The 81,822-nt window shown below is 64.8% G+C and carries 67 protein-coding genes; 44 read left to right on the top strand and 23 right to left on the bottom strand.

What is annotated here, in order from left to right; genetic code table 11:
• On the bottom strand, positions 1-238 hold a 238-nt coding region (locus FJ471_RS10630), incomplete at its 3' end, for a LacI family DNA-binding transcriptional regulator (RefSeq protein ID WP_210242013.1).
• A gap of 210 nt (positions 239-448) precedes the next feature.
• On the opposite strand from FJ471_RS10630, the gene FJ471_RS10625 reads away from it, so the two are divergent.
• Both FJ471_RS10625 and FJ471_RS10620 read left to right on the top strand, forming a co-directional pair.
• Complete coding sequence (locus FJ471_RS10625; protein WP_140803102.1) at positions 449-931, top strand: hypothetical protein; 483 nt, start codon at positions 449-451, stop codon at positions 929-931.
• An 18-nt stretch (positions 932-949) separates the two neighbouring features.
• Positions 950-1,828, top strand: coding sequence for an N-acyl homoserine lactonase family protein (locus FJ471_RS10620; protein WP_140803101.1), 879 nt, complete (start codon positions 950-952; stop codon positions 1,826-1,828).
• Positions 1,829-1,935: 107 nt separating this feature from the next.
• Here FJ471_RS10620 and FJ471_RS10615 read toward each other — a convergent pair whose 3' ends face one another.
• Complete coding sequence (locus FJ471_RS10615) at positions 1,936-2,718, bottom strand: SDR family NAD(P)-dependent oxidoreductase (RefSeq protein WP_181179314.1); 783 nt, start codon at positions 2,716-2,718, stop codon at positions 1,936-1,938.
• A 413-nt stretch (positions 2,719-3,131) separates the two neighbouring features.
• On the opposite strand from FJ471_RS10615, the gene FJ471_RS10610 reads away from it, so the two are divergent.
• From FJ471_RS10610 to FJ471_RS10600, 3 genes are read left to right on the top strand one after another with little or no spacing between them, the layout of a single operon-like run.
• Entirely contained in the window at positions 3,132-4,070 is a 939-nt protein-coding gene (locus FJ471_RS10610; RefSeq protein WP_181179312.1) for a sugar ABC transporter substrate-binding protein, read from the top strand.
• A 40-nt stretch (positions 4,071-4,110) separates the two neighbouring features.
• The gene (locus FJ471_RS10605) at positions 4,111-5,661 is read left to right on the top strand and encodes a sugar ABC transporter ATP-binding protein (protein WP_140803098.1); all 1,551 of its coding nucleotides are present in this window, start codon (positions 4,111-4,113) and stop codon (positions 5,659-5,661) included.
• On the top strand, positions 5,658-6,671 hold the full coding sequence (locus FJ471_RS10600) for an ABC transporter permease (RefSeq protein ID WP_140803097.1): 1,014 nt from the start codon (positions 5,658-5,660) through the stop codon (positions 6,669-6,671). The genes FJ471_RS10605 and FJ471_RS10600 overlap by 4 nt, the downstream gene beginning before the upstream one ends.
• A gap of 134 nt (positions 6,672-6,805) precedes the next feature.
• Here FJ471_RS10600 and FJ471_RS10595 read toward each other — a convergent pair whose 3' ends face one another.
• From FJ471_RS10595 to FJ471_RS10585, 3 genes are read right to left on the bottom strand one after another with little or no spacing between them, the layout of a single operon-like run.
• The gene (locus tag FJ471_RS10595; protein WP_140803096.1) at positions 6,806-7,528 is read right to left on the bottom strand and encodes an ABC transporter ATP-binding protein; all 723 of its coding nucleotides are present in this window, start codon (positions 7,526-7,528) and stop codon (positions 6,806-6,808) included.
• A complete protein-coding gene (locus tag FJ471_RS10590) occupies positions 7,525-9,369 on the bottom strand; it encodes an ATP-binding cassette domain-containing protein (protein ID WP_140803095.1) in 1,845 nt (614 codons plus the stop codon). The genes FJ471_RS10595 and FJ471_RS10590 overlap by 4 nt, the downstream gene beginning before the upstream one ends.
• Positions 9,370-9,377: 8 nt before the next feature.
• Complete coding sequence (locus FJ471_RS10585) at positions 9,378-10,277, bottom strand: branched-chain amino acid ABC transporter permease (RefSeq protein ID WP_181179310.1); 900 nt, start codon at positions 10,275-10,277, stop codon at positions 9,378-9,380.
• Positions 10,278-10,871: 594 nt separating this feature from the next.
• Between FJ471_RS10585 and FJ471_RS10580 the strand changes: the two genes are divergently transcribed.
• Complete coding sequence (locus FJ471_RS10580; RefSeq protein WP_140803093.1) at positions 10,872-12,038, top strand: ABC transporter substrate-binding protein; 1,167 nt, start codon at positions 10,872-10,874, stop codon at positions 12,036-12,038.
• A gap of 65 nt (positions 12,039-12,103) precedes the next feature.
• Here FJ471_RS10580 and FJ471_RS10575 read toward each other — a convergent pair whose 3' ends face one another.
• Positions 12,104-12,976: an MBL fold metallo-hydrolase gene (locus tag FJ471_RS10575; RefSeq protein WP_181179308.1), complete on the bottom strand. Its 873-nt coding sequence runs from the start codon at positions 12,974-12,976 to the stop codon at positions 12,104-12,106.
• 339 nt (positions 12,977-13,315) lie between these two features.
• On the opposite strand from FJ471_RS10575, the gene FJ471_RS10570 reads away from it, so the two are divergent.
• The 5 genes from FJ471_RS10570 to FJ471_RS10550 all read left to right on the top strand — a co-directional run bounded on the left by FJ471_RS10570 (position 13,316) and on the right by FJ471_RS10550 (position 20,051).
• Entirely contained in the window at positions 13,316-14,293 is a 978-nt protein-coding gene (locus FJ471_RS10570) for an ABC transporter permease (protein ID WP_140803091.1), read from the top strand.
• 31 nt (positions 14,294-14,324) lie between these two features.
• Positions 14,325-15,329, top strand: coding sequence for a sugar ABC transporter substrate-binding protein (locus FJ471_RS10565; protein ID WP_140803090.1), 1,005 nt, complete (start codon positions 14,325-14,327; stop codon positions 15,327-15,329).
• A gap of 89 nt (positions 15,330-15,418) precedes the next feature.
• Complete coding sequence (locus tag FJ471_RS10560) at positions 15,419-17,470, top strand: SMP-30/gluconolactonase/LRE family protein (RefSeq protein WP_246684683.1); 2,052 nt, start codon at positions 15,419-15,421, stop codon at positions 17,468-17,470.
• Positions 17,467-18,561 (top strand): hypothetical protein, encoded by a 1,095-nt coding sequence (locus tag FJ471_RS10555; protein WP_140803089.1) that lies wholly within the window; start codon positions 17,467-17,469, stop codon positions 18,559-18,561. The genes FJ471_RS10560 and FJ471_RS10555 overlap by 4 nt, the downstream gene beginning before the upstream one ends.
• A complete protein-coding gene (locus FJ471_RS10550; RefSeq protein ID WP_140803088.1) occupies positions 18,558-20,051 on the top strand; it encodes a sugar ABC transporter ATP-binding protein in 1,494 nt (497 codons plus the stop codon). Before FJ471_RS10555 ends, FJ471_RS10550 begins: the two co-directional genes overlap by 4 nt.
• A 54-nt stretch (positions 20,052-20,105) precedes the next feature.
• On the opposite strand, the gene FJ471_RS10545 is transcribed toward FJ471_RS10550, so the two are convergent.
• The 3 genes from FJ471_RS10545 to FJ471_RS10535 form a co-directional block, all read right to left on the bottom strand.
• Entirely contained in the window at positions 20,106-20,843 is a 738-nt protein-coding gene (locus FJ471_RS10545) for an SDR family oxidoreductase (RefSeq protein WP_140803087.1), read from the bottom strand.
• A 26-nt stretch (positions 20,844-20,869) separates the two neighbouring features.
• Positions 20,870-22,237, bottom strand: coding sequence for an MmgE/PrpD family protein (locus FJ471_RS10540; protein WP_140803086.1), 1,368 nt, complete (start codon positions 22,235-22,237; stop codon positions 20,870-20,872).
• A gap of 129 nt (positions 22,238-22,366) precedes the next feature.
• Positions 22,367-23,260: an NAD(P)-dependent oxidoreductase gene (locus FJ471_RS10535; protein WP_140803085.1), complete on the bottom strand. Its 894-nt coding sequence runs from the start codon at positions 23,258-23,260 to the stop codon at positions 22,367-22,369.
• Between the two features lie 217 nt (positions 23,261-23,477).
• Here FJ471_RS10535 and FJ471_RS10530 point away from each other — a divergent pair, with 217 nt between their 5' ends.
• From FJ471_RS10530 to FJ471_RS10440, 19 genes are all read left to right on the top strand, one after another.
• Complete coding sequence (locus tag FJ471_RS10530; RefSeq protein WP_140803084.1) at positions 23,478-24,440, top strand: LysR substrate-binding domain-containing protein; 963 nt, start codon at positions 23,478-23,480, stop codon at positions 24,438-24,440.
• Positions 24,441-24,782: 342 nt separating this feature from the next.
• Positions 24,783-25,961, top strand: coding sequence for an ABC transporter substrate-binding protein (locus FJ471_RS10525; RefSeq protein ID WP_246684681.1), 1,179 nt, complete (start codon positions 24,783-24,785; stop codon positions 25,959-25,961).
• A 99-nt stretch (positions 25,962-26,060) separates the two neighbouring features.
• The gene (locus FJ471_RS10520) at positions 26,061-28,235 is read left to right on the top strand and encodes a YbhB/YbcL family Raf kinase inhibitor-like protein (protein ID WP_140803083.1); all 2,175 of its coding nucleotides are present in this window, start codon (positions 26,061-26,063) and stop codon (positions 28,233-28,235) included.
• Between the two features lie 35 nt (positions 28,236-28,270).
• Entirely contained in the window at positions 28,271-28,675 is a 405-nt protein-coding gene (locus FJ471_RS10515; protein ID WP_073988889.1) for a hypothetical protein, read from the top strand.
• A gap of 21 nt (positions 28,676-28,696) precedes the next feature.
• On the top strand, positions 28,697-29,653 hold the full coding sequence (locus FJ471_RS10510; RefSeq protein ID WP_140803082.1) for an alpha/beta hydrolase: 957 nt from the start codon (positions 28,697-28,699) through the stop codon (positions 29,651-29,653).
• A 29-nt stretch (positions 29,654-29,682) separates the two neighbouring features.
• Complete coding sequence (locus FJ471_RS10505) at positions 29,683-31,059, top strand: ABC transporter permease (protein ID WP_140803081.1); 1,377 nt, start codon at positions 29,683-29,685, stop codon at positions 31,057-31,059.
• Entirely contained in the window at positions 31,056-32,456 is a 1,401-nt protein-coding gene (locus tag FJ471_RS10500; RefSeq protein ID WP_140803080.1) for an ABC transporter permease, read from the top strand. Before FJ471_RS10505 ends, FJ471_RS10500 begins: the two co-directional genes overlap by 4 nt.
• A 9-nt stretch (positions 32,457-32,465) precedes the next feature.
• Positions 32,466-33,155 (top strand): bacteriorhodopsin, encoded by a 690-nt coding sequence (locus FJ471_RS10495; RefSeq protein WP_140803079.1) that lies wholly within the window; start codon positions 32,466-32,468, stop codon positions 33,153-33,155.
• A gap of 59 nt (positions 33,156-33,214) precedes the next feature.
• Positions 33,215-35,410, top strand: a complete 2,196-nt coding sequence (locus tag FJ471_RS10490) for a flotillin family protein (RefSeq protein WP_140803078.1) — start codon at positions 33,215-33,217, stop codon at positions 35,408-35,410.
• A gap of 41 nt (positions 35,411-35,451) precedes the next feature.
• Entirely contained in the window at positions 35,452-35,916 is a 465-nt protein-coding gene (locus FJ471_RS10485; protein ID WP_140803077.1) for a hypothetical protein, read from the top strand.
• On the top strand, positions 35,913-37,790 hold the full coding sequence (locus FJ471_RS10480) for a hypothetical protein (protein ID WP_140803076.1): 1,878 nt from the start codon (positions 35,913-35,915) through the stop codon (positions 37,788-37,790). The genes FJ471_RS10485 and FJ471_RS10480 overlap by 4 nt, the downstream gene beginning before the upstream one ends.
• Positions 37,791-37,907: 117 nt before the next feature.
• A complete protein-coding gene (locus tag FJ471_RS10475; RefSeq protein WP_140803075.1) occupies positions 37,908-38,858 on the top strand; it encodes a LysR substrate-binding domain-containing protein in 951 nt (316 codons plus the stop codon).
• 78 nt (positions 38,859-38,936) lie between these two features.
• Positions 38,937-39,899, top strand: coding sequence for a LysR substrate-binding domain-containing protein (locus FJ471_RS10470; RefSeq protein WP_246684680.1), 963 nt, complete (start codon positions 38,937-38,939; stop codon positions 39,897-39,899).
• 24 nt (positions 39,900-39,923) lie between these two features.
• On the top strand, positions 39,924-41,186 hold the full coding sequence (locus FJ471_RS10465) for a CaiB/BaiF CoA-transferase family protein (RefSeq protein ID WP_318013964.1): 1,263 nt from the start codon (positions 39,924-39,926) through the stop codon (positions 41,184-41,186).
• Positions 41,183-42,517 carry an MmgE/PrpD family protein gene (locus FJ471_RS10460; protein WP_140803073.1) on the top strand — a complete coding sequence of 445 codons (1,335 nt, stop codon included), beginning with the start codon at positions 41,183-41,185 and terminating at the stop codon, positions 42,515-42,517. Before FJ471_RS10465 ends, FJ471_RS10460 begins: the two co-directional genes overlap by 4 nt.
• Positions 42,517-43,674, top strand: a complete 1,158-nt coding sequence (locus FJ471_RS10455; RefSeq protein WP_140803072.1) for an acyl-CoA dehydrogenase family protein — start codon at positions 42,517-42,519, stop codon at positions 43,672-43,674. The genes FJ471_RS10460 and FJ471_RS10455 overlap by 1 nt, the downstream gene beginning before the upstream one ends.
• Before the next feature lie 12 nt (positions 43,675-43,686).
• A complete protein-coding gene (locus tag FJ471_RS10450; RefSeq protein WP_140803071.1) occupies positions 43,687-44,547 on the top strand; it encodes a MaoC family dehydratase N-terminal domain-containing protein in 861 nt (286 codons plus the stop codon).
• Positions 44,544-45,380 carry a CoA ester lyase gene (locus tag FJ471_RS10445; protein WP_140803070.1) on the top strand — a complete coding sequence of 279 codons (837 nt, stop codon included), beginning with the start codon at positions 44,544-44,546 and terminating at the stop codon, positions 45,378-45,380. Before FJ471_RS10450 ends, FJ471_RS10445 begins: the two co-directional genes overlap by 4 nt.
• 2 nt (positions 45,381-45,382) lie before the next feature.
• Entirely contained in the window at positions 45,383-46,870 is a 1,488-nt protein-coding gene (locus tag FJ471_RS10440; protein WP_140803069.1) for an NAD-dependent succinate-semialdehyde dehydrogenase, read from the top strand.
• Between the two features lie 49 nt (positions 46,871-46,919).
• Here FJ471_RS10440 and FJ471_RS10435 read toward each other — a convergent pair whose 3' ends face one another.
• On the bottom strand, positions 46,920-47,363 hold the full coding sequence (locus FJ471_RS10435; RefSeq protein ID WP_181179306.1) for a thioesterase family protein: 444 nt from the start codon (positions 47,361-47,363) through the stop codon (positions 46,920-46,922).
• 115 nt (positions 47,364-47,478) lie between these two features.
• A complete protein-coding gene (locus FJ471_RS10430) occupies positions 47,479-48,339 on the bottom strand; it encodes a LysR family transcriptional regulator (RefSeq protein WP_140803067.1) in 861 nt (286 codons plus the stop codon).
• Between the two features lie 96 nt (positions 48,340-48,435).
• Here FJ471_RS10430 and FJ471_RS10425 point away from each other — a divergent pair, with 96 nt between their 5' ends.
• The 10 genes from FJ471_RS10425 (at position 48,436) to FJ471_RS10380 (ending at position 59,735) form a co-directional block, all read left to right on the top strand.
• On the top strand, positions 48,436-49,764 hold the full coding sequence (locus FJ471_RS10425; protein ID WP_140803066.1) for an aspartate aminotransferase family protein: 1,329 nt from the start codon (positions 48,436-48,438) through the stop codon (positions 49,762-49,764).
• Between the two features lie 28 nt (positions 49,765-49,792).
• Entirely contained in the window at positions 49,793-50,242 is a 450-nt protein-coding gene (locus tag FJ471_RS10420) for a cobalamin B12-binding domain-containing protein (RefSeq protein WP_140803108.1), read from the top strand.
• Positions 50,243-50,250: 8 nt separating this feature from the next.
• Positions 50,251-51,240 (top strand): methylmalonyl Co-A mutase-associated GTPase MeaB, encoded by a 990-nt coding sequence (gene meaB, locus FJ471_RS10415; RefSeq protein WP_246684679.1) that lies wholly within the window; start codon positions 50,251-50,253, stop codon positions 51,238-51,240.
• Positions 51,237-52,928, top strand: coding sequence for a methylmalonyl-CoA mutase family protein (locus tag FJ471_RS10410; RefSeq protein ID WP_140803064.1), 1,692 nt, complete (start codon positions 51,237-51,239; stop codon positions 52,926-52,928). Before meaB ends, FJ471_RS10410 begins: the two co-directional genes overlap by 4 nt.
• 13 nt (positions 52,929-52,941) lie before the next feature.
• Entirely contained in the window at positions 52,942-53,703 is a 762-nt protein-coding gene (locus tag FJ471_RS10405) for an enoyl-CoA hydratase/isomerase family protein (RefSeq protein ID WP_246684678.1), read from the top strand.
• 3 nt (positions 53,704-53,706) lie between these two features.
• Positions 53,707-55,335: an AMP-binding protein gene (locus tag FJ471_RS10400; protein ID WP_140803063.1), complete on the top strand. Its 1,629-nt coding sequence runs from the start codon at positions 53,707-53,709 to the stop codon at positions 55,333-55,335.
• Between the two features lie 25 nt (positions 55,336-55,360).
• Positions 55,361-56,383, top strand: coding sequence for an AraC family transcriptional regulator (locus FJ471_RS10395; protein WP_140803062.1), 1,023 nt, complete (start codon positions 55,361-55,363; stop codon positions 56,381-56,383).
• 115 nt (positions 56,384-56,498) lie between these two features.
• Entirely contained in the window at positions 56,499-57,266 is a 768-nt protein-coding gene (locus FJ471_RS10390) for an SDR family NAD(P)-dependent oxidoreductase (RefSeq protein WP_140803061.1), read from the top strand.
• 23 nt (positions 57,267-57,289) lie between these two features.
• Complete coding sequence (locus FJ471_RS10385) at positions 57,290-58,483, top strand: acetyl-CoA C-acyltransferase (protein WP_140803060.1); 1,194 nt, start codon at positions 57,290-57,292, stop codon at positions 58,481-58,483.
• A gap of 133 nt (positions 58,484-58,616) precedes the next feature.
• On the top strand, positions 58,617-59,735 hold the full coding sequence (locus FJ471_RS10380; protein ID WP_140803059.1) for a branched-chain amino acid ABC transporter substrate-binding protein: 1,119 nt from the start codon (positions 58,617-58,619) through the stop codon (positions 59,733-59,735).
• 112 nt (positions 59,736-59,847) lie between these two features.
• On the opposite strand, the gene FJ471_RS10375 is transcribed toward FJ471_RS10380, so the two are convergent.
• The 7 genes from FJ471_RS10375 to FJ471_RS10345 all read right to left on the bottom strand — a co-directional run bounded on the left by FJ471_RS10375 (position 59,848) and on the right by FJ471_RS10345 (position 68,586).
• On the bottom strand, positions 59,848-60,822 hold the full coding sequence (locus FJ471_RS10375; RefSeq protein WP_140803058.1) for a branched-chain amino acid ABC transporter permease: 975 nt from the start codon (positions 60,820-60,822) through the stop codon (positions 59,848-59,850).
• The gene (locus FJ471_RS10370; protein WP_140803057.1) at positions 60,819-61,697 is read right to left on the bottom strand and encodes a branched-chain amino acid ABC transporter permease; all 879 of its coding nucleotides are present in this window, start codon (positions 61,695-61,697) and stop codon (positions 60,819-60,821) included. The genes FJ471_RS10375 and FJ471_RS10370 overlap by 4 nt, the downstream gene beginning before the upstream one ends.
• Positions 61,698-61,700: 3 nt before the next feature.
• Complete coding sequence (locus tag FJ471_RS10365; RefSeq protein WP_140803056.1) at positions 61,701-62,411, bottom strand: ABC transporter ATP-binding protein; 711 nt, start codon at positions 62,409-62,411, stop codon at positions 61,701-61,703.
• Positions 62,404-63,204 carry an ABC transporter ATP-binding protein gene (locus FJ471_RS10360; protein WP_140803055.1) on the bottom strand — a complete coding sequence of 267 codons (801 nt, stop codon included), beginning with the start codon at positions 63,202-63,204 and terminating at the stop codon, positions 62,404-62,406. Before FJ471_RS10360 ends, FJ471_RS10365 begins: the two co-directional genes overlap by 8 nt.
• Before the next feature lie 4 nt (positions 63,205-63,208).
• On the bottom strand, positions 63,209-64,558 hold the full coding sequence (locus FJ471_RS10355; RefSeq protein WP_246684677.1) for an ABC transporter substrate-binding protein: 1,350 nt from the start codon (positions 64,556-64,558) through the stop codon (positions 63,209-63,211).
• Positions 64,559-64,582: 24 nt separating this feature from the next.
• A complete protein-coding gene (locus FJ471_RS10350) occupies positions 64,583-65,683 on the bottom strand; it encodes a class II histone deacetylase (RefSeq protein ID WP_140803054.1) in 1,101 nt (366 codons plus the stop codon).
• Positions 65,684-65,850: 167 nt separating this feature from the next.
• Positions 65,851-68,586, bottom strand: a complete 2,736-nt coding sequence (locus FJ471_RS10345) for a LuxR C-terminal-related transcriptional regulator (protein ID WP_181179302.1) — start codon at positions 68,584-68,586, stop codon at positions 65,851-65,853.
• Positions 68,587-68,875: 289 nt separating this feature from the next.
• On the opposite strand from FJ471_RS10345, the gene FJ471_RS10340 reads away from it, so the two are divergent.
• From FJ471_RS10340 to FJ471_RS10325, 3 genes are all read left to right on the top strand, one after another.
• Positions 68,876-71,425 carry a caspase family protein gene (locus tag FJ471_RS10340; protein WP_140803052.1) on the top strand — a complete coding sequence of 850 codons (2,550 nt, stop codon included), beginning with the start codon at positions 68,876-68,878 and terminating at the stop codon, positions 71,423-71,425.
• Between the two features lie 440 nt (positions 71,426-71,865).
• Positions 71,866-72,957: an OmpA family protein gene (locus tag FJ471_RS10330; protein WP_140803050.1), complete on the top strand. Its 1,092-nt coding sequence runs from the start codon at positions 71,866-71,868 to the stop codon at positions 72,955-72,957.
• A gap of 7 nt (positions 72,958-72,964) precedes the next feature.
• On the top strand, positions 72,965-74,203 hold the full coding sequence (locus FJ471_RS10325; RefSeq protein WP_246684676.1) for a caspase domain-containing protein: 1,239 nt from the start codon (positions 72,965-72,967) through the stop codon (positions 74,201-74,203).
• Positions 74,204-74,286: 83 nt separating this feature from the next.
• Here FJ471_RS10325 and FJ471_RS10320 read toward each other — a convergent pair whose 3' ends face one another.
• Positions 74,287-74,847, bottom strand: a complete 561-nt coding sequence (locus FJ471_RS10320) for a hypothetical protein (RefSeq protein WP_224666498.1) — start codon at positions 74,845-74,847, stop codon at positions 74,287-74,289.
• Positions 74,848-75,066: 219 nt separating this feature from the next.
• On the opposite strand from FJ471_RS10320, the gene FJ471_RS10315 reads away from it, so the two are divergent.
• Positions 75,067-75,561, top strand: a complete 495-nt coding sequence (locus FJ471_RS10315; RefSeq protein ID WP_140803048.1) for an OmpA family protein — start codon at positions 75,067-75,069, stop codon at positions 75,559-75,561.
• A 59-nt stretch (positions 75,562-75,620) separates the two neighbouring features.
• Here the strand turns inward: FJ471_RS10315 and FJ471_RS10310 are convergent, their stop codons facing one another.
• The 4 genes from FJ471_RS10310 to FJ471_RS10295 form a co-directional block, all read right to left on the bottom strand.
• Positions 75,621-77,237 (bottom strand): caspase family protein, encoded by a 1,617-nt coding sequence (locus tag FJ471_RS10310; protein WP_140803047.1) that lies wholly within the window; start codon positions 77,235-77,237, stop codon positions 75,621-75,623.
• Between the two features lie 226 nt (positions 77,238-77,463).
• Positions 77,464-79,902, bottom strand: a complete 2,439-nt coding sequence (locus tag FJ471_RS10305; RefSeq protein ID WP_140803046.1) for a M23 family metallopeptidase — start codon at positions 79,900-79,902, stop codon at positions 77,464-77,466.
• Complete coding sequence (locus tag FJ471_RS10300; RefSeq protein ID WP_181179297.1) at positions 79,899-80,393, bottom strand: DUF1036 domain-containing protein; 495 nt, start codon at positions 80,391-80,393, stop codon at positions 79,899-79,901. Before FJ471_RS10300 ends, FJ471_RS10305 begins: the two co-directional genes overlap by 4 nt.
• Before the next feature lie 11 nt (positions 80,394-80,404).
• Positions 80,405-81,736 (bottom strand): hypothetical protein, encoded by a 1,332-nt coding sequence (locus FJ471_RS10295; protein ID WP_140803045.1) that lies wholly within the window; start codon positions 81,734-81,736, stop codon positions 80,405-80,407.
• Positions 81,737-81,822 lie beyond the last annotated feature (86 nt).

Here is an 81,822-nt window from a genome sequence, read left to right as displayed (position 1 = left end):
CCGACAGGCCCGTGACCGTCTGCGTGTAGATCGAATTGTCGATGCTGGGCACGATCAGCCCGATGGTCGTCGAGCGGTTCGAGGACAGGCTGCCCGCAAGGTGGTTCGGCAGGTAGCCGATCTCGCGAACCGCCTTCAGGACCCGCTCGCGCATGTCCTCGGACACCTTGCCCGGCTCGTTCAGCACCCGTGAAACGGTCATGGTGGAGACGCCGGCGCGAACCGCGACGTCGCGCATCCTGGCGCTTCCATTGCGCTTGCTGGTGTCCTCGGATGATCGCCTGGGCATGTTTGTTATCGCTCGGTCCGGCCGGCGCGCATCAAATCATTACCGTGTCGAACAAACAAGCTGTCGGCGCCGGTTGGAGCAATTCTGTTGTTACCGATATCAAAATCGGGTAATGCCCAAAGGAGGAGGACGCCGCGATGCCGGCGTGGAGGATTTGCGATGGGCGTGTATTCCTGCGTCGGCGTGACGGAGCAGTCGCTGCTGCGCTATGCCGATTCGGCGCGTTCGGCGCAGCAATTGATCAGCCAGACCCTGACCCAGCTCTCGGGCTATGCGCTGCTCCTGCTGACGTCGCGCCGCCAGGTGGCGCTGGCCGAGGGCGCCTTGTCCGGTGCAACCCAGGCTGTCGCGCAAGCGGCCGAAGCCGTTCGCGCCTTGCAGGCGCCGGAGCCGGCCGCCCACCATTATCATCATATGCGCGGCGCCGCCGAGACGCTCATGGAAGCCTGTGCCGCGGCGACGGCCTGCCGCGGGGCGCATGACAGATCGGACAAGCGGTTCGACACGCTGACGCGCGCCTTGCGGGCGACGAGCGATCATCTGCGGGCGACGGCGCGACTGCTGCCGGGTTTCGAACTCATCGATTTCGGCCAGGCCTGCTGCGCCGTCCACGCGCCGCGCCTGCCTGGGCAAGGCATCTAATCTATAAGGGAGGATTGAATGGCTCACTACTCGATCTGGGTGCTCGAATATGCGGCGGTGGAGAAATTCCCCTTCAGCGTCATGATGTACGGGCCGCAGCACCAGGGCACGCGCAAGCTTCCCTATGCCTATGCGCTTCTTAAAGGCGGCGGCGAAACCATCCTGATCGATACCGGTTACGACCATGTTGCCTATGGTGAGCAACTGGCCACCGCCTACGGCGTTTCGAACTACCACGGTCCGCGCGCGGTTCTCGCCGAATGCGGCGTGAAGCCGGAGGACGTGACCAGCGTCTTCATCACCCATGCCCATTTCGACCACATGGGCGCCATGCATTTGTTTCCCAACGCCAAATTCTACGTCCAGAAGAGCGAGCTGGACAAATGGGTCTGGGCGCTCACGCTCGGGCCGGAATACCGCTTCCTGGTGGGCGGCGGCGATCCGGCCGACATTGTGCGCGCGGTCGAAGCGGCGAAGGAAGGCCGCATGATCTGCATCGACGGCGACCAGGAAAACGTGCTGCCGGGGATCGACGTCCATCTCGCCGCCGACACCCACACCTATGGCAGCATGTATGTGACTGTCCGCAACGACGGCACCAGTGGCGGCGAGGACCGCTGGATCTTCGCAGGCGACCTCATCTACACCTACGACAATCTGACCGGGCTCGATCCGGCTGCGCCGCAGATCGTGCCGATCGGCCTTGCCGTGGGCAGCCAGCACAATCTGATCTTCTCCAGCGCCGAGATGCTGAAATCGGTCGGCGGCGAGGTGCGCCGGGTGATCCCGGTGCATGAAGACAGGCTGCGTACCACATTCCCGTCGCGGCTGACGGACAGGGGGCTTCAAGTGGTGGAGATCGCCCTTGCCAACGGCGAGCAGAGCTGCGTCGGCTAGAGCAATTCCAGGAAAGTGTGCGACGGTTTTCCGTCCGGAATTGCGAAAAAACAAATCCCCAGATGGGGAGGAGCAAGGCTGGGGACTTAGCCCCAGCCTTGAATCTGTCAGAGCTTGTCGGCGCCCGCGACGAAGCCGCCGCCGTCGATCACCACGGCCTGCCCTGTGATGAAGGACGCGGCGTCGGACGACAGGAAAAGCACCAGCTGCGCGATTTCGGACGGGTCGCTGATCCGGCCCATCGGGATCATCGGCAGCACCGTGTCCTTGGCGCTCTGCTCGCTGCCGAACATGCCGCGCAGCAGCGGCGTCATCACCGAGCCGGGCGCAATGGCGTTGACGCGGATGTTCTTGCGCGCGACTTCCAGCGCCACCGAATTGGTGAGGCCGATCACGCCCCATTTGCTGGCGCAGTAGACCGCCGTAGTGGCAAAGCCCATGACGCCGAACAGCGACGAGGTGTTGACGATCGCGCCGCCGCCCTTGGCGGTCATATGCGGGATCTGATGCCTCAGGCCATTGAAGATGCCACGCAGGTTGACATCCATCAGCAGGTCGTAGTCGGCGTCCTCGAGTTCGTGCACCGGGGCGGTCTTACCCGGCACGCCGGCATTGTTGAAGGCGATGTCGATGCGCCCGAAACGCTCGAAGGCATGCTTGTGCAGGGCCGCCATCGCCTTGCTGTCGCGAACGTCGACTTCTTCGAATTCGATCTCGACGCCAAGCGGCTTGACCTCGCCCTTGAGGCTTTCCCCGGTCTCCGCGCTGATGCCGGAAACGTAGAGATTGGCTCCGGCCTTGGCGAAGGCCAGCGCCGTGGCCCGCCCGATGCCGGTCGTCCCTCCGATCAGGATGACGTTCTTGCCGGAAAAGTCATAGGTCACTTTCATGTCTGCTCCCATCTCGTTCGAGCTGTTACGCGCTCGCGGCGCTCTCCATTTCGGCTGCTTCAGCCATAGCCCTAGCTTGATACCGATAACAAGAGAAATCAGCTGAGCAACGCGATCTCGCCCGTTTCAAATCACATGTGGCGGCGCAAAGCCGAATTTCGCGGGGCAAGCGATGGTGGCTATTGCCGGTCTGCTAAAACTACCATATGGTACCGGTACCAAGATTAAGCGGCAGACACCTCCGTCTCATGTCGGCTCGCGCGAGCCACAACGGAGTCGTGCATGCAAGCGGCCGATAGGGGCGCCCGACGGACACGGCTAGCCGATGTCCCGGCGCCCCTGATCGGAGTCCGAGGAGAGGAAACGGTCGGCCCGCCATGGGCCGGCACCAACGGGAGAGGAGGATTTCCCAGATGAAAAGGCTTTTGCTTGCCTTACTGACCGCCGGAACGATGATCGTTTCAACCGCAGTGCAGGCGCAGGACCACAAGACGCTCGGCATCGTCGCGCTGCTGGCCAACGATGCGCTCAACATTGCGGTCATCGGCGGTGCGACGGATGCCGCCAAGGCGGCCGGCTGGGACGTCAAGGTGACCGACACCCAGGCCAGCGCCGATCAGGCCAACGCGGCGATGAATAACTTCGCGGCCCAGCACGTCGATGCCATCTTCGTGCTGGCTTTCGCCAGCAGCTCGATCGGCTCCGGCCTGGCGGCGGCGCGTGACGCGCACATCCCTGTCGGCACCTGGGGCGGCGAGATCGTCCCCGGTATCGTGGCGACGACCAGCGGCCGGCAGGTCGGCGACGATTCAGTGAAATACCTTCTGGAGAAGGCCGGCGAAAAGGCCAATGTGCTGGCTATGACCTTCCATCCGGGCAAGCTTTGCATCGACCGCGGCGTGGCCTTCGACGAAGGCGTCAAGGGCAAGTCGGACGTCAAGGTGGACTACAGCGAAGTGGTCGCGCCCGGACAGGTCCAGTTCGGCAACGCCACGGCCGCGGCCTGGCTGACCGCGCATCCGGCCGGCGGCGACACGCCGCTCGCCATCTGGTCGTGCTGGGACGAGCCGATGCAGGGCGCCGTCGCGGCGCTGCGCCAGGCTGGCCGCATCGACGTGACCACCGTGTCGATCAACGGCAGCGCCCAGGCCCTGCAGTTGGTCAAGGAAGGCGACATGACGGCCACCGTCTGGCAGCCCGCCTATCAGGAAGGCAAGGAAGTGTTCCAGGCCATTCTCGACTCTCAGAAGGCCGGCGATTCCTGGCAGCCGAAGACCATCGAGATCCCCGGCGTGGTGGTGACCAAGGACAATGTCGACAAGTTCATGGCCGAACATCCCAATGGCATGTGAGACCTGCCGGTCGGGCCGCTCCGTGAAACGGAGTGGCTAGGTGTCGGCGACCGCTTCGGCCGCCGACGCATGGATGCGCATCCGTGGCCTGACCAAATCCTTTGCGGGAGAACTTGCGCTCGACCGCGCCGATCTCGACATCGAGCGCGGCCGGGTGCACGGCCTTGTCGGCGCCAATGGCGCCGGCAAGTCGACGCTTATTCGTTGTTTAGCCGGCGTCACCAGCCCGGACCAGGGCAGCGTGATGATCGCGGCCAACGAGCTTCAGATGGGCTCACCACAGGCGTCGGAACGCGCCGGGCTCGCCTTCATCCATCAGGAACTCAACCTGATTCCGCATTTCAGCGCCCTGCAGAACATGCTGCTTGGCGCGCCGAAGGCGACGCGGTTCGGCATGATCGACTGGAAGCGCTCGGGCGTCGCGGCGCGCGCCGCGGCCGAGCGCGTCGGCATCCGTTTTCCGCTCGATACCAAAATCTCGGAGCTGTCGGTCGCCCAGCGCTGGCTGGTCATGATCGGCAAGGCGCTCACGCGAGACGCCAGCATGATCGCCATGGACGAGCCGACAGCCTCGCTCTCCGAGCCGGAAAGCGAGCAGCTCTTCGCCATCATCCGCGACCTTGCCGCTCAGGGCGTCGCCATCCTCTATGTGTCGCATCGGCTGGAAGAAGTGCTGCAGCTCTGCGACAGGATCACCGTGCTGCGTGACGGCCGCATCGTCAACGAGGCCGAGCGCGGCGCGCTGGACAAGAAGGGATTGGTCCGCGCCATCATCGGCCACGCCATCCGCACGCCGGACGAGCGTGACCGGCTTGCTGCCGACCGCAGCCGGCAGCCGGTCTTTTCCGCGCGCTCCATTGCCTGGAAGCAGGCGGTGAAGGATGTGAGCCTCGATCTCTACAAGGGTGAGGTTCTGGCGCTGGGCGGGCTGGTCGGGGCCGGCCGCACCGAATTCGCTCATCTCGTCGCCGGGCTCGCTCGCCCGGAGGTCGGCCATTTCGAACTGGACGGCAAGCGGCTCCACGTCGCCAACCCGTCCGAAGCGGTGAAAGCGGGCATCGCGCTGGTGCCGGAAGAGCGTCGCTCGCAAGGGGTGATGCTGCAGCAGTCGGTTGCCTTCAACATCAACATCTCGACGCTGAAGCTGCTGCGCAGCGTGCCTGGTCTTCCGTTCCTGTCCGACGCCAAGAGCCGACGGCAGGCGGAAAGCCTCGTTGCCCATCTCGGCATCAAGACGCCGGGCGTCGCCGCCAAGATCGCCGGCCTTTCCGGCGGCAACCAGCAGAAGGCGTTGATCGCGCGCTGGCTGAATGCCGGCACCAGGCTTTTGATCCTCGACGAGCCGTCGCGGGGCGTCGACGTCGGCGCGCGCGAGGAGATCCACGACGCCATCCGCGCGCTTGCCCGTTCCGGCGTCGGCATCCTGGTGATTTCCTCCGACGTGGAGGAACTCACGCTGCTGGCCGACCGCGTCCTGGTGATGCGCGAGGGCCGCATCACCGGCGAACTCACCGGCGCCGACATCACCGAAGCGCGCATCATCGAGCTCAGCTATCAAGACGCGCATGACGATCAAGGAGAAGCCGCATGACGGCCGAGACTGTGCCCGTGGCAAAGGAAGCGCCGCAGCCCCGCAAATCCTCGTGGAAGCGGACCGCGCTGATCGGCCTGTCGCGCTACGGAACGATCATCGGGCTGCTGCTGATGGTGCTGTTCTTCTCCATCAATGCCCCCGGCATTTTCCTGTCGCGCGCGAACTTCCTCAACATCCTGAGCCAGGCCTCGCTCACCGCGATCATCGCCAGCGGCCTGACCTATACGTTGGTCGTCGGCGAGTTCGATCTCAGCATCGGCTATGTCGCGAGCTTCGTCGGCCTCATCGTCACCGGCCTGATGGCGTATGAGGGCTTTCCGATCTGGCTGAGCATCGCGTGTGCCCTGGCTCTCGGCTCGGGGATCGGCATCCTCAACGGCCTGCTCGTCACCAAGGTCAGGATCAATGCGGTGATCTCCACGCTCGGCATCGGAACGATGCTGACGGGCATCGGTTTCACCTACAGCGCCTTTCCGATCGCCACCGGCATCCCGCGCGCCTTCACCGACATCTCGCTCGGCCGGATCGTCTTCGGCCTGCCCAACCCGGTGATCATCATGGTCGTGGTGTTGCTGGCGCTGTGGACGGTGCTCAACAAGACCGATATCGGCCAGAAGATGCAGGCCGTGGGCAGCAATATGGAGGCTGCGAGGCTCTCGGGCATCCGCGTCGACCGCATCAAGATCTTCGCCTTCGCCACCGCCGGCTTCTGCGCCGCGCTCACCGGAACGCTGCTGTCGTCGCTGCTCGGCAGCGGTACGCTGGCCGCCGCCGACGGCTATCTGCTCGACGCCTTCGCCGCGGTGTTCCTCGGTTCCGCCACCTTGCGCGAGGGCGAGTTCCACATCACCGGAACGCTGGTTGGCGTGCTGATCCTGGCGGTCGGCTTCAACGGGCTCAGCATCTTCGGCGCGCCCACCCATTTCCAGCCGATCTTCAAGGGCGGGATCCTGGTGCTGGCCGTCGGCATGTCGGCGCTCGCCCGGCGCTACGCCGCCTCGGCCTGAGAGGCGTAACGTCGACCGAGACAGTCTCGGGCTTTAGAGTGGTTCAGCGTTTCACGGAATCGCCGAACCGCTCTAAGTTTTGTTTTTACGCAATTCCGGACGGAAAACCGCTACGCACTTTTCCTGGAATTGCTCTAGCCGAGATATTTGTTGAGGATCGACATGCCGCCGGAGCGGATCGTCTCCGGCTTCATCTCGTCGACGATCTCGCCATGCGTCATGACATAGAGCCGGTCGCAGACGCGGGTTGCGACGTCGGTGCGCTGTTCGACCAGAAGCAGCGAGGCGCCGCGCTTGCGCAGCTCCAGCATCGCCTTGACCACGATGTCGACGGCGACCGGAGAAAGCGCCACCGAGGGTTCGTCGAGCAGCATGATCTCTGGGTCGCTCATCAGCATGCGGCCGATCGCGACCATCTGCTGCTCGCCGCCGCTCAGGAACGACGACAGCCGCTGGCGGTAAGCCTTGAGGACCGGAAAGAGATCGTAGACCGAGGCGAGCAATGTCTGGGTGCGGGCCTTGTCGTGCCGCAGATGCAGGGCACCCAGGAGCAGATTGTCCTCAACGGACTGGTCGAGGAACAGGCGGCGCCCCTCGGGCGCGATCGCGGCCAGTCCGCGTGCGATGCGGTGCGTGGGCAGCGCCGAGACGTCGGTGCCGCCGATCCGGATCAGGCCGCGCCGCTGCTTGACGAGGCCCATGATCGCGCGCAGCACCGTCGTCTTGCCGGCGCCGTTCGGGCCGAGCAAGGCGACGGCCTCGCCCTTGCCGACGCTGAGCGCCACGTCGCGCACGACATCGAAGCGGCCGTAGCCGGCGCTCAGCGCGTTGATTTCGAGAGTGGGCTGCTCGCTCATTCGCCGAGATACACCTGTCTTACCACCGGGTCGGCGCGCACTTCGTCGGCCGAGCCGGTGAGGATCACCTCGCCGGCGTTGAGCACGGTCACGCGATCGCAGAGCGGGAACAGGAAACGCGTCTGGTGCTCGATGATGATCATCGTCACGCCCTGGGTTTTGAGATTGGCCAGGATCGCGGCCAGATGCCTGACCTCCTTGGCGGAAAGTCCGGTCGCCGGCTCGTCGAGCACGATGATGTCCGGCCCGGCGACGCAGACCGAGGCGAGCTGGGTCAGTTGCTCGATGCCGTGCGGCACGTCCGCCACCTGCCTTGCCGTCCAGTCGCCGGCGCCGACGAGGCTGAGAGCCTCGCTGGCGCGGCGTTGCATGGCCGCGAGATCGCGCCGGCCGGAGGCAAGCATCGGCCAGAGCGGCGCGCGGCCGACGATGCGCGGCACGCGGTCGAAGAGCCCGACCATGACGTTCTGCGTCGGCGTCAGTTCCTTGACCAGCTGCGCGGCCTGGAAGGTGCGCCGCAGTCCCAGCCGCGAACGGCTGCTCGCTGGCATGCCGTCAACGCGCGTGCCCTTGAGCAGGACCTCTCCGGCATGCGGCGTCAGGCGCCCCGATATCACATTGGCCAAAGTGCTTTTTCCCGAACCGTTCGGGCCGATCAGTCCGTGTATGTGGCCGCGGCGGACGGCCAGGTCGACATTGCGCAGCACCTTCGGGCCGAGCCCGTAGCCGAATTCGATACCCCGGCATTCCACGATGACCTCGGAGTCTGTCGGCGAAGCGGGCGAGGCCGCGGTGGCGGGCGCGGTGGGCATGGCTTCGGCCGAGGCGGCTTCCGCGGCCGGAGCAATGCCGCCGGCGCGCCGGGCAAGCGCGCGCCGCGCGATACCGACGACGCCGTCGGGCAACAGCGTGATCGCCAGGATCGACAGCGCTCCGTAGACGATCTCCTGCAGCCAGGGATTGATGTTGACGACATTCGGGAACATCGAGACGAACATCGCGCCGACGACCGGACCGATGCTGGTGTTGATGCCGCCGATCAGCACCATCACCAGCACGTTCAGCGACACTGACCAGTCGAACTGGCTAGGAGAGACGACGCCGAGGAAGGAAAAGAGCCAGCCAGCCCCTCCGGCCATCGCCGCCGAGACGCCGAAGACGCCGACCTTGATCGCCGCAGTGCGGGCACCGGCTGCCTCGGCGAAAGGCTCGGCGTCGCGGATCGAAAGCAGGATCGGGTAGAGCGGCGAATGGCGGATGTTCCAGACCAGGCCGAGGCAGGCGAGCAGCGCCAGCATGATGCACCACACCAAGGGTGTGCCGAGCCATTCCAGGCTTGCCGGGAAATCCGGGAAGGCCGGGCCGAGCAAGCCCTGCAGGCCGCCGGTGACGGTGACCATGTCGGTCGCCAGGACCGTCAGCACCAGCGTGAAGATGAAGGTGGTGATGGCGAAGTAGAGGCCACTGACCCTGAGCGACATCGCGCCCACAGCCATGCCGATCAGCCCCGTCGCCGCCAGGACCAGCGCCAGCAGGCCGAAGGCGTTCCAGCCATAGTCGTTGGCAAGGATCGTCGTCGCGTAGGCGCCGATCCCGAAAAAGCCTCCCTGGCCCAGTGAGTAGAGGCCGAGCATCCCGGCCACCAGGTCGAGGCTGATGGCGAGGATGCCGAAGACCGCGGCCACCAGCACCAGGCTCTGGAGGCCGAGGTCGGTGTGGGCGACATAGGCGGTCGCCGCCAGATAGGCGATCAGGACGGCGGCCAGCCCGGCGGCGCGCCAGCGGCCGATGCGAAGCCTTGGAGCGGCGGTGCCCGACTGAGTATCGAATGCAGGGGCCATGCTCGACCTCAGCCGCGCGTCACGGCCACCCGGCGCGGGCGAAACAGTGGATTGCTGGTGCTGAACAGGCCTTTGGGCGAGACGATCAGGATGAGCACGAGCACGATGAAGGGAAACCAGTCCGAAGCCTGCGAATTGATCAGCGCGTTGGCGCCTTCGGCGCAGACGCCGAGCAGCAGGCCGCCGAACATCGCCGCTATCGGCCGCTCGGTGCCGCCCCCGATCATCATGGCGATGAAGCCGTAGGTGCCGAACGTATCGCCGAGATAGGGATTGGCGAAGGTCGAAGGTCCGATGAGCAGGCCTGCGATCCCGGCGTAGATGGCGGAGATCGCGAAGGCGACGATGGCAACGATAGTGGTGTTGGCGCCGATGGCCGACGCCATCTCGGGGTCGGCCGCCGTCGCCATGCCGAGCTTGCCGAACAGCGTGTAGCGCCGCACGATCTCGAAGCCGGCGGCAAGCACCGCGGCGGTGACGATGGCGAGAAGCTGCTGTGCGGTCAGCACCGCGCCACCGATCGGCAGGCTGATGCCGTTGAGGATCGGCGGGAAGGCTTGCGAGGTCGGGCCCCAGATATAGGCGGCCGCGTTTTCCACGATCACGGCGAAGCCCAGCGTCGACACCAGCCAGCCGAAGCTGAAGCGGTTCGACAAAAGGATCGGCCGCACCGCGATGACATAGGACAGGATGCCGACGATGCACGAGCACGCCAGGCCGGCAAGCGCGGCCAGCCAGACCGGATAGCCGGAAGAGGCGAGCTCGGCGGTGACCATCACGGTCACCATCATCAGCTCGCCCTGCGCGAAATTGATGATGCGGGTGACGTAGAACGAGATCGCGAGCGCCATGCCGATCAGACCGTAGATCGATCCTATCGCTACCCCGCTCAACACGAATTGCAGCACTGGTGGCTTTCCCCTCTCCTCCGGCCGGCGTCGCCTCCTCAGCCGGCTTGATCGCCTCGCGGGAGACGCTTCCGTTGGATAGCCGCCCCGGTTCATCCGTGAACCGTCGGGCCGGGGTTCCATGTCGCCCCGGGGTTTCATACCGAATGTCCAGCTCTGGCATGCTGCGCCGGTACCAAAATACCTAGTCGAAAGTGACAGTCCGGAAATAGCTGATGCGAGTGACATAACAGCTATGAGCGCAGCGATTGGACGGCGTTTCGGAGCGTTGAAACGCGGGGCGACGAGGCCTGCCCGGGACGTGCCTTCATGCGCGAAGAGATCAGGCCAATTTGGCACAAAAAGTAAATAAAAATAATGAGTTAGACCGAGAATCGAGCTTCATTACGATCGCGTCGGCTATCGTGCTCGGCGGGTTTCTGCAGCGGCGTTTGGAAGGTCGCGGAACCGGTTCCGGAGCGCTGGCGCTCGCGTTGACAAGGCCGGGCAACGGGATAGCAAAATTCGAGACCGAGAGGGCGCGGGAAGCGCAGGGCAAATTGAGCGATCGGGTTGTCGGTTCATGCCCACCGATCGCAGGGAGGAAAATCAAACATGAGAAAACTCGCGACGACTTCCGCGATGTTGCTGGCCACGACGGCGTTCTGGGGGCTCGGCGTTCAAGCCGGCGCCGCGGATGAATATCTCATCGGCCTGATCGCGGGAACGACCGGCGCCTATGGTTCGACCGGCGTCGCCACCGTGAACGGCTCGCAGATGGCGGTCGATGAGGTCAACGCCGTCGGCGGTGTCGATGGCCACACCTTCAAGCTCGACCCGCATAACGACAATGCGTCGGCCACGCTGTCCGGCCAGCTCTATGAAAAGCTGATGTCGCAGGGCGCGATCGCCATTGCCGGTTCGCCGGATACGGGCCCGGTCACGGCGCAACTGGCGCAGCGCCACAAGTTCCCGACCATCGGTGTCGTCGACGATGGCGGCCTGACCGTCAATCCGGACGGTCCGACCAGCCCGCCCAATCCGTGGGTCTTCGACTTCGGCCTCAACACCTTCGCCTGGGGCGAGAAGATCGGCCAGCATGCGCTCAAGCACTGCCCCGACGGCCTTGCGGTGCTGCATGATCCATCCACCTATGGGCAGGGCGGTCTGTTCGGCATCCAGCTTGCCTATGACAAGGCCGGCAAGAAGATCGCTATGGATCACGCGATCACCGAGAACTGGTCGACGGGTGCGACCGCCGGCCTGATGCCGGAGGTCAACGCCATCAAGGCGGCGGGCATCAAATGCGTCGACGTCTGGCTGACGCCGCAGGATCAGGCCGCCTTCGTGCAGGACCTGCATTCGATCGGTTATGACGCCATCGTCTACGGCAATGACGAAACCAATGCCGACGACACCTACTCGAAGCTGGCCGGCGACCTTGCCGACGGGACCATCACCGCGATGCTGACGACAGAGCTGCATCCGGGTCCGGAACTTTTGGCGTTCAAGGACGCCTACAAGAAGAAGTTCAACGTCGATGCCACGCCGTTCTCGGCCGGCGCCTATGACAGCATCAAGATGCTGGCGCAGGTCATCAAGGACGTGAAGTCGACGAAGCCGGAAGACCTGCAGAAAGGCTTCAACGCGGTCCAGGGCTTCAAGGGCATGACCGGCACCATCGGCTTCACCGAGCAAAGCCACATCACCATCACCGCCGAGCAGGTGACGTTGGTCAAATACGACGCAAAGAGCAAGACCTGGGTCGAAGTGACCGACTGATAGTTCTCGCGAAACGGATCGGGGCCGGTCCTATCGGGCCGGCCCCATTTTTCCGTGTCCGTTTTCTAAAGCTGAACCAGCCAGGCTTCCGGCACCAGCCGGTAGCCCGCGCCAGCCTTCACCAGATGCGCGAAGCCGGGAAGGTGCAGGTGCCCGCCGGTGACGAGCAGCCGCTCGTTGGCGACATGCTCGAAGATCTTGCACCGGTTTTCATGCGCCAGCGCTTCGTCGACGTCGAACTCGCTGGTGACCTGCGGCCGCGGAATCTGGATCTCCGGCACATGCACCGTGTCGCCCCACATCACCAGCGTCTCGCCGGCCGAGTCGAGCTGATAGCCGCTATGGCCGGGCGTATGTCCAGGCAGCGGCAGCTGCCTGATGCCCGGCACCACGTCCCCGCCATTCGTCGGGCGGAAGCGGCCCCGATATGTCGTCAGCAAGGCATCCGCCGAGCCGGTATAGGGCACGGCCGCCGCCGACTTTCCGCGCTTTTCCGGATCGGACCAGAAGTCGAGATCGTCCTCGTGCACGATGATCTCGGCACGCGGGAAGAGCGGCTTGCCGGCCGTGTCGATGAGGCCGCTCGAATGGTCGGGATGGATATGCGTGAGCAGAACGGTATCGAAGTCCGCGGGCTTGAAACCGGCGGCCTCGAGATTCTGCGGCAGCAGCCCCATGGAATAGACCGTGGTCGATCCGCCGCCGGCATCGACCAGGACGGTGTTCTTGCCGGTCTCGATGACGAAGGCATTGACCGTCAGGCGCGGCTCCGTATGGCGGAACTGCTCGCGCATCAGGCCCTCCATGTCGCCGCGCTCCGTTCCGCGCAGAATGGCCACGCTGATATCGAGGAAACCGTCATTGATGACGGTGATCATGGCATCGCCCACTCGGCGTCTGTAGACCCCCGGCGTCTGTTTGCGCGGCTCTTCCGTCATCATTTCCTCCCGGTGTAAGGGGCGCCTTAGCGCCCCCGTCTGTCGGTCTGCAGTTTTGCGTGATTGGCAAGGCGGAGTGAAGCGACGAGGCTGTGCGGAATCCGGATAACAGCTATGGCGCTTATCGCATGGCAAGCCTTGCCGAACGCGTCCGGCCTTCTGCTCCCAAAGCTCCACCCAATGCCGCGCGCTATGCCCGATCCGACATGAAACATAACTGATATTCTCTGAGCGGATATGTCTTGAGCCACCCAAAAAGGGGATGGTCGCCCGGAGGAAAAGCAGGTCGCGAAGGGGGTTCGCGACCGGGCCGAAAGGCCTGGTTCGGGAGGTGGCGCAATGGCCAAGGCGCGGTTGTCGCAGGAGGGCGTGGTGTTCGCGCTCGCCGTCGCGCTGTTCGTGGTCTTTGCCGCCACGCTGAACAATTTCCTGACCGCCGGAAATTTGATCGCACTGGTACGCAGCGTCTCCATCCTCGGCATATTGGGCCTCGGCATGGGGCTGGTCGTCATCGGCCGCGGCATCGACCTTGCCATGGTGGCGACCATGGTGGTGTCGCTGTCCTGGGTGCTTTCGATGGCGCAGGCCGGCACGCCCTTCGACACGGCCCTGGTCTACGGCGCCCTGCTGGCGCTGGCGATCGGCCTGGCCAGCGGCATCCTGATCGCCTACGCCGACATACCCGCCATCTTCACGACGCTGGCGATGGGCCTCGTGATGTACGGCTCGGGACGAGCTTTCCTGTTCCAGATCGACGTCCAGAATTCGCCCGCCGGCGTCGCGTGGTTCGATGCCCTCGGGCAAGGGGCCTTTCTCGGCCTTCCGATGCCTATCGTCGCCTTCGCGGTGCTGGCCGCGCTGGTCGCGCTCGTGCTGATGCGCACGCGCTTCGGCCGCTTCGTCTATGCCGCCGGCGACAACGCGCTCGCCGCGCGCATCACCGGTCTGCCGCTGCGCCCATTGATCGTGGCGCAATATGTGATCAGCGCCCTGATCGCCTTCCTCGCCGGCGTGGTGATGGCCGCTGCCGTCTCAGGGATGAGCACCCGCGTCTACAACTCGACGATGATCTATGACGTGCTGCTGGTCGTCGTGCTCGGCGGCATCAGCCTCAGCGGCGGCCGCGGCAGCGTGCGCAACGTGCTGGTCGGAACGCTGCTGGTCGGCGTGCTCCTCAACGGCATGACCATCCTCGACATCACCTACACGACGCAGAACCTCATCAAGAGCCTGATCCTGCTGCTCGCCATCACCGTCGATAGCTTCATCAACCCGAGGGACGAGCAGACTTCGCAACAGAGCCAGGGCGACATCTGAACAGAGCTTGCAATCTCAACGGGAGGAAACCATGAAATTCAGAAGTATCCTGGCGGCCGGGCTCATGGCGCTCGGGCTGGTCGGGGCCGCTCACGCCGATGACGGCCTCGACAATCCGTCGCGCAATCCGTTCTATGACGGTCTCAAGGGCAAGCGCGTCGTCTTCATTCCGCTGGCCATGGGCTTCGACCTGACGGAAGGCTGGGCGGCGATCATGCGCAAGCAGGCGGCCGACCTCGGCTACACGCTCGAGATCCGCGACCCGAACTGGAGCACGGATGCCGGCACGCGCGCGCTGACGGCGCTGATCGCCGAGAAGCCCGACCTGATCATCGCCCACAATCCGGACGTCCAGTCCTATGCGCGCCTGCTGAAGCGCGCGATGGACGCCGGCATCAAGGTGGTCCAGCTAAATCTGGAATCGGTCGTGCCGACCGACGCCTATATCGGCGCCGATTGGTCGCGCGTCGGCTATATCGAGGCGAACGCGCTGGTGAAGCAGTGCGGCACGGGATCGGGCAAGTCCGGCAAGATCGCGATCATCCGCGGCCAGCCCACGGCAGCGTCGGATCTCTACGAGCTCTATGCCTACAAGCAGACCTTCGCCAAGGACCCGGCTATCAAGATCGTGTCCGAGCAGGCCGCCCAGTATGATCCGGCCAAGGCGCGCGCCATCATGGAAACGGTGCTCCAGCAGCATCCAGACCTCTGCGGCGTGGTCGGCAACTGGGATAACCAGGATGTCGGCGCGGGCGCTGCGATCCAGGCGGCGGGCAAGGCCAACGACGTCTATGTCGTGACCTCGGGCGGCGGCAACCAGATCGGTTGCGACAACATCCAGAAGGGGCTGCTGGACCTGATCATCAGCTATGACGTGCCGCTGCAGGGCAACGCGATCAACCAGCAGATCGTCCAGACGCTGCTGTCGCCCGCCAAGGCCGGTGAATCGAAGACCTCCTACTACACGCCGCTGACGCTGCTGACCAAGGACAATATCGGTCCGCGCACCTGCTGGTCGCTCGACCAGTTGAAGTGAGCCGGGGCAAGTCAATCAGCATCATGTCCAGCGACACCCTAGCGTCACTGCGCTCGCGCTATCTCCCCGATCAAATGATCGGGGAGATCATGTCCAAGCGATGGGTCGACAACGCCATCCCTTTCACCGCGCTGGCTCTGACGGTGCTGGTGATGGGATCGATCATTCCCGATTTCCTCTCGCTGTCCAGCCTGTCGGATCTGGCGCGCCAGTTCGCCGAATTCGGGCTTGTCGTCCTGGCGCTCACCGTCGTCATGATCTCGGGCGGCATCGACCTCTCGGTGGCCTCGGTCTTTTCGCTTGCCGTACTGTTCTCGCTCATCGGCGTGAATGTCTACGAGCTGCCGGTGCCGGCGGTTCTCGCTGGCATTCTCGTCATGGGAATGATCTGCGGCGCCATCAACGGCGTGCTGATCGGCTATCTGCGGCTGCGCGCCTTCCTGACGACGCTGGTCAGTCTGATCATCTTTCGCTCGCTCTACGAGATCGTCTTCGTGCGCATGTCCACCTCGATCATGTCGGGGTTCTCGATGTCGGATCTGTGGGTGTTCATCGGCGAAGGCACGGTGCTCGGAGTTCCGGTGTCGCTGGTGATCACGCTGATCATCGCGCTCGCCTGGCATCTGGTGCTGTCGCGCATGCGGCCCGGCTGGCGGCTGACGGCCGTCGGCGGGGCGCGCCGCTCGGCCTTCAATGCCGGCATCGACGTGCGCTTCATGGTGTTCCTCACCTATGTCGCGTCGAGCACCATGTGCGCGCTCGCCGGCTTCCTGTTCGCGGCCCGGCTCGGCAGCACGGGATCCGACACCGGCGTCGGCCTGGAGGTTCAGGCGCTGACCGCCGCGGTGCTCGGCGGCACCGCCATCGGTGGCGGCCGCGGCTCCGTCGCCAAGGCAATCATCGGCAGCCTGCTCGTGCTCATGCTGACCAACGGCCTGATCAATCTCGGCATCAGCGGTCCGATAAATTCAACGATCCTCGGCGCGATCCTTTTGCTCGCCGTCTTCGTCGACATGCGTTGGCAGAAGCACCGCCACCGCATCCTCGCCAAGGTCTATGTCTCGCCCGCCTATCTGTCGTTGCCGCCTTCGCCGCAAGTCGATGCGCCAGGCTCCCCCTATGTGCTCAACGACCGGCTGCGCTCCGTCGAGATCATCGGCCTCGGCGCGATCGAAGGGCCGGAGGACGTCATCCTCGATCGCGACGACAATCTCTATTGCGGCACGCGCCACGGCGACATCGTGCGCTTCTTCGGTCCCGACCATAAGCGCTCCGAGGTGTTCGCGCATATCGGCGGCCACCCGCTCGGCATGGCCTTCGACAAGATCGGCAATCTGCTCGTCTGCATCGGCGGCATGGGGCTTTTCCAGGTGGCGCCCGACAAGACGGTCACCAAGCTGACCGACGAGACGAACCGCAGCTGGTTCTCGGTGGTGGACGATTCGCGCCTTCGGCTGGCCGACGACGTCGATGTCGCGCCGGACGGCCGCATCTATTTCAGCGAGGCGACCATTCGCTACGAGCAGGAGGACTGGGCGACTGACGCGCTCGAGAGCCGCGCCAGCGGCCGCATCATCTGCTACGATCCGCGCACCGGCAAGACGCACACGGAAATCCCGAAACTGGTGTTCGCCAACGGCGTCGCCATGTGCGCCGACGGGCAATCCTTCATGTTCGCGGAGAGCTGGACCTGCTCGATCAGCCGCTACTATTTCGACGGTCCGAAGAAGGGCAAGGTCGAGAAGGTGATCTCCAACCTTCCGGGCTACCCGGACAACATCAACCGGTCTTCCGACGGCAATTACTGGCTGGCGCTGCTCGGCATGCGCGGACCCGCGCTCGATCTGGCGCTGCGCATGCCAGGCTTCCGCAAGCGGATGGCCCGTCGCGTCGCGCCCGACCAGTGGCTCTATCCCAACATCAACACCGGCTGCGTGGTGAAGTTCAACGAGAAGGGCGAGATCCTCGACAATCTCTGGGACCTCGGCGGCCTCAACCATCCCATGATCACCTCGATGCGCGAGCATCGCGGCTGGCTCTATCTCGGCGGCGTCTCCAACAATCGCATCGGTCGCTACCGCCTGCCCGATGCCGATCCGAACTGGTGCGCGCAGGACGCCTATTGGGGCGCACGCTCATGATCGCCGCCATCTATAAAGCCTGGGCCAATTTTCGCGGCTTCGATCTCACCGGCAGCACCGTGCCGCCGATGGACGGGCCCCTGCGCCCGAACGCCAAGCTGGATGCGATGCCGGTGCTGATGCAGCTCGACGGCGTCGACAATCTCACGGCCGCGCATGACGGCATGCTCTGCTCTTCCGGCAACGATCTGCTGACGCTGTCGACCGCCGGCGATGCCTCGCAATTTGAGCTGAGCGCACGTTGTTCGATGGAGGGACCGGTGACCAGCATCGCCGCCCTGGGCGAAAGCCTGGCGATCGCGGTGGAAGGACGCGGAATTCTCCTGGAAAGCCCCGGCGCCGCCTCGCGGCCGCTGGCCATCGAAGGCCTCAACCCATCTTGCGTGACGGCCATGGCCTTCGCCGATCCAACGACATTGTTCGTCGCCGTCGGATCGGATCGCCACGCGGCGAGCGAGTGGAAGCGCGACCTGATGACCAAGTCGGCGAGCGGCTCGGTGTGGCGGATCGACACCGGCAGCGGCCGCGCCGAACGGCTTCTGGGCGGGCTGGAGTTCGCTGCAGGGCTGGCGCTTTCGGGAAAGGACATCTTCGTCGCCGAAGCGTGGCGGCATCGCGTCCTTGCGCTGACGGGCGGCTCGCAGCCCCGCGTCGCGCTCGCGGCTCTGCCAGCCTATCCGGGCCGCATGACGCCATCGGCTTCGGGCGGCTTTTGGCTGGCGATGTTCGCGCCGCGCAATCCGCTGGTCGAATTCGTGCTCAAGGAGGACGAATACCGGCGCCGCATGGTCGACACGATCGAGCCGGCCTACTGGATCGCGCCGGCGCTGGCGACCGGAAAGAGCTTTCTCGAACCGATCCAGGGCGGCGCTCGCAAGAAGCTCAACATGCTCAAGCCGTGGTCGCCGACATGGTCCACCGGCCTGGTGGTGCGATGCGACGATCGCATGGCCATGCTGCGCAGCTACCAGAGCCGCGCCGATGGCGATGTCCATGGCGTGACGTCGCTCTGCGAGGCAGGCGGCAGGTTGATCGCCGGCGCCAAGGGCTCGGGCAAGATCGTGGCAATCGACGACGAGACGGCGGCATGAATTCACTGGTTCAATTGCGCGGGGTGTCCAAGGACTTCCGCGGCGTGCTCGCGATCTCGGACGTCAACCTCGACGTCCGTCCGGGCGAGATCCATGCCATCCTCGGCGAGAACGGCGCCGGTAAGTCGACGCTGATGAAGGTGCTTGCCGGCGTCTATCAGCCGTCCTCGGGCGAGATGGTCCTGGACGGCAAGCCGACGGTTTTCAACTCGCCCTCCGACGCGCTGGCGCACGGCGTCGCCATGGTCTTCCAGGAGACCAACCTGGTTCCGTCCATGTCGGTGGCGCAGAACATCTATCTTGGCGACGAAAAGCTCTTCAACCGCCTGCGCGGCCTCAACATCCAGGCGCAGCGCTATCTGTTGTCGCTTAATTTCTACGTCGATCCCACCTCGCAGGTTTCCACCCTGGGCGCCGGCAAGAAGCAGATGGTCGAGATCGCCCGCGCCGTGCACCACCATGCCCGGCTGATCATCTTCGACGAGCCGACGGCGACGCTGACGCCGGAAGAAAAATTCCACTTCTTCAACCTGGCCCGCCGGCTGAAGGAGCAGGGCATCGCGATCATCTTCATCAGCCACGCGCTGGAGGAAGCGCTTTACCTGTCGGACCGCATCACCGTGATGCGCGACGCCAAGGTCGTCGTCACCGACGACACGCGCAATTTCGACCGCGATCGCATCGTGCAGGCGATGGTCGGGCGAAGCCTGTCCGGCGAGCTCTACGCCGGCGACCAGCGCAAGGCGCGGCCGATGGGCAACAAGATCCTGAGCGTCGAGAACCTCTCTATGGGCAACACGGTCCGCAACACCTCCTTCTCGGTGTTCGCGGGTCAGGTCACCGGCATGTTCGGCCTGGTCGGCGCAGGACGGACGGAGACGATGAAGATTGTCGCCGGCGTCTTGAAGCGGGACTATTTTCACGGCGGCACGGTGCGCTTCGAGGACCGGCCGGTCCGCTACCGAACGCCGCGCCCCGCGGTGCGCGACGGCATCGTCTATGTCACCGAGGACCGCAAGATCGAGGGCTTCTTCGAGACGATGACAATTGCCGCAAACGTCCAGCTCGGCGCGCTGGCGACCGGCATCAATCCGCTGACGGTGGTCACGCCGAGCGACGCACGCAAGCTTGCCACGGCCTGGACCAAGCGGCTGGGCGTAAAGGCGATCGACGCCGACGCGCGCGTGATCGAGCTGTCCGGCGGCAACCAGCAGAAGGTGGTGTTGTCGAAAGCCCTGATCCAGAAGCCGAAACTGGTCGTCCTGGACGAGCCGACGCGCGGCGTGGATGTCGGCACCATCGTCGAGATCCACAACTTCATCAACGAGCTTGCCGACAGCGGCATGGCGGTGGTGGTGATCTCGTCCTATCTGCCCGAGATCCTCGCTCTCTCGGACCGCATCCTCGTTGCGCGGCAGGGACGCGTTGTCGAGGAGATGGACATCGCCGAGGCAACCGAAAGCCGCATCATGTACGCCGCCGTGCACTGAACCGGCTGGCAGCAGCCGGTTCAGGGGCGGACGACTACAGCCGTTGGTCGGGACCTACCATCTGTTCGTCGGCAGCACGAACATCTGCGCGATCTGGACATGCGGCGGCTGGCTCAGCGCGAACATCACGCAGCGCGCCACATCCTCGGGATCGAGCGCCATGCCGAAGCGTTCGAAATATTGCCGCGCCGCTTCCTCGTCGCCGCGGTGCCGGGTCGTGACGATGTTGGTGCGCGTCAGGCCGGGCATGATCTCGATGACGCGCAGCGGGGTCTCCGCGAGCTCGCCGCGGATGATGTCGCTCAGCATGTGCACGCCGGCCTTGCTGGCGGAGTAGGGCGCCTGCTCGGGCACGATCCGGAGCGCGCTGATCGAGCTCATATTGACGATGTCGCCGCGGCCCCGCGCGACCATGCCTGGCAGGATCGCGCGCGTCACGCGCATCAGGCCGATCAGATTGGTCTCGATGATCGCGGACCAATCGTCCGGCGATCCCTGGTCGAAGCGAATGCGGCCGCCGATATCGTGGCCGGCATTGTTGACCAGTATGTCGATGTCGCGGAATTCCGCCGGCACTTGCTCCAGGCAAGCATCGACGGCCGACGCGTCGGCAATGTCCAGCGGAAGCGGAAAGACCTCGCCGCCCAACTGGCTCGCCAACGCCTGAAGCGTGTCGGCCTGCCGGTCCGCAAGCACGATGCGCGCGCCCTCGGCCCTGAGGCTTGTCGCGATGGCGCGGCCGATGCCGCTCGCCGCGCCGGTAACGAAAGCTGTCCTCTGCCGAACTGTCATTCAGACCCCTCCACGGGCCTTGGCGTTCAAGCGGCTTTTCGCTGCTTCGCCTTTTCCTTGGTGGCGCAGAGCGGCATCAGCCGGCCGGCATCCTTCTTGGAGTCCAACCGGTCGACAAAGTCCTCGATCGATCGTGCCACCTCGTCGCCCACGATCGGCGCGGCAGCCAACTGGAAGCGCTCGCGGATTTCGGCTTCGGTGGCCGGTATGACGTCCTGAAGGCCCATCGACAGCTGCCGCCCGTCGCCGAGGACGACATCGATACTGGCGCCTTGCCTGGCCGGAAACTGCGCCGTCAGTTCCTCGCTCGCCGAGAGATCGCAGGCATCGATCAGCCGCAGCGTCTCCTTGTCCCGCAGGTCCCAGTAATTGTCTTCCGACAGGTGGCCGCTGGCGAACACCGCCGCAACGCCATAGGGAATGCTCATCTTGGCCTGAAGCGAACGCTCGAAGGGTCCGGTGTTGTCGCATCCCGGATAGGCCGCGGCGGCGGCGGGGACGCGGATACGGATCCTTTCGACGGGCGCGGCGCCGGGGCCGATCATCTCGACGAGCTTCAGCGCGGTCTGGCAGGCCGTCTGGGCGAAATTACAGGCGGGCGCCGCCTTGTGGTAAACGGCCAGGATATCGGCCTCGCCATCGGGGAAGAGCTGCACCGGCCCCGGCATCGGCCGGCGCGCGAAGGCGGCGAAATAGCCGGATTTTCCCTCGAGCGCGTCCGGACTGCCATAGGCGCCGGCGGCCGCAAGCTGGACGGCCATCCATGCATTGCGCGCGGCGAAGCCGGGATGGAAGAACATGTCCGATCCGCCGCTCTGCGGCCACTGGTTCAGGCCGGAAGACGTGTTGGCGGCAAAGGCGATCGCTGCCGCGGTCTGCTTCTTGTCGAGGCCGAGCAGCCGCGCGGCGCCGCTTCCCGCGCCGATCGGAGCCACCAGTCCCGTCGGCCTGAACAGCGTCGAAAGCTCCCGGTCGATCAGCATCCGGCCGAGCCTGCCGCCGACCTCGTAGGCGACGATCGCCGCCCGCAGCAGATCCGCCCCCGAAACCGTCTTCGTCTCGGCCAGCGCCAGGAGCAGCGGCCAGACGACGACGCCGTGATGGCATACGGAGCCGGCATGCATGTCCTCGCGGACCAGTCCATGCCCCTTGACCGCGTTGACGAAAGCCGCATCTGCTGGTGTGGCCTGCCGGGTTTCGCCGATGATGTGGCCGCCGCGCGCCGGCGTCACCGCGGCCAGCGCCTGCTGGCTCGGATCGAGCGCGGACGCCTCGAAGGCGCAGCCGAGGAAATCGAGCAGGCAAAGCTTGGCCTTGGCGGTAGCGGCCGGGCTGAACAGTTCCAACGGCAGGTCGCCCAGGGTGTCAGCCAATTGCTTCGTGAAGCTTGCCATCCCAAGTCCTCCGCGGTTCCTGCCCTTTTAGAGCAATTCCAGGAAAAGTGTGGAGCGGTTTTCCGTCCGGAATTGCATAAAAACAAAGACTTAGAGCGGCTCAGCGGCTCCGTGAAGCGCCGAGCCGCTCTAGGCGCGGATTTCTATTCCCGCCCATTCTTCGACGATGCGCACCATCGAGGTGAAGTCCGAGTCCGGTCCGAAACGGGCATTCGTGGCGGCGAGCATCTGCCTCACCAGCGATCCCGCGACCATCGGCACGCCCAGATTTTCCGCCTCGTCGACGCACATGCGAACGTCCTTGTAGGAAAGGGCGGTCGCGAAACCGAAATCGAACGTTCCCGGCAGCACCGCGCGGGGGAACTTGTCCTGGGTGGCGCTGTTGCGGCCGCTCGACGCATTGATGATGTCGCACATGATGCGCGGGTCTAGTCCGGACTTCACACCCATCGCAAGCGCTTCGGCGGAGAGCAGGATGACGGCCGCCGCGATCATGTTGTTGCCGAGCTTGGCGACCTGCGCCGTGCCGGCGTTTTCGCCACAGTAGAACCGCTTGCCGAAATTGGCCAGCACAGGCTCGATCTCGTCGAATACCGATTTCTTGCACGAAACCATCACCGCGAGCGAGCCGTTGCTGGCTCCGGCGATGCCGCCCGAAACCGGTGCGTCGACCCAGGCGATGCCGCGGCCGGCCAACTCCGCCGCGATGGTCTTGGCCATGCTGGGCCCGGTCGTCGACAGGTCGATCACCACCTTGGCCTTCGAACCCGATGTCAGGCCGTCGGCGCCGAGCACCACGTCCTTGACGATGGGCGGCGTCGGCAGGCTGCAGAACACCACCTCGGCCTCGTCCGCGACGGCGGCGGCCGTGGCGGCGACGCTTATCGAATTGCCCGGCAGGTCTGCGGCGGCATCCGGCCTGCGATCATGGACGATGACGTGGTGGCCTGCTTCCGCAAGCCGTCTTACCATGGGCGCGCCCATGCGGCCGAGCCCAACGAACCCAAGCGTTCGAGTTTGCAAAGTTTTTACTCCGGGAAGGCCGTGCTCGTTCAGAGGGCCATGGGCTAGCAAATAAGCCAATTCCGGAGCGCAGCATAAGCTTCGCTCGCCGCATAACAGCTTTGCAGCGCGCCGGTTGGGCCTCACTTGTCAACCATCGCCTTGTGTCCCAAACTCCGGCGTTTGCCGCGTGCTTCGACAATGCGGTTACCGCATTCGAGCCAGAGGCCGCATTTACATGTTCGATCTGAAGCAACTGCAGCTGTTCACCGCCGTGGCCGAGTTCGGCAGTTTCTCGCGCGCGGCGGTGGCGCTCTCCATCAGCCAGCCGGTGCTCAGCCGGCAGATCAAGTCGCTGGAGGACAAGGTCGGCGTCGCGCTGCTCTACCGCAACGGCCGCGGCATCGTGCTTACGGAAGCCGGCAAGATCCTGCAGAGCTACGCCGTGGCATTGCTCGAGCAGGCCGCGCGCGCCGAGACGGAACTGGCGGCGCTGCGCTCGAACCCGCGCGGCACGATCGTGCTGGGAATGCCGCCATCGGTCGGCGTCGTGCTGACGGCGCCCTTGGTGCAGAATTTCCGTGCCCAGTTCCCCCAGGTGAGCCTGCGGGTGATCGAAGGCTTCAGCGGCCATCTGCTCGAATGGCTGGTGATGGGCAAGATCGACGTCGCGGTCCTGTACAACGCTCCGAGGATGAACAACCTTCTGGCTGAGCCCATTCTGCGCGACGAGCTGTTCCTGCTCGGCGCCAAGAGCGACCCGCACAATCTCGGGCCCGGTCCGGTCGACGCCGACGTGATGTCCCGCTTGCCGATGATCCTGCCGGCAAGGCCGCATGGGCTGCGCGTGGTTCTGGATCACATCCTCGGATCCGCCGGCATCGAGCCCAACATCGAAGTCGAGGTCGACGCCATGCCTTCGACCTTGCGGCTTGTCGAAGCCGGGATAGGCTACACCATCCTGTCCTATTCGAGCTGCCACAACCTCGTCGCAGAAGGCAGGATCAACTACTGGCGCATCCGTAACCCGCCGATCGAGCGGGAGCTGCTTCTGGCGACATCCAGCCAGCGGCCGACCACGACGGTCATACGCGCGCTGACGACCCTCATCCGCGATGAGGTGCGCATCCTGCGCAAGCTGGGAGTCTGGGAGCCGCGCCAGCCCTCCCCAGCCCCCGATCTTGCCGCTGACGCCGGATAGACGGACGAAGCCGGCAAGGCCGGTTTCGCGGCCAGTCCAATGGCGACGGGAAAGTTCGAAAATCAGCGGCAGGAACGCCATGGCCGCCGCATGCGACCCCACTGCGTGGCCGGAGGGCGGCCTGTCCGCCATTCGCGCGCGATCAGCCGGGCGGGGGCGCAAGATCGCTTTGCTTGAGCTCCGCTGTCGCGGGTGGAGCGTCATCGGCCCCATAGCAAGCGCGTATATCATGCATTCCAAAAATGTATTACCTCCAAAGCCCCGATTGCCCGATAGTCCCCCTTGGGTTCCAGTGAACTCAACGTGCCGACGGTCCAACGCCCGGCGCCAAGGGAGGAAAAATTGACGATATTCGCAACCATGTTGCGATCGCTTGCCGTTGTCGCAACGATCGCCGGCATCACCCCAGCTTTTGCCGGTGGTGTGGATGAATTGCCCAAGAACGTCCAGGATGAGCTCTACAACAAAGACATGATGGATCCGATGCAGCCGCTCGCGGAAAGCGCCTACCGGGACTGGAAGCCGAAGAAAGGGCCGCCGTGGACGATCGGCTACGCCAGCTCCTATGCCGGCAACACATGGCGCGCCGACGTCATGAAGCGGCTGCAGGAAGAGATCATTCCGAAATGGAAGAAGCTCGGTCTGGTCAAGGATGTCATCATCACCCAGTCGAACCTCAACGATTCCACGCAGATCCAGCAGATGCGGCAGCTGGTGGACCAGGGCGTCGACGCGATCATCGTCTGCTGCTCCAACCCGACCTCGCTGAACCAGACGGTCGAATATGCCCACCAGCGCGACGTCCCGGTCTTTTCCGCGGTCGGCTATCTCACCTCGCCCTATGCCGTGAACACTTCGGCGAATTTCGTCGTGGGCGGCAGCATGCTCGGCGAATGGATGGCCAAGCAGATCAATGGCAAGGGCAATGTCCTGATCGTCGAAGGCATTCCCGGCGCGTCGGCGTCGGATTCGCAGAATGTCGGCGTCCTGAAGGCGCTGGCGAAATACCCCGACATCAAGGTCGTGGGCCAGGTCGCCGGCATGTGGACGGATCAGGTCGCCCAGTCCGAAATCCAGAAATGGCTGGCCACCAATCCGGGCGATCTCAACGGCATCATCATCCAGTCGGCATCCGAGCTCGGTGCCTTGCGCGCGCTGCAGCAGAGCGGCCGCGACATGGTTCCATTCTCGATCGGCGGCGAGATCGGCGCCCTGTGCTACTGGCGCAACAACAAGGACTTCATCTCCCAGGCGATCCACGCCTGGCCTCCGGGCGACGACTTCGAGTTCGGCTGGAACGTCATGATGCGCACGCTTGAAGGCCAGGGCCCGAAAATCCAGTCCATCCTGACCAAGCCGCAAATCATGACCTACGACCAGCTCGAGAAGGCTGTCCCGGCCGATTGCAGCGAAGACTCCGACGGCTGGTACAATGTCGGCGCGGAAAACTGGGCAAGCAAGGACTACCTCGACCAGTTCTTCCTGCGCCCGGCCGATCCCGAGGCGTTCAAGGCGAACTGACCGCAACAAGGCTCGGCCACCCCGTCGACCGCGACGGGGTGGCCTTCCCTTTATTCTATGCAAGTCTAGCCGACCTCCGCCGGCAAACTGGACCCATGAATGTCGTACCCCACGGTTGAACTCTCTTCGGTCAGGAAGACTTTCGGGCCAACCGTCGCGCTCGGCGGCTGCAACCTGACGGCCTATGCGGGAGAGGTTCATGCGATCATTGGCGGCAACGGCTCGGGCAAGAGCACGCTGGCGAAGGTCATATCCGGCGTGCTGATTCCGGACAGCGGCCAGGTTTCGATCCTCGGAAAGTCCGCGACGTCCCCGCATGAGGCGCGCCAGCTCGGCATCTCCAATGTGTTTCAGGAGGTGCTCGTCGCCGACGAGTGCTCGGTTCTGGACAACCTCTACCTGGGCGCCGACGGCCTTCTCGGCTCTTCCATGAACCGGGAGGAAAAAGAGACGAAAGCCGCCGCGTTGATGCGTGAGCTCCTCGGCTTTGACATCGACCTTTCCGGGCTGGTCGGCGAGTTGCCCCTGAGCATCAAGCAGTGGGTGACGATAGCCAGGGCCCTGCTCACAGATCCCAAGGTGCTGATCCTCGACGAGTCGTCGGCGGCGCTCGACTTCGATTCCACGGAGAGGCTGTTCCGCAAGATGCGGCAGCTGAAGCAGCGCGGGGCGAGCATCCTGATCGTCACCCACCGCATCGCGGAACTGGTGCGCATCGCCGACCGCGCGACCGTTTTGCGCGACGGCGTCGATGTCGGCAAGCTGGCCAGGGAAGAGATCACCGAAGCCAGGATCCTCGAGCTGATCGCTGGCGCCGAGCGCAGCGGCACAAGCCGCGATCAGCCCTTGCCGGAGCGGCTCGGCGACCGCCCGGTTCTGCGCGCGACGGACTTTCGCATCTGGCCGGATGCAGCCCCCATCGACTTCACCCTCTATCCCGGCGAGGTCGTCGGCATCACCGGGTTGGACGGGCAGGGGCAGGCGGATTTCGTGAGATGCATCGCGGGCATACAGTCTCCGGTCGGCGGCCGGCTGGTCGTTGTCAATGACGGCAAGGCCAGCGAGGTCACGGATCTGGCCTCGGCGCGACGCAACAACATCAGCTACGTCAGCGGCGATCGCAAGAAAGAGGGCATCTTCGCCAACCTGAGTATTTTCGAGAACTTGCTGCTTCCCGTGTACCGCGAATACCGTTCCGGCGGGGTCCTCAACCTCATCAACCGCACCAAGCTGACGCCGGTGTTCGAGTGGGAATCCAGCAAGCTGGCCGTCAAAATGGGGAGTGCCCAGAACCTGATCACGTCGCTGTCCGGCGGCAACCAGCAGAAGGTGCTGATCGCGCGGTCCTTTGCCGAGAAGCCGGTGGCTCTGGTCCTGAACGATCCGGCCCGCGGCATCGACGTTGGCGCCAAGCTCGATCTCTATCGCAATCTCAAGGAATTCGCCGCCCGCGGCAACGCGGTGATCTTCCTGTCGAGCGAGCTGGAGGAATTCCTGAACCTGTGCACGCGGGTCCATGTGTTTCGCAACGGCGCGATATCGTCGGATTTCGAGCCGCCCTTCGAGGGTCACGCCATCCTCAACGCAATGTTCGGTCGCCGCGCGACGGCGCGTTTGCCTGGCGAGGCCGCAAACGAGAATGGCCAGGCCAGCCCGGCGGCTCTCCCGCAGAGCCATAGCCCGACGCTCGAGCAGGGTAGGCCGGTGCCGAGGCCTGTGAAGCTCTTGAAACAGGAGGTGAACCCCATGGCGGCAACACCGTCTTTTGTGCTGAGTTGTCATGATATCCCGCCGGGGAGCATCATTCCCGACCGGTTCGCCGAGGACAACCGGCTCTCGCCCGGCCTTGTCTGGTCGGGTCCGCCGGACGGCACGCGCAGTTTTGCCCTCGCCATCACCGATCCCGACCTGCCGGAAGCATTCAATTTTCCACGCTCGTTTGCGCATTGGCTGGTGGCCGACATCCCGGCCGACGTCCGTCAGTTGCCCGAAGGCGCCAGCGGCAGCTCGCGATTGCCGCGGGGGGCGACCGAGTTCAACAGTGATTTCGTGACATTCAAGATCCCGGGGTTCGGCAGGGGCTACGGGGGCCCGTGGCCGCCAGACCGGGCGCACCGGTACTTCTTCACCCTCTATGCTCTCAAGGTAGACAAGGTCGAGTTGCCCGCCGACGCCGATCTTGGAGCATTTGCGGCCGCGATCATGCCGGTGGCCATCGATGCAGCGTCTTTCGTGGCAGTCTACGGGCCGGCGAAGAAGTCATTGCCCGGTTAGGAACGGGTCAGGAATTCCCCAATCAGGAGGATCATATGAGTAGATATGGAAGCAGGAGCAGCTTTGATCTGGAGTGGATCGAACGATGGGCAAGGAAGGTCAACGATGACCGCATCCTGCCGGTGATCGGACGCTTTTTTACGAGCAAGTTCGTCCTCGGCTTCGACGACACCGAATATCTGGTGGACGTTCGGGGCGGCAAGATCCAGAAGATCGCCCAGGGCCTCACGCCGAACGACATGGGCGTGGAATTCTGGCTGAAGGCGCCGAGCAGCGCCTGGTCGAAATTCGCCCAGGAAATCCCCCCGCCGATGTTCAACGACATATGGGCGATGGCGCATCCGCTGCACAAGCAGCTGATCATCGAGGGCAATTCGCTCCCCTTCTGGCAGAATCTGCGGGCGCTGACGCGTATGCTCTCGCTGATGCGACAAGTTTAACGGCAGCGCAGGAGAGTTGTCATGAATACACACGATCCCATTGTCGGGCGTTACGTTTATGTCCAGTGCGAAGGCAAGACGTACCGCACCTACTACGAGGAACATGGCGAGGGCATTCCGATGGTCTGCCTGCACACCGCCGGCACCGACGGCCGCCAGTACCGGCATCAGCTGTGCGATCCCGACATCAGCAGCAATTTCCGCGTCATCGCGTTCGACATGCCCTGGCACGGCAAGTCGATCCCGCCGGCGGACTTCCACCTGATGGAAGATGAATACAAGCTCACCACCAAGTTCTATTGCGAGTTCATCGTGGCGTTCTGCCGCGCGCTCGACCTGCGCAAGCCCGTCCTCATGGGCCAGTCGATGGGCGGCAACATCTGCCTGGCGCTGGCGCTGCGCTATGAGAGCGAATTCTCCGCCTTCATCGCCCTCGAGGCTTGCGACTACTCCCCGGGCTGGTGGATCGATCCGCTGCATCATCCCCACATCCATGGCGGCGAAGTGGTCGCCACCTCGGTGTTCGGCCTCATGGCCCCGCAGTCGCCTGACGACTACCGCTGGGAGACTTGGTGGTACTACGCGCAGGGCGGCCCCGGCATTTTCAAGGGCGACCTGTATTTCTACAGCGTCGATTCGGACTTCCGCGATCAGTGCCAGAAGATTTCCGGCAAGGTGCCGATCTACTTCCTGACCGGCGAGTACGATTTCGCCTGCACGCCGGAAATGACCCAGCGCACCGCCGAGAAGGTCAAGAACTCGGAATGCATCATCTTCGGCGGCGGTCACTTCCCGACCTCGGAGGATCCAGTCAAGTTCAAGGAAGTCGTCACCCCCGTGCTGAAGAAAATCCTCAGCGCGGACCCTGAACGCCGCGGCCAGGGCGGCAATGCCCTGTCGGGACGCAGCGTGTCCGACAGCAGGTCCGCGGGCCGCGGCGAGCGACCGGGTGAAGGCCGAAAGGTCATCGAGTTCTAGGTTGCGCTGGCAACGGAAGACCAAAGTTGATGTCGCAGTCCAGGGGTTCCCAAAACACCTACCTGTTGGTCCCGATCCTGCTGATCGCGCTGCTCTTGAGCACCGCGGTCATCAGGGGGCCGAACCTCGTCTCCTTGTCGGGGTTCGGCAGCGCGATCATCGTGTCGGCGCCCCTGATCCTGGCGACATTCTCGCTCATGGCCCTGGCGGTGGCGGGGCGTGGCACGGTCGACCTGGCGGTCGGACCATTGCTCGCCTTCATCAATGTCACGATCGTCAAGCTCAACGGCCTTGGCATCGTGACCGGCCCCTTCGGCGTCTTCCTGGTCGCCCTGGGGATCGGCGTTCTCTATCAACTCTTCTTCGCCCTGATCATCATTTTCGTGCGCGTCCAGCCGATCATCGTCGCGCTCAGCGGTTTTCTGGCCCTGACCGGCATCAATCTCGTCATCCTCCCAAGACCTGGCGGCACCGCGCCCGAATGGATGGCGTCATGGGGCATCGGCAACACGATCTTCTCGCCGGTCCTGTTGATCGTGCTCTTGGCCATCGCTGCCTGGCTGCTGTTCACCATGACCTCGTTCTACGCGAACCTGCGCCTGATGGGCTACGATGAGCGCGCGGCCTATACGAGCGGCGTTCGCATCAATGTGGTGCGGGTCGGCGCCCACGTCATCGCCGGGCTTTTCGTCGGCCTTGGCGCGATCTGCTACACGGCGCTGATCGCGTCCGGCGATCCGACGCAGGGCACCACGATGACGCTGACGGCGGTGACCGCCCTGGTGCTGGGCGGGGTCAGCCTGTCCGGCGGCCGCGGTGGCGTGGCGGGCGGGCTGCTTGGAGCGCTCAACCTCTTTCTGATCGGCTATGTCCTGGCCACCTTCAATTTCGGCGCCACGCAAGCCTTCGTGACGCAGCTGTTCTATGGATTGATCCTGGTTCTGTCGCTGCTCTTGACCCTGCTGGTGCCGGTCATCGGGCGATACCTCTATTTCATTTCGCCCTTTGCGGCCTTTGTGGTCCTGGGCTGCGTTGTCGTCGGCATCATGCTCTATGTCAGCACCCGCGATACCTATGCGGTGGTGGCGGTCGCCGGCGGCGCCTTTAAGCAGGACGCGGACGTGATGACCCGCTATCTGCTGCTGCCGGTCATGCAGTCGGGAAGCGGCTCGGTCCTGCCCGATTTGACGACGCTGCAGAAGACCGTCTTCGGCTTCGCCGCCGTTCTCGCCGTGCTGACCTTCACGATCCGCGCCATCGTGGCCGAGGCCGCTTCGGTGCGCCTTGGCGCCTTCATCTATGTCTTCGTCTCGGCGCTCATCCTGCTGCTGTTCGTGGTCGTCGGCGAGCAAAGCCACGTTCCCGGGACTTTGGCGACGGGACAATCCTCGGGGAGCGCGCCATGAGCGAGATGTTCGGCGAGGGTGGACGCGGCGGCCTTTTCGTTCCGCGATCACGCGCCCTGGTATGGTTCAACCTTGCCGCGACCTTCGTTGTTGCCGCGATCAGCTTCGGGCTTGGATTCTGGCAAGGGATCAGCGCCCAGATCGTCATCCTCTACACGATCGTTCTGGCGGCCGTGCTGTTCTGGCTGATCAATTATGTCGCTGTCATCTTCGAGTCCCGCGCGCCGTCCCCGGAAACGGACAATGCGGCGCCGGCCGGCGTCGGCGGCGTCTGGTCCGGCAACAGGGTGCTGATCGTCACCATGGCGGTGATGCTGATCGTGTACCTTCTGATCACCGCCACGGTCCCGTCATTCCGCACCCTCGGCAACCTCATCGCCTTCCTTTTGCTGGAAGCGATTCTGGTCTTTGCGTTCAAGGTCAGCAACCGCTTCGCCCGTGGCCGCAGCGCCTTTATCGGCCTGATCGTTCTGCTGGCGCTGATCGTGATCAGCTCCTTCACGATCAACGGGTTTCTTTCCGCCGCCAACATCAAGGCGATACTGCTGTTTGCAGCCTTCCTCGGCATCGCGTGTGTCGGGCAGACGCTGGTGGCGCTGCTCGGCGGCCTGGACCTGTCGATCCCGTTCGTGATCGGCTCCTCGAACATCGGGCTTCTGTTCCTGATCGGGCTCGGTGTTCCGTCGTGGCTGGCGGTCGCCTTCGTCTTGGCGATCGGCGCCGCACTAGGTTTCCTCAATGGCGTCCTGTCCTACCGCCTGCAGGGCCAGGCGTTGATCCTGACATTGGGGATGGGCTTCTCGATCGCCGGGCTCGTTCAGATTCTCACTAGCATCGGATCGTCGTTCGGCGGCAATGTTTTCGGCACCGTTCCCAAGTGGCTGCAGAATCTCGCCGCCATGAACGGCCGCACTTTCGGCCTCGCGGTGCCGCCGACCATTCTCTTGTGGATCGCGATCGCCATCATCGTCATCGTCGGGCTGCGCTACTCCGCCTTTGGCCGTTACATTTACGCTCTGGGCGGGAACCGCCGCTCGGCCAAGCTGATCGGCGTTTCCGAGTTCAAATACTGGACGATCGCCTACGCCATCAGCGGCTTTTCAGCCGCCCTGACCGGATGCCTGCTTTTGGGCTGGAGCGGCGGCGGCTTCATCGGGGTCGGCGACCAGTATCTTTTCACGACCCTGGCCGCGGTCGTGATCGGCGGGACGTCGCTGATGGGCGGGTACGGCGGCTATGGCTACACCGTGATCGGGGTTCTCGTCCTGCAGGTCCTGAGCGCCTTTCTGATCGGCATCGGGCTCAAATACGAATGGCAACAATTCATCTTCGGTCTTCTGATCCTGCCGATGGTCGCGCTCTACGGCCGCGCCCCTCACATCAGAGCCCAGGTCTAGGGAAAGCCCATGTTTGGAACACTCTTTCAATCAAGCGCCGTGGTCAGCACCGCGCTCAGCGTCGCGACCCTCGCCACGTTCGCCACAGCCGCCCTGGCGATGCTGGGCCTGACATGGACCTCCGAGCGGTGGCGCATCCCGCTGGCGCTTTCGGGCGTTGCCTTGCTGGCGTCGGGTCTTGAATATTATGCCGCCTCCAACATCTGGCTGGCGGGCCAGCAGCTCAGCGCCGCCTCCCGATACGTCGCCTGGTTCGTCGTCCAGCCGATGCAGGTCGCATCGCTGTTTTTCTTCGCACGCATCGCCGGGAAAGTGCCTGTCGGAGTGTTCTGGCGGACATTGGCGGCGGCAATCCTGATGGTCCTCTCCCGCTACCTGGGCGACGCGCGGATCTTCAACCCGACCCTTGGCGTGCTGCTGTCGATCGCTTTCTGGCTTTATATCCTCGGCGAGTCGTATTTCGGCGCCATGGCCGACGCCGTCGGCAAGTCGACGCGGCCGATCCGGCTCGGTTATTTTTGGATCAGGCTGATCATGACGATCGGCTGGGCGATCTACCCGATCCTGCATTTCGTGGACGTCGTCATCGGCACCGGCCACGTGGCGCCCGTCATCGTGCTCTATACCGTTGCCGACCTTGTCAATCTCATCGCCGTCTCGATGATCGTCCTCGCCGTCGCCGGCGAGGAGCGTTTCTGAGGGCTGTCAATCTTCGCGCCGGCACGCCCGGCGCACGCGGTTAAGTGGAGGATATTCTCATGAATGGCTCAGATGTGATTGCAGTCGTTATTCTCGTAACGATCATCATCGCGATCGGTGTCTATCTGCTGCATTGGCTGTACAGGCACTCGTCCAAGGACCAGTCCTTCGTGCGCACCGGCCTCGGCGGCGAGCGGGTGGTGATGGGCGGCGGCGCGCTGATCATCCCGATCGTCCACGACATCACGCGTGTCAACATGAACGCGATCCCGGTGGAAATCCGCCGGCTCGGCGAGCAGTCCCTGATCACCAGGAACAAGATGCGCATCGACATCGTCGCCGAGTTCTTCGTGCGCGTGGTACCGACGGAAGCCGGCGTGTCGATCGCCGCCCGCACCCTTGGCGAGCGCACCCAGAATCCGGCCGCGCTGAAGGAGATCGTCCAAGGCCGGTTCGTCGATGCGATGTCGGCCATCGCGTCGACGATGACGATGGATGAAATCCACACCAACCGCGGCCGCTACATGAGCGAGGTGGCGGCCCTCGCGGCGACGACCCTCGGGTCGAACGGCCTCGAGCTGGAGAACGCCTCCCTGACGAGCCTCAACCAGACCGACATTTCCGTGTTCGATCCCTCGAACGCTTTCGATGCCGAAGGTCTGACACAGCTGACCGAGCAGATCGAAGAGCGCCGCCTGCTCCGCAACCGCATCGAAAACGAATCGCGGATCGGCATCAAGCTCAAGGATTTCGAAACCGAGCAGCGAGCTTTGGAGATCGAACGCGACCTCGAATACGCCCGCATCGAGCAGGCGCAGGCGATCGAAATCCGCAAAGCCACCCAACTCGCCGACATCGAGGCCGAAAGGTCGAGCTCCACGATCAGCATTCAGAACGCCCGGATCCGCAGTGAGCAGGAAGCCGAGCGGATCCGCATCGCCAAGGACCGTCTGATCGACTCCGAACGGATCAACACCCAATCGGAGGTGCGCTCGCTGGAGATCAAGAAGCAGCAAGAGACCGAAATGACCGAGATCATGTCGCGGCGCCAGCTGGACATGCAGCGGATCCAGAACCGCCGCGAAGTCGAGGCGGAGCGGATCGAGAACGAGCAGCATGTGAAGGAGTCGGAAATCCGCTCCCGCCAGGAGCTGTCGATCATCGAGACGACGTCCACCGCCGAAGTCGACCAGGCCAGGTTGGAGAAGCAGCGCGAGACCGAGGCGCATCGCATCGAGACCGATAAGGCGATCGAATTGCTGGTCGTGGCGAAGTCGAAAGAGGTCCGCATCAGCAGCGAGCTCGCCGAGGCCGATCAGGAAAAGGCTCGCCTCCAGAAACGCTACGATGTGGATGTCGAGCGGCTGAGGGTGGACGAGGAGATCGTTCAGCTCGAGATCGAGAAGAACCAGAAGATCAAGCTTGCCGAGACCAAGGCGTTCCAGGAGATCCAGGACGCCTCGATCGCCGCCAACCGCCAGATCGACGAGTTGCGCATCGCGGCGCGCAAGTTCGTCGACAAGTACGAGATCGAGCAGCAGAAAGAGGTCGAGATCGTCGACAAGGAGCGCCTCATCGCGGTCATCAACAAGTCGATCGAGGAGGCCTATGCGAAGACCGAAGCCGCCGAGGCCTTGAAAAAGCAGGTCGAGATGGAAGAGCAGATCAACAGCGCCCGCGAAGAGGAAGTGGCAGAACGCATCAAGCGGGTGGAGCTCATCCAGTCCTCGTCGAGGGTCGAGCGCGACGCCCAGCGCGTCGTCGCTTCGGCCAAGGCCGAGAAGGAGGCGACCGAGTTCAGGGCGCTGGCCGAGATCGCCGAGTCCAACGCGGCCGAGGTCCGCTACGCCAAGGACGCCGCCGGACAGCGCATGCTCAACGAGTCCGAGAACACCCGCTCGGACGCCAGCAGGCGCAGCGCCATCTACGAAAACCTCGTCCGGAACCTGCCGAGCATCATCCGCGAGACGGTCAAGCCGATGGAGAACATCGAGTCGATCAAGATCCTTCAGGTCGACGGCCTGCCCGGACTCAACAGCCCGTCCGAGACCCTCGGGACCGCCGAGGGTGGCTCGGGCGGCGGCAACATGACGGACCGCGTCGTGAATTCCGCCATGAAATATCGCACCCAGGTCGCCTTCGTGGACGGCCTCATGAAGGATCTGGGGCTGCCGATCGAGAACCTCGGAAGCGCCGGCGGCATGTCGTTCCGGAACTTCCAGGGACCGGAGACGCCGAAGGACAAGGACGACTGAACGCGCCCTTGAGCAGCGAGTCCAACTAGCGAGAGCATTCGATGACCCCGCTCGGCAAAAACGAAGCGCTGGACCGCCACGCCCTGGTCATGGCGTGTTGGCTGGCGGCGGCCTTGCCCGCCGCGATCCTGTTCGACTACGGATTTGGCCAGGGCGGAGCGCCCTACGTCCTTTCCGGGTTCGCGGCCGTCCTAGCCGGCTTCGTCGCCCATGTGATCGTCAATGTGGTCTACGGGACGGGCTTCTCGCCCCGCGAACTGGGGCTCGGTCTCGTCATCTATGGGTTCGCGCTGGTGCTGTTCGTGATCCTGTCGCTGGTCAGCGCTCCCTTTGCCGCCCGCAACTTCGTGCCGGTCAGCATCGGATTTATCGCGACCGGGGCCGTGATCGTTTTCTACCTGATCACACGGTTCGGAGCGCGGCAGGCCTTTGACGCCTTCGACGTCATCCGCGACTTCCGGGCGGGCGACCGGGATCCAACCAGCCCGGCGGGAGACGATCGATGACCCCGCTGCTGGCTTCCGTCCTCGGCATCGTCGCGGTCCTGGGTCTTTATCTCGCGACCATCAGCAGCAGGCACGCCCAGGAGCCCGGCGATTTCGTCGATGCCGGCCAGGCCTTGCCGCCATGGGTGATCATCTTCGCCGGCGCCGGCGTCACACTGGCCAGCCTCGGCCTTCCCGATCATCTGCGTTTGCTCTCCACTTTCGGCCTGCAGTACAATCAGGTCGCCGTCGGCCTCATCTGCGTGGCCCTGGCCGCCGCCATCACGCAGAAGCGGATCTGGCTCGCGGCCCGGCTGACCTCGCTGCGCACCCTCGGCGACCTGCTCGGCGATTATTTCGGAAGCACGACCCTGCGCATCTACATGCTGTTCGTGCTGTTCCTTTTCAGTATCCCCTTCGCGGCCATGTGCCTGTCCCAGGCGGGCGCGTTGGTAAGCGCCGCGACCGCCAACGACATCCCGTCCGGTCTGGCGATCTGGTCGATCGCATTCGCGCTGTTTCTCTGCAGCGTGATCGGCGGCTGGCGCGCGATCGCCTACTTCGTCGCCGCCCAGTCCCTGCTGATCCTGGCCCTCATCGTCTTTTTCGGTGGGTTCATGGGCTTTGCGATCGACAAGCTGGCTTTTGCCGCCACCGGTATCGGCACAACCGGCGGCGTGCTCCCGGACAAGATTCCAGGCGTGATCCAGTTCAGCGCCGGCATTGGCAAGGAACTGCCGGCCGGCGGCTTGTGGACCACATTCGCGGGACTGACCTTCGCGCTGTCCCTGGGGGGCATCGCGATCAGCCCCGGCTTCAGTTTCCTGGGCGTTACGAGCGCGCCGCGGCGCGGTTTCGCGTTCGGCCAGGTCTGGATGATCGCCGGTCTCGCGGCCGGCGCCCTGATGCTGGTCGGGCCGGTCCTGGCCGCCGAGATTTCGGCCGCCGGTTCGTTGACGGCCTTTACCGCCCGTCTGGCGACGCTCGATCCGATGGTGGCGGTGGGCTTTACTGTCCTTCTTGTCGCGTCGGGCCAGATCGCCGTGGCATTCTTTGCCGGATCGGGTGCATCGGTGTGCACCATCGAGCTGACGTCTCGCTATGTCATTCCGGGCATGGACGGGCGCGCGAGCCGTTTTGCCGCGCGCGTGACCTTGGCTCTTGTCTATGGAGCCGTTGCCGCCGTTGCGAGCTTTGCGCCACTCAGCGCGACGATCTTCTCGTCCCTCACGCTCAGCCTGTCCATGCAGTTGCTGCCGGCGGTGCTCGGCCTGTGCTGGGTGCGTTGGATCAGCCGCAGCGGCGTGCTCGCCGGTTTGATCGTCGGCAGCCTTTGCGTCATGTTCACCGAGAGCTTCGGGCTGGTGCTGTTCGAGCGGTTGTTCGTCGACCTGCCATGGGGCCGCTGGCCGTTGACGGTTCATTCCGCGGGATGGGGACTGGCGACCAATTTCGCGGCCTGCCTGCTTGTCAGCCTGTTTACCCGCGCCGGCTCCGAGCGGGATCGCCGGGATCGCCTCCACGACGCTTTCGCGGAGGGCCAGCGGGCGCGCAACGGAGGCCAGGCGGCCACAACGGCAAAATGGTCCCTGACGCTGCTATGGGCGTTCCTTGCGCTCGGGCCCGGCGCGATCCTTGGCAACAGCTTTTTCAGCGAGCCGGTTTTTGCCGGGACCGTCGTGGCGCCGGGAGTGCCGTCGCTCCTGATCTGGCAGGTCCTCTTCTGGTTTGTCGGCGTGTTCATCGTGTGGTGGCTGGCCTATCGGGGACGTCTCTCCGTCATCGACGAGTTTCCGCGCCACAAGATCGTCCTCGTGCCCGACATCAACCCGCTGTTCGAGCCGATCACCACGCCATGGATCGCACGGCTCCTCGATCGCGTGACAGGCCGGTAGAGCATGATCCTGAAAAGTGGGAACCGGTTTTCGGAGAAAGATCATGCTCCAACAAAGAACTGGATCGTGATGGCGATTCAACGAAACGCCATCACGGTCTAGCGGGGGCGGCGGGGCATGGAAGGTATCGACCTCAGGCGCCTGCGCTATTTCATTGCGGTCTGCGAGCATGGCGGCTTCTCGCGTGCGTCCCAATCCATCGGCGTGGCCCAGCCGTCGCTGACGCGGCAGATCAAGCTGCTCGAGAAGGAAGTCGGCATCGCCTTGATCAAGCGGAGCGGACGCGGTGCGGAGCCCACGACCGAGGGGCGCTTTCTCCTTGGCCAGTCGCGCCTGCACATCGATGGGCTGGATGACGCCGTCCGCACGGTGCGCCAGCGCTCGGACAAGCTCAAAGGCGAGATCGCGCTCGGCATATGCCCGACCATCGCACCGCTGTTTCTCGAAGACATCCGCAATTTCGTCGGAGCTCAATATCGGGGTGTGACGCTCAATGTGGTGGAAGCCTATAGCGGCGACCTGGCCAGTCTCATGCGCGGCGGCCGACTGGACGCTGCGCTTACCTACCGGCCCGGTTCTCCGGATCGGCTCGACGTCGTCGATCTGTTCGCGGAGCGCCTCGTGCTGGTGACGTCCTATGCGGTCGACACGGCCGATGCACCATGTCGGCTTGAGGACATCGGCCGGCTGCGATTGATACTGCCGAGCGAAATCCATGAGCTGAGGCGGATCATCGACCGGGTCTACCGGCGGCGAGGTGTTGCGCTGAAGCCGGAGCTAGAACTCGATTCACTCAGCGCCGTGAAAGCCGTCATCGCGGACAAGAGCACGCAATACGCGACGATCCTGCCGCATTCCAGCGTGACACGCGAACTGGAGGAACACACGCTGAGCGCTTATGCCATAGCCGACAGCGACATGGCCCGCACCATCGCTATCGTTCGGCCCCGAGACGTCGGTTCCCAGCATGCAGTGCTGACCGCTTTGATCGACGAAATCCGGCGGCTGGCGGGGCGCATCAGGAAATCCAAGGGCAGCGTGGAAGCGGTCTTGTTGGGGCAGGGATAGACGGATCGCCGCTATTTTGCCGTTGCCTCAATAACGAAATATTATACGGTGTCCCTTGATGGGCCGCAGGGAGCCGTTTTGGATCTTCGTCAGCTTAAATATTTTTCCCAGGTCGTCGAAAGCGGTTCGTTCTCGAAAGCCGCCACGCAGCTCCATGTGGCGCAGCCGGCGCTGAGCCAGCATGTCAGGCATATGGAGGAGGAGCTTGGACTTCCGCTCCTTCATCGCGGGCCGCACGGCGTCAGCGCGACGGAAGCCGGCGCGCGGCTCATGGTGCATGCCAAGCGCATTCTCGCCGAGTTCGCGGAAATCAGCGACAGCGTCAGGGGCGCCGCCATCGCGCCGCGCGGCGAAGTGCGCTTCGGCCTTCCAGGCACGGTGAGCGAGCTTCTCGCGGCGCCGCTGATTGAAGCGGCGCGCGAGCGCTTCCCCGAGGTGCGCATCCGCGTCGTCGAGGCGATGAGCGGCTACATTCTCGAGTGGTTGAAGCGCGGCGAAGTCGACCTCGCGATGATCTATGCGACGTCGAACCCGAGGGGTCTCGCGGTTCACCACGGCCTGTCCGAGGAAATCTGTCTCTTTGCCAACCCGTCCATGGCGGGCGCCGGCGACTTTCGGGGGGCTTCCGTCGAGCTCCGCGACGTCGCCGGGTTGCCCCTGGTCGTGCCGGGCCCCGGCCATGGTCTGCGGGAGCTGATCGAAGCCGTCGCGACGTCGGTCCAAGTCGCCATCAACCCGGCGATCGAAATCGACTCCTATACCCAAATCAAGCGACTGGTGACCCGTGGTATCGGTTTCGGGATCCTGCCGCGCATGGCGATCAATGCCGAGACCCAGGCCGGCCTGTTCCGGGCGTGGAGTTTCCAGGACCCGCCCATCACCCGGAAAGTGTACCTGGCTTATTCGACGGAACGCCCGCTGCAGACGGCTCCCCGGGCAGTGGGTCAGCTGTCGTGGGATATACTGCGCCAGCTGGTGAAGGATCAGGCCTGGAGCGCCGAGCTTTCCGACGAAAACCAGCGCCCCGACCTGTTTGGCTAGGGCACGGCGGGCGGACGGTCGACTGTGTCGTTTCGCTATACCTCCCATTACAAAACGCTATTTGACGGAGGGGACCCTTCCGGTGCGATGGTATCGGAAAAGCAGGATAAGGAGCGAGCCATGCCAGGCGCGCTGGAGGGAACAACCGTCGTCTCGCTGGAGCAAGCCGTGGCTGCGCCCCTGGCGACGTCGCGGCTCGCCGACGCCGGTGCGCGCGTCATCAAGCTCGAGCGCCCCGAGGGCGATTTCGCGCGCGGCTACGACGACTACGTCCACGGCCTGTCCAGCTATTTCATCTGGAACAACCGCGGCAAGCAATCCTGTACCGTCGACCTGAAGCGACCGGATGATCTGGCGCTGGTCGAAGCGATGCTCGCCACGGCCGACGTGTTTATCCAGAACCTGGTGCCCGGCGCCACCGACCGGCTGGGCATCGGCAGCGCCGACTTGAGGCGGCGGTTCCCCAGGTTGATCGTGTGCGACATTGGTGGCTACGCGCCGGGAACGCCCGATCACGATCGGAAAGCCTATGACCTGCTCATCCAGGCGGAAGCGGGTCTGGCTGGCGTCACGGGATCGGCGACGTCGGGTCCGACCCGCGTCGGCATATCGATATCCGATATCGCCACCGGCCAGGCCGCCTATGCCGCCATCCTCGAAGCCCTGATCATGCGCGCCCGGACAGGCGAAGGGGCTCACCTGCAAGTCTCCTTGTTCGACACCCTCGCCGAATACATGAACGTGCCTTATCTGGCGCGCCATTACGGCGGCAAGGAGCCCAGCCGGCTCGGCCTCGCCCACCCGTCGATCGCGCCCTACGGACTGTTTCGCGTGAGCGATGGGGAAATCCTGATCGCCGTCCAGAACGAACGCGAATGGGCCGTCTTCTGCGAGAGCGTCCTGCGCCAGCCGTCGGTCGCGACGGATCCGAGATTCGAACGCAACGTCCTGCGCATCAAGAACCGCGAACCGCTCGACGCATGCGTGCAGGCGATCCTGGCGCCCTACACCATGTCCGCGCTGTGCGAGCTGCTGGACCAGGTGCGCCTTGGATATGGCCGCGTGTCGACCATGGCGGATCTGGCGGCGCATCGCAGCGCGACCAGGGTCGCGGTCGAGACCGCGATCGGTCCGGTCGAGCTTTTCGCGCCGCCGGTCACGGTCGATGGCAAGCGCCCCGAACTGGGCAGGGTGCCCTCGCTTGGCGAACACGATGTGGCTTTGCGGCGGGAGTTCGGTCCGCCGGAAACGGCTGGATCCCAACGCATAGGGAATAGAACGCTATGAGCCTGACCCGCGACCTGACCCGGTTGATCCGTGAAAAGCCGGTGACCGAACGCGATCTGGAATGGGCATCGCTGTTCGTCCTGGATACGCTTGGCTGCGCGCTTGGCGCGTTGCCGACCGAACCTGCCCGCATGCTCAAGGCGGTCGCGCCGCCGGCGCAGGCGGATACGGCACGCAAGGCGTTCTATCTCGGCGGTTTGTCCCATATTCTGGAGATGGACGACCTGCATCGGGATTCGGTGACCCATCCGGGAAGCGTCGTCATTCCCGCGGCCTGGGCCGTGGCCCACGATCACGACCTTGGCGGCGACGCGTTCCTCCGCGCGGTTCTCGCGGGATACGAAGCCTGTTGCCGCGTCGGCATGTCCGTCGGCAAGAAGCATTACCGGGTCTGGCACAACACCTCGACCTGCGGGCCGTTCGGCGCGGCTTTTGCCGTGGCCGAGCTCATCGGCCTCGATGACGACAGGACCGTTTGGGCGCTCGGCAACGCCGGGACCCAGTCATCGGGACTTTGGGAGTTCCTGGCCGAAGGCGCCATGAGCAAGCATCTTCATACCGCCCGGGCAGCGGAGTCGGGCGTACTTGCATCGTTCCTGGCCAGGGAAGGCTTCACGGGCGCGCAAAACATCCTGGAGGGCGAAAAGGGCTTCTATGCGGGCCTGTGCGCCGACCCGATTCCGGACGCGGTGACGGCCGCGCCCGAACGGCCCTGGCAATTGATCAACACCTCGATCAAGCCATGGCCCTGCTGCCGTCATACCCATCCGGCGATCGACGGCGCCATCGCCTTGCACAAGGAGATAGCCGGCGAAGCCATCGCCAAGGTGAAGGTCGGCGCTTACCGGGCCGCGCTGGACGTGTGCGATCGGCCCACCCCCGAGGATCCCTACAGCGCCAAGTTCTCCCTGCAGCACACGGTGGCGATCGCGCTGGCGGACGGCCGCGTCGACCAGGCGAGCTTCGATGCCGATGCCCGGCAGCGGATGGCCGGCGAACGCAAGAAAGTCGACGTCGGGCTGGCGCCGAGGATCGAGGCTGCCTACCCCGAGTCGTGGGGCGCTGAAATCGAGGTGGAGACGGCTTCCGGCCGGCGCCTTTCCGCCGCGCGACACGACGCCAAGGGAGATCCCGACAATCCGGTGACGGCGGCCGAGCTCTCCGAGAAAGCGCGCGCGCAGCTCGTTGCCGGCGGCAATTCGCAAGCCCGGGCCGACGAACTGATCGGCGCCATCCTTGCACTGCCCGATAACCGTCCGGTGCGCTCGCTGGGTTTGTTTGAAATCGCTGGAGACGCGCGTCCCCAGGCACGTGCCGCGCGGAGCGCTTGATGTTCAAGGATGTCGACAACGAGGAGATCCGCGAGGCCGTGCGTCGGCTCTGCGAGCGGTTTCCGGGCGAATACTGGCGCAAGCTCGACGCCGACCGCGCCTACCCCCTGGATTTCGTCAACGCGCTGACCGAAGCCGGCTACCTCGCGACGCTGATCCCCGAGGAGTATGGCGGTGCCGGCCTGACGCTTTCGGCGGCGGCCGCCGTGCTCGAGGAGATCCAGCGCGCCGGGTGCAACGGCGCCGCCTGCCACGCGCAGATGTACGTCATGGGGACGCTGCTGCGGCATGGCAATGAGCAGCAAAAGCAGCGCTATCTTCCGAAGATCGCCTCCGGCGAGCTGAGGCTGCAGGCATTCGGCGTCACCGAGCCCACCAGCGGCACCGACACGACCTCGATCCGCACATTCGCCCGCAAGGACGGCAATCATTATGTCGTGAGCGGCCAGAAGATCTGGACAAGCCGGGCCGAATATTCCGACCTCATGCTGCTGCTTGCCCGCACGACCCCGAAGGACCAGGTCTCCAAGCGCACCGAAGGCTTGTCGGTGTTCATCCTCGACATGCGCGAGGCACTCAAGCAGGGTCTTTCGATCCGGCCCATACGCACCATGATGAACCACTCCACGACCGAGGTCTTCTTCGACGGCGTCAGGGTCCCTGCCGAAAACCTGGTCGGAGAGGAAGGCAAGGGTTTCCGCTATATCCTGTCCGGGATGAATGCCGAGCGGATCCTGATCGCCGCCGAATGCATCGGCGACGCCAAATGGCTGATCGGGAAGGCCTCGGCCTATGCCTGCGAGCGCAACGTCTTCGGCCGGCCGATCGGTGCCAATCAGGGCGTCCAGTTTCCGATCGCCAGGGCCTATGCCAACATGCGCGCGGCCGAGCTGATGGTCCGCGAGGCGACGCGTCTCTACGAGGCCGGCCTCGACTGCGGCGCCGAAGCCAACATGGCCAAGATGCTGGCCGCCGATGCCTCGAACGAGGCCGCCAATGCCTGCGTCCAGACCCATGGCGGTTTCGGCTTTGCCGAAGAATACGATGTCGAGCGCAAGTTCCGCGAAACCCGACTCTACCAGGTGGCGCCGATCTCGACGAACCTCATCCTGTCCTATCTCTCCGAGCATGTGCTCGGAATGCCACGTTCCTACTGACGGGCGAGTGAAGTGAACGCGACCGAGCAGAAGCCATTCGCCGAATGGATTGGCCGTCAAAGCGAGAGCTTCGATGTCGTTTCGGAGCGCCTCGTGCAAAGCTTCAGGGCGATATTCGAGCCCCATCTCGCGCCGGTGGCCGCCGGCTTCGCGCCGTTGGGCATCCATTGGTGCCTGTCGCCGGCGATCGCCGCGATGGACCAGTTAGGAGCCGATGGCCATCCGGCCATGAACCTGTCACTGCCGCCGGTGCCCCAGCCGCGCCGCATGTGGGCGGGTGGTGAATTGCAGGTGCACGACGCCTTGCGGATCGGCGATGAAGTCCGGCGGGTCTCCACGATCCGCGACATTGTCCGCAAGCAAGGCAGGTCGGGCGAGCTCTGGTTCGTCGCGGTGGATCATCGCTATCATACGTCACGCGGCATCGCGCTGAGCGAACGGCACGATATCGTCTATCGCGAGGCCGCGGTGCCGAAGCACGTCGCACCGGACCGCGAGAAGACCGCCCCGGCGCCAGGCCGTCCCGTCGGCAGGTCGTGGACCGTGGTCCCGTCGTCCACGCTTTTGTTTCGTTATTCGGCCATCACGTTCAACGGCCATCGGATCCACTATGACCTGCCTTACGCCACCCAGGCGGAAGGCTATGAGGGTCTGGTGGTCCACGGCCCGCTGCAAGCCACGCTGATGCTCAACCTCGCGGCGGCTCACGGCACGGGCATCCCGGCGACCTTCCGCTATCGAGGCGTTGCGCCGGCGATCGCCGGCCGCCGCCTGACCATCGCCGCTTCCCCTGACGCCCAGCGGTTCTGGGCCCAAGGCGACGGCGGTGTCGTCCATATGGAGGCCGATGTCGGTCGGGATCCGGCGCCATGAGCCCGCACGGCACCCAACGCCGCCCTTTGGTCGCGCCTTTGTTCGTACCGGCAGATCGGCCGGAACGGTTTGACAAGGCCGACCGGTCCGGCGCCGACGCGGTGATCGTCGATCTCGAAGATGCGGTCGTGCCTGCTGCCAAGGACGCCGCCCGCTCCAACCTCCGCCAGATGCTGGCGCTGCACAACCCCGCCTATGTTCGCGTGAACGCCACGGACAGCAGCTGGCACGGCGACGATATTGCCGCGCTCAAGGCATTGGGACTGCGACGCATATGCCTGCCGAAGGCGGAGTCGCCGGTCACGCTCGATGCGGTCGTGCAGGCATTGGGTGACGACGTCGAGATCATCGCCCTGATCGAAACGGCGCGTGGGCTGGAGGAAGCGGCCGCCTTGGCCGGTCATTCTCATGTCGCCACACTGGCCTTCGGGCCTGCCGACTTCGCCCTCGACCTGGGCGTGGCCGCCTCCGAGGCCCTCAGGGCGCATGCCATGATGCGGCTGGCCGTGGCCAGCAGGTCCGCCGGCAAGGCCCTGCCGCTGGATGGCCCGTCCTTCGAGGTGACGGATACCGCCAGGCTGTCCTTCGAATGCCGGCAGGCCCTGGACCATGGCGCCGGCGGGAAGCTTTGCATCCACCCCGCCCAGATATCGCATGTCGCTGCCGCATTCCGGCCAAGCGAAGAACAATTGCGCTGGGCGCGGCGCGTCGTCGACACCGCTCGGGACGGCGCGGCCCGCCTCGTCGATGGCAGGATGATCGACGCGCCCATCATCGCCCAGGCCCGGGCGCTTCTCCTCAAGGGCCAATCGGAATCCAGTGAAGGTGCCTGACCATGGCCGTATCCGCGACACTGCTTGGCAAGATCAAGGACAAGGATCTGATCCGGGAACAGGGATTGATCGGCAATGAGTGGCTTGGCCGGTCCCAGTCCGGAAAGACGTTCGAGGTCACCAACCCCTCGACCAACGAAGTCTTGGCGACATTGCCCGATTTCACGCGCGCCGAGATCGCCAAGGCGATCGACGTGGCCTATGTCGCGCAAAAGGACTGGGCGGCCCGCACCGGCAAGGAGCGCGCCGCCGTCCTGCGGCGCTGGTATGACCTGACCATTGCCAATCTCGACGACCTGGCGACGATCCTGACCGCCGAGATGGGCAAGCCCTTCGCCGAGTCCAAAGGCGAAATCCTCTACGGCGCATCCTACATCGAGTGGTTCGGCGAAGAAGCCAAGCGGGTCTATGGCGACACGATTCCTGGCCATGCCCGCGACAAGAGGATCGTCGTCATCAAGCAGCCCGTTGGCGTCGTCGGCGCGGTCACGCCCTGGAATTTTCCCTCGGCGATGGTGGCGCGCAAGATTGCTCCGGCACTGGCGGTGGGCTGCTCGATGGTCTTCAAGCCGGCGGCGCTGACACCTCTCTCCGCCCTGGCCTTGGCCGTGCTCGCGCAAAGGGCAGGCGTGCCGGCCGGGCTGCTGAGCATCGTCCCGATCACCAAGAGTTCGGACTTCGGCGATGAGATTTGCGAAAACGCCAAGGTTCGCAAGCTCACGTTCACGGGATCGACCGAGGTCGGCCGGACGCTTATGGCGCAAGCCTCCGCGCAAGTGATGAAGCTCAGCATGGAACTCGGCGGCAACGCGCCTTTCATCGTGTTCGACGATGCCGATGTCGATGCTGCGGTCGAAGGCGCGATCGTTTCGAAATACCGCAATGCCGGACAGACCTGCGTCTGCGCCAACAGGCTTTATGTGCAGAGCGGCATCTACGATGCGTTCGCCGAGAAGCTGGCGAGCCGCGTCAATGGCTTCAAAGTCGGCGACGGCTTCGCGGAGGGCACCGAGATCGGCCCGCTCGTCGACGAGCGCGCCGTCGCCAAGGTCAGGCGCCACATCGAGGATGCCGTCTCGCAAGGCGCCAGCATCGTCGCGGGCGGCCCGGACCATCCGCTCGGCGGCAACTTCATCCGGCCGACGGTGTTGACCGGGGTAACCTCGCGGATGGCGGTCGCCCGGGAAGAGACGTTCGGCCCGTTGGCGCCCTTGTTCCGCTTCGACACGGTCAACGACGTCATCGAAATGGCAAACGATACCGAGTTCGGCCTCGCCGCCTACTTCTACGCCAAGGACACCAGCCGCGTCTGGGCGGTTGCCGAAGCGTTGGAGTACGGCATGGTGGGCATCAACACTGGCCTGATCTCGACCGAAGTGGCGCCCTTCGGCGGCATCAAGCAATCGGGCTTCGGTCGCGAAGGCTCCAAATACGGCCTGGATGACTTTCTCGAGCTGAAATATTTGTGTTTTGGCGGGCTTGCGAGCTAAGCGATCCCGACTGGCAGCCTTCCCTGGCCCTCAGCGCCATCGACGCAGCTCAAGCGTCGCCGCCATGGCTTGGCGCAGCGGCGGGAGTCATCCAGGATTTCAGGCGCTCGAGCATAGGCTCCGTCAGCGGGGTCGATTTCCGTTCCGCAAGGTTGAAGAAGACCGTCTTGGCGGCCAGCTTGGCCGCGAGTTCGCCGCCATGCAGCCTGCGCATCTCGTAGTCCGTCTGGATCGACGTGCGGCCGACAGTGCGGACCGTGCCGTGGATTTCCACGATGACCCCCGATGGCACCTCGCCGACGAAGTCGATCTCATGCCGGACGTCCGCCCACCCCCTGTCGGCCCATTCGGGCGTCGTCGGCGCCCAGCCGGTCGCCTGTCCGAGCAGGATGTTGATGGCGTCGTCGAAGAACGCGACGTAGAACCGCGTCGTCATGTGGCCCATCATGTCGCAATTCCAGGGCTGAACCACAGCTCTCGTCAGTAAGATCATTTTTGCTCCCGATAGCTCATCCGATGCGCCCACATCTAGCGGGGATTGGTTGCCTCTGGGAGAGCTAATCGATGGTTGGACCATTGCTCGCCCCATCTTGACGGCGGCGAGTTGATTACAGCGACGGCAGGATACCTCGGATGTGACTGGCAAACGCCTCGATGGCCGGCGATCGCGTGGTTTCCGCAAAGGCGATCAGAACGCCGAGCCGGGACAGTCTCGGAAGCGGGGCGTTGAGGATGAACAGATCCGGCGGGACGGCTTTCTGTGTCATCACGCTTATCGCAAGGCCGGAACGCGCCACCGCTATCAGGCCGGTAAGGCTGTTGCTGGCATAGGCTATCTTGTAGCGCAGCCCGGCGCGGGCCATGGCGTCGCAGGCCGCCTTGTGGTCCATGGCGTTCGACGCCGGCAGGGCCAGCGGCACGGTCTCGCCGAACTCGTGCATCTCCAATGTCGGCTTGCTGCCGACCCAGACCATCGCTTCCGTGCGCACGACCTCCCTGGAGGCGCTCGCGTCCGGAATGGAGACCAGCCCCAGATCGACCTGGCGCGCATGCAGAAGACTGTGCAGCTCGACGGTCGGCGCCGACACCACCTTGATCTCGATGTCCGGATAAAGGCTCCCGAAGCTTCTCAAGAGCGTCGGAAAGAAGGCGCTCAGATAGTCTTCCGGGCTGCCGAAGATGATCGAACCCTGCAGCCCCTTGCCGGAGAAGGCCGAAACCGCTTCGTCGTGGATTTTGAGGATGCGCTCGGCATAGGCAAGGAAGCGCTCGCCGCTGCCGGTGAGGCGCACGCCGCTGCCGCTTCGATGGAACAGGCTCTGGCCGCCGAGCGCGTCTTCGAGCCGCTGTATCTGCATCGTCACCGCCGATTGCGTGCGCCCGACCTGCACGGCGGTGGCGCTGAGCGTTCCGGAATGCGCCGCGCGGACGAAGGTCGACAGCAATCTGAGATCGAGGGGCGCGGGCATATCAATTCCATTGATAACGGAGTCCGATATCTATCAATTTTACTGCTGTAGCGCCAGCCGCTAATCTCCGGGCTTGCGTTTTAGCGAGGCTGCGAGATGTCGAGAAACCTGGATAATGTCTTCTGGTCGGCGGCGCGAAAGCACCTCATCCGATATGGCGGCGCCTTCGAGCCCGCCATCATCGAGCGGGCCGAAGGCTCGTTCGTCTACGACGCCGATGCCCGGCCCATACTCGACTTCACCTCCGGCCAGATGAGCGCGCTGCTCGGGCATGCGCATCCGAGGATCGTCGCGACGGTGCGCCGCCAGGTCGAAACGGTCGCGCATCTCTTCAGCGGCATGCTGTCCCGTCCGGTTGTCGAGCTGGCCGAGCGCCTCGCCGGGCTGGCGCCCGGCCTCGACAGGGCGCTCCTGCTTTCGACGGGCGCGGAGTCGAACGAGGCGGCCATCCGCATGGCGAAGTTGGTGACCGGCAAGCACGAGATCGTCGCCTTCTCCAAAAGCTGGCACGGCATGACCGGCGTTGCGGCCTCCGCCACCTACAGCGCCGGGCGCAAGGGCTACGGCCCGGCGGCGGTCGGCTCGATCGCGATCCCGGCGCCGAACAGCTTTCGCCCGCGCTTCAAGAAACCCGACGGCTCGCTCGACTGGGCAGCCGAGCTCGATGACGCGTTCGCCCTGGTCGACAGCCAGTCGACCGGCAGCCTCGCGGCCTTTATCGCCGAGCCGATCCTGTCGAGCGGCGGCATGCTGGAGCTGCCGCAGGGCTATCTCGCGGCGCTGAAGCAGAAATGCCGCGAACGCGGCATGCTGCTCATCCTCGACGAGGCGCAGACCGGCGTCGGCCGCACCGGCGATATGTTCGCCTTCCAGCGCGACGGCGTCACGCCGGACATCCTCACTCTGTCGAAGACCATCGGCGCAGGCCTTCCGCTGGCGGCTGTCATGACGACGGCCGAAATCGAGGAAACCGCGCATGAGCGCGGCTTCCTGTTCTACACCACCCACGTCTCCGATCCGTTGCCGGCCGCCGTCGGCGTGACCGTGCTCGACGTCGTGGAAGAGGAACGCCTTGTCGAGCGCGCGCGCCATCTCGGCAGAAGGCTTTTCGACGGCCTGTCCGGCCTCAAGCAGCGCTTCGAATGCATCGGCGATGTCCGCGGTCGCGGCCTGATGCTGGGCGTCGAGATCGTCAAGAACGGAGAGAGCCGCGAGCCCGATCACGAGCTCGGCGCGAAAATTGCCGCCGAGGCATTCAAGCGCGGACTGAGCATGAACATCGTCAAGCTCCCCGGCATGGGCGGCGTGTTCCGCATCGCCCCGCCGCTGACGATCTCCGAGGAGGAGCTCGACCTCGGATTGCGCACGATCTCCGACGCCATCGAGGCGGTGCTGTCCGCGAGCGGCCGCATGGCTGCCGAGTGACGGACAGAAACCGATGAGCGAAGCGAGCATGACCGAACAGGCTATGGGCGACGCGCCGGACCGGGACGCGGCGACTGGCACCATCCGCGTGCTTGTCGCCAAGCTGGGGCTGGACGGGCACGACCGGGGCGCCAAGGTGGTTGCGCGGATCCTGCGCGATGCCGGCATGGAGGTCGTCTACACCGGCCTCTACAAGTCGCCGGACGAAGTGGTGGCGGCGGCGGTGCAGGAGGACGTCGACGTCATCGGCGTCAGCCTTCTTTCCGGCTCGCATGTTCCGCTGTTCCGGGAATTGGGGCGCTGCCTGCGCGAGCAGAAGGCGGACCACATCTTCGTCGTCGCCGGCGGCGTCATCCCCGAACAGGACTATGCAGCCCTGTGGGACAGCGGCGTCGACGCGATCGTGCCGCAGGAGGCGAGGGCCGAACTGATCGTGACGACGATCAGGAACCTGGTTGCCGCTCGTGGTCGCATATGACCGTCTCCATGCCTTCGCGACCGGTGAAGCGCGCGGCATACAGGCCATCGACGGAGCTTGTGCCCGAGATCCTCTCGGGCAACGTTGCGGCCATCGCCCGCATGATCACGCGCGCCGAGGCCGGCTATCCTGAGGCAGCGCCGGCGCTGGCGGAAATCTACAGGCACACCGGCAAGGCGCATGTCGTCGGCATCACCGGCGTTCCGGGAGCCGGCAAGTCCACGCTCGTGTCTTCCCTCATCCGGGCTTTCGCGTCGGAGGGGCACAAGGTCGGCGTCGTCGCCGTCGATCCGAGCAGCCCGTTCTCCGGCGGCGCGATCCTCGGTGACAGGGTGCGCATGAGCGAGGCGGCTTCGTCCTCCCAGGCCTTCGTCCGCAGCATGGCGACCCGCGGCCATCTGGGCGGCCTCGCGCGATCGACGCTGCAGGCGGTCGACGTCCTCGACGCCGCCGGCTACTCGCCCATCATCATCGAGACCGTCGGCGTCGGCCAGGACGAGGTGGAGGTGGTGACGGCGGCGCACAGCATTGTTGTTCTCTCGGCGCCCGGTCTCGGTGACGACATACAGGCGATCAAGGCCGGCATATTGGAGATCGCCGATATCCACGCGGTCAGCAAATCCGACAAGCCGGAGGCGGCGGTGACCGTTTCGGCCCTGCGCGGCATGATGACCCTAGGCTCGGAAAGGGCGGGATCGAAATGGACGCCGCCCGTGCTTGCGGTCAGCGCAGTCTCGGGCGAGCGGCTCGGCGAGCTGAAGGACGCCATTTCCAGGCACTGGTCGCATCTGCGCGAAAGCGGCGAGCTGGTCGAGCGGCAGCGGGGCATTTGCCGGACGCGGATCCTTGGCGCGGCCAAATATCTTTTCCAGCGCAAATTCGATGAGCGGGCCGGCGAGATCGGAGAGCACATCCAGGCCGTCGTCAACAGGGACATGGACCCCGCCGGCGCGGCTCGCCTTCTGCTCGGCTGGACGAACGAGGGGCAAGCGACATGAACCTGTTCTCGCAAACCGCGCTCGAGGACATCCGCGAGAAACAGACCGCGTGGGAGGAGAAGGAACTCGCCGCCGCGCTTGGCAGCAGGCCGGAGGAAAAGCCGGTCTACGAGACCGAATGCGGCATTCCGCTGAAGCGTGTCTACACGGCCGCCGACATCGCCGACATTCCGGCCGACGAGCTCGGTTTCCCCGGCGCCTATCCCTTCACCCGCGGCGCCTATCCGACGATGTATCGCGGCCGGCCCTGGACCATCCGGCAGGTCGCCGGCTTCGGGAATCCCGAGGCCACGAACCAGCGCTACAAATACATGATCCAGACCGGCCAGACCGGGCTCTCCACCGATTTCGACCTGCCGACCCTGCTTGGCCTGGACTCGGACGATCCACGGGCCTTCGGTGAAGTCGGGCGCGTCGGCGTCGCCATCGACACGGTCGACGATGTCGACCGGCTCTTCGACGGGATCGACCTGGAAAAGATCTCGGTCTCGCTCACCATCAATCCGTCGGCCTGGGTGGTCTACGCCATGTATGTCGCCGTCGCGGAACGGCGCGGCTACGACCTCCACAAGCTGGCGGGCACGTTGCAGGCCGATCCGCTGAAGGAATACGTCGCGCAGAAGGAGTGGATCTATCCGGTGCGCCCGGCGGTGAGGCTGCTGCGCGACCTTATCATGTACAGCGCCAAGGCGACGCCGAAGATCAATCCGATCAGCCTCAGCGGCTATCACCTCTCGGATGTCGGCGGCAACGCGCTGCAGGAGATCGCCTTCATCATGGCCTTCACCATCGCCTATTGCGAGGAGGTCACCGGCGCCGGCATGGACATCGACGACTTCGCGCCCCGTCTGTCCTTCTTCTTCATCAGCCATCAGGATTTCTTCGAGCAGATCTGCAAGTTCAGGGCGGCAAGGCGCGTCTACGCCAAGATCATGGCGCAGCGCTTCAAGGCCAGGAAGTCGGAGTCCATGCGGCTCAGGGTGCATGTGCAGACCGCGGCGATGAGCCTGACCAAGGTCGAGCACCACAACAACCTCATGCGCACGGCCATCCAGGCGCTCGGCGCCGTGCTGGGCGGCTGCCAGAGCATGCACACCAACGGGCTCGACGAAGCCTTCGCCATCCCGACCGAAGAGGCCATGAAGCTGGCCATCCGCACCCAGCAGATCATCCGCGACGAGATCAACGTGACCTCCGTCATCGATCCGCTCGGCGGCTCCTATTTCATCGAGCGTCTAACGCGCGACATGGAGACCGAGATCTGGAAGCTTCTCGACGAAGTGGACGAGCGCGGTGGCGCCGTGAAGCTGGTCGAGGAAGGCTGGTTCCAGCAGAAGCTGGCGGACTCTGCCTACGCGACGTTCCAGAAGATCGATAGCGGCGAGAAGATCTCGGTCGGCGTCAACCGCTATGTCGACGAGGCCAGCCGATCGGCCGAAGTGCACATCCATCCTTATGACGAAGCGTGCACGCAGCTGCAGATCGATCGCCTCCAGGCGGTGCGGGCTGGGCGCGACAACGCCCGCGTCCGGGAATTGCTGAAGGAACTCGCCGAGCAGGCGAAGTCCGACGACATCAATCTTTTGCCGAAGACCATCGAGGCCGTGAAGGCGAAGGCGACGCTTGGCGAGATCTGCGCTGCGCTGCGCGAGGTCTGGGGCGCTTACGCCGAACCGATGATCGTTTGAGGAGAATGCCAAGATGGGGGACGAGAAGATGGGCGCAGTCATTTCCAGGCACGACGGCGCAATCGCCTGGGTCAAGCTTAACCGTCCCGAACGGTTGAACGCCATGAACAGGCAGCTCGTCGACGGGCTGTCCGAGGCGCTGGCGAAGGCCGAAGCGGACCCGTTGATCCGCGCCGTCATCCTGCATGGCGAGGGACGCGCCTTCTGCTCCGGCGACGATCTCAAGGACCTCGACTCCCAGACCACCTCGGAGGCCACGACACAGGCCTGGGTGGACGCCATCCAGAACATCACCCTGCAGATCATGCAGTCGCGCAAGATCGTCATCGCCGCGGTGCATGGCTGGTGCGTGGGCGGCGCGCTAGAATGGGCGGTGAATTGCGATTTCACGCTCTTCGCCGACAACGCGCGCTGGTTCTTTCCCGAAGTCACCTACGGGCTGTTCGTCACCGGCGGCATCACCGCGCTGTTGACCAAGCAGACAGGGCCGCAGGTCGCCAAGGAATTGATGATCCTGGGCGAGAAGCATGATGCCAGGAAAGCGCTCGAGGTCGGCATCGCCTGGAAGCTCTTTCCCGAGGGGCAATTGCTCGACGAGGCGAGAAAACTCGCTTTGGCGATAGCGGAGCGTCCGGAAAGCGCCGTGGCGGACATCAAGCAGGCCATCAACAACGGCTTCCACTCTTCCCTTGCCGACGCGATGGCGCTCGAGACCAGGGCCACGGTGAGCGGTTTCCTGTCTCCGGACGCTCAGGCGCGGGCAAAGAATTTTTGATCCATGACCATGCTCGAACTCGCCCCTTCCTTCTACATCCCGGGCCAGCACGACGACGATCTGGAGAACCGGGTGCTGCCGAAAATCCTGCAGCAGCAGGCCGAGCGCCTGGGCAACAGCCCGTTCATCGACATCTGCGGACATTCCGCCAGTTTCGAGGAGATGCGGATCGCTTCGGCCCGGTTGGCGCGCGGCCTGCGCGGCCTCGGTATCGGCAAGTCCGACCGGGTAGCAATGCTCTTGCCCAATTGTTTTGAGCTGGTCGCGACGTGGTTCGCCGTGTCGAGCCTTGGCGCCATCGAGGTGCCTAGCAATCCGGGCCTGAAGGGCGACCTGCTCTGCCACAACCTCAACAATTGCGGCGCCGGGGTTCTGGTCGCGGACGCCAGCGCGCTTGACGATCTCGCCAGGGTCCAGGACCGTCTGCCGGACTTGCGCACGCTCATCCTCGTCGGCGTCGATCCGGGCGAGGCCCGGGCGGCCGGCATCAGGATCGGCCGCATCGTCTCCTTCGAGGAATGCATGGCCGGACAGCCGGATTTCGATCTCGCCGACACCCATTATTCCGACCCGATGGCGATCCTCTACACCTCGGGCACCACCGGCCCGGCGAAGGGCGCATTGATGTCCCACCATCATTGCTATTCCTGGGCGGCGGGGATGGCGCTCAATCTCGGCTACACGACCACCGACAGCTATTTCTCGGCACTGCCGCTGTTCCACACCGACGCGCAGATGTTCGGGGTCTATCTGCCGCTGATCTACGGCACCCGCACGACGCTGGTCGACGGCTTCAGCGCCTCGCGCTTCTGGGACCAGGTCCGGGCCAGCGGCGCCACGGCGACGAACCTGCTCGGCGCCATGGCGGTCATCCTGTCGCGCCAGCCGCCCTCGGATGGCGACGGCGCCAATCCTGTGCGCATCTGCCAGTGCATTCCCATGGTGCCGGACAAGGAGGCGTTCGAGCGGCGCTTCGGCATGCGGCTCGTCACCGGCTACGGGCAGACCGAGACGGGTTTCGTGACCCTCGACACCGTGGGAGACACGAAAGAGGGCTCCTGCGGCCGTCCGCATCCCGATTGGGAAGTCGCGATCGTCGACGACAAGGACCGGCCGCTGCCGCATGGGTCCGTCGGCGAGATCGTGTCGCGCCCGCGCAAAAACTGGAGCATGTTTTCCGGCTACTACCGGGCGGACGCCAAGACGGTGCAGACGCTCAGGAACCTCTGGTACCATTCCGGCGACGCCGGCTGCCTGGACGAGGATGGCTGGCTCTATTTCAAGCACCGGCTGAACGAGGCGATCCGGCGGCGCGGCGAGAACATCTCGGCCTACGAGGTCGAGACCGTCGCCGAGAAGCACCCCGACATTGTCGAGAGCGCCGCGTTCGGGATTCCGTCGGAGTTCACCGAGGAAGACATCATGGTCGTGGCCCAGCGGCGGCCTGGCTCGACGCTGGAGGCGGCCGAATTGCTGGCGCATTTCCGAGCATCGGCGCCGCGCCACATGGTGCCGCGCTACATCGAGATCACCGACACGCCGCTTCCCCGGACACCGACGGAGAAGGTCGCCAGGACCGCCCTGCGGCAACAGGGTGTCGGCGCCGCCACCTTCGATCGCGGCGAGCGCTAGCAGAAGGAGGACGGAGCCCCACGCGATGCAGCGCCGGATGATCGCCCCCTGTTTCATGGACGACACGCTCGAATGCCTTCGCCGCCACGACGTCGAGGTCGAGCCTCTGTTGGCGAGCGTCGGGCTGCCGCCGGTAATTTCCGGGCCGATCTCGACCGAGCAATATGGCGCGCTCTGGCATGCCGTCGCGCAGGAGATGGACGACGAGTTCTTCGGCGAAGGCGCCAGGCCGATGCGGGCCGGCAGTTTCGCGCTGCTCTGCCAGGCGCTGCTCACCACCGAGACGTTGGAGCATGCCTTGCGCAGGGGCCTGCGCTTCCTGCGCGCCGTGCTCGACGATCCGCATGGCGAGCTGATCGTCGGGGATGGGCTCGCCGAAATCAGGTTGAGCGATTCCGGGCCGCTGCGCTCGGCCTTCGCCTACCGCACCTTCTGGATCATCGTCCATGGCGTGAATTGCTGGCTGGTGGGCCGGCGCCTTCCCATCCGCTGGGTGGATTTCAAATGCAGCATCCCGCCGACGGGAAGCGACTACCGTCTGTTCTTCGGTGCGCCGGTGCGGTTCGACCAGCCCCAGAGCCGCCTTGTCTTCGACGCCGAATTCCTGAAGCTGCCGGTCATCCGCGACGCCTGCGGCTTGCGCGAATTCCTGCGCAAGGCACCGGCCAACATCCTCGTGCGCTACCGCCATGACGAGGGGCTCTCGGCGGCCATACGCGGACGCCTGCAAGCCACCGCGCCGGCGGCGTGGCCGAGCTTCGAGCGGCTTGCCGCCGGCATGCGCATGCAGGCGCCGACCTTGCGCCGCAGGCTCCAGTCGGAGGGCCAGAGCTACCGGTCGATCAAGGACGAGATGCGCAGGGCGCTGGCGATGGAGGCCCTGCTCAACGGCAGACGCAGCGTCGCCGACCTTGCCGCCGACATCGGCTTTTCCGAGCCGAGCGCGTTCCATCGCGCATTCCACAAATGGACCGGCAAGAGCCCGGCCCTGTTCCGCCGCGAAGCCTCGTCCGATATCGATCTGCGCGACAACGCGTCGGCGAACTGACGCGCAGGCAAAGCAGTCCCGAAACATTGCAAAATCGATCACCAAATCTCGGTCCTACGGTCATCGTATGCCACTTCGCTTGCAGCCAATATGCCCTGAAGACGGGGCATGTTGGATGCAGATTGAAGGCAAGACATTTCTGGTGACAGGGGCCGGCTCCGGTTTGGGAGCGGCCGTCACCCGCATGCTCGCCGGCGAGGGCGCCAGCGTGCTGGCGATCGATATCAACGCCGATGCGGGCCAGGCGGTGGCAGCCGGATTGGGCGGCAGGGTGCGTTTCCAGCAGGGCGACGTCACCAGCGAGGCCGATGGCGTCGCCGCCATCCGGCTTGCGATGGATGTGTTCGGACGCATCCATGGGCTGGTGAACTGCGCCGGCGTGGCGCCGGGCGAAAGGATCGTGGGACGCAACGCTCCGCATTCCCTTGATCTTTTTGCCCGCGCCGTCGCCATCAATCTCGTCGGCACTTTCAACATGCTGCGGCTCGCCGCGGCGGCGATGGCGGAGGGCGAGCCCGACGCCGGCGGCGAGCGCGGCGTGATCGTCAACACGGCCTCTATCGCGGCCTTCGACGGGCAGATCGGACAGGCGGCTTATGCGGCGTCCAAAGGTGGCGTGGCCGCGCTGACACTGCCGGCCGCGCGGGAGCTGGCACGGCACGGCATTCGTGTCGTCACCATCGCGCCCGGGATTTTCGAGACGCCGATAATGGCCGCCATGACGCAGGAGGTGCGCGATGCCCTGGGCGCCAGCGTGCCTTTCCCGCCGCGCCTCGGTCGTCCGGACGAATATGCCGGCCTGCTGAAGCACATCTGCGAGAACACCATGCTCAACGGCGAGGTCATCCGCCTCGACGGCGCGTTGCGCATGGCGCCGCGCTAGCCCGGCAACAACGGAGGAGTTTTTTGCGCCAGCATGCAGACCTTGTCGTAATCACCGGAGCAGCCAGGACGCCGCTTGGCGGGTTTCAGGGCGTTTTCAAGAACGTTGCGGCTGCCGAACTTGGGGCCACCGCGCTCCGCGCGGCCTTGGAACGGTCGCGGGTCGGGATCGGATCCGTCGATGAGGCGCTCGTCGGCTGCGTTTTGACCGCGGGCCAGGGGCAGGCGCCGGCGCGTCAGGCGGCGCTCGCCTCAGGCCTGCCTCTGGGCGTCCCGGCCACCACCGTCAACAAGATGTGCGGTTCCGGCATGATGGCGGCCATGCTTGCCCATGATCGCATTGCCGCCGGCAGCGCGACGGTTGCCGTGGCGGGTGGCATGGAGAGCATGACCAACGCACCCTACCTGCTGGAGCGAGCGCGCTCCGGATACCGCATGGGGCACCACAAGGTCGTCGACCATATGTTCGTCGACGGCCTGGAAGACGCCTATGACAAGGGCCGTCTGATGGGAACCTTTGCCGAGGACTGCGCCGAGGCCTTTCAATTTACCAGGGATGCCCAGGACGCATTTGCCATCGACTCCCTGCGGAAGGCGCAGAAGGCGATCGCCAATGGCGATTTTGCCGACGAGATCGCTCCTGTCGCCGTCAGGGATGGTGGGGTCGCTCAGGCCGTCCATGAGGACGAACAGCCCGCAAAGGCGCGGCTGGATAAGATACCGTTGCTCAAGCCGGCCTTCCGTGACGGCGGCACGGTCACGGCGGCCAATTCTTCCTCGATCTCGGACGGCGCGGCGGCGCTTGTCCTGATGCGCGGTTCGGATGCGCAGAAGAGGGGTATCGTGCCACTCGCCGCAATCCGAGGCCATGCCACGCATGCGCAAGCTCCGGCTCATTTCACCACGGCGCCGATCGGCGCCATCCGCAAGCTCTGCGCGAAAACTGGATGGAATGTGGGCGACGTGGATCTCTTCGAGATCAACGAGGCTTTCGCCGTGGTGCCGATGGCGGCGATGCGCGAGCTCGATCTGCCGGCAGACAAGGTGAACATCCACGGCGGCGCCTGCGCGCTTGGCCATCCGATCGGCGCTTCGGGCGCGCGCATCATCGTCACGCTGGTTTCGGCGCTTCGCAAACATCGTCTCAGGCGCGGCATCGCGGCGGTTTGCATCGGCGGCGGCGAGGCTACCGCATTGGCGGTGGAACTCATGTCCTGAACCGGTCGCAACGGCCTGACCGCCGCCCGACGGCACAAGCGGTCCGCGCCAACTCAAGTCAGCTCGATGCGTCGGACGTGGGCATCGCATCGAAGCCTCAACCAATGCCCACCACGCAAAATGGGAGCCTCATATGAAGAAATATCTCTTGTCCGCGGTCGCCGCGGCCGCGCTTGTCGCCTTCGCGGGCAACGCCTGGGCGGACATCGTCATCGGCGTAGCCGGACCGATAACCGGCCCGAACGCGGCGTTCGGCGCCCAGTTCCAGAAAGGCGCCGAGCAGGCCGCCGCCGACATCAACGCGGCCGGTGGCGTGCTCGGCCAGAAGATCAAGATCGAGATCGGCGACGATGTCTCCGATCCGAAACAGGGCATTTCGGTCGCCAACAAATTCGTCGCGGACGGCGTGAAATATGTGGTCGGCCACTTCAACTCGGGCGTGTCGATCCCGGCCTCGGAAGTCTATGCCGAGAACGGCGTGCTCGAGATTTCGCCGGCATCGACCAACCCGCAATACACCGAGCGCGGCCTGTGGAACACCTTCCGCACCTGCGGCCGCGACGACCAGCAGGGCAAGGTCGCGGGAGACTATATCGCCGCGAACTTCAAGGACGCCAAGATCGCCATCGTCCACGACAAGACGCCCTACGGCCAGGGCCTCGTCGATGTCGCCAAGAAGGATCTGAACGCCGACGGCATCACCGAGGTGATGTATGAAGGCATCAATGTCGGCGACAAGGACTTCTCCGCCCTCATCGCCAAGATGAAGGCAGCGGGCGTCACGCTGATCTATTTTGGCGGCCTCCACACCGAGGCGGGCCTGATCATGCGCCAGTCGGCGGACCAGGGCCTGAAGGCGACGCTGTTCTCGGGCGATGGAATGGTCTCGAACGAGCTCGCCTCGATCGCCGGCGATTCCGTTATCGGCACCTTGAACACCTTCTCGCCGGACCCGCGCAAAAACCCCGCCGCCAAGGACATCGTCGAAAAGTTCCGCGCCGCCGGCTTCGAGCCGGAAGCCTACACGCTCTACTCCTACGCGGCGGTCCAGATCGTCGCCGCGGCGATCGACAAGACCGGCTCGGCCGACGACGCGCAGAAGGTCGGCGCGACCATCAAGGCAGGCGGCCCGTGGAAGACGGCGATCGGCGACATCGGCTATGACGAGAAGGGCGACATCACGCGTCCCGACTATGTCATCTACGAATGGAAGAAGGGCGCGGACGGCAGGCCGACTTACGCGGAGAAGTAATCTACCGCCCAGGCGAGGTGAGTCTCCGAGGATGCCCGGATAAGACCGGGCGTCCTCGCCGGGATCGCGGATTTGCCGTCGCGAATGCCGATGCCGGCGATGAAAGCCGTCGTCAATTGCGGCTGGTTCGACTTCGCTGCAGCCAGCCGTTCAGCCCGTTCGGCCATGCAATGACGAAGACCGCCAGCAGCAGCCCGAGACCGATGTTGCGGTAGTCGGACAGCTCCCGCATGCCTTCGTCGGCCAGCATCAGCACGGCGGCGCCGAGCAGGGGACCCCATATCGAGCCGAGGCCGCCGATGACGATCATCGCGATCAGGAACAGCAGCGTCGAGAAGGAAAACACCGTCGGGCCGACGACGCGGAAATGGATGGCGTAGAAGCCGCCGGCGATGCCGGTGAAGAAGGCGGAGACCGCGAAGATCCAGAGCTGGTATTTGAAACGGCTGATGCCGCGCGACATGGCGTAGTCCGGATTGTCGCGCAACGCCCGGAAGGCGAGGCCCAGCGGTCCCCGGATGACGACGATCGAGATCGTCACTGCGACCGCCAGCAGCGCCAACCCGGCATAATAGTGGGCGACATACCACTTCGACGGGAACAGCGCGCGCAGGCCGATGTCGCCGAACTGGCCGATGCCACGCACGCCTCCGAACAGCGGCATGCAGCCGCCGACCGTGGTGAAGCAGTCGGTATCGTTGACGATGAGCACATACATGACCTGCGCGATCGCCAGCGTCAGCAGCGCCACGTAAGGGCCACGCAGGCGCAGGCACGCGAGGCCGATCAGCATGCCTACCGCGACGGCGACGACGCCGGCCATCGGGATGGCGGCAAGCATCGGCACCTTCCAGTAAAAGCCCAGCATTGCGGTGGCGTAGGCGCCGGTGGCAAACAGCGCCATCTGCGCCAGCGAGAAGATCCCGCCTATGCCGAGCACGAGGTTCCACTGCACCACCACGATCGCCCAGATGAAGAACAGCGTCGACTGGGTGATGACGTAGCGCCCGGGCATGGCAAGCGGGAGCGCGGCGGCGAGAGCCAGGCAGATAATACCGATCAAGATGTCGCGGCGGATGGATGTCATAGGCGTACCACCTGCTGTTTGCCGAACAGGCCGTAGGGCCGCCAGATCAGCACGAGGATGACGAGAAGCAGCAAGGTGGCGAAGCTCCAGCGCACGCCGAGCACATACTGGGTGGCGGCCTCGAGCAGGCCGAGCGCGATCGCAGCGATCACGGCGCCGTAGACATTGCCAAGCCCCGCGACCACGCAGACGATGAAGGCCTTCAGCATAGGGTCGCCGCCCATCACCGGGGTCAGGGTGGCGATCGAGCTGATCATGATGCCGGACACGGCGGCGAGCGCGCCGGAGAGCGCCAGCACCTGCGCGTAGACGCGGCCGACCCTGACGCCCATAAGCTGTGCCGCCTCGCGGTTCATCGAGGTGGCGCGGATGGCGCGGCCGGTGCTGGTGCGCTGCAGCAGGATGGCGACTGCCACCATCAGCACGATGGCGACGCCGAGGATGAAGACGTTCTGCAGCGGTATGTGCACATTGCAGATGACGACCTGGCCGCCGGCCGCGAGCGGCTGCGGGATCGGATAAGGTCCAAAACCCTTCAGCATCAGGTTCTCGATGACGCTGCCGATGCCGATCGTGGCGATGAAGATGTTGGTCTCGAAGTTCTCGGCTCTGAGCAACGGCAGCGCCGCGCAGAAATAGATCAGCAGCCCGACCAGCGCGCAGACGAGCGCGGCGGCGAGCAGCGCCAGCGCCGGATTGAGGCCGGCATGGACGATGGCCGCGTAGCAGATATAGCCGCCGAGCGTCAGGATGGCGCCATGCGCCATGTTGAGCATGTTGAGCGAGCCGTAGACCAGCGAGAGGCCGATGGTGGCGACCGCGTACATAGCGCCGAGCGTCAGGCCGGAAGCGATGATCTGGATCACGACGTCCATCGCTCACACTCCGAGATAGGTTTCGATGATTTCCGGGCGCGCCATCAGTTCGGCGCCCAGGCCCGACCAGGCGATGCGGCCATTGTCGAGCAGGTGGATCATGTCGGCATGCTCGGCGATCCGCTCGGCATTCTCCTCGACCAGAAGGATGGTGCGGCCCTCGCGCCTGAGGTTGAAGATGACCTCGTAGATATGCTCGATGACGATCGGGGCCAGTCCGAGCGAAGGCTCGTCGAGCATCAGCACCGCGCCGCCCGCCATCAGGCCGCGGCCGATGCCGCACATCCGGCGCTCGCCGCCTGAAAGCGTGCCGGCGGTCTGGTTGCGGCGCTCCTTCAGCTTGGGCAGCAGCGCAAAGACGAAGTCCAGCCGCTCGGCCAGTCCGCCGCTGTTGGCATAGGCGCCCATAAGAAGGTTCTCGTGCACGGTCATCGCCGGAAAGAGCAGATCGCCCTGCGGAACCTGGATGACGCCGCGTTCGACGATCTGGTCGGGGCGCAGGCGGTCGATGCGCTGGCCGTCGAGGCGGATCTCGCCCGACGTCACTGGGACAAGTCCGGAAATCGCCTTGAGCAGGGTGCTCTTGCCATGGCCGTTGGGGCCGACAATGGCGGTGAGCTCGCCCTTCCTTGCTGACAATTTGATGGCGTCGAGCACGATGCGGCCGGCATAGCCGGCGCTGGCGTCGACGATCTCGAGCGCCGCCTCAGCCATGCGTGTTTTCCATGAAGGAGCGCAGCCGCTCGGAGGCGCCTTGGCCGAGATAGACGTCGACGACGGTGCGGTCGTCGAGGAGCTTTGTCGGCAGCCCTTCGAATATCTTTTCGCCGTGATGCATGATCATGATGCGGTCGGAGAGGCGCACCAGGAAGCGCATCACATGCTCGATGAGGATGATGGTGACGCCCGCCGCCTTGATGGCGCGCACGGCATCCATCACACGGTCGACCTCACGCGCGGTGAGGCCGCCGACCGGCTCGTCCATCAAAAGCAGTTTCGGCTTGGTCGCCATGGCGCTCGCCATCATCAAAAGCTTGCGGTCGAGCACCGGCAGCTTGCCGGTGACCTTGTCGGCGCGGTCGGCGATGCCAAGCATCTCAAGCGCGGCATCGGCGGCCTCATGCGCGGCGCGGCCGGCGCGCAGCGTCGGCACGGCCCGGTTGCTGCGGCCGAAATAGGCGCCCACCAGCACGTTCTCGCGCGCGGTCATGCTGTCGAAGCCGGCATTGAGCTGGAAGGTGCGGGCAACGCCGGCATGGCAGATCTGCTCGGGCGCATGCCCGGTGATGTCCTGGCCGTCGAGCACGATCGTGCCGGTGGTGGCCGGGTTCAACCCCGAGATCACCTCGAACAGCGTCGTCTTGCCGGCGCCGTTCGGTCCGCCGATGCCGAGGATTTCTCCCGCCCCGACATCGAAGGACAGATCGCGGACCGCCGCCAGCGCGCCGAAGGACTTGCCGACATGCCTGCCCGACAGCAATGGCGTCGCGGCGGCGTCTTGCGTCATCCGGCTAGGCCTTGATCCATGGCGGCATCATGAATTTGGTCGTGCCGTACGGCGCCGGCGCGATCAGGCCGGGGCCCTTGGTGTAGTCCTGGATCTGCAGGAACTGGTGCGGCATACCGAGCGATGAATCGTTGACCTGGGTCGGATAGGTATAGGCGGCGTTCTCGAGCGGCATGAAACGGGTCGTGCCGGTGACGCCGCGCCATATCATCGAGCTCATCCGGGCCGCAACCTTGCGGTTCTGGTCGTTGTTGCCGGGCTCGCCCGTGCCGCCGGCAAGTGCGGCGGCGGTCGCCCAGACATAGGTGCCGTCATAGGGCTGCGCGCCGGAATTGTGGCCGGCGTTCGGGCCGAACTTTTCCTTGTAACGCTTCTCGAAGGCGGTGCCGATCTCGTCCTGCAGCGCGCCGATGACGGTCGCGTAGATGATGCCGTTGGCCGCCTGCTTGGCGATGTCGCGGAAGGCCGGGATCGACGGGCCGTATTGCATGTAGACCAGGCTCGGCGTCGGATTGGAGGCGAATTGCAGCGCGAACTGACCGAGATCGGCGGGCAGGAAGTGGGTGATGCAGATCACCGCCGGCGGATCTTGGCGGATCTTGGCCAGCGTCGGTCCCCATTCCGACGCGGGCACGCTGACGGTCTCGAACAGGCTGATGTCCCAGCCATAGCTCTTGGCCTGCTCCTTGACGGCGTTGGCGATGTTGGAGGCATAGACGCCGGCCGACAGGATCACCGCCATCTTGTTGTTCTTGCGCTTCCACTCGCCGTTCTCCTCCAGTCCCTGCAGGAACTTCAGGAAGCCGGGACCATACCAGTATTCGGCGGGATCGCCCTGGAAGGAGCCCCAGTAGCGGTCCGGGTTGGACTTCACCAGATTGTTGTGGCCGATCGTGGTGTCATAGTGGACGTAGACGATGCCGTTGTCGGCGGCGACCTCCTGGATGGCGGCGCCCGAGCCGATATTGTAGCCGTTGAGGATGGCGTGCACGCCATGCCTGTCGACGAGGCGCTGCGCCGCCTGCACGTTGGTGGCATCGCCCATCTGCGCGGTGTCCTCGAAGGACGGCTCCAGCGGCCGTCCGAGGATGCCGCCCAGCGCATTGATCTCCTCGCAGGCGAGCGTCAGCCCGTTCTTGAACTCGATGCCGTCAGGCGCGGCGAAGTCGGTGGTCGGGCCGCACTGGCCGACCGGGATCGGATCGCCTTCGGCGCGCGCCTCGTTGTTCATCGCAAGCAGCATGGCCGGCATGCCGGTCAGCGTCGCGGCGGTCGCAAGTCCGCCCTTGATCAGGAAATTGCGGCGCGAGCCGGCAATCACATTCGGCCTAGTGAGTTTCGAACTGCGCTTCATCTCGATTCCCCTTGTGAGTTTTTGTCAGTTTATGTTTTTGACCAGCTCGGCCGCCTGGTCGATGATCGCCGTCTGATGCGGCTGTGCCGACATTCCACCCCATTGTCCCATCAGTTGGTCCCACGGGTCCTCGACGCCCGTGCGGTGCCCGCAAAGCTCCTCGATCACGGCAAGGCCGCAATAGGGCACGTACATTTCGGAGTAGCCGCCCTCATGCGTCATCACCAGGCGCCCGCCGCACAGCTCGCGCGCCGCGTCGAGCAGCATGCGCGCCAGCCTGCGGTAGCCGCTGGAATTCATCAGCATGCGTCCCATCGGATCGACGCCGGAGGCGTCGAAGCCCGAGGGCACCACGATCAGCTCCGGCTTGAAGCGCGTCAGCGCCGGGATCACCACGCGTTCGAACGCCGCGGCATAGGCACCGGGACCGGAGCCCGGGGGCAGCGGGACGTTGATGTTGAAGCCCTTGCCCTTGCCCTCGCCATTTTCGGCGATCGCGCCGGAATTGGCCGGGAACAGATTGTCCTGATGCAGCGAGATCGAAAGCACGCTCGGATCGTCGTAGAAGATCGACTGCGTGCCGTTGCCGTGATGCACGTCCCAGTCGACGGTCGCGATCCGGGTCAGCCCATGCAGCTGCTGCGCATGCCGGATGGCGATGGCGGCGTTCGAGAACAGGCAGAAGCCCATGCCGACATCGGCGGTGGCGTGATGGCCCGGCGGGCGGATCAGCGCATAGGCGTTGTCGACCTGGCCCGTGATGACGGCTTCGATGGCCTTGATGGCGCCGCCGGCCGCCAGGAGAGCGATTTCATAGCTGCCGGCGCCGAGCGGCGTCAACGAGCTGGCGTCGCCATAGCCGCGGTCGCTGATCTCCCTGATCTTGGCGATATGCGCCGGCGTGTGGACCCGCGAAAGTTCCTCGACGGTGGCGCGTCGCGGCTTGATGGTGACCAGGTGGTCGAGGATGCCGCTCACTTCCAGGAGGTTGCGCAGGCGACGCTTGGTCTCGGGATTTTCGGCATGGGTGCCGGGCTGGACCGTCAGGCTCGGCGGGAAGACCTGGTTCCAGTTCCAGGTGTTGTGCCATAGATAAAGTTCGTGGAAAACGAAACCCGTCGCCATGCGGCTCCCACCCAGCGTATATCGACCGGATGATGGCCCGCTGCATGAGCGCTGTCCCGACACCTTCGGGTAATGGGTGGCTTTTTTGAACCCACCCATTCGGGTGGTCATCTTGTCGCTGCGCAATTCCGGACGGAAAACCGCTACGCACTTTTCCTGGAATTGCTCTAACCCGCCAATTGCCGCTCGGTGGTAGCGTCGAGCCCGATTTCCTTCAGCTTGAGGACGGCTTCCGTGCGGCTTGAGACGCCGAGCTTGCCGAAGATGTTCTTCAGGTGCCATTTCACCGTGTCGGGGGCCATGGACAGCGTCTCGGCCAACTGGCGGTTGGTGTAGGCGCGAAGCAGCAGGGCGGCGACATCGGTTTCCTTGCTGCTCAGCATTTGCTTCCTCGCGGCGATTGCAATCGGGCGCGCGCGTTCCGGCGCGGTCTTGCCCAACTCGCGCAGAAGCGCGTCGACAAAGGTCGCCGTGCTGGAATTGCGCGACCAGGCCGGAATTCGCGCCCGGGCGAATTCGAGCACCTCGCGCATCGGCAGGCCCTCGTCGATCAGCGAGCGCATGGCGTTCTGCGGGAGCGCCAGGGTGACGACGTCGACCGCCGCCGCCAGCGCCAGCAGCGTTTCGCCCGCGCTGTGCGCGGCGATCGCGACGAGCGCCCGCACCTGCATGAAGCCGCGCAGGCGGCCGTCACGGCGCATGCGTTCGGCGATACGGTCGAGCACGGCGATGGCCTTCGCCGGGTGGCCCTCGGCGATCAGCACGCGCGCGGCGCCGATATGGGCATATTCGTCGAGCGGATGGATCGGGGCGGGCCGGCTTTCGGCCGAAGGCTCGATGCCGCGCGAGCGCAGCGCCAGCCGTGCGGCGCGGACGTCGCCGCGCGACAACAGCAGCCGCACCCGCTCGTTCAGCGCGGCGGCCGTCAGCCGGCGGTAGCGCTTCTCGATCCCCAGCCGTTCGGCCCGTTCGAGGAAGACGATGGCCTCGTCGTGCCGACCATGCGCGGCCGAGAGCCGGGCCAGATGCAGCTTGCAGGCCATCTCGTGCACGACGAGCCCGCATTCCTCGATGATCTGCCGGTGCTGGTGCAGGATGCGTTCGGCACCCTGCAGGTCGTTCCATTCATAGGCGAGTTCGACATGGAAGATCGCCGTCATCGCCTCCGTGTAGGAACCGGACCCCAGGCGCTCGCGGGCCAGCCGGCAGGCGCGGTCGAGCAATTGGTGGGCTTCGGCGAGGTTGCCGGCGGAAATCTCGACCAACCCCAGCAGCAGGTCGCAATAGACGATGCCGAAGACGGAATTGGCGGCGGCATGATGGTCGCGCGCCGCGAGGCTGCGCAGGCGCGCGGCGTCCAGCTCGCCAAGCGAATAGTGGCTGAAGGCGCAGATATTGGCGAGCGTGCCGCGCGCGAAAGGCTCGCTCTCGGGAAAATCCGCAAGCCAGCGCGAGGCGACGCGGGTCGCGGTGCGGGAGCGGTCGGTGGCGCTGATGACGCCGGCCGTCAGCGTCTGCAGCTCGGCCTTGAGCGAGCGGGTGGTCGCGCGGTCGATCTCGCCGCGCTCGGAAAGCTGCCCGACAAGGGTTTTGGCCTGTTTGAGGATGCGGACCGCCTGGCGCGGCCGGCTCATATGGAACTGCGCCCAGACACGCGCCAGGAGCAGGCGAGGGCGGGCGGCGATGAGATCTGGGGGCAGCTGGTTCAGCCACTCGGTGAGCTTGGGGATGTGACCCTGCATGGTGAGCGGCATGGCGCATTCCTCGACCAGGCGCGCCGCATGGTCGGCATCGCCGCTGGCGAGCGCGTGGTCGACAGCGTCGGAGATATGGCCCCGGGCCGCCAGCCAGGCGGCGGCGGCGCGATGCAGGTCCCTGCGGGCTTCCGGCGCCCAGGCGTCCAGCCTATTGCGGAGGAATTCGGAGAACAGGTGATGATAGCGGAACCATTGGCCGGACGAATCGAGCGCGATCAGGAAAAGGTTCGAGTGCTCGATGGTCGCCAGCGCCGCGGCGCAGTCCCGTCCCGGACAGACCGCCTCTACGAGGCCCAGGCAGAAGCGGTCGAGGATCGAGGTCCTGAGCAGGAAATCCTGGATCTCGGGCGCCTGCCGGGCGAGCACGTCGTGGGTCAGGAACATAGCCACGTCGCGCTGGCTGCCGGAAAATTCGGCGATGAAGGCTTCTCGCGATCCCTCATGCGCCAACGCCAAGGCGGCAAGCTGCAGGCCGGCCGGCCAGCCTTCGGTCTTGTGGTGAAGCGCCACCACGGCCGAGACGGCGAGGTCGAGGCCGCAGACATTGGCAAGATAATCCTCGGTCTCCTCGAGCGAAAAGCGCAGGTCGCTGTCGCCGAGGCTGACGACATGCCCCTTCATCTTCATATGGGCGAGCTCGAGCGGCAGCTCGCCTCGGGTCGCGAGCACGATGCGCAAGGCCGGCGGCGCATAAGCGACCAGCATGTTGATGCAGGCGGCGATCTCGCCGGAGACGATCAGATGGGCGTCGTCGAGAACGAGGTAGATCGGCGCGGCGCGGCGCGACAGCTGGTTGATGATGGCGGTGAGGATGGAATCGACCGGCGTCACCGGGCTGGAGTCGATCAGCGATTCCGCATTGCCGGCAATGTCGGGGTCGACGCGGTGGAACGCGGCGGCGAGATATTTGAGGAAGCGGGCGAGATCATTGTCCAGCCGGTCGATCGACAGCCAGGCGACCTGGGCGATGCCGCCGGATATGCCGGCCGCCCATTGCGAGAGCAGGGTCGATTTCCCGAAACCGGCGGGCGACGTCACCACCGTCAGCTTGCCCGCGGTCGCGGCATCCAGGGTGCGCAGCAGCCGCGGCCTCTGAACCAGGGCATCGCGCAAATAAGGCGGCTGGAGCTTCGTCTCTATCAGCATATGGTTCCCGGTTGCTGCTTTCGGCGCCTTTAATAAACGCGCAGTGCGGCGCGGAGGCAATGGTCGGGCTGGGAGCCCGCCAATGGCCGCGATCCGGTTCGTTGTTGGGGATCCGTTGCGGTGTCGAAGTCTCTGCGGTAATCTCAGCCGGATTGGACGATACGCATGCATCCTGTCGTTAGTGCAAGGGTTCCATCCTGTCTGGGCGGATTGTGAACTCTTTAACAGACCTCCGCGTCGCAAGCTGCGTTCTTGTGGCCGACAGGTCATAGCGGTTAGGGATTTTGCCATGCTGCGACGCTGCGCGCTGATTGCAGCCTTGATCCTCGTGGGCCTCACGACGGTGCAGGCGCGCGCCGATCGAAGGGTTGCCCTTGTCATCGGCAATTCCGAATACCGTGAAATCCCGGCGCTCAAGAACCCCGACAAGGATGCGGAGGACGTGTCGAGCACCTTCCGGCTGGCCGGCTTCGATGTGTTCGTCGCCAAGGACCTGACCAAGCTCCAGTTCGAGAAGGAGTTCCGCAACTATCTCGCGGCGGCGGACGGCGCCGATCTGGCGGTCGTCTACTATTCCGGTCACGGCTTTCAGATCGGCGGCGAGAATTTCCTGATCCCGGTCGATGCGTCGCTCAAGGCCGCGGCGGACATCGAGGTCCAGGCGGTCAAGCTCGACGACGTCCTGCAGCAATTACGCGCCAAATCGAAGATCCAGGTGATCATCCTCGACGCCTGCCGCAACAACCCGTTCCCGCGCAAGGATTATTGGCTGCGCGACCAGTTGATCGCGGCCGGCGGCACCGGCCTTGCGCAGGTGAAAAGTTCGTTGAACACGCTGATAGCCTTCGCCACGGAGCCGGGTGCGGTTGCCTATGACGGCTCCGGCGATCTCAGCCCGTTTTCATCCGCCTTCTCCCGCCGCGCGCTGGCGCCGAACCAGGAGATACGCTCGGTGATGGCCGCCGTGCGCCGCGACGTGGTCGAGGCCACCAAGGGTGCGCAGGTTCCGTGGGAGAACTCATCGCTGATCGACGAGGTGGTGCTGATGCGTCGCGCCAGCCGGCCGGCTTTGCCGCCGGTGCTGGAAAAAACCGTGCCGTCGGGCGTCGGACCAGTCGCGCTCGACCTGCCGGTGCCGGTCGATGTCGACGGCGGCGCCGTCACCATCAGCATCGAAAGGCCGCCGGCGCTGGGGCGCCTGACCCTGGACGGCAAGCCGGTCGCGACGGGCGAGCCGATAGAGGGCAAGGATCTGCCACGGCTCGCGATGGACGTGCCGAAGGGGGCCGACGCCGAGGACCAGGTCGATATGCTGGCCTACACCACGCATGACGAATGGGGCGGCGGCTCGCAGGGCATACTGGTGTTCCGGGTCAAGAACGGCGAGGGCGCCGCGGGCAAGCAGCTCGTCGCCTCGCTGGAGTCCGAGCAGAAGCAGGAGGTGGTGGAGCGTGGCATCCATATCGCCGGCGCCGCCGAGGCGATCGAGAACCGCGACCTCAAGGTTCCCGTCGGTGTCGGCCCCGTGCCGCTGAAGCTGGATTTCCCGACCAAGGACCCGGCCGTAAGCGTGAAGCTTGCGAGCTATCCGGCAACCGGGACACTGTCGCTGCCGGATCGAACCCTGTCGCCGCAATCGAGCCTGATGGCCGATGAAGTCGACAAACTGCGTTACGAACCCCAGATAGGCACGGTCCAGCCATTGATAGTCGGCGTCGAAATCAGGGCCGACAACACGCCGTCAAAGCCGGCGACGATGAAGCTGTCGCCAAGCGTCGACCCCTGCGACACGCAGGCAGGCGAACCTTTGGACCTTCAGGGTGTCGTCCCCGGCCTGTTGCCGAACGAGATCGCCGCCGGCGCGGTGGAGGCCTGCCGGGCGGCGGTGAAGGCCTATCCCGATGTCGCGCGCTTCCACTACGAGCTCGGGCGCGCGCTGCTGGCGGCCGGCAAGGTCGAGGAAGCCAAGAAAGCGATCGAGGCGGCCGCCGACAAGGGACATGTCCGCGCGGTGTTCGAGCTCGGCTACCTCAACGCCACCGGCACGGGCATGCCCGCCAACCGCAAGCAGGCCAACACTTTCTATGCCGCGGCGTCCGAGAAGGGCGACCCCTATGGCATGACCTCATGGGGCCGGGCCTTGTTCAACGGCTACGGCGTCGACCGCGATACCGGCAAGGGGCTTGACCTGCTGCTCAAGGCGGCGGCGATGGGCCATACCTATGCCATGAACGATCTTGCCGCGATCTTCACGGAAGGTCGTAACGGCGTGCCTGCCGATCCGGTGCGCGCCGTGGCCTTCCTCAAGGCGGGCGTCGAGCGGCAGGACATGTATTCGATGAACCTGCTCGGCCGCAACTACCTCGTCGGCACAGGGGTCGAGAAGGACCCCAAGACCGCGCTCTCGCTGTTCCAGAAGTCGATGGATCTCGGCCAGCCCTATGCCCCCGGCAGCCTTGCACGCATGTACCGAGATGGGGTTGGCGTGCAGCAGGATTTGGCTGAAGCGCAAAAGCTGTTCGAGCTGGCGACCGACCGCGGCGATCAGTCGGCTGCGTATGATCGCGCGGCGCTGGAGATGCAAAGAGGCGACAAGGCCGATCAGGCCGTGGCCGCGCGCTATCTCGCTTTCGCGGCGGCGCTCGATCTACGCAATGAGATTCCGGACGCAAAGGCGACGCTGGCGAAATTCGGGGCGAAGGCAAAGACTGCGGCTCTGAAACAGATGCGTGGGGAACTCAAATCGAAGATTTCGGCGGACGGCTCGTTGGACGATCAGCTGGTCAAGACGGCCAGGGCGGTCTGGGAACAAGCCAATCCGCGCCGGGACTTGTTCTGATCACAAGGAGGCAATGTGGTGGGCTGGGCATCGAAACACGCAATCGTCGCAACCATCCTATCGGGTGTTCTCGCGGTCGCCGGGTGTACGACCGTGACGCCCAGGATCGAGTCGGCTCCAACGGCGAAGCACAGGACGAAGGTCGTTCGCACGACGACCGCGCCAAAAGTCGTCCAACGCAAGAAGGTCACCGCCAAGACACAGATCACTCCCGTTCAGACCGAAACCGCGCCGGTCATTGCGCCATTGGGCGGAGGAGGCGGCAGCGGAGGTAACGGGGGCAGCGGCGGAGGCGGAGGCGGCGGTTGGGGATGAGCACTCGCTAGCTGCGGCGGGTCATTTATCGAGCCCGCCGTAATCGCTCGCCAAGCAGGGCCAAGTGCTCTATGCTCCCGCCACGTGCCGGTATCGAGATCGGGTTGTCCTGGCGGGGGCGTTCCATGTTCGAAGTCGTTGCATTGTGGCAAAAAGCGCGGACTAGGGCCGCGGCTTTTGGCTTTGTCGTTGGCACGCTTCTGGTCTTCTGGTCGCAGGCAGCCAGCGCCGCGCCCAATTGGACGCTCGACCCGTCCGCCTCGGTATTCACCTACCAGTCGGTCAAGAAGAACACGATCGTCGAGACCAACAAGATCAGGAACATCACCGGATCGTTGAGTTCAGCAGGCGATGCGAAGATCAGCTTCGACCTCAATTCCGTCGACACCGGCGTCGACTTGCGCAATGTCCGCATGCGCTTCCTGTTCTTCGAGACATTCACCTATCCCACGGCCGAGGTGACGGCGAAGGTGGACCCCGCCGCGTTCGCCGACCTGCCGACCAAGCGCCGGGTGAAGACGACCTTGCCGTTCCATCTCAGCCTGCATGGCGTCAGCAAGGATTTGGAGGCTAGCGTCGTCGTCACCATGATCAGCGATACCCAGGTTTCCGTCGCTTCGGAGGCGCCCGTCGCCGTCCATGTCGAGGATTTCGGCCTTCTGCCCAACATCGACAAGCTGCAGCAGGCCGCAAATGTCACCAACATCGTGCCGACCGCTTCAGTGTCGTTCGATTTCGTCTTCAACGCCGATGGCGGCAAGCCGGCCGCCGTGCAGGCCGTTGCGACCTCGACTGCCGAGGTCGGTCCTGTCACAACCGATGCGGCGAAGGCCAATTTCAGCGACGAGGAGTGCCTCGACAGGTTTGCTGTGCTCTCGCGCACCGGCGCCATCTATTTCCGACAGGCGAGCGCCAGGCTGGACACCAAGAGCCGCCCGTTGCTGGCGGAGGTCGAGGGCGTCGTCGGCAAATGCCCGACACTCAAGGTCGAGGTCTCAGGCTACACCGATTCCGACGGATCGCCCGAGGCGAACAAGACGCTTTCCGAACGGCGCGCCCAGGCGGTCGCCGACGCGCTGGTGGCCGACGGCGTCCCGCGCACCCAGATCAGCTCCGCCGGCTATGGCGAGGACAAGCCGGTCGCCGCCAACGATACGCCCAAGAACAAGGCGCTGAACCGGCGGATCGAATTCTCCGCAAGCAAGCTCGCCAACTGAGGTGGCGGTGAGTTTCGCCCCGACCGCCTTTTTCGGTGGCATGCTTCGCGCCGCGGTATTCACGGCGCTTGCGCTGCTTTTGACGTTGACGGCCGCGAGCGCCGAGCGGCGGGTCGCGCTGATCCTCGGCAATTCGCAATATCAGCACGCGGCGCCGCTCGCCAATCCGGCACGGGATGCGCAGGCCATGGCCGAGCGGCTCAAGGACCTCGGCTTCGAGGTGGTCTCCGGCTTCGACCTCACCAAGCAGCAGACGCAGGTTACGGTCGCGCAGTTCGCCAAGCAGGTGCGCGGTGCCGACATCGCGCTTTTCTTCTATGCCGGCCATGGCCTGCAGGTCTCCGGCAAGAACTATCTGCTTCCGGTCGACGCCGCGCTCGAGGACGAGACGTCGCTCGATTTTGAAGCCGTCTCCGTCGATTTCGTCCTGCGCCAGATGTCGCGCGAGACCAGCATAAGGCTCGTTTTCCTAGATGCGTGCCGGGACAATCCGCTTGCGGACGTGCTGGCAAAGAGCGCGGGCATAAAAGGCGCAAGCAGCGGCCTTGCCGAGATTCCGATCGAGAATGGCGGCGCCGGCACGCTGGTCGCCTTTGCCGCCAGCCCGAACCAGCTAGCCTATGACGGGTCGGGCGACCACTCGCCTTTCACCACGGCGCTGCTCCAGCATATCGGCGAATCCAACGTCTCCATCACCGAAGCGATGAACAGGGTGACCAGCGACGTCTTCAAGACGACCGCTGGCAAGCAGCGCCCCTGGATCAACGTCTCGCTGACCACCGAGGTGGTGCTGCACAAGGTCGACCTCAACGCGCCGCTGATCGTCGGCGACGCGAGCGCGCCGCAGGCCGAAGCGGGTTCCGAGACGCGCAACACCGGCGCGGCGTCCGGCCAGGCCGACGACCAGCTTGCCCTCAATGCGCTGCGCGAAAAGATCCCGAAGCTCGCGACGGACGGGCCGATCCTTTTCGATCGCCCGGTCAAGTTCGGCGACCCGGCGATCGACGGCAAGAGCATAGCCCAGTTGATCAAGAGCGAACCGCTTTTCAGCCCGGTCGAAGGCCTCGACAAGTCGGTCTGGCAAGGCAAACACTGCGACGGCTGTCACGAGTGGAACGAGACGCGCCTTTGCGAGCAGGCGAAGAATTTCGCCGCCAACGACGTTTCCGTGCTGCGCCTGCAGCATCCGCTCGGCACCCGCTTCAAGGTCGCTTTGGCCAGATGGGCGCAAGGCGGCTGCAAATGATCCTGGATTAGAGCATCCCGAGAGAGTGGGAAGCGGCTTCCTATTTGGAATTGCGGCTTTCAGAGGCTTGTCCGGCGCAAGCCCTAATACGCGTCGACCGATTGCCGCTGCGCTTCCATCTCCACGATCTGGATGCCCATCTCGACGAAGGCGGAAAGCACGCCAAAGCGGTCGGCGGTCGAGACGCGCGCCAGCCCCGCCAGAATCCCGGCGTTGACGGCGTGAGCGGCGGGAAATCCGGTCGAAAGCATGTCGAAGGCCGGGTCACGCCACGCCGCGGACAGAGCGATCCATGCAGCCGGCGTTGCGGGCGAGGGATCGACGGCACTGGCGAGCGCCGCTCGATGGCGAGGATTGCCGGGCTCGCCCACCCAGTCATTGACGAGCGCCAGCAGTTCGAGATCCCTTTCGGCAAGGAGCTCGGCGAGATTGCTCAGGCATTCATGCCCCCACCAGACCGCGGCGCGCTCGGGCAGGAGGTAGGCGCAGAACGTGACGGCTTCCTCCGGCACGCGTCCGGCGAGCAAAGCACGGCAGAATTCCAGCGGGGGTTGGGCGGCGGCCAGCGATTTCATGTCCCGGGCAATCGCGGGACAGGCAAGAAACAGATCTCTCGCCGTTCTGTATCCGAGTTCATTGGCCATGGCTGCCACACCCCGAGCACCGGCACAAATAGCACTGAAACCCGCGGCTGAACGCCGGTCAATCCTTAACCTTTAGCAGGCGGCGGCCATTGGCAACGTGCGCTTGTTCACAGACAATCGTTTCGAGATTTGATATAGTCCGCGCCAGCGAAAACCCGCTCAGGTCAAACAGGAGTGACGGTCATGCGGTGGGGCAGCTCAGCCTTGGCATTGGCGGCCGTGCTTTTTTCAACGCACGTCTACGCCGATCCGCTTCAGAAATCGGAAGACATCGTAAAATTCTTCGCCGGCCAAAATCTTGGCGCCTCACGCGGCATCTGCGTCGGCACCGAGGAAGAGTGCAAGAGCAAGGCCGAGAAGAACGAGGCCCCCCAGAAGGCCGGCCTCGACATGATGATCAACTTCGCCCTGGATTCGGCCCAGCTCGACCAGACCGCGCGCTCGGAACTGGACGAGTTCGCCAAGGCGCTGAAGGACAATAGGCTGAGCACGTTCAGCTTCGTCGTAGAGGGCCACACCGATGCGACCGGCACGGATCGCTACAACCAGGACCTGTCGCAGCGAAGGGCGCAATCGGTGGCTGCCTTCCTCGAAGCCAACGGCGTTGTATCGGCGCGGCTCGAAGCGATCGGCCTCGGCAAGTCGCACCCCCGCGTCTCCAATCCCTACGACCCGGTCAATCGCCGGGTGGAAATGCGGATCAGGACGGAATAGGCCGCCGGCGCCGAACCGTCGATGGGAGTCCTGCAGACAGGCCGGGCTCCCATCCACAATCAGTTCTTGAGAGCGCCGCCCACCGCAATGCCGGTGCCGAAGATCAATGCCTTGGTCAGGAAGTCGTTGTTGTCTCTCGGGGGTGGAGCGTCTTCGCGAACCACGGTCTCGCTGTTGCGCCTGCGCTGAACGACCTGCGTCTGTTTCCGGCGCGGCTTTTGCTGCGCCACCGGCTTCAGCGTGCGGGTCTTCTGCACGACCTGTTTCTTGGGTGGCGCGGTGCGCGCCTGGTCGGCGGCGTTCTTGGTGCGCACGGCATCCATCATCGGGTCGGTCTGGGCCACCAGCAACGCCAGCTGTTCGCGGGTCAGATAGGTGGTTGACGGCAGGCCGTTCTTGTCTTGCCAGATGCCGATCGCCTGGCGCGTCCGCGGGCCGATATTGCCGTCGACCTGGCCGAGCTCGTTGCCCAGCGCTTCGACGCGCAATTGCAGGTCGATACGGCTGTCGCGGTCGAGCCCGATGGCGCTTTCCGTGAGCTCGGTGCCTTGCGTCTTTCTCATCTCGTCGGTGATGCCGACCGAAGTGCGAACGGCCGAGCCTGGATTGGCATTTGCATCGTCCGCGCCGAGCGCCGCGACCTGCTTGCCCGCGGCCGGATCCTTCAACTGGTCGGTGTTGAGCTTCGCCACCGTGGCGAAACGGCCGTTCGGGAACTGGTCGAGATAGGCCTCGTAATAGGGTATGGCGTTCTTTTTCGAAGCCTCGTCCCAAAGCCGCTGCTCGACCTCCCAGGATGGCGCCTCGCTGGCCACGGGGGCAGGCGACGCCGTCGCCTGGGCTCCGTCGGCCGGCGTCGCGGCGGGCGAGGCTGTTTGTGCCAATGGCTTGCCGAGGAACACCTCGCGCCCCAGCGAGGCATTGTGCCACGGCCGCTGCCTCCCTTGAGTGGCTTCCGTCACCTCGCCGCGCACCCGCGTCAACGCGCTCTGGATCTCGACGCCCGGTTCGGTCAGGTGCTTGGCCAATGCCAGCGAATAGGGGCTATCGACGCCATTGCCGTCGAAAGCGATGGCGCCGGGGTCGGTCGCATAGGCGATCAGGACGCCGCCCGTGCCCATACCGTCGGCCTTTGCATCGACCGGCGCCAGGCCGGCACCGAGCGAGCGGCTCTTCGGCAGCGCGGCGGCCAGCGTGCGTGCCAGCGGATTGTCGCGGCAGGCGTCGAGGATGATGATGCCGACAGCTGGATCGGCCGGCAGCGCCGCCATGAACTCGTCGATCTGGACCGTGCGGGTCTTGAGATAGGCCGGCGATGTCAGCTCGGCATCGATCGGGATGAGGTAGTTCTTGCCGTCGACCTGCATGCCGTGCCCGGCATAGAAGATGACGGCGAGGTCGGCATTGTAGGACTCCTCGGTGAACTTGCTGATCAGGCCGTGCATGCCCGCATTGTCCTGGTCGACGCCTTCGATCACCTCGAAGCCGGCATTGCGCAGCGTGGACGCGATGAGGTGGGCATCGTTGGCTGGGTTGGGCAAAGTGACGGCATTGACATATTTGCTGTTGCCGACGACCAGCGCGACACGCTTGCTGTCGGGCGTGGCGGCCTCGGCGCCGAACGCGGCATGGAAAAGCAGGATCAACCCGCCCAAAAGGATGGCGAACGCCTTCATGGATCAACCCTCCGCCCCTCGGGGCGCGTTATCGATGTCTGCGCATGCTGAATTTCGTAAGCGACAGCGTCGCTTCTGCCAAAATCGTGTCTTGGGTGTCTGTGATCTCGACCACAGATTTGGTTCACGAGAGGCCCGAATTTCCTCCGTGAACATCCGCTAATATACCAGTCGCCGGCCTGAAAACCAATCGGCTCATCCAAAAACGCAGGGTTTGGTGAACCGGCTAACCGGGCTCGAGCGTGTCCTGGATGGAGCCTATCAGCGTGGTGATCGCCTGCTTGTATTTTTCGAATTCCGGCGACGTCTGCCGGACTTCGGTGGTTGTCGTCGTCGGCTGGTCCTGATCGGTCGTCACGCGCGGCGCTTTCTGTCCCATCTTCCGCTCGGCCCAGTCGACGACGTAGCTCGCGGTCTTGCCGGTCAGGAACGGATTGGCCTGGATCACCGCCGATCCCAGAACCGCGCTCAGCTGCGACGAACCCGGCGCCGCCAGCACCTGATGCGCGCCTTCCATGCCGAGGAAATGGCAAAGATAGAGGCGGCCGGCGGTAATCTGGTGGCCGCGGGCTCGCAGATAGGCTTCACCTTCGCGCGCGAGGTTGCGCACCATTTCGCGCGACAGTGTCGCGTCGTAGCGAAGCGCCAGCAGGTCGGCGGTCGATAGCGAGCGGGCAAGGTCGGGCCGATAGGTGTTCATCATCCGGATCCAGGTCTTGGAGATGAACTGGCCGGCGCCGGTTGCCGAGGAAAGCGGGTTCTTGGCGCGGGAGCTGCCGCCGCTTTCGACATGCACGATCCGGTCGGTCAGCGTCTCGACCGCGGCGTCGCCGGAGCCGCCGGAACTGACGGCAACGGCCGTGGCCACCGTGGTGACCGTCCCCAGCGGATCGATCGCCTCGCCATTCTGGTAGAGCTCGAAATGCAGATGCGGGCCGGTCGAAAGCCCCGTGGTGCCGATATAGCCGATGACGTCGCCGGCCTTCACCTTGGTGCCGACGCCGCTGGCGATGGCGAATTTCTGCATATGCGCGTAACGCGTCTCGCGGCCGTTGGCATGCGTGATCTTCACCAGATTGCCGTAGCTGCCGCCATCGCCCTGGAACGAGATTTCGCCGTCGAAGGCGGCCATCACCGGCGTGCCGACCGGCGCCGCCCAGTCGACGCCCTTGTGGATCCGGACCGTGCCCAGGATCGGATGCTTGCGCGGGCCGAAGGTCGAGGTCATCACCCCGGCGACCGGCGTGACCATGCCGTTGGTGACGCTCAGCGAGCGGACCTGGTCGTCGCCGGTCACACAGGCGTACTGGCCGTCGCTCTGCTGGAAGACGAAACAGTCGAGGCTCTTGTCCGTGCCCTGGACGCCGACATAGAGCACACGCCCGGAAATCTCGCCCTGGCCGCGCGGCGTCTGCGAATAGATCAGCACCAGGCGCTGGTCCTCGCTGGCGAAGGCGTCGAGGTCTTGCCCTCGCGACAGATACATGATCGCCTCGCCGATGACGCTGGTCGGCACCTTGTTGCGCGCCGCCGTCGAATAGATCGCGTCGAGCAGGCGGTACTGACGCTTCGGCCCGCCCTGGTCGGAGGCACCGGAGTAGTTGAACAGGTCCTCGCGCACCCAGGGGTCGACGCCCGACACGAAGGCTCCGGCCGCATTGCGCGTCAGCGTGCCGACATAGACGTTCCTCGCATAGACGGAGACCTGCATCAGCGACATGGTCGTCGTCTCGCGGTTCGGCCGGAACCCGCGCATGGCCACGACGAAGCCGGCCTCCAGCCCGTCGCGGTTGAACAGCGCCTTCAGCGCCTCGCCCGCGAGCTTCGCGTCGTCGGCGGAGAAATGCGCGTCGAGCGCCACGCTGTCCAGGCTGCGGTCGTTCAGGATCTTCACGAAAGTGTCCTCGGTCGCCTCGAAGCGTTGATATTCGCTGATGACGGTCGCAACGGTCGTGTTGTTCTCGATCGCGGTTTTCTTGAAAGCCGGGAGTGCTGCTTCGCCCTGGTCGATGGTCTCGCCCCATCCGGCCTCGGGGTCGTCGGCGTCGGCCTTGGGCGCCGAGCCGGCGTCGCTCTCGTCCGGCGCCGCCTGCAGGTCGTTTTCCAGATCGCCTTGCGGATCGCCCTGTTGGTCGTTCGGCGCCGCGGCCGGAGCGGCCGGCGCCGGTTGCTGGTCCTCGGGCGTTGCCGAAGGCTTGGGGGCGGCCTGGCGCTGCGCCTGGAAGAAGGCGAAATCCTCCTGTGTCGACGGGATCGTCGTCATGAACTTTTCGCTGGCGCTCAGCATCACGTCGGAGAGGATTTCGATCTGCGGCGAAGCCCCCGAACTGTCGAGTTCTGCCGGGCGCGCGACGGTCTTGCCCTTGGTCGCGGTGTCGGCATCGGGCGCCAGCGTGATCCACATCGGATCGCCGGCGAGATCGATGATCGCCGGCACATAGACTGAGGCGTCGGGCGGCATGTCTTCCATGCCCTCGACCGGATGCAGCTCTTCATCCTCGTCGCCGAACGACCAGTAGTCCCTGGTCAGGTAGAAGCCGGTGGCCAGAGCGACGACGGCGAGCGCGGCAAGGCCGGCAAGAGCCCGGCGCCAGAGCTTGCGCCGGCGATCTGCCAGGCGCGCCTGCTTCTTTGCCTTGAAGCTCGTGTCGATCGAGTGCGTCACGGGCTGTTTCCGGTCAGGAAATAGGTCCAGCGCACCTGCTCAAGCGTGTCGACCTCGACGAAGCGCGCCGCGATATGGCCGCGCTGCCAGCACTCTTCGATGCCGCGGATCGAGAAGCGCCGCCGGTCGACGCACATCTCGGTCGATCCGTTGAGGATCGCGTGGCCGAAGACGTCCGTCGCGTAGAGATAGATGTAGCGGTTGGTCAGCTCCTCGCGGATGACGTTGACGCACTGGTTGGCGCCGATCGTCCACCAGCCGTCCGTCTGGTCGGCATTGTCGACCTTCTGTCCGACCGCGAGATTGACGACGTCGAGCGTCTGGTTGCAGACGGTGAATTCGGCATGCGCCTTGCCGGGCGAAAGGATCGAGAGCAGCGCCGCGCCAAGCAGCGCTGCGAGCGTCATGCGGCCCGGTAACGGCAATCGGAGCCGGCTACGCTGCTTGCGTGGCGAGGACTGGCAAAAGGAACGCGAGCGGCAAGAATCCATCGGCGTTCATGCTATCCGCCAAGCCGGAAATAGGTGGCCGTGGCGGAAAACTGCGACCCGTCGGCCTCGATCTCCTCGAGGATCCTGGGCAAAAGCTCCGAGGCCGGCGTCGGCCTGGAGAACATCGCTGCCTGGATGTCCTTCGGCCCGGTGATCACCAGCATGATCTGCGGCACGGCCTTGCCGGCCGCCTTGTCCGCGGCGGCGAGGCCGATCGGGATGTTGAAGGTTACCTTGTCGGTCTGCGGCACCATGCGGTCGTCGAGGTTGAAGGCGACGCCCTTGTGGTCGATCAGCATGATGTTCGAAACGAGCCCGCCGCCCGTATACAGCGCGCCGCTGACCGGCGAGCCGTCCGGGATCGATGTCCGGTCCAGCACAAGCTGCGGCTTCGCGGCCGAGCTACGGTCGAGGAAGCGAAGGAAAGTGGGCACGCCGCACTGGGACAGGGCGATGAGGCGCACGCTGATGTCCGGCTCGATATGAAACCGCGTCTGGAAATCGTTGAGCAATTGCTCGAAGGGCTGGACCGCCGTTCCGTATCCCTCGATCGTCGGGGCGGCTCCGGGTCCCGATGTCACGTTCGCGTAGAAGCAATTGCCGCCGCTGAAATTGCGCACCCAGGAGCGCTGGTCGTTCCACTTGGCCGTGTCTTCTTCCAGTGACGGAAGCGCCGGCTTCGGCACATTGATGGCGACGTCGGTGTCGGGCTGCTTGGCCGCCGGTGTCTGCGCTTGTTGCGTTGGTTGTGCCGGCGCGGTCGGCGTTTCCGGCTGGCTGGCTGTCGGGGTCTGCGCCTTCGGCTCGGCCGGTGGTGGGGTCGGCTGCGTCGATGCCTGGCTTTGCGAAGCCGGGGGCGAGGAAGCCGTCGGCTTGGGCAGCTTGGACAGCATGTCCACGAGGTCTTTTACGCCCGGCTTGACCGCTGGCGGATTTGCCTCCTGCGTCGGCTTGTTCTCAGCAGCCTGGCTCGGTTCCGGCGTCTTGACCGCCGGCTCGCTTGGCGGCGTCTGGCTTTCGGCGGCCGTTGGTGCGGGAGCCGGCGCGGGCGTCGGCGACTGTTGGGCCGGAGGTTGCACGGGTTTGGTCTCGACCTCAGGCGTCTGGCTTTTGGCCTCGCTCTCCGGCTGGGTGGCTGGCGGCGTCGGCTGCTCGACGGGCGTCTTGGCCTCCGCATCGGGTTGGGCGGATGGCTTCGCGCTGTCAGGCTTCGGCGCCTCCGGTTGCTGTGCTTCCGCCACTGGTTTGGTGGTTTCGGCGATCGGCTTCGGTGTCAGCGGCTTGGATGTTTCCGTCACCGGCGCGGGCGCCAGAACGCCGCTGAAATAGAGGCCGCCTGACACCGAAGCCGATCGCCGAAACCACCAAACCAGTGGCGGAAGCACAGCAACCGGAGGCGACGAAGCCTGACAGCGCGAAGCCATCCGCC

Source organism: Mesorhizobium sp. B2-7-1 (genome assembly GCF_006440735.1).
Taxonomy (GTDB): Bacteria; Pseudomonadota; Alphaproteobacteria; order Rhizobiales; family Rhizobiaceae; genus Mesorhizobium.
Note: the sequence above shows the minus strand (reverse complement) of the source record. Positions and strands in the feature narration are given on the sequence as shown.

Excerpts from the sequence above, each read along its gene's own strand:
- FJ471_RS10625 (WP_140803102.1), top strand. The coding sequence starts at position 449 with ATGGGCGTGTATTCCTGCGTCGGCGTGACGGAGCAGTCGCTGCTGCGC.
- FJ471_RS10620 (WP_140803101.1), top strand. The coding sequence starts at position 950 with ATGGCTCACTACTCGATCTGGGTGCTCGAATATGCGGCGGTGGAGAAA.
- FJ471_RS10615 (WP_181179314.1), bottom strand. The coding sequence starts at position 2,718 with ATGAAAGTGACCTATGACTTTTCCGGCAAGAACGTCATCCTGATCGGA.
- FJ471_RS10610 (WP_181179312.1), top strand. The coding sequence starts at position 3,132 with ATGAAAAGGCTTTTGCTTGCCTTACTGACCGCCGGAACGATGATCGTT.
- FJ471_RS10600 (WP_140803097.1), top strand. The coding sequence starts at position 5,658 with ATGACGGCCGAGACTGTGCCCGTGGCAAAGGAAGCGCCGCAGCCCCGC.
- FJ471_RS10595 (WP_140803096.1), bottom strand. The coding sequence starts at position 7,528 with ATGAGCGAGCAGCCCACTCTCGAAATCAACGCGCTGAGCGCCGGCTAC.
- FJ471_RS10590 (WP_140803095.1), bottom strand. The coding sequence starts at position 9,369 with ATGGCCCCTGCATTCGATACTCAGTCGGGCACCGCCGCTCCAAGGCTT.
- FJ471_RS10580 (WP_140803093.1), top strand. The coding sequence starts at position 10,872 with ATGAGAAAACTCGCGACGACTTCCGCGATGTTGCTGGCCACGACGGCG.
- FJ471_RS10575 (WP_181179308.1), bottom strand. The coding sequence starts at position 12,976 with ATGACGGAAGAGCCGCGCAAACAGACGCCGGGGGTCTACAGACGCCGA.
- FJ471_RS10570 (WP_140803091.1), top strand. The coding sequence starts at position 13,316 with ATGGCCAAGGCGCGGTTGTCGCAGGAGGGCGTGGTGTTCGCGCTCGCC.
- FJ471_RS10565 (WP_140803090.1), top strand. The coding sequence starts at position 14,325 with ATGAAATTCAGAAGTATCCTGGCGGCCGGGCTCATGGCGCTCGGGCTG.
- FJ471_RS10560 (WP_246684683.1), top strand. The coding sequence starts at position 15,419 with ATGTCCAAGCGATGGGTCGACAACGCCATCCCTTTCACCGCGCTGGCT.
- FJ471_RS10555 (WP_140803089.1), top strand. The coding sequence starts at position 17,467 with ATGATCGCCGCCATCTATAAAGCCTGGGCCAATTTTCGCGGCTTCGAT.
- FJ471_RS10550 (WP_140803088.1), top strand. The coding sequence starts at position 18,558 with ATGAATTCACTGGTTCAATTGCGCGGGGTGTCCAAGGACTTCCGCGGC.
- FJ471_RS10545 (WP_140803087.1), bottom strand. The coding sequence starts at position 20,843 with ATGACAGTTCGGCAGAGGACAGCTTTCGTTACCGGCGCGGCGAGCGGC.
- FJ471_RS10540 (WP_140803086.1), bottom strand. The coding sequence starts at position 22,237 with ATGGCAAGCTTCACGAAGCAATTGGCTGACACCCTGGGCGACCTGCCG.
- FJ471_RS10530 (WP_140803084.1), top strand. The coding sequence starts at position 23,478 with ATGTTCGATCTGAAGCAACTGCAGCTGTTCACCGCCGTGGCCGAGTTC.
- FJ471_RS10520 (WP_140803083.1), top strand. The coding sequence starts at position 26,061 with ATGTCGTACCCCACGGTTGAACTCTCTTCGGTCAGGAAGACTTTCGGG.
- FJ471_RS10515 (WP_073988889.1), top strand. The coding sequence starts at position 28,271 with ATGAGTAGATATGGAAGCAGGAGCAGCTTTGATCTGGAGTGGATCGAA.
- FJ471_RS10510 (WP_140803082.1), top strand. The coding sequence starts at position 28,697 with ATGAATACACACGATCCCATTGTCGGGCGTTACGTTTATGTCCAGTGC.
- FJ471_RS10505 (WP_140803081.1), top strand. The coding sequence starts at position 29,683 with ATGTCGCAGTCCAGGGGTTCCCAAAACACCTACCTGTTGGTCCCGATC.
- FJ471_RS10500 (WP_140803080.1), top strand. The coding sequence starts at position 31,056 with ATGAGCGAGATGTTCGGCGAGGGTGGACGCGGCGGCCTTTTCGTTCCG.
- FJ471_RS10495 (WP_140803079.1), top strand. The coding sequence starts at position 32,466 with ATGTTTGGAACACTCTTTCAATCAAGCGCCGTGGTCAGCACCGCGCTC.
- FJ471_RS10490 (WP_140803078.1), top strand. The coding sequence starts at position 33,215 with ATGAATGGCTCAGATGTGATTGCAGTCGTTATTCTCGTAACGATCATC.
- FJ471_RS10485 (WP_140803077.1), top strand. The coding sequence starts at position 35,452 with ATGACCCCGCTCGGCAAAAACGAAGCGCTGGACCGCCACGCCCTGGTC.
- FJ471_RS10480 (WP_140803076.1), top strand. The coding sequence starts at position 35,913 with ATGACCCCGCTGCTGGCTTCCGTCCTCGGCATCGTCGCGGTCCTGGGT.
- FJ471_RS10475 (WP_140803075.1), top strand. The coding sequence starts at position 37,908 with ATGGAAGGTATCGACCTCAGGCGCCTGCGCTATTTCATTGCGGTCTGC.
- FJ471_RS10460 (WP_140803073.1), top strand. The coding sequence starts at position 41,183 with ATGAGCCTGACCCGCGACCTGACCCGGTTGATCCGTGAAAAGCCGGTG.
- FJ471_RS10455 (WP_140803072.1), top strand. The coding sequence starts at position 42,517 with ATGTTCAAGGATGTCGACAACGAGGAGATCCGCGAGGCCGTGCGTCGG.
- FJ471_RS10445 (WP_140803070.1), top strand. The coding sequence starts at position 44,544 with ATGAGCCCGCACGGCACCCAACGCCGCCCTTTGGTCGCGCCTTTGTTC.
- FJ471_RS10440 (WP_140803069.1), top strand. The coding sequence starts at position 45,383 with ATGGCCGTATCCGCGACACTGCTTGGCAAGATCAAGGACAAGGATCTG.
- FJ471_RS10435 (WP_181179306.1), bottom strand. The coding sequence starts at position 47,363 with ATGATCTTACTGACGAGAGCTGTGGTTCAGCCCTGGAATTGCGACATG.
- FJ471_RS10430 (WP_140803067.1), bottom strand. The coding sequence starts at position 48,339 with ATGCCCGCGCCCCTCGATCTCAGATTGCTGTCGACCTTCGTCCGCGCG.
- FJ471_RS10425 (WP_140803066.1), top strand. The coding sequence starts at position 48,436 with ATGTCGAGAAACCTGGATAATGTCTTCTGGTCGGCGGCGCGAAAGCAC.
- FJ471_RS10420 (WP_140803108.1), top strand. The coding sequence starts at position 49,793 with ATGACCGAACAGGCTATGGGCGACGCGCCGGACCGGGACGCGGCGACT.
- meaB (WP_246684679.1), top strand. The coding sequence starts at position 50,251 with ATGCCTTCGCGACCGGTGAAGCGCGCGGCATACAGGCCATCGACGGAG.
- FJ471_RS10410 (WP_140803064.1), top strand. The coding sequence starts at position 51,237 with ATGAACCTGTTCTCGCAAACCGCGCTCGAGGACATCCGCGAGAAACAG.
- FJ471_RS10405 (WP_246684678.1), top strand. The coding sequence starts at position 52,942 with ATGGGGGACGAGAAGATGGGCGCAGTCATTTCCAGGCACGACGGCGCA.
- FJ471_RS10400 (WP_140803063.1), top strand. The coding sequence starts at position 53,707 with ATGACCATGCTCGAACTCGCCCCTTCCTTCTACATCCCGGGCCAGCAC.
- FJ471_RS10395 (WP_140803062.1), top strand. The coding sequence starts at position 55,361 with ATGCAGCGCCGGATGATCGCCCCCTGTTTCATGGACGACACGCTCGAA.
- FJ471_RS10390 (WP_140803061.1), top strand. The coding sequence starts at position 56,499 with ATGCAGATTGAAGGCAAGACATTTCTGGTGACAGGGGCCGGCTCCGGT.
- FJ471_RS10380 (WP_140803059.1), top strand. The coding sequence starts at position 58,617 with ATGAAGAAATATCTCTTGTCCGCGGTCGCCGCGGCCGCGCTTGTCGCC.
- FJ471_RS10375 (WP_140803058.1), bottom strand. The coding sequence starts at position 60,822 with ATGACATCCATCCGCCGCGACATCTTGATCGGTATTATCTGCCTGGCT.
- FJ471_RS10370 (WP_140803057.1), bottom strand. The coding sequence starts at position 61,697 with ATGGACGTCGTGATCCAGATCATCGCTTCCGGCCTGACGCTCGGCGCT.
- FJ471_RS10365 (WP_140803056.1), bottom strand. The coding sequence starts at position 62,411 with ATGGCTGAGGCGGCGCTCGAGATCGTCGACGCCAGCGCCGGCTATGCC.
- FJ471_RS10360 (WP_140803055.1), bottom strand. The coding sequence starts at position 63,204 with ATGACGCAAGACGCCGCCGCGACGCCATTGCTGTCGGGCAGGCATGTC.
- FJ471_RS10355 (WP_246684677.1), bottom strand. The coding sequence starts at position 64,558 with ATGAAGCGCAGTTCGAAACTCACTAGGCCGAATGTGATTGCCGGCTCG.
- FJ471_RS10350 (WP_140803054.1), bottom strand. The coding sequence starts at position 65,683 with ATGGCGACGGGTTTCGTTTTCCACGAACTTTATCTATGGCACAACACC.
- FJ471_RS10345 (WP_181179302.1), bottom strand. The coding sequence starts at position 68,586 with ATGCTGATAGAGACGAAGCTCCAGCCGCCTTATTTGCGCGATGCCCTG.
- FJ471_RS10340 (WP_140803052.1), top strand. The coding sequence starts at position 68,876 with ATGCTGCGACGCTGCGCGCTGATTGCAGCCTTGATCCTCGTGGGCCTC.
- FJ471_RS10330 (WP_140803050.1), top strand. The coding sequence starts at position 71,866 with ATGTTCGAAGTCGTTGCATTGTGGCAAAAAGCGCGGACTAGGGCCGCG.
- FJ471_RS10320 (WP_224666498.1), bottom strand. The coding sequence starts at position 74,847 with ATGGCCAATGAACTCGGATACAGAACGGCGAGAGATCTGTTTCTTGCC.
- FJ471_RS10310 (WP_140803047.1), bottom strand. The coding sequence starts at position 77,237 with ATGAAGGCGTTCGCCATCCTTTTGGGCGGGTTGATCCTGCTTTTCCAT.
- FJ471_RS10300 (WP_181179297.1), bottom strand. The coding sequence starts at position 80,393 with ATGGATTCTTGCCGCTCGCGTTCCTTTTGCCAGTCCTCGCCACGCAAG.